The 115,343-nt window shown below is 33.9% G+C and carries 109 protein-coding genes, 3 pseudogenes and 2 riboswitches (2 of these 114 only partly in view); of the genes and pseudogenes, 24 read left to right on the top strand and 88 right to left on the bottom strand.

Annotated features, from left to right (window positions below; genetic code table 11):
* From Q5Y73_RS07830 to Q5Y73_RS07735, 21 genes are all read right to left on the bottom strand, one after another.
* Nucleotides 1–7, bottom strand: the beginning of a protein-coding gene (locus Q5Y73_RS07830; protein WP_305991301.1) for an ImmA/IrrE family metallo-endopeptidase. Its footprint begins 1,133 nt before the window's first position; the window shows 7 of its 1,140 coding nt (coding positions 1–7); it begins with the start codon at nt 5–7; its stop codon lies off the left edge, out of view.
* A 64-nt stretch (nt 8–71) separates the two neighbouring features.
* On the bottom strand, nt 72–614 hold the full coding sequence (locus Q5Y73_RS07825; RefSeq protein ID WP_305991300.1) for a putative periplasmic lipoprotein: 543 nt from the start codon (nt 612–614) through the stop codon (nt 72–74).
* Nucleotides 615–692: 78 nt separating this feature from the next.
* Nucleotides 693–2,036, bottom strand: coding sequence for a S1 family peptidase (locus Q5Y73_RS07820; RefSeq protein ID WP_305991299.1), 1,344 nt, complete (start codon nt 2,034–2,036; stop codon nt 693–695).
* 347 nt (nt 2,037–2,383) lie between these two features.
* A complete protein-coding gene (locus Q5Y73_RS07815) occupies nt 2,384–2,845 on the bottom strand; it encodes a hypothetical protein (RefSeq protein WP_305991298.1) in 462 nt (153 codons plus the stop codon).
* A gap of 206 nt (nt 2,846–3,051) precedes the next feature.
* Nucleotides 3,052–4,128 carry a hypothetical protein gene (locus tag Q5Y73_RS07810; RefSeq protein ID WP_305991297.1) on the bottom strand — a complete coding sequence of 359 codons (1,077 nt, stop codon included), beginning with the start codon at nt 4,126–4,128 and terminating at the stop codon, nt 3,052–3,054.
* A 122-nt stretch (nt 4,129–4,250) separates the two neighbouring features.
* Nucleotides 4,251–5,234 (bottom strand): hypothetical protein, encoded by a 984-nt coding sequence (locus Q5Y73_RS07805; RefSeq protein WP_305991296.1) that lies wholly within the window; start codon nt 5,232–5,234, stop codon nt 4,251–4,253.
* A gap of 156 nt (nt 5,235–5,390) precedes the next feature.
* On the bottom strand, nt 5,391–5,870 hold the full coding sequence (locus Q5Y73_RS07800; protein WP_305991295.1) for a sigma factor-like helix-turn-helix DNA-binding protein: 480 nt from the start codon (nt 5,868–5,870) through the stop codon (nt 5,391–5,393).
* Nucleotides 5,871–6,263: 393 nt separating this feature from the next.
* Complete coding sequence (locus Q5Y73_RS07795; protein WP_305991294.1) at nt 6,264–6,455, bottom strand: hypothetical protein; 192 nt, start codon at nt 6,453–6,455, stop codon at nt 6,264–6,266.
* 26 nt (nt 6,456–6,481) lie between these two features.
* Nucleotides 6,482–7,132, bottom strand: a complete 651-nt coding sequence (locus Q5Y73_RS07790) for a 2-methylcitrate dehydratase (protein ID WP_305991293.1) — start codon at nt 7,130–7,132, stop codon at nt 6,482–6,484.
* Nucleotides 7,133–7,546: a RusA family crossover junction endodeoxyribonuclease gene (locus tag Q5Y73_RS07785; protein WP_305991292.1), complete on the bottom strand. Its 414-nt coding sequence runs from the start codon at nt 7,544–7,546 to the stop codon at nt 7,133–7,135.
* The gene (locus Q5Y73_RS07780) at nt 7,543–7,812 is read right to left on the bottom strand and encodes a hypothetical protein (RefSeq protein ID WP_305991291.1); all 270 of its coding nucleotides are present in this window, start codon (nt 7,810–7,812) and stop codon (nt 7,543–7,545) included. Before Q5Y73_RS07780 ends, Q5Y73_RS07785 begins: the two co-directional genes overlap by 4 nt.
* On the bottom strand, nt 7,812–8,036 hold the full coding sequence (locus Q5Y73_RS07775) for a hypothetical protein (RefSeq protein ID WP_305991290.1): 225 nt from the start codon (nt 8,034–8,036) through the stop codon (nt 7,812–7,814). The genes Q5Y73_RS07780 and Q5Y73_RS07775 overlap by 1 nt, the downstream gene beginning before the upstream one ends.
* Before the next feature lie 52 nt (nt 8,037–8,088).
* Nucleotides 8,089–8,592 (bottom strand): RecT family recombinase, encoded by a 504-nt coding sequence (locus tag Q5Y73_RS07770; protein WP_305991289.1) that lies wholly within the window; start codon nt 8,590–8,592, stop codon nt 8,089–8,091.
* Between the two features lie 68 nt (nt 8,593–8,660).
* Nucleotides 8,661–9,044, bottom strand: a complete 384-nt coding sequence (locus Q5Y73_RS07765) for a hypothetical protein (RefSeq protein ID WP_305991288.1) — start codon at nt 9,042–9,044, stop codon at nt 8,661–8,663.
* Nucleotides 9,035–9,226, bottom strand: coding sequence for a hypothetical protein (locus Q5Y73_RS07760; RefSeq protein ID WP_305991287.1), 192 nt, complete (start codon nt 9,224–9,226; stop codon nt 9,035–9,037). Before Q5Y73_RS07760 ends, Q5Y73_RS07765 begins: the two co-directional genes overlap by 10 nt.
* Before the next feature lie 18 nt (nt 9,227–9,244).
* On the bottom strand, nt 9,245–9,400 hold the full coding sequence (locus Q5Y73_RS07755) for a hypothetical protein (protein ID WP_305991286.1): 156 nt from the start codon (nt 9,398–9,400) through the stop codon (nt 9,245–9,247).
* Nucleotides 9,401–9,413: 13 nt separating this feature from the next.
* Nucleotides 9,414–9,578 (bottom strand): hypothetical protein, encoded by a 165-nt coding sequence (locus Q5Y73_RS07750; RefSeq protein WP_305991285.1) that lies wholly within the window; start codon nt 9,576–9,578, stop codon nt 9,414–9,416.
* Nucleotides 9,575–10,279, bottom strand: coding sequence for a Rha family transcriptional regulator (locus Q5Y73_RS07745; RefSeq protein WP_305991284.1), 705 nt, complete (start codon nt 10,277–10,279; stop codon nt 9,575–9,577). Before Q5Y73_RS07745 ends, Q5Y73_RS07750 begins: the two co-directional genes overlap by 4 nt.
* Nucleotides 10,280–10,306: 27 nt before the next feature.
* Complete coding sequence (locus Q5Y73_RS24800) at nt 10,307–10,495, bottom strand: helix-turn-helix domain-containing protein (protein WP_371320172.1); 189 nt, start codon at nt 10,493–10,495, stop codon at nt 10,307–10,309.
* 19 nt (nt 10,496–10,514) lie between these two features.
* Nucleotides 10,515–10,778, bottom strand: a complete 264-nt coding sequence (locus Q5Y73_RS07740) for a group-specific protein (RefSeq protein ID WP_305991283.1) — start codon at nt 10,776–10,778, stop codon at nt 10,515–10,517.
* Nucleotides 10,756–11,034, bottom strand: coding sequence for a helix-turn-helix domain-containing protein (locus Q5Y73_RS07735; protein ID WP_305991282.1), 279 nt, complete (start codon nt 11,032–11,034; stop codon nt 10,756–10,758). The genes Q5Y73_RS07740 and Q5Y73_RS07735 overlap by 23 nt, the downstream gene beginning before the upstream one ends.
* Before the next feature lie 233 nt (nt 11,035–11,267).
* Between Q5Y73_RS07735 and Q5Y73_RS07730 the strand changes: the two genes are divergently transcribed.
* Together Q5Y73_RS07730 and Q5Y73_RS07725 are read left to right on the top strand one after the other, a co-directional pair.
* Nucleotides 11,268–11,882 carry a helix-turn-helix domain-containing protein gene (locus Q5Y73_RS07730; RefSeq protein ID WP_305991281.1) on the top strand — a complete coding sequence of 205 codons (615 nt, stop codon included), beginning with the start codon at nt 11,268–11,270 and terminating at the stop codon, nt 11,880–11,882.
* Nucleotides 11,883–11,912: 30 nt separating this feature from the next.
* Nucleotides 11,913–13,045, top strand: a pseudogene (locus Q5Y73_RS07725) (site-specific integrase).
* Between the two features lie 113 nt (nt 13,046–13,158).
* Here Q5Y73_RS07725 and glnA read toward each other — a convergent pair.
* The 11 genes from glnA to Q5Y73_RS07670 form a co-directional block, all read right to left on the bottom strand.
* Nucleotides 13,159–14,487 (bottom strand): type I glutamate--ammonia ligase, encoded by a 1,329-nt coding sequence (glnA, locus tag Q5Y73_RS07720; RefSeq protein WP_305991279.1) that lies wholly within the window; start codon nt 14,485–14,487, stop codon nt 13,159–13,161.
* 32 nt (nt 14,488–14,519) lie between these two features.
* Nucleotides 14,520–14,927, bottom strand: coding sequence for a MerR family transcriptional regulator (locus Q5Y73_RS07715; protein WP_160647744.1), 408 nt, complete (start codon nt 14,925–14,927; stop codon nt 14,520–14,522).
* 177 nt (nt 14,928–15,104) lie between these two features.
* Nucleotides 15,105–16,355 (bottom strand): methionine gamma-lyase family protein, encoded by a 1,251-nt coding sequence (locus Q5Y73_RS07710; protein ID WP_305991278.1) that lies wholly within the window; start codon nt 16,353–16,355, stop codon nt 15,105–15,107.
* A 5-nt stretch (nt 16,356–16,360) separates the two neighbouring features.
* On the bottom strand, nt 16,361–17,641 hold the full coding sequence (hflX, locus tag Q5Y73_RS07705; RefSeq protein ID WP_305991277.1) for a GTPase HflX: 1,281 nt from the start codon (nt 17,639–17,641) through the stop codon (nt 16,361–16,363).
* 20 nt (nt 17,642–17,661) lie between these two features.
* A complete protein-coding gene (locus Q5Y73_RS07700) occupies nt 17,662–18,651 on the bottom strand; it encodes an AAA family ATPase (RefSeq protein WP_305991276.1) in 990 nt (329 codons plus the stop codon).
* Between the two features lie 215 nt (nt 18,652–18,866).
* Nucleotides 18,867–21,026, bottom strand: coding sequence for a PAS domain S-box protein (locus Q5Y73_RS07695; protein ID WP_305991275.1), 2,160 nt, complete (start codon nt 21,024–21,026; stop codon nt 18,867–18,869).
* 131 nt (nt 21,027–21,157) lie between these two features.
* Nucleotides 21,158–21,784 (bottom strand): trimeric intracellular cation channel family protein, encoded by a 627-nt coding sequence (locus Q5Y73_RS07690; protein WP_305991274.1) that lies wholly within the window; start codon nt 21,782–21,784, stop codon nt 21,158–21,160.
* A 43-nt stretch (nt 21,785–21,827) separates the two neighbouring features.
* Nucleotides 21,828–22,532 (bottom strand): 2-phosphosulfolactate phosphatase, encoded by a 705-nt coding sequence (locus Q5Y73_RS07685; protein ID WP_305991273.1) that lies wholly within the window; start codon nt 22,530–22,532, stop codon nt 21,828–21,830.
* Between the two features lie 74 nt (nt 22,533–22,606).
* Nucleotides 22,607–23,263: a YdcF family protein gene (locus tag Q5Y73_RS07680; protein ID WP_305991272.1), complete on the bottom strand. Its 657-nt coding sequence runs from the start codon at nt 23,261–23,263 to the stop codon at nt 22,607–22,609.
* A complete protein-coding gene (locus tag Q5Y73_RS07675; protein ID WP_305991271.1) occupies nt 23,260–23,931 on the bottom strand; it encodes an alpha/beta hydrolase in 672 nt (223 codons plus the stop codon). The genes Q5Y73_RS07680 and Q5Y73_RS07675 overlap by 4 nt, the downstream gene beginning before the upstream one ends.
* Before the next feature lie 114 nt (nt 23,932–24,045).
* A complete protein-coding gene (locus Q5Y73_RS07670) occupies nt 24,046–24,684 on the bottom strand; it encodes a peptidylprolyl isomerase (protein WP_305991270.1) in 639 nt (212 codons plus the stop codon).
* Nucleotides 24,685–24,882: 198 nt separating this feature from the next.
* Here Q5Y73_RS07670 and Q5Y73_RS07665 point away from each other — a divergent pair, with 198 nt between their 5' ends.
* Nucleotides 24,883–27,207 carry a beta-glucosidase family protein gene (locus Q5Y73_RS07665; protein ID WP_305991269.1) on the top strand — a complete coding sequence of 775 codons (2,325 nt, stop codon included), beginning with the start codon at nt 24,883–24,885 and terminating at the stop codon, nt 27,205–27,207.
* 184 nt (nt 27,208–27,391) lie between these two features.
* On the opposite strand, the gene Q5Y73_RS07660 is transcribed toward Q5Y73_RS07665, so the two are convergent.
* The 14 genes from Q5Y73_RS07660 to Q5Y73_RS07595 all read right to left on the bottom strand — a co-directional run bounded on the left by Q5Y73_RS07660 (nt 27,392) and on the right by Q5Y73_RS07595 (nt 45,787).
* Nucleotides 27,392–27,829, bottom strand: a complete 438-nt coding sequence (locus Q5Y73_RS07660) for a hypothetical protein (RefSeq protein ID WP_371320171.1) — start codon at nt 27,827–27,829, stop codon at nt 27,392–27,394.
* Nucleotides 27,830–28,009: 180 nt separating this feature from the next.
* Entirely contained in the window at nt 28,010–28,342 is a 333-nt protein-coding gene (locus tag Q5Y73_RS07655; protein ID WP_305991268.1) for an ASCH domain-containing protein, read from the bottom strand.
* Between the two features lie 150 nt (nt 28,343–28,492).
* A complete protein-coding gene (locus Q5Y73_RS07650; RefSeq protein ID WP_305991267.1) occupies nt 28,493–30,811 on the bottom strand; it encodes a transglycosylase domain-containing protein in 2,319 nt (772 codons plus the stop codon).
* A gap of 226 nt (nt 30,812–31,037) precedes the next feature.
* Nucleotides 31,038–32,468: an NAD(P)/FAD-dependent oxidoreductase gene (locus Q5Y73_RS07645; RefSeq protein WP_305991266.1), complete on the bottom strand. Its 1,431-nt coding sequence runs from the start codon at nt 32,466–32,468 to the stop codon at nt 31,038–31,040.
* 66 nt (nt 32,469–32,534) lie between these two features.
* Nucleotides 32,535–32,634, bottom strand: a riboswitch (purine riboswitch).
* Between the two features lie 184 nt (nt 32,635–32,818).
* Complete coding sequence (gene hfq, locus Q5Y73_RS07640; protein ID WP_305991265.1) at nt 32,819–33,058, bottom strand: RNA chaperone Hfq; 240 nt, start codon at nt 33,056–33,058, stop codon at nt 32,819–32,821.
* A 79-nt stretch (nt 33,059–33,137) separates the two neighbouring features.
* Nucleotides 33,138–34,082 carry a tRNA (adenosine(37)-N6)-dimethylallyltransferase MiaA gene (gene miaA, locus Q5Y73_RS07635; protein ID WP_305991264.1) on the bottom strand — a complete coding sequence of 315 codons (945 nt, stop codon included), beginning with the start codon at nt 34,080–34,082 and terminating at the stop codon, nt 33,138–33,140.
* A complete protein-coding gene (locus Q5Y73_RS07630; protein ID WP_305991263.1) occupies nt 34,079–34,858 on the bottom strand; it encodes a class I SAM-dependent methyltransferase in 780 nt (259 codons plus the stop codon). Before Q5Y73_RS07630 ends, miaA begins: the two co-directional genes overlap by 4 nt.
* A gap of 8 nt (nt 34,859–34,866) precedes the next feature.
* The gene (mutL, locus tag Q5Y73_RS07625) at nt 34,867–36,816 is read right to left on the bottom strand and encodes a DNA mismatch repair endonuclease MutL (RefSeq protein WP_305991262.1); all 1,950 of its coding nucleotides are present in this window, start codon (nt 36,814–36,816) and stop codon (nt 34,867–34,869) included.
* Between the two features lie 13 nt (nt 36,817–36,829).
* Complete coding sequence (locus tag Q5Y73_RS07620; protein WP_305991261.1) at nt 36,830–38,263, bottom strand: S41 family peptidase; 1,434 nt, start codon at nt 38,261–38,263, stop codon at nt 36,830–36,832.
* A gap of 34 nt (nt 38,264–38,297) precedes the next feature.
* The gene (gene mutS, locus Q5Y73_RS07615) at nt 38,298–40,976 is read right to left on the bottom strand and encodes a DNA mismatch repair protein MutS (protein ID WP_305991260.1); all 2,679 of its coding nucleotides are present in this window, start codon (nt 40,974–40,976) and stop codon (nt 38,298–38,300) included.
* A 74-nt stretch (nt 40,977–41,050) separates the two neighbouring features.
* Nucleotides 41,051–42,442, bottom strand: coding sequence for a putative amidoligase domain-containing protein (locus tag Q5Y73_RS07610; RefSeq protein ID WP_305991259.1), 1,392 nt, complete (start codon nt 42,440–42,442; stop codon nt 41,051–41,053).
* A 154-nt stretch (nt 42,443–42,596) separates the two neighbouring features.
* Complete coding sequence (gene cotE / locus Q5Y73_RS07605; protein WP_305991258.1) at nt 42,597–43,163, bottom strand: outer spore coat protein CotE; 567 nt, start codon at nt 43,161–43,163, stop codon at nt 42,597–42,599.
* Nucleotides 43,164–43,217: 54 nt separating this feature from the next.
* Nucleotides 43,218–44,180 (bottom strand): aromatic acid exporter family protein, encoded by a 963-nt coding sequence (locus Q5Y73_RS07600; protein WP_371320170.1) that lies wholly within the window; start codon nt 44,178–44,180, stop codon nt 43,218–43,220.
* 95 nt (nt 44,181–44,275) lie between these two features.
* Complete coding sequence (locus tag Q5Y73_RS07595) at nt 44,276–45,787, bottom strand: carboxypeptidase M32 (RefSeq protein WP_305991257.1); 1,512 nt, start codon at nt 45,785–45,787, stop codon at nt 44,276–44,278.
* Nucleotides 45,788–45,923: 136 nt separating this feature from the next.
* Between Q5Y73_RS07595 and Q5Y73_RS07590 the strand changes: the two genes are divergently transcribed.
* From Q5Y73_RS07590 to Q5Y73_RS07580, 3 genes are all read left to right on the top strand, one after another.
* Nucleotides 45,924–46,247, top strand: a complete 324-nt coding sequence (locus tag Q5Y73_RS07590; RefSeq protein WP_305991256.1) for an iron-sulfur cluster biosynthesis family protein — start codon at nt 45,924–45,926, stop codon at nt 46,245–46,247.
* 56 nt (nt 46,248–46,303) lie between these two features.
* The gene (locus Q5Y73_RS07585; protein WP_305991255.1) at nt 46,304–46,867 is read left to right on the top strand and encodes a beta-class carbonic anhydrase; all 564 of its coding nucleotides are present in this window, start codon (nt 46,304–46,306) and stop codon (nt 46,865–46,867) included.
* 86 nt (nt 46,868–46,953) lie between these two features.
* Entirely contained in the window at nt 46,954–48,225 is a 1,272-nt protein-coding gene (locus Q5Y73_RS07580; protein ID WP_305991254.1) for a serpin family protein, read from the top strand.
* Between the two features lie 53 nt (nt 48,226–48,278).
* Here the strand turns inward: Q5Y73_RS07580 and Q5Y73_RS07575 are convergent, their stop codons facing one another.
* From Q5Y73_RS07575 to Q5Y73_RS07565, 3 genes are all read right to left on the bottom strand, one after another.
* Nucleotides 48,279–49,199, bottom strand: a complete 921-nt coding sequence (locus Q5Y73_RS07575) for a glycerophosphodiester phosphodiesterase family protein (RefSeq protein WP_305991253.1) — start codon at nt 49,197–49,199, stop codon at nt 48,279–48,281.
* Between the two features lie 251 nt (nt 49,200–49,450).
* A complete protein-coding gene (locus tag Q5Y73_RS07570; protein ID WP_305991252.1) occupies nt 49,451–52,960 on the bottom strand; it encodes a PKD domain-containing protein in 3,510 nt (1,169 codons plus the stop codon).
* Nucleotides 52,961–53,142: 182 nt separating this feature from the next.
* Nucleotides 53,143–56,622, bottom strand: a complete 3,480-nt coding sequence (locus Q5Y73_RS07565) for a collagenase (protein ID WP_305991251.1) — start codon at nt 56,620–56,622, stop codon at nt 53,143–53,145.
* Nucleotides 56,623–57,297: 675 nt separating this feature from the next.
* Here Q5Y73_RS07565 and Q5Y73_RS07560 point away from each other — a divergent pair.
* Nucleotides 57,298–58,074, top strand: a complete 777-nt coding sequence (locus Q5Y73_RS07560; protein WP_305991250.1) for a sporulation protein — start codon at nt 57,298–57,300, stop codon at nt 58,072–58,074.
* Between the two features lie 108 nt (nt 58,075–58,182).
* On the opposite strand, the gene Q5Y73_RS07555 is transcribed toward Q5Y73_RS07560, so the two are convergent.
* The 13 genes and pseudogenes from Q5Y73_RS07555 to cls form a co-directional block, all read right to left on the bottom strand.
* A complete protein-coding gene (locus tag Q5Y73_RS07555; protein WP_305991249.1) occupies nt 58,183–58,716 on the bottom strand; it encodes a DUF309 domain-containing protein in 534 nt (177 codons plus the stop codon).
* 411 nt (nt 58,717–59,127) lie between these two features.
* A complete protein-coding gene (locus Q5Y73_RS07550; protein WP_305991248.1) occupies nt 59,128–59,505 on the bottom strand; it encodes a hypothetical protein in 378 nt (125 codons plus the stop codon).
* A 253-nt stretch (nt 59,506–59,758) separates the two neighbouring features.
* The gene (locus Q5Y73_RS07545) at nt 59,759–60,526 is read right to left on the bottom strand and encodes a carbon-nitrogen hydrolase family protein (protein ID WP_305991247.1); all 768 of its coding nucleotides are present in this window, start codon (nt 60,524–60,526) and stop codon (nt 59,759–59,761) included.
* A gap of 125 nt (nt 60,527–60,651) precedes the next feature.
* Nucleotides 60,652–60,858 (bottom strand): annotated as a pseudogene (locus Q5Y73_RS07540) (tRNA(His) guanylyltransferase Thg1 family protein); the annotation flags it as partial.
* Between the two features lie 112 nt (nt 60,859–60,970).
* Nucleotides 60,971–61,816 (bottom strand): urease accessory protein UreD, encoded by an 846-nt coding sequence (locus Q5Y73_RS07535; RefSeq protein ID WP_305991246.1) that lies wholly within the window; start codon nt 61,814–61,816, stop codon nt 60,971–60,973.
* Nucleotides 61,806–62,489 (bottom strand): urease accessory protein UreG, encoded by a 684-nt coding sequence (gene ureG / locus Q5Y73_RS07530; RefSeq protein ID WP_305991245.1) that lies wholly within the window; start codon nt 62,487–62,489, stop codon nt 61,806–61,808. The genes Q5Y73_RS07535 and ureG overlap by 11 nt, the downstream gene beginning before the upstream one ends.
* A gap of 21 nt (nt 62,490–62,510) precedes the next feature.
* Nucleotides 62,511–63,200 carry an urease accessory protein UreF gene (locus Q5Y73_RS07525; protein ID WP_305991244.1) on the bottom strand — a complete coding sequence of 230 codons (690 nt, stop codon included), beginning with the start codon at nt 63,198–63,200 and terminating at the stop codon, nt 62,511–62,513.
* Nucleotides 63,201–63,213: 13 nt separating this feature from the next.
* Nucleotides 63,214–64,941: an urease subunit alpha gene (ureC, locus tag Q5Y73_RS07520; RefSeq protein ID WP_305991243.1), complete on the bottom strand. Its 1,728-nt coding sequence runs from the start codon at nt 64,939–64,941 to the stop codon at nt 63,214–63,216.
* Nucleotides 64,934–65,308: an urease subunit beta gene (locus tag Q5Y73_RS07515; protein ID WP_305991242.1), complete on the bottom strand. Its 375-nt coding sequence runs from the start codon at nt 65,306–65,308 to the stop codon at nt 64,934–64,936. The genes ureC and Q5Y73_RS07515 overlap by 8 nt, the downstream gene beginning before the upstream one ends.
* Before the next feature lie 16 nt (nt 65,309–65,324).
* Complete coding sequence (locus tag Q5Y73_RS07510; RefSeq protein ID WP_305991241.1) at nt 65,325–65,627, bottom strand: urease subunit gamma; 303 nt, start codon at nt 65,625–65,627, stop codon at nt 65,325–65,327.
* Nucleotides 65,628–65,967: 340 nt separating this feature from the next.
* The gene (locus Q5Y73_RS07505) at nt 65,968–66,594 is read right to left on the bottom strand and encodes a hypothetical protein (RefSeq protein WP_305991240.1); all 627 of its coding nucleotides are present in this window, start codon (nt 66,592–66,594) and stop codon (nt 65,968–65,970) included.
* A 41-nt stretch (nt 66,595–66,635) separates the two neighbouring features.
* Nucleotides 66,636–67,325 carry a GTP pyrophosphokinase gene (locus tag Q5Y73_RS07500; protein WP_305991631.1) on the bottom strand — a complete coding sequence of 230 codons (690 nt, stop codon included), beginning with the start codon at nt 67,323–67,325 and terminating at the stop codon, nt 66,636–66,638.
* 207 nt (nt 67,326–67,532) lie between these two features.
* Entirely contained in the window at nt 67,533–68,990 is a 1,458-nt protein-coding gene (gene cls, locus Q5Y73_RS07495) for a cardiolipin synthase (RefSeq protein WP_305991239.1), read from the bottom strand.
* A gap of 235 nt (nt 68,991–69,225) precedes the next feature.
* Here cls and Q5Y73_RS07490 point away from each other — a divergent pair, with 235 nt between their 5' ends.
* Nucleotides 69,226–70,512 carry an MFS transporter gene (locus Q5Y73_RS07490; protein ID WP_305991238.1) on the top strand — a complete coding sequence of 429 codons (1,287 nt, stop codon included), beginning with the start codon at nt 69,226–69,228 and terminating at the stop codon, nt 70,510–70,512.
* Between the two features lie 635 nt (nt 70,513–71,147).
* Here Q5Y73_RS07490 and Q5Y73_RS07485 read toward each other — a convergent pair.
* Nucleotides 71,148–71,750 (bottom strand): hypothetical protein, encoded by a 603-nt coding sequence (locus Q5Y73_RS07485; RefSeq protein ID WP_305991237.1) that lies wholly within the window; start codon nt 71,748–71,750, stop codon nt 71,148–71,150.
* 162 nt (nt 71,751–71,912) lie between these two features.
* Between Q5Y73_RS07485 and Q5Y73_RS07480 the strand changes: the two genes are divergently transcribed.
* Nucleotides 71,913–72,101: a heavy metal-binding domain-containing protein gene (locus Q5Y73_RS07480; RefSeq protein WP_305991236.1), complete on the top strand. Its 189-nt coding sequence runs from the start codon at nt 71,913–71,915 to the stop codon at nt 72,099–72,101.
* Here Q5Y73_RS07480 and Q5Y73_RS07475 read toward each other — a convergent pair.
* Nucleotides 72,088–72,426 carry a hypothetical protein gene (locus tag Q5Y73_RS07475; protein WP_305991235.1) on the bottom strand — a complete coding sequence of 113 codons (339 nt, stop codon included), beginning with the start codon at nt 72,424–72,426 and terminating at the stop codon, nt 72,088–72,090. The two genes, Q5Y73_RS07480 and Q5Y73_RS07475, sit on opposite strands and share 14 nt — an antisense overlap.
* 191 nt (nt 72,427–72,617) lie before the next feature.
* Between Q5Y73_RS07475 and msrA the strand changes: the two genes are divergently transcribed.
* The gene (gene msrA, locus Q5Y73_RS07470; protein ID WP_305991234.1) at nt 72,618–73,088 is read left to right on the top strand and encodes a peptide-methionine (S)-S-oxide reductase MsrA; all 471 of its coding nucleotides are present in this window, start codon (nt 72,618–72,620) and stop codon (nt 73,086–73,088) included.
* Between the two features lie 72 nt (nt 73,089–73,160).
* On the opposite strand, the gene Q5Y73_RS07465 is transcribed toward msrA, so the two are convergent.
* From Q5Y73_RS07465 to Q5Y73_RS07450, 4 genes are all read right to left on the bottom strand, one after another.
* A complete protein-coding gene (locus tag Q5Y73_RS07465; protein WP_305991233.1) occupies nt 73,161–74,567 on the bottom strand; it encodes a HAMP domain-containing sensor histidine kinase in 1,407 nt (468 codons plus the stop codon).
* A complete protein-coding gene (locus Q5Y73_RS07460) occupies nt 74,554–75,237 on the bottom strand; it encodes a response regulator transcription factor (protein WP_305991232.1) in 684 nt (227 codons plus the stop codon). The genes Q5Y73_RS07465 and Q5Y73_RS07460 overlap by 14 nt, the downstream gene beginning before the upstream one ends.
* A 222-nt stretch (nt 75,238–75,459) precedes the next feature.
* Complete coding sequence (locus Q5Y73_RS07455) at nt 75,460–76,155, bottom strand: hypothetical protein (RefSeq protein WP_305991231.1); 696 nt, start codon at nt 76,153–76,155, stop codon at nt 75,460–75,462.
* A gap of 155 nt (nt 76,156–76,310) precedes the next feature.
* Nucleotides 76,311–77,261 carry a hypothetical protein gene (locus tag Q5Y73_RS07450; protein ID WP_305991230.1) on the bottom strand — a complete coding sequence of 317 codons (951 nt, stop codon included), beginning with the start codon at nt 77,259–77,261 and terminating at the stop codon, nt 76,311–76,313.
* Between the two features lie 178 nt (nt 77,262–77,439).
* Here Q5Y73_RS07450 and Q5Y73_RS07445 point away from each other — a divergent pair, with 178 nt between their 5' ends.
* The 3 genes from Q5Y73_RS07445 to Q5Y73_RS07435 all read left to right on the top strand — a co-directional run bounded on the left by Q5Y73_RS07445 (nt 77,440) and on the right by Q5Y73_RS07435 (nt 79,273).
* Nucleotides 77,440–77,832 (top strand): MerR family transcriptional regulator, encoded by a 393-nt coding sequence (locus tag Q5Y73_RS07445; RefSeq protein WP_305991229.1) that lies wholly within the window; start codon nt 77,440–77,442, stop codon nt 77,830–77,832.
* Complete coding sequence (gene trxA, locus Q5Y73_RS07440) at nt 77,810–78,127, top strand: thioredoxin (protein ID WP_305991228.1); 318 nt, start codon at nt 77,810–77,812, stop codon at nt 78,125–78,127. Before Q5Y73_RS07445 ends, trxA begins: the two co-directional genes overlap by 23 nt.
* Nucleotides 78,128–78,316: 189 nt before the next feature.
* Nucleotides 78,317–79,273, top strand: coding sequence for a PhzF family phenazine biosynthesis protein (locus Q5Y73_RS07435; protein WP_305991227.1), 957 nt, complete (start codon nt 78,317–78,319; stop codon nt 79,271–79,273).
* 100 nt (nt 79,274–79,373) lie between these two features.
* Here the strand turns inward: Q5Y73_RS07435 and Q5Y73_RS07430 are convergent, their stop codons facing one another.
* From Q5Y73_RS07430 to Q5Y73_RS07405, 6 genes are all read right to left on the bottom strand, one after another.
* Nucleotides 79,374–80,237 (bottom strand): LysR family transcriptional regulator, encoded by an 864-nt coding sequence (locus tag Q5Y73_RS07430; protein WP_305991226.1) that lies wholly within the window; start codon nt 80,235–80,237, stop codon nt 79,374–79,376.
* A gap of 33 nt (nt 80,238–80,270) precedes the next feature.
* On the bottom strand, nt 80,271–81,146 hold the full coding sequence (locus Q5Y73_RS07425) for a PhzF family phenazine biosynthesis protein (RefSeq protein ID WP_305991225.1): 876 nt from the start codon (nt 81,144–81,146) through the stop codon (nt 80,271–80,273).
* A gap of 118 nt (nt 81,147–81,264) precedes the next feature.
* Nucleotides 81,265–81,819, bottom strand: coding sequence for an Ntn hydrolase family protein (locus Q5Y73_RS07420; protein ID WP_305991224.1), 555 nt, complete (start codon nt 81,817–81,819; stop codon nt 81,265–81,267).
* Between the two features lie 32 nt (nt 81,820–81,851).
* Entirely contained in the window at nt 81,852–82,736 is an 885-nt protein-coding gene (locus Q5Y73_RS07415) for a GNAT family N-acetyltransferase (RefSeq protein ID WP_305991223.1), read from the bottom strand.
* A 19-nt stretch (nt 82,737–82,755) separates the two neighbouring features.
* Complete coding sequence (locus tag Q5Y73_RS07410) at nt 82,756–83,526, bottom strand: DUF4931 domain-containing protein (protein WP_305991222.1); 771 nt, start codon at nt 83,524–83,526, stop codon at nt 82,756–82,758.
* Nucleotides 83,527–83,860: 334 nt separating this feature from the next.
* Complete coding sequence (locus tag Q5Y73_RS07405; RefSeq protein ID WP_305991221.1) at nt 83,861–84,760, bottom strand: arginase family protein; 900 nt, start codon at nt 84,758–84,760, stop codon at nt 83,861–83,863.
* 111 nt (nt 84,761–84,871) lie between these two features.
* On the opposite strand from Q5Y73_RS07405, the gene Q5Y73_RS07400 reads away from it, so the two are divergent.
* Together Q5Y73_RS07400 and Q5Y73_RS07395 are read left to right on the top strand one after the other, a co-directional pair.
* A complete protein-coding gene (locus Q5Y73_RS07400) occupies nt 84,872–85,420 on the top strand; it encodes a CGNR zinc finger domain-containing protein (protein WP_305991220.1) in 549 nt (182 codons plus the stop codon).
* A 459-nt stretch (nt 85,421–85,879) separates the two neighbouring features.
* The gene (locus Q5Y73_RS07395; protein WP_305991219.1) at nt 85,880–86,188 is read left to right on the top strand and encodes an RNHCP domain-containing protein; all 309 of its coding nucleotides are present in this window, start codon (nt 85,880–85,882) and stop codon (nt 86,186–86,188) included.
* A gap of 112 nt (nt 86,189–86,300) precedes the next feature.
* Here the strand turns inward: Q5Y73_RS07395 and Q5Y73_RS07390 are convergent, their stop codons facing one another.
* Nucleotides 86,301–87,179: a GNAT family N-acetyltransferase gene (locus Q5Y73_RS07390; RefSeq protein WP_305991218.1), complete on the bottom strand. Its 879-nt coding sequence runs from the start codon at nt 87,177–87,179 to the stop codon at nt 86,301–86,303.
* A 148-nt stretch (nt 87,180–87,327) separates the two neighbouring features.
* Between Q5Y73_RS07390 and Q5Y73_RS07385 the strand changes: the two genes are divergently transcribed.
* Complete coding sequence (locus Q5Y73_RS07385) at nt 87,328–89,064, top strand: ABC transporter substrate-binding protein (protein WP_305991217.1); 1,737 nt, start codon at nt 87,328–87,330, stop codon at nt 89,062–89,064.
* A gap of 149 nt (nt 89,065–89,213) precedes the next feature.
* Here Q5Y73_RS07385 and map read toward each other — a convergent pair whose 3' ends face one another.
* From map to Q5Y73_RS07370, 3 genes and pseudogenes are all read right to left on the bottom strand, one after another.
* Nucleotides 89,214–89,966 carry a type I methionyl aminopeptidase gene (gene map / locus Q5Y73_RS07380; protein ID WP_305991216.1) on the bottom strand — a complete coding sequence of 251 codons (753 nt, stop codon included), beginning with the start codon at nt 89,964–89,966 and terminating at the stop codon, nt 89,214–89,216.
* An 8-nt stretch (nt 89,967–89,974) separates the two neighbouring features.
* A pseudogene (locus tag Q5Y73_RS07375) lies at nt 89,975–90,187 on the bottom strand (bifunctional 5,10-methylene-tetrahydrofolate dehydrogenase/5,10-methylene-tetrahydrofolate cyclohydrolase); the annotation flags it as partial.
* A gap of 209 nt (nt 90,188–90,396) precedes the next feature.
* Nucleotides 90,397–90,487, bottom strand: a riboswitch (ZMP/ZTP riboswitch).
* Nucleotides 90,488–90,580: 93 nt separating this feature from the next.
* Nucleotides 90,581–91,120: a flavodoxin family protein gene (locus tag Q5Y73_RS07370; RefSeq protein ID WP_305991215.1), complete on the bottom strand. Its 540-nt coding sequence runs from the start codon at nt 91,118–91,120 to the stop codon at nt 90,581–90,583.
* A 143-nt stretch (nt 91,121–91,263) separates the two neighbouring features.
* Between Q5Y73_RS07370 and Q5Y73_RS07365 the strand changes: the two genes are divergently transcribed.
* A complete protein-coding gene (locus tag Q5Y73_RS07365; RefSeq protein WP_305991214.1) occupies nt 91,264–92,157 on the top strand; it encodes an ABC transporter substrate-binding protein in 894 nt (297 codons plus the stop codon).
* A gap of 84 nt (nt 92,158–92,241) precedes the next feature.
* Here the strand turns inward: Q5Y73_RS07365 and glgA are convergent, their stop codons facing one another.
* From glgA to glgB, 4 genes are read right to left on the bottom strand one after another with little or no spacing between them, the layout of a single operon-like run.
* Complete coding sequence (gene glgA / locus Q5Y73_RS07360; RefSeq protein WP_305991213.1) at nt 92,242–93,678, bottom strand: glycogen synthase GlgA; 1,437 nt, start codon at nt 93,676–93,678, stop codon at nt 92,242–92,244.
* Nucleotides 93,679–93,691: 13 nt separating this feature from the next.
* Complete coding sequence (gene glgD / locus Q5Y73_RS07355) at nt 93,692–94,801, bottom strand: glucose-1-phosphate adenylyltransferase subunit GlgD (protein WP_305991212.1); 1,110 nt, start codon at nt 94,799–94,801, stop codon at nt 93,692–93,694.
* A gap of 31 nt (nt 94,802–94,832) precedes the next feature.
* On the bottom strand, nt 94,833–95,960 hold the full coding sequence (locus tag Q5Y73_RS07350) for a glucose-1-phosphate adenylyltransferase (RefSeq protein ID WP_305991211.1): 1,128 nt from the start codon (nt 95,958–95,960) through the stop codon (nt 94,833–94,835).
* Nucleotides 95,957–97,873 carry a 1,4-alpha-glucan branching protein GlgB gene (gene glgB / locus Q5Y73_RS07345; RefSeq protein ID WP_305991210.1) on the bottom strand — a complete coding sequence of 639 codons (1,917 nt, stop codon included), beginning with the start codon at nt 97,871–97,873 and terminating at the stop codon, nt 95,957–95,959. The genes Q5Y73_RS07350 and glgB overlap by 4 nt, the downstream gene beginning before the upstream one ends.
* A gap of 305 nt (nt 97,874–98,178) precedes the next feature.
* Here glgB and Q5Y73_RS07340 point away from each other — a divergent pair, with 305 nt between their 5' ends.
* The 3 genes from Q5Y73_RS07340 (at nt 98,179) to Q5Y73_RS07330 (ending at nt 101,128) form a co-directional block, all read left to right on the top strand.
* On the top strand, nt 98,179–98,805 hold the full coding sequence (locus Q5Y73_RS07340) for a hypothetical protein (RefSeq protein ID WP_305991209.1): 627 nt from the start codon (nt 98,179–98,181) through the stop codon (nt 98,803–98,805).
* A 197-nt stretch (nt 98,806–99,002) separates the two neighbouring features.
* A complete protein-coding gene (locus tag Q5Y73_RS07335; protein ID WP_305991208.1) occupies nt 99,003–99,695 on the top strand; it encodes an RluA family pseudouridine synthase in 693 nt (230 codons plus the stop codon).
* 164 nt (nt 99,696–99,859) lie between these two features.
* A complete protein-coding gene (locus Q5Y73_RS07330; RefSeq protein WP_305991207.1) occupies nt 99,860–101,128 on the top strand; it encodes a CapA family protein in 1,269 nt (422 codons plus the stop codon).
* A gap of 40 nt (nt 101,129–101,168) precedes the next feature.
* Here the strand turns inward: Q5Y73_RS07330 and Q5Y73_RS07325 are convergent, their stop codons facing one another.
* Complete coding sequence (locus Q5Y73_RS07325; protein WP_305991206.1) at nt 101,169–102,356, bottom strand: serine hydrolase domain-containing protein; 1,188 nt, start codon at nt 102,354–102,356, stop codon at nt 101,169–101,171.
* Between the two features lie 140 nt (nt 102,357–102,496).
* Nucleotides 102,497–103,696: a serine hydrolase domain-containing protein gene (locus Q5Y73_RS07320; protein ID WP_305991205.1), complete on the bottom strand. Its 1,200-nt coding sequence runs from the start codon at nt 103,694–103,696 to the stop codon at nt 102,497–102,499.
* 188 nt (nt 103,697–103,884) lie between these two features.
* Between Q5Y73_RS07320 and Q5Y73_RS07315 the strand changes: the two genes are divergently transcribed.
* The gene (locus Q5Y73_RS07315; RefSeq protein WP_305991204.1) at nt 103,885–104,310 is read left to right on the top strand and encodes a GNAT family N-acetyltransferase; all 426 of its coding nucleotides are present in this window, start codon (nt 103,885–103,887) and stop codon (nt 104,308–104,310) included.
* Between the two features lie 327 nt (nt 104,311–104,637).
* On the opposite strand, the gene Q5Y73_RS07310 is transcribed toward Q5Y73_RS07315, so the two are convergent.
* Nucleotides 104,638–105,090 carry an NUDIX hydrolase gene (locus Q5Y73_RS07310; protein WP_305991203.1) on the bottom strand — a complete coding sequence of 151 codons (453 nt, stop codon included), beginning with the start codon at nt 105,088–105,090 and terminating at the stop codon, nt 104,638–104,640.
* Nucleotides 105,091–105,286: 196 nt separating this feature from the next.
* On the opposite strand from Q5Y73_RS07310, the gene Q5Y73_RS07305 reads away from it, so the two are divergent.
* Entirely contained in the window at nt 105,287–106,354 is a 1,068-nt protein-coding gene (locus Q5Y73_RS07305; RefSeq protein ID WP_305991202.1) for a DmpA family aminopeptidase, read from the top strand.
* Between the two features lie 217 nt (nt 106,355–106,571).
* Here Q5Y73_RS07305 and Q5Y73_RS07300 read toward each other — a convergent pair whose 3' ends face one another.
* A complete protein-coding gene (locus tag Q5Y73_RS07300; RefSeq protein WP_305991201.1) occupies nt 106,572–109,580 on the bottom strand; it encodes a hypothetical protein in 3,009 nt (1,002 codons plus the stop codon).
* 1,247 nt (nt 109,581–110,827) lie between these two features.
* Here Q5Y73_RS07300 and Q5Y73_RS07295 point away from each other — a divergent pair.
* On the top strand, nt 110,828–111,460 hold the full coding sequence (locus Q5Y73_RS07295; protein ID WP_305991200.1) for a LysE family translocator: 633 nt from the start codon (nt 110,828–110,830) through the stop codon (nt 111,458–111,460).
* A gap of 56 nt (nt 111,461–111,516) precedes the next feature.
* Nucleotides 111,517–112,056: a hypothetical protein gene (locus tag Q5Y73_RS07290; protein ID WP_305991199.1), complete on the top strand. Its 540-nt coding sequence runs from the start codon at nt 111,517–111,519 to the stop codon at nt 112,054–112,056.
* 328 nt (nt 112,057–112,384) lie between these two features.
* Here the strand turns inward: Q5Y73_RS07290 and gyrA are convergent, their stop codons facing one another.
* Complete coding sequence (gene gyrA, locus Q5Y73_RS07285) at nt 112,385–114,829, bottom strand: DNA gyrase subunit A (RefSeq protein WP_305991198.1); 2,445 nt, start codon at nt 114,827–114,829, stop codon at nt 112,385–112,387.
* A gap of 10 nt (nt 114,830–114,839) precedes the next feature.
* Nucleotides 114,840–115,343, bottom strand: the 3' end of a protein-coding gene (gene parE, locus Q5Y73_RS07280) for a DNA topoisomerase IV subunit B (protein ID WP_305991630.1). It continues 1,470 nt past the right edge of the window; 504 of the gene's 1,974 nt are visible here — the last part of the coding sequence; the start codon falls outside the window, past its right edge; the stop codon is at nt 114,840–114,842.

Here is a 115,343-nt window from a genome sequence, read left to right as displayed (position 1 = left end):
TTTTCATGTTATCAACTCCGTTTTAGACAAAATAAAAAGCACTACTATGAGTGCTTGAAATATATGAGATTTTATTTCACTGTTAAAACTAAGTCATCAATTATTATTTTACTTTTTTGTGCTTCCACATACCAATCTGGTACATTTGGTTTATTTTTCTTTAATTCTTTTATATATTTCTCATATCCAATTCCATCAATGAGTTGACCATTTATTTCCAACTCAGTAGTTTGTATAACTATTTCATACTCACCAGGATCTTTAATTCTAATCTCTTCTTTAATATCTATGCTTTCACCAGGTTTTAATTTTCTATTTACTCCTAAGTCACTATATTCTAACCCTCTAACATCCATTCCTTTTTCATCATAGATGTACACTCGAATAATCGGGTCTCCACTAAATAATTCGATTTCTTCACTACCATTGTATAGTAATGATGTCTTTATTATAAAAGAATTTTTCTTTTTTACGACAGTAGGAGTATTAATTTTCAAATCTAGGTTAGATGAAGATATGCTCTTATTCTTAATTTGGGGATCAATATTATCTTCAGAACACCCAGAAAGTATTAAAGCCACTAGAATAAATAAAGTAAACAAATAAGATCTCACAAATTCCTCACCACCTCAATTTAAAGTGCCCCTATATCTTATCTTGTGGAGGGGCACTTAATCATTATTATTTTACTGTTATTTAGGACCACCAAAAATTAAATTTAAGTTAAATTCCGCTAAAACATTTCTAGCTTTTGTAAAATATTCAGCGGATTGTCCTCCAGAGTGAATTCCTAAAAGATCTTTATCCCAATCAAAAATTGTACCTCCGCTATCTCCATATACAGCCGTATAATTAGTTTGTGCCATATCACTTATTGTATAAGAAACTCCAGAAGTAACAAAATCTACTGTTTTATTAGCATTTATAATTGTACCACAAGATATATCATTAGAATTCCCAGCGCTTATACATGCTACTCCACCTACTATATATTCACTCTCTATACCTAATAAGTTTATATATTCTGTATCACCGTTTCCATATACCCAGTAAGTCAAATTATTCTCTGTTAAAGTAATTAGACCGGCATCTGCCTTACCATCAATATTGTGATCAGAATAAGTACCAATTTTATATGTACTTGTGGTTCCTCCTTGATACCAACTACCTGTTGTGCCAGACTCTAAAAAACAATGACCAGCGGTAACCAACTTCATTTTACTGTCAGTTCTATCAAAAGCTGAAAAACCTACTGTGCATCCTTGAGCTCCTGAAGTTTGAATAAATGCTCCTCCTGGTATTGGTCTCAATTTAGACTTGGAAGTAACTTCACCTAATTTTTCCTCATTATCTTCAATAACTTTTAAATATTTCTTATCAAATATCTCAAATATTTTTAAGGTTTTATTATCCTCTAAATTTTTTATCCCAATAATAATTTTCCCACTTTTTAAATCATTTGAGATTGAAACTATATCAATCCCTTCATTTTCAAAATATGATTTATATGAAATAATTTCCTCAATTAATGAAAGACTTCTTTCTTCAGTCAATTCAGTTTTATAAAATTTGATTTTATTAGAATCTCCGTATAGCTCTTTTATTTCCTTTTTTTTATCTGAAGTTATATCCTTGGTAAAACCTATATTTATTATTCCTTTATCCTTTTGATCGATATACAAGCCACCATATACATCTTTTAAGTTCTCTTCAATATACTCCTGAATTTTAGGAATATCGTCAGATTGCATTGCAAATCTATCATTTATAGAATTGTATTCGTCATCTGAAAATATATAACTAAATTTTTCTTTATGCTCTAACTTGTTTTTTACTAAAGATTCGACATATTCATAGTTACTATTCAAACCAATCTTTTCTCTAAATTTAATATTTTTCTCAATCTCTTTTTCAACATTATCTTGAGCTGCAAAAACATCTTGATTTCCATAAGAATATGGAAATACGATACTTATTGTTATTGCCATTACTAATAAAATATAGAATACTAATTTAAAATTATGACTTTTAATCATATAAACTCCTACCAACCTTTCAATTTTTATTTTTCTAGTTGATCAACTAAAACTATTATAAGATAAAAGCTAGCATATGTTGTCGACTCATGTCGTATTATATATTTTTTTGAAAATATATTATATTTAGCATTTAAAAAAATAAATTGCTCGTTGTTTCTCCTACACTCAAAAAAACAATTTTCCCTTGTGGCATATTCCACACAAGTGCTGTTTATTTACTTGTTTTTCATCCTGCTTCCCTCCCCTAGCATAAGTGGATGATATTTTCCCAACAAAAAAAGACGTATTTCTACGTCCTTTCTGTTATCCATTTAATCATATAATTATATTTTTAAACTTTAGTTCTATAATGGTATTACTGTGGCTTTTAGACTTCGGGAAGCAGCTAATATAGAAGAAGGATCTCCCGCTAAATTAGTACATATAAGTTTATACGTATTGTTTCCTGCTCTTGGATTCTTATCTACTACAGAAAAGTTAGGAAAGTTTGTATGTCTCCCAATATCAATAGCAGATTGGTAACTCATTTCATCATTGATTCTTGCAATTACAGTGTCATTAGCTACGATTTCATAAAGCACTTCAAAATCCACAATAAACGAACCAGCTCGTACTGCAATTTGTGTCATCGAATCAATAGAAACTTGTGTTTTATCTGGTTGGTTGATGCAAACATCAATGCAAAGCACTTCTGTTGGATCATTTGGATCAAGAATTATCAAATTTGGCTCTGGATTAAATATATTATAAGGATCTTCGATTGAAAAACTTTGAACCACAACAAAAGGTTCTTCTTTTAATCCCATAACCTTACCTCCCAACTCATTAATTTATCCCTATATCTTATGAACAATCTAATGAAATTGCTTGGACTCTTATCTATGGGCTGGAATATAAAAAAGAGCGTTGTTTATCAGCGCCCTTTTGTTTTTATCCTCTCACTATATAGTGGCAAACGTATGACAAAAAGAGCCCCTTTTGGGACTCTTTTAAGTGAATATATTATATTAATCTATCTTGAGAGAAATAGACTATCATCTCTCCACTCCAAACCTTCTCGAGAATTTTCTCCTAATATTCTAATTGCATCAATATCTATATTGTATCCTGTTTCATATTTTAACCATGAACGGTATTCATAATAGCTTAATGTAAAGTTATAAAATGGTAATGGTTTAGGGTTTTGATTCCCACCACCATTATCATTCGTATAACCCACAGTAGAACCTTCAATATTTTCCATATCTACATAATAACATGGAACAGATTCATAATAATTAATTGTTTCTCCAACTTTACAACTACTATCTGATATCATTCCTCCAGTTCTTGATACTGTAGGATCAAGGGATATATTAATTTGATTTTCATTATATAAATCATCAAATAAGTTTTCGCACCTAGGTAGATTGATTGCCCATGTTGTATTTTTACAACCATACCAGTCTTTCCAAGCATATTCTCTATTGTAATCAAATGTACCATCAACTTTATACCAATTTGCCGCTAATCTATCAACTGCAATTGTAGCAGAGGTTTCAGTGTTAATTCTTTCATGTGTAGCACTTTCACCAGCCCAACTGAAATCGTCAATTTGCCATAGACCAATTCCTGGATTCCAATGAGCTCTTACATATGGGTTACTTGTTGAATAATCATTAAATGACCATAATGCTGCATTATTACCATCGCCCCTACTAACTGCCATAGGTGATGGAGCATCATCACTGTTTTCATTTCCAGCTTCATAATACGTAACAACTATAGCTAATGTTGCTAATTCATATTTGTTTAATTCACTGCTAGGAATATTGTATTTATCAAGTGCTATTTCCGCTGCATATAATACATCTACAAAAGGTTCTAATCCAAAACTAGCAACTGGTTCATATCCTATTGCATCTTTATTATACAAATATGCTAGATTCTCTACATCAGAATTAACTTGATTAATATTTGTAACTAATTCTATTATTTCTACTTTATCATCCTGTGAAATTTTTAATGATTCTTCAAAGGCATCTCGATATGATAAGTTTGGAAACTTTATTGCATAATCCCTACCAATTTTTCCATTTACAAAATCCATTTTAGTAGCATCGTTAAATGAGGAGTTAAATGCTTCTTGTGATTCAAGCGTATCATTTATCAACTGCTCAGTAAACAGGAATACTCATTATTTGCAATGTTTGTAAATCAAAACATCAAATCTTATTTTTCTCCAACTACCCACAAATTGTATTGATATTCGCTTAATAATGGTGCAATATCAGGATTAGTTACAACAATATCTTCAAAATGCGCAGCAAATCCACTATCTAATCCATCTTTGTGAAATTTTAAATCAAAGTAAGAATTCTCTAACCATACTATTTTACCGTTCTCATCATTCCATGCTACTGTTAACTCTACAATTTTAATTTTTTCTCCTGATTCATTTGTAAAAGATGTCCCTAACCCATAACTTAAACCTCCATCATTGCGTTCAGTTCCTTTATACTCTAATGGTCCATACGGTATCTCATATGTAGTTGAAACCTCGAAGTCTCTATATAATTTTTTATTTTTTTTTGTTTCTTTTACATCCCAGATAATAGAACTAACATCGTTAACACCTACTTCTGATTCAAGAACAAATGGTGTTGGTTCACCAGGACGTATCGAATCAACTAATGCTTTTTCTGAAATAGTAGTCAATACTTCTCCACTTTCAGCAATTAACTGTGCTTCTACTTCAATGCTTTCAACCAATTCAGTTGTTTCATTTCTAACTAATCCCATTACAGACCAATTACCCTTAGTCGATACATTAACAGTATCTTCAAGAAGAACAATAGAATCACCTTCGATTAATCCAGTGTAATAGTTCCCATTAAAACCTAATAAATTTTTGTAAGATTCTGTTTCAGCTTGAAGTTCTTCAAACTGTCTAAGTGCTTCTTCTGGATCAGATCCTGGGAAAGAATCTTCTATAGAAAAGATTTCAGGCCATTTTTCCCACTTATATTTATTATTTGGTAATTTAACTTTTACCTTATCCTTTTTGTCTTTCTTTTCTTTTTCTTCACTTTGATCATTTTCAATGATCTGCTCTTGGTTTGGTTCTTCGTTTTCATTTGCGAATATGAAAGAAGAACTCAAAACCAATGAAAAAATTACAGCAATTAGAATGAATTTAAAATACTTATTTTTCATTTTTTCTTTCTCTCCTCCTACGTTGATTGTTTGTTTTAGTATATAACCCCACCATTTACCTGTATATAGAAAAAATTGTCGTATATTGTCGAATAAATAAATTAAAATATTCAGAATTTTATGATAGTTAGCTATAACAATAATTAATAAAACAGCCTACCCCACAAGGAATAGACTGTTAGACTTAGAATCATTTATTTTTTTATCAGCACGATCTAAATATTCTTGCACTGAAGCTTTAGTCACTGCTAATTCATTTGCTATCTGACTCATGCTGAAGCACAATCCATAGTGTAGTGTAAAGCATTGTCTTTCTCTATCTGAAAGAGTTGATAAAGCATCCTCTATCTGAAACCGTTCAAAATCAGTTATCTTTGTAAACCCTCCATGTGATTCAGGAGAAACAAATGATTGCATCCACAACGGATCCCAAACCTTTGTATTTTGATATACTGACCTTCTTTCTATCCCTCGGACTGTCCCGGGTTCTCCACCCTTCTCTATCCACCTTATGACATATTCACAATCTGATATCATGCTGCCTATGATTTCACGTTCATGTTTTTTAGTCGTTTTATCTTTTAGCTGAGTTAATGACCTTCTAGTATCTTTATACTGTTTTAGTAGTTGTTCCATTCCCTCACCTTCTTATTCTTTTGTTAATCTCCCATTATTTAACGCTTGTCCCATTGTTAAACCTTCACTTATCATTAAACAAATAATGATATTAAGGGGAAACTTATGGACATAGCGGATGTTATTTACTACTTAAAATTTAGCGTCATATATGGAGCTGCTCATTTTTTTTTCAATAAACCATTCAATCCCAAAAAAGCCTTACTTCTTGCGCTATGTCTTTTTATTTTTCAACTCACATTGGAGATTATAGGTAATATTATTGGATTCGCTCCGACTTTTACCTTGCTTGCAATATGTCTTGTTATTTATCTCTTTTATGAGAAGTTCAAAAAGAAATAATTTCGTTTAACTTCCATTGTTCTTACCCTCCTATTATTTAAAACTCACAAATTAACTCGCTCTCCAAGGAATTAAATGTTTAATTTGATTGAAGTGTTTTCTCTCTTCATATTTCATTTCTTGTGTAGGACGATAATAATCATTGGTTTCTTTATCTATCATTTCATAATGTTGTTGACATAAATGTACTAACGTACATCTTTTAGATGATTTTTCATTGCATTTAGGGTAATTACATCCCATGATCACTACCTCCTATAAGGAGCAGCTTACGCCGCCCCATCTTCTTTATCATCTTTAGTATCCGTTTCCTCTGCCTGTTCTTCTGTCTCTTCTTTTTCCTCTGCTGTTGGTTCATCTGTTTCACCTTTGGACTGTCTCCATTCGTCCCATTTTGTTGCATGTGGAGCTACAGACTTTCTATATTCATCTATAATCTCGACTATCTTTCCAGAGGATAATTCCAATTCATTTGCTAGTTTCATATAGGTTTCGCCTTCGTGAAGTCTTTTGATTAAAGATTCAAAATCATATTCATCATGTTTAGGTGCTAATCCACTCATAATAAATTCATCTATAACATCTTTATCTGCTTCCTTCTTCTCTTCCTTGGTTTTATTCTTCTCTGGTGGTATACCTAAATCAAGCTGTGTTTGTTCACCTTTTTCTACTTCTTTAATTTCTCCATTTTCATCGACTGTGTACTCCGTCACTGGTTTATTTGTACTTGCATCAATCGTTACCTTGTAAGTGATAATTTGCGAGTTTAAAGATACCTCCACCTTTTGGTCTACCATTCCACAAAGAGATTCTAATTGCCCTTTCAGTCCATCATCTGTTACCTCTAATACAATTTCTTGAACTCCACCCGGTTTAACATTTACTTTTTTTACTACTGGTTTGAAATGAATGTAACTCATTTAAATTGCCTCCTTAATTTCAATTTCAACTCTTGGTTTTTCGCTGTACCACTTACTAACTTCAAGCTCAATCACTTGGCTATCATCATTCCATATCACTTTATTTAGTGCGTCTTTTATTCCCTTAACATAGTTATCTACATCAGGTTTAGTTAATGGTCTTAATTCACCGTTTTCAGCCTGTAATTTCTTCTTTTTACTAAAGCTTTTGAGACTAGGTTTATATACTTTAACTTTCATATGAAGTGCGCCCTCTAGTAACTTTTCGGGTGCATGTTCCGAAGCAGCTAACTTTACATAGTCTTTGAAATCCCTTGATTTTTTAGGGTCATACATTCTAACAAATCCACCTTTTGCTGAAGCTCTTGGTCTACCTTGTGCGACTGGTTCCCCTAATACAGTAAATTTAATCATTCCGAATCACCCCTTTCCACATCGACTAAATCAGTATCTATAATCACATTCCGAAGTTTGTCTATATGGTTAATCACTTTGTTTGCTGTCTGATGGAGTTCCCTTACTTTTTCATATTTTTCATGAATGTTGATTTCATCACCGATATTCAACGATTTGCTATAATCATTATGCTTCTCGGTCAGCAACCTTAGTTCTTTATCCGTCGCAAAGACTATAAATGTCCTTTGACCATCCACCACTTCACCTAGTCCTTCAATTTTCATCAACTTACCCCTCTCATACTATTTCCTTGCAACCCACCTTTACGTGGCTGAATCTTCTGTTTCTTCCTGCGATCAAGAACCAGTAATACAACATCATTTGGATGTCTTTTAAATGCTTTTGCAATATCTGTAATACATAATCCTTGTTTCCACATATGTTCAAACTCTGTGACTTCTTTTTTATCCCAATAGAAATTCATTTCTTCACAAGCGATATATGGCATTTAAGACACTCCCCTTCCACATGCTTGTTTTGAATAGTTTTTACGTGTATCTTCAATCTTCAATTTCCGCCGTTGTCATAACTTCATAAATCATTCCGTTATCTTCAAATAGAGCAACAGCTAAAGCGCCTTTGATCTCTCCATCATTAAGCGTCAAAGGTTTAAAGTTAATAACTTGTTTTCCGTCCTTAATTTCTTCTTCGAGTTCGTCACCATCTTGAATTAGCTTCGCATATATATCTATAACTGGACGTACACTGTACTTTTTAGCAAGTTTCTTCTCACCTTTGTAATCAGTCTGAAACTGGACTTTACCCGCATAAGTGATTGCATAACATTCTTTATTGAAAAAATCTAAACCAAGAAAAGCACCTTTCAACATTGTTCGTGCAACGCTTTGAGCGTCACACTTTTCAATGTCTTTCGTGTCCTGCAAAACAACCATACAGTTCTGCAAAAACCTTGTTTTATTAAAGTTTGTTGGCATTGCTTCCTGTTTTGGCTCAAGTAATGAATCTAATTTAGAATGAATGATTTCCAATTGATTATTTGACATTTTTAACCTCCTGATATTTACAATTTGAAAACTATCTGTTACTATGGGTTCAACATTTTATTTTTAAGTTAGGCGATGCTGTTGGCGCAGCTCGCTATTTCTTTTTCGTCTTCCATACATTGATAGACAAACACTTTAACTCTACCCTCAGTTATCTTTCTTACTTCCTCTGTGATCTCAGCAACAAACTTCTTTTCTGCTTCAACTCCATGTAATAATTCGATAAAATTACATAATTGCAAGAAACTAAATTCAACATGTTCATATTCAAAACTCATGCTTTTCCATCCATTGTTTAACATCCATAATTCTTTGTTATCGTCTATTTCCATCAATAATATTTTTGGTTCTGATGGATAACTCTGAATGTATTCATCTATTTGAGCAACTAACTGTTTACTGATTTGTTTTAAAGTGTCTGCCACCATATTATTCATACAGATTACGCACATAAGTATTGCACCTCCACCATTTCACCGCACTCAGTTGCTTCTCTAAAACATTCAGAGCAATGAGGTTGTTTATCTTCATAAACTAACCATTCAGCTTGTTTACCACACCCACAATTATTTATGTCATCTACTGTTTCAATAACTGGCGTTTCATAACTTTGTGAAAATCTATCTAAATTCATATTGCTCACCCCTTTCAACTAAAATTTGAATGTGGATAATATCACAATAGCTGCTTTTAATTCTTGCGCTGTCCATTTTTTCTGTTTTGCATACTCAGTAATCTCATGTGCCCTCCGAATGCTTCCTTGAATTGGTTTGATTACTTCTTCATTAATTTCATATTTATTATTCATGCTATCTCTCCTCTCATTTAATCTCACTTTCTTCCATTTCCCCTTCACCAAGACCATTCATGTGTGTATCAGTTCCACAGACTGGACAATATACATTACACTGATCTTCAAATGCTTGCTCTACTCCAAAGACTACAATGCAAGCATGGCATTCATATATGTGGTATGAACGTTTCATGCTATCTCTCCTTTCTCTTCATCTCTCCTTTTAGGAACCCAACCCTCAATGAATTTCATAACTATTTTTAAATCTTTTCTTAATACATCCCTGTATGATGGCACTCCCCAACGATCATAGATTTCTCTGTATAGTTCGGGGAACAAATATTTTCGTTCATCTTTATCATTAGAAAAGTCAGTTACCCTACTCGCTACCTTTCTTCTTAGTTTCATTTGTTCATATTGTGTAAGTGTAATTTGAGCTTCAATCTTCTGATCAATAGTTTCTATTTTTTGATCAAACTTTTGTTCCATCTTTGGTAGCTTGTCCATCATATCAGCAGTGTTTCTTAATACTGCTGCCATTGCCTGACTTTCTGTTAATGTTGGTTTGTTGTTTTGAAGATAATTTTCCATTTCTTCAAACTTCTCAACATATGCTGCTGTAAAATGAACTCCCTTTTCCCCTGTAAGTTTGTTTGCAATCATTTCGCAACCTCTTTTTGTAATTAAGAAGCAACGTCTTTCCTGCCCTTTTTCATCTTCATAAGTACTTGGTAGGAAGTAATCTAACGAACGGAATTTTCCGTTGGTTAAATGTTTAATGTAAGTATCGATCTTTCCAAGTAAATCTGAATGACGTGTATTTATTAACTTTGCTACTTTTCGACTATCCGCTAATAATTTTCCGTCTCGATGGATAATGTTTAATTTATTCATTGTTTCACCTTCCTCTAATAAAGTTTTCTAATCAACTTCATCACTCTCTTTATAGTTCAATCTCTCTTGTTCCCACATCCACTTATCTAGAGTACTTTTTCTAAATATTATTCTTGGTTTTTGTGAATCTTTATCACCAAGTCTTATATGTGGTATTTCTCCTTTTTTACACATCCGATAAAGCAATTTATTTGATACACCTGTGTATGTTTTCATAGTTTAGAGAGTAAAAAAATTACGGTTGTTCCTCTAACCATGTTTCAAGAAATTTTCTTGTTGCTCTTGCGGGGAAATACCACTTTTGACCCACCTTCCTTTTGATGAATCTTGGATCAAAGAAAAACGTATCTTGTATACTGCTCCAACTCATACAGGTACGTCGTTTTAATTCAGCAGTATCCCAAAAAACGTATTCTGCATCGACTTCTTTAATGAGTTCAACAATTTTTTGCTTACATAGTTTTCTCACTTCCTTTTCATCTACTTGAACAGATAACATTATCTATCACCACCTTACTTTCTTCTTCTGCCAAATATTTTTTATCTTGTATTTCCGTCATCTTTAACATGTTTAAATCAACATCCAATGCAGTTGCCAACTTCAACAATGCATCTACGCTAGGAGCATATCTACCATTTTCAATATCTGATATATAATTTCTTGATAACCCTGTAGTAGTGGATAATTCATGTTGTTTAAGCTGCTGTTCTTTACGATATTTTTGAATCATTGCTCCAATCTTTTTTTTGTTCATATATTATCACCTCCCTTATTTAGAATGTACAGTATTCACGACATTATGTAAAATAGGAATTAGAGGTAAAATTGAGAATTTTGTAGATATTAGCACCTTAATACTTGTATTTTCGTCTTTTTCCTAATAATTACTTGTATTTCCGTCATTTAGCGACTTGTAAAACCGACATCTCATCTGTATAATAGAAACAAATGTCGGATATGCCGACAAGAGAAGAAGGTGTAAATAAAGTGTCGATAGGAAGTAATATTAAGAAAATTCGTAAAGAGCGTGGATACACTCAAGTAGAATTATCAGGTCGTGCTAACCTTTCAAGGTCATATTTAGCTGATGTTGAGCGTGATAGGTATAATCCAAGTGTCGAAACATTAACTTCAATTGCAAAAGCGCTTGGAGTTAGTTCTAGTTTTATATTAGGTGCTACAGATGATGACATGGAATGCAAGCGACTTTACGAAGAACTTAAGGTTATTTTGAGGATGATGTCACATAATGGACAATTTAACAGTGACACAAAAAATGCAATTCAACAAGAAGCAACACATCTATACAAGAAAATTAGTTTAGATTTTGAACACACTCCTTCTAATATCTTAGAAATATGTGAAGAACATTATGACAAAGAGTTTATTCAGGAATTTATTAATGTTCTGGAGAAGGCAAAAGAAAGTTTAGAGGGCAACAAATCTTCACTATCTAAGGATACTCATCATGATTTCAAAGAAATCCTTGAAGATGATGAAACAGAAATCAAGTTTAATGGAGTTCCTCTTGATAAGGAAGAGAAAATAAAAATTTTAAGGGTGATGGAAGCTATGTTTTGGAACGACAAAAAAAATAATTGAATGTTAAGTGAAAGGTAGGATGAATTTTAAATGGCTACATTTCGGAAAAGAGGAGAGAAATGGGAATACCGTATATCATATAAAGATCCATTCACTCAAAAACATAAACTAAAATCTAAATCAGGCTTTAAAACAAAAAAAGAAGCTCAAATAGCAGCCATAAATGAAGAACGTAATATATCAGAAGGATTTGAACAAACAGACATTACTTTAGAACTTTATTTAAATACTTGGTTAACTGAATATAAGTATGGAACTGTAAGAAAAAACACATTTCAAATTCATGAAAGAAATGTTACTCAACATATAATTCCTTACTTTAAAAGTATATTACTTGATGATGTAAAACCTATTGCTTATCAAAAATTTTTAAATCATTTAACTGAAAAGGGGTATAGCAAAAGAACTGTAGAAATAATTCATGGCACAATGTCTAGTGCTTATGATAAGGCAGTTACCCTTGGTAAGATTAAAAATAACCCTTGTGTTGGAGTCACAATTAAAGGTGAGAAAAAAGATAAAGAAATTAAATATATGGAGTCCAAAGATATACCTATATTTTTAAAAGAAATCTACAAATATGATTATATATACTGGATATTTTTCAAAGTCATGATAGAAACTGGTATGAGGAAAGGTGAAGCAGCGGCATTACAATGGACAGATGTAAACTTAAAAGAAAGAACAATCGATATTAGTAAAACGTTAGATTTTCAAGCTAAAAATTCAAGTGAATTGTTCGGAGATACAAAAACCTCAAATTCTAAAAGAACAATTTCAATAAGTCAAACTCTAACTAATGATTTACATTTCCATAAAAAGTATCAAAATCAAAATAAATTAGCTTTAAACGATATGTATTTTCATGATTTAAATCTTGTACTAAGTCGTAATGATGGGAATTTCATTCCAAAGTCCAGTTTATTTAACGCTTTCTCTCGTACCCTTAAGAAAGCTGAGTTACCTCAATTACCTATACACTCTCTCAGACACACTCACGCAGTATTATTACTTGAATCTGGTGCTACTATGAAATACATACAAGAGCGGCTTGGACATGGTAGTATTCAAATCACTTCAGATGTGTATGCGCATATCAGTAAAAAATCGAACGAGATACATTAAAACAATTCGAAAACTATACTAGGGGGATTTTGGAGTAAAGTTAATAATTTTTTTGGTCATTATTTGGTCAAAATAAATAACTAAATAAATATAATCTGATTGACCAAAAAAACAAAACCCCCGACACCAAAGGTATCAAGGGTTCCACCTATTAATAAGAAGTCATGTATTGATCTCTTTCCCACGCATGTACTTGAGTTCTGTACATATCCCACTCTATTTCTTTTAATTCAATAAAGTGTTCTAAGGCATGATCTCCTAAAGCCTCACAAATGATTTCATTATTTAAAAGGCTATCCAATGCTTCTGACAAGGAGTATGGCAAAACTGGAATACCACTTTCAATTCGTTCTTCCTCAGACATCACATAGATGTTGCGATCTGTTGGATCAGGAAGCTCAAGATTATTTTCAATTCCATCTAAACCTGCTCTTAACATTACCGCCAAAGCTAAGTAAGGATTTGCAGATGGATCTGGGCTGCGCACTTCAATTCGAGTACTTAATCCTCTTGAAGCAGGGACACGAATCATTGGACTACGATTACTTGCAGACCAAGCTACATAAACTGGTGCTTCGTAACCTGGAACTAAACGTTTGTATGAATTTACAGTTGGGTTTGTTAAAACTGTGAAAGCACGGGCATGTTTTAATATTCCTGCCATATATTGACGAGCGGTTACGCTTAAACCTAACGTGTCGCTCTCATTATAAAAAGAGTTTTCTTTCCCTTTAAACAAAGATTGATGACAATGCATACCTGATCCGTTTACCCCAAATAATGGCTTAGGCATAAAAGTCGCATGTAAATTATGCTTTCTAGCTATCGTTTTAACAACTAATTTGAAAGTTTGAATTTGGTCAGCAGCTTTTATAGCATTTGCATATTTAAAATCGATCTCATGTTGTCCTGGTGCAACCTCATGATGAGAAGCTTCAATTTCAAAGCCCATTTCCTCTAATGTCAATACAATCTCACGACGACAATTTTCACCTAGATCTGTAGGCGCCAAGTCAAAGTACCCACCTTGGTCGTTTACTTCCAAAGTTGGACTACCCTTCTCATCTGTTTTAAATAAGAAGAATTCCGGTTCTGGTCCAACCTTCATTGAAGAAAAACCTAATTCCTCTGCCTTTTTCAAATTTTGCTTTAAGATCGCTCTTGGATCGCCAGCAAAAGGAGTACCATCTGGCATGTAGATATCACAAATTAATCTTGCAATTTTATCTTCATCATACCAAGGATAAATTAACCATGTTTCAAGATCAGGATATAAATACATGTCAGATTCCTCGATGCGAACATATCCTTCGATGGAAGAACCATCAAACATCATTTTATTATCCAACGCTTTCTCCAATTGACTAACGGGAATTTCAACATTTTTAATGGTTCCTAACAAATCTGTGAATTGAAGTCTAATGAATCTAACATTTTCCTCTTTCGCACTTCGAATAATATCTTCTCTTGTAAATGACATATGATCTCTCCTTTTTAACAACTAGTGTAAGATTATTTATTATAAAAACGAGACAGTTCACCTTGGATCAAGGAAACTTGACCTGGACGTTTTGTTCTTAACTGCCTCTTTAAGTACTTGTGCAAGTCTGAATCTGTTAATTCTTTTCTAGCCACTTCAGTTTGTTCATTAATGACTGTTGCATCATCAGAATTTTTTTCTATAGGTAGAAGCACTTGTTTGATTCCAGCTATGTTTACCCCTTTTTCAATTAATGACTTAATTTCAAGAAGTCGCTCTACATCATTAAGTGAGAACAATCGTTGATTCCCTGCTGTTCTTGCTGGAACAATCAGTTCATGTTGCTCATAATAGCGAATCTGCCTTGCCGTTAAATCAGTTAATTTCATTACAATTCCGATAGGAAACAAAGCCATATTTCTTCGAATCTCATCACTCATTATATCAGCGCCTTCCATTTAAAAAAGTATCTACCTAAATTGTAACGCTGATCTCCAAAGACGTCAAGTTAATGTTATGTTTTATCACAATAAAGTTGACATAAAATTCAGAAATATAATATTTTTCAAGAAAAAGAAGCTTATTTATGACATCAAATACTGATTTAAAGCATTAAATCACGTCTTAACTGAATATAACATATCCCTTACAGCATTTATCACAGCATATTTACAATGAGAATAGGTTAGCCCACCTTGCATGTAAGCAATATACGGTTGTCGAATAGGTCCATCTGCTGACAGTTCTAAACTTCCTCCTTGTATGAAAGTCCCTGCCCCCATAATCACTGGGTGATCATAACCCGGCATATCCCAAGGCTCAGGCACAACATGTGCATCTACAGGTGATGCTTTCTGAATGCTTTGAACAAAGGAGATCAATTGATCACTATGATCAAATTGAATAGCTTGAATTAAATCAGACCTGCGATCCTTCCAATTGGGATGAGTTGTAAAGCCAATTTTTTCAAACATGGATGCTGCAAAGATACTCCCCTTTAAAGCCTGTCCAACAAAATGAGGGGCTAGAAACAACCCCTGGTATATACTTCGTGTAGTTCCTAACATAGCACCTACCTCTCCACCAATTCCTGGTGCTGTTAAACGGTAGGATGCCAATTCAACGTATTCTTTTCTCCCTGCAATGTACCCCCCTGTAGAAACTATCCCCCCTCCAGGGTTCTTTATTAATGAACCTGCGATGAGATCCGCTCCTGCTTGTGTCGGTTCAGTCTTTTCCGTAAATTCCCCATAACAATTATCTACAAAAACGATCAGTTCCGGTTTTATACTTTTAACTTTCTCTGACATTGTTTTAATTTCTTTTACTGTAAAAGCAGATCGCCATTCATATCCTCTTGATCTTTGGATGCCTATTACTTTTGTATTCTTATTTATTTTTTCATTCACTTGCTCCCAATCCACTGTACCGTCAGATTGAAGTTCAACGGCATCATAATGAATGCCATAATCTTGCAATGACCCTAATCCATCACCAGCTTTACCTATTACATTATGTAATGTGTCGTAGGGTTTCCCAGTAATAAATAATAAATGATCACCAGGTCTAAGGACACCAAACAATGCAGTGTTGAGGGTATGTGTACCAGAAACAAAATGAGGTCTTACAATTGCCGCTTCAGCACCAAAAACTTCTGCATATACCTGATCTAGAACCTCTCTCCCTCTATCATTATATCCATATCCTGTAGAATCATTAAAATGATAATCACTTACTTTATGTTTCCGAAAAACTTCTAGTACTTTCCATTGATTAAAATCTATATTCTTATCCACTTCTTTTAATTTAAATTCAATTTGCTTTTCTGCTTCATCTATTAGTTGTTGTAAATCTTCTGACATAAACATTACACTTATTCTCCTAATTTTCTCATTTCTTTGTTTATAAGTTCAACATCATGTGCATTTATACGAACTGTCAAACTCATGTTATCTTCATGTAGCTTTTCTTCAACAGTTTCACTTACTTTTTTAATAAAAGAAATTAATTTTCCTTCTTTAACTGGGATAGTAAATGTTCTTTGTTCATCTAACAACTTATTTTGAATGGCAAGTTTTATTTGTTGTAAATCATGATCTTCAAATGCCGAAACAAATAAATGATCTTCATTGTTAGGAAAAATCATTTTTGATTGAGGACGATCACATATATCTTTTTTATTATAAACCATTATCGTTTCTTTCCCTTGTACTCCTAAATTGTGTAGGACTTCATCAACAACATTTATTTGCTCTTCAATCAGTTCAGAGGTACTATCCACAACATGTAAAATAAGGTCAGCTTCACGTACTTCTTCAAGTGTAGCACTGAAAGCAGCAACTAGATCATGCGGCAAATCTTGAATGAAACCAACTGTATCCGTTAGTCCCACTTCCTTACCGCTAGGTAATTTTAATGTTCTCAGTGTTGGATCCAATGTAGCAAACAACTGGTTCTCTACATAAATATTTGCTCCGCCAGTTAATTGTTTCAACAAAGTTGATTTTCCTGCATTCGTGTATCCTACCAAGGCAACATGATAAAGGTTCGTTTTTTTCCTTCTCATTCTATGTAAGTTTCTATGTCGAGTTACCTCTTGTAGCTTCTTTTTCAAATCAGTAATTCGATCTCTAATATGTCTTCGGTTCATCTCTAATTTTGTTTCACCGGGACCTCTTGTGCCAATTCCCCCACCCAAACGGGAAAGGTTTTTTCCATGTCCAGATAACCTCGGCAACAAATAACTTAGCTGTGCTAATTCTACTTGCAAATAACCTTCCCTCGTATTTGCACGCCCAGCAAAAATATCTAGGATCAGTTGGGTTCGATCAATAATTTTAGCATCTAAGAATAACTCTAAATTTCGAACCTGAGCTCCTGAGAGTTCTTGGTTAAAAATAACTGTATCCACTTCAAGCTCAGCCACTTTTTCTTTAATTTCTTCTGCTTTACCTTTACCAATAAACCATTTAGAATCAATATTTTTTCGATGCTGTTTTATGGAATCAAGGACTTGTAGTCCAGCTGTTTCAGCAAGCAATACTAATTCATTCAGTGAATACTCTTCTAGTTTTAATTGTTTAGCATCTTGGAGAATAAGACTGACTAACAGTACTTTTTCTTGGTCTTTATCCTTAACTTGATGGGTAGACATTAAATAGCTGTTCCTCCTATTTATTTTTTATCTAGATTAGATTGTGAATCAAACTTAAAGTCATCTGGTTGTATATTCATTAGCTCTTGTTTAGTAGGAGATTTGACCTCGTTTAAAAGTCGAACCGCCTGATGTCTAATTGCTTTTTCTATTTGATTTCTCACATGTCTTGCATTGCTAAACTGGTGTGAATTATACCTTTTTTCATTTGATAAGTGATTTCTTAATTTCATTAAAGTTTGTGGTAAAAAATTATATTCTCGCTCCTTAATCATAAGTTCTGATATTTTGACTAACTGATCTATCGAATAGTCGGGAAATTCCACTTGAATTGGAAATCTAGAGCTTAATCCAGGGTTTATTTTCAAAAAATCCTCCATTTCAGTTGAATAACCTGCTAAGATAAGAATAAAATCATGTTTTAGATCCTCCATTGCTTTTACTAATGTATCAATTGCTTCCTTGCCAAAATCTTTTTCTCCACCACGTGCAAGACTATATGCTTCATCTACAAATAAAATACCACCCACAGATTTTTTTATCAAATTTCTGGTTTTATTCGCTGTATGTCCGATATACTCTCCAACTAAATCTGCTCTTTCCACCTCTACTAAATGCCCTTTGCTACAAACATCCATAGCATGAAACATTTTTGCAATAATTCTGGCTACAGTTGTTTTCCCCGTTCCAGGATTACCTTTAAAAATCATGTGATATACATGTTTATTACTTTGTAACCCAGCTTCTTCCCGCAATTTGGTCACTTGCAACAATGCGTAAATTTCATAGATGAGATCTTTTATTTTCTCGAGTCCAATCATTTGTTCAAGTTCTGTAATAATATCAGCTAATTTTTCATTTTTATCTAATGGAATCTCATTCCCATTTAATTGAAGGTTTGATTGATCAGATTTCACTATACTTTTACGCTCTACATGTTTAAAAACAACATTAATTTGACGCGTGTTCTTAGTTATTGTTCGTTCACTACTCATTGCATTGCCATCCATCAAATCACCTCAAAGGTTAGGGTGATTACAGTATACGCGAATGCCTAGATAAAAGTGTTAAAAATTTCTTAAGCAAGAACAAAAAAGTTCAGAGGATATTCTTGTATTTCAAGCATATCAATAGATTTCAGTAACTTCTTGAAATTAAAATCGTTAAAGAAAAAAAGAAAATCACCTACTGGCGATTTCCAAGATTATCATATAACTTGAGCTCTTTAATTCAAATAAATTCCTTCCATATCAGGAAGATATACTTCCACTGTTGTTCCTTTGTTAACTCTACTGCTTATATGAATTTTTCCATGATGTGCCTCTAAGATTTTATAACACATCATTAAACCTAAACCAGTTCCCTTTTCCTTCGTTGTATAAAATGGTTCCCCTAATTTTGCCAAACGTTCACTTGTAATACCGATTCCTTGATCAATAACACAAACAATTAGTTTATTACATATGGATTTGATCTTTACAACAATCTCTCCACCATCAGGCATTGCTTCGATTGAATTTCGAATAATATGCCTGAATGTCTTTTTTAATAACTCTTCATCTCCCCTAATATATGTTAAATTTGTTGCAACTTTTAATTTTATATCAATATTATGATCTTTAAAAAGTTGTGACATATTAGAAATAACATCATGGATAATCTCATGTAAATCTTGTTTTTCTAAATTCACAACCATTGGTTTTGCTAGAGACAAAAATTTATCTGTTATGACTTGAATACGCTCTAACTCACCGTTCATAATCTTTATATATCTTTTGGATTCATCAGCGCTCTGTGAGTTTAACTCCAGCATCCTGACAAATCCTTTTAACGTAGTTAAAGGGTTCCTAATCTCATGAGCAAAACCCGCCGCTAATTGAGTCACAATAGATTGCTTGGTCATCTTTTGCAGTTTTTTCTCAGTGACATCATTTATTATCCCAATGATCAATGGTTCTTCTTGAAATTCAATAATGGAATATTGAACTTTTAAATTTATAATTGAATTATTTTTATGTACACCCTTGCTGTTCATTTCCAATTTATTAATAAAACCAATTTTCAATTTTTGAAGATTAGTACTTATCTTGTCCCTTTCTTCTTGTACAAATAAATCAAGTATATTTTGGTTTATCATTTCTTTTTGTGAGTATCCATACATTTCACACAATCTAGAATTGACAAAATTGAATTTTTCATCCTGATATAAAAATATACCTACAATGGAGTTATTTAATATCGTTTGATATCTAAGCTGAGAATGATTAAGATTTGTAAGTTCAGTAAACGTACCAACAACTTCAATTACTTCATTATTTTCTAATACAGGTTTTAGGGTCACCAAATAATAAGTATTTTCCAAGTAAATCCCTTCAAAGGAGACGACTTTTCCACTTTCCCAAGCTTGTCTATAATAGTTTTCTACTCTTTTCAATTCCTTGCCTTTTAGAAAATCGTTTAAAGTTCTCCCTATTATTTTTTTTGGGTTTATATTCATTCTAGTTGTAAGTGAACCCGCACACGCGCTGAATACAAACTTCTCCTCTATTTTTTTATATTTAAACAGCAAACCATTGTGATGATGAATCAAGTGTAATGCATTTCTATACTCTTTCGCTTCCCAAAAAATGACATGAATTCCTTCTAATTTGTTATCTACAAAAATAGGGATAAATTTCATTTCAATTTTTAGAATCTCTTCGTTTTTACATATAATGTCCAGTTCTCTTACATAGGTATATGGCTTACCATCCAATTTGATATTTTTGTTTTCTAAATCATTCATAATATCTTGCTGTACAATCATTTTTTTAAGAGATTGGTGGAGCAACTCCTCTTTTCTATAACCTAATTTTATTCCAGATGCTGTGTTTGCAAAAACAATATTCCCTTCCAAGTCACAAGACATAATCGGTAGATTATTATACACCTGAAATGAATTGTAAAATTGCAGCTCCTGATTCAATCTTAGTTCATAATCTTTCCGAGATGTTATATCCTCTATTGTAAGTAATATAAAACGAACATTTTCGAAAGGTAATATTGAAGCATGTATAGATATCCATAATAAAGAATGCAGCTCTTTTTCAATTTTGTAAGAATCAATCTCACCAAGGAATAAGGGGAGCAGCTCTTTTTGATCTAAGCGCAAATCTTCTATTTGAATGCTGGACTCATAATCATCTTGAACCTTAACATGTTCTGAACAACCTAATATATCACAAAACTTTTGATTCATTTTAATCAAGGTCCCTGAAGGAGAGACAATTGCCAACCCTTGCTGCGAAAATTCAAAAAGTTGTTTATAAATGTCTTGGTCTGATCTAGTTAAGAATTCTTTAACAACATCTTCATGTACTGACAAAAATGCTTCTTTATCTATCATAGTAAATTCTCCTAGTTTTCAGAATATTTGGACAAGATAAATATTATTATATTGCATTTAGAATAAAAAGAAAGTAAATAATTTCTAGTTTTGGCTTTATATTAATTTTGTTCATATTATTTATTTTTCTTCTATTTTGGATTTTTTCTATAAATTGGTTTTTTAGGAAGTCGTAGTCCATAATAAACTGACAACATTCTCAGCACTACAACAAGTAGAAACACAATGTAAAACGCTATTGGAGTACTCACAATTCCCAATCCAATAACTAACCCAGCTAACATTGCCCACAAACCATAAATTTCATCTCTAAAAATGAGGGGTTTCCTACCTGCAAGTACATCTCTAATGATACCACCACCACTTCCTGTCAACAAAGCAGCCACAACCACAGCTATGATTGGAAGGTTCATATCAACTGCAAATAAAGCACCTTGAATCGAAAATGCTGCCAACCCAACCGCATCAAAAAACATCCACTGCTTTATATAGTGAAACCATAAATTTGGAAGGAAAAACACGAACAATGAAGATAGGATGGCAATGATAAAAAGGTTGCTTTGCTCCCATAGGTTGGATATTGGAATGCCCAACAGTAAATTCCTTGCACCTCCCCCTCCAAAAGCAGTCACAAGTCCTAAAATAATAATCCCCAAAACATCATATCTTTCTTCCATAGCAGCAATGGAACCACTAACAGCAAAAGCCACTACACCTATAACTGTAAGTATTTCCCATGTTAATGTGATCTCAGACAATTATACATCTCCTTTATCATGTGAATTTATTTAAAATAGTTCATCAATAAAAATCTACATCTATTCTTCTTAACTGTTTAAATTGATCCGTATAAGATTCAACTTTTAATACAAACTGAAATCGATTTACATCTAAACAATAATCAAAGTCCGATTTAGGTGCAGACCTCTCTTCATTTAAATCCATAAAACTTCCAGTCTGACTTTCCCATTTTAAAAACTGTTTTATTTGTTTAAAATCGTTGTTTCTTCCTTCTAATTCATTTTTTATGTATTGCGCGCAGAGTGAATCTTCATCAGCTTCTTCTTTACCTCCCCAGCCCATACACACTAAGGAAACTTCTTTTGGCTTTCTTTTTTTTATATATGTACTGATTGCTCCTGCATTTACAAAACTTCCTGTTATGATCTCTTCTGCATTTGTCGCATGAATAATTCCTTGGGTACCTGCACTTGTTGTTAGAACTATCGTCCGATCTTCAAATCTTTCATTTTGGATATGTGAGGGGGAATTACCATAATCAAAACCAGGTTGGATTATCCCACCTCTTTCTCCAAACAATATGTAATCTGAATTGTTTTTTTTCAATTGGTACGCCGCATCCAAACTCGCAACAGGGATAATCGTTTTAGCTCCATTCTCAAACAAATAACAGCTGGTTGAGAAGGCACGGAACACATCTATAATTACGGTTAAACCTTTGGCTTGCTGTGCTCCTTCAATTAATTGCAAAATATTTATTTTCATTTAGCTCATCCTTCTTGTCATATAAATGCTATAGTTCCATAAAAAGCAAATGCTATTCCATTATTTTTAAACAACTACTTGACGCCTACATTCAACAATAGCTCGTCCATCTTCCATTTCGTATAAGCTAACGTTTCTCTTCCCTTATGATACGGCATAAATAATACCTCAGATTTAGTAGTAGAAACGATAGGGTTTGTTAAGTCGAAAAATTTAGCAACTTCAAGTGTTCTAGCTCCATGATAAGCATGAGTGATAATGATTGTAGTTTCTAAATCATTCTCCTCCATGATTCTCTTACTGTACAGTATATTTTCATAAGAGCTTGTAGCTTCTCTCTCCTCAAAAATATTCTCTTCTGGTATTCCGTTAGCCATTAAATATATCTTCATACCTTCTGCTTCTGTAATTGTGGCACCATTTGCATCTAACCCCCCAGACACAATGATATGATTGAAATGTCCTTGTTCATATAAAGCAATCGCATGATTTAATCTTTCCTTTAACCCTGGACTAGCTTCATTTTCCCATAAAGACATTCCCATCACAATGCCGACATCTGAAGATGTAGGCAGTTCCATTTTTTCCACTGAATGGATTTTCCATTGTACATAACCTGTCCAAATCAGAAACAAAAGAAGTAAAACGAGCCCTATTTTAAACCATTTAATAAATAGAGATTTTATTTTCGAAGTTCTTTTTTCAACTAATTGTATGCTAGTGCTTCTCATTGTAATAAAAACCCCCCCACTGTTTTGAATACATCATCTGCTTCTTCCCCAATACAAATGCCATGATTGGATAAAGGGAAATATTCTACTGTTTTTTTGGCTGGAATCATTCGGCTTAAATATCGTGCACTATAAGGATGTACAATATGATCTTGTTCCCCTTGAATAATAAGGGTTGGTGTTTGTATCTTTTTAAACTCCACTCTTAAACGGTGAGCTAATTGAACAAATTGCCATGTTGCTGATATAGGAACTCCATTCATTTTTTTAAAACGACTCCAATCCTTGTTCCTTAATTGATTGTAGGTCAGCTTTATAAATCTTCCAGGACTAACATAAAACACTGCAGCATTTAATAAGACTAACTTTTTTACTGGAAAGCGATTACTTATATAAGCTGCAAGCATACCACCCATAGAAAAACCTATTAAATCAAACTGCTGATACCTCTCAGTCATTATCTCTGCTTCTTTTTTTACAGTTTCAATCCACTGGTGATGATGGGTATATTTTAAATGTTTAAGGTTGTTATCATGACCTGGCAACGTGGGCACATGGCAAATCCATCCTTTTGTTCTTAAATATTCGGCTAACGGCTCCACTTCAAATGTGCCACCTGAAAAGCCATGAATGAGTAAACACGCTCTACGATGATTATCATTTGCCATGTATCAGATTACCTCACTTATAAAGATTGATTGTCCATAAGGTTACCATCTCTCTCTTTGTTAACTAGCTTTTGACATCACTCTTAGTATGTTTTTTTATCCTTCATCTTTCTATTAAGATTCGATGATTTCAATTGATTCAATCTTCACTTCTTCTGTTGGCATGCTAGGAGTTGGATCTCCTCCATTTGGATTCATAGTCACTGGCGTTTTTGCAATGTTTGTTACGGTTTCCATCCCCTCTGTTACCTTGCCAAAAATCGTATAATTCGGATACATGTTTAGATTTCGACTATCCTCCCCAGTACAAATAAAAAATTGGCTTCCATTTGTGTTTTCTCCACTATTAGCCATCGCAAGTATACCAGGCTCATACTGATGAGGTGTATCTAATTCATCTTCGAATTGATAACCTGGTCCCCCTCTTCCAGTCCCTAATGGATCACCCGTTTGAATCATAAAGGTTTCAATAATACGATGAAAAATAATACCATCATAGAAATTCTCATTTGCTAAAAACACAAAGTTATTTACTGTGATTGGAGCTATATCGGCAAATAATTCAACCGTAAACTCCCCTTTAGTCGTTTGTATGATAGCGGAATAACTTTTATTTGGGTCAATCTGCATTTCTGGAGGCTTATCCCAGCTTTTAAATTGTTTCTCCTCTTCTACCACCTGTTCTTCTGCACACCCCGATAAAATTAAAGTAAATATACATACAAAAATTAACACTTTAAAAAACTGCTTCATTTTTATTTCCATCCTATCCATTTTTTAAAAAAATTGTATCATTAGCCTAAGTTATATTCAAGAAAAAGGATATGAATGGGTATACTTGTTAACAAAACAAACCTTAACTTGAAAAGTAAGCCATAATACATCATACTATACTAGTATTGAAATCCATTTCATTCATTTAATTTCCAATAGAGAGAGAGGCAAAAAAGAGTGAAAACGAAAAATCAAAAAACAATCATTATAACTGTTTTATCTATTGTAATCCTAATTATTGCAGCCGTAATCATCAGCAATATGAATAAGGATACAGGGAAGAACAATGGAGAAATTGTAGAGGGTGGAGAGCTTTTATATACAGATCCTAATCAACCTATCGATGTTCGAGTTGAAGATTTACTTTCACGTATGACATTGGAAGAAAAAGCAGGACAAATGACACAGGTCAATGTTACAAAATTACAAGGAAGCTCAGAATGGGATGCAGGTCCATTAAATGATGAGTGGTTAGTAAAAACCTTTAAAGATTATCATGTGGGCTCAGTATTGAGTGGAGGGGGCACAACCCCTGTTTCGAATGAACCAAAATTATGGGCGGAAATGACAAATGAAATTCAAAAAAGTGCAATCGAAAATTCGAGACTGGGTATCCCCATTATTTATGGTGTAGATGCAGTTCATGGGCACAACAATGTCATTGGAGCAACTATTTTTCCGCATAATTTAGGTCTTGCCGCTTCAAGAAACACTGATTTAATTGAAGAGTTAGGTGCTAGTACAGCAAAAAGTGTTAGAGCGACTGGGATCCATTGGAACTTTGCTCCCGTAGCAGATGTTGGACGAGATTTACGTTGGGGACGTTTTTATGAAACATTTGGTGAAGATCCTTATCTTGTAACAAAAATGGCAACTGCATCTATTATTGGGCAGCAAGGTGAAGATATCAGTTCAAATGAAAATGTGGCAGCGACAGCCAAACATTTTTTAGGTTATTCACAACCTTTAAATGGTCAGGATCGTTCATCTGGCGAAATACCACTACGAACTTTAAGAGAAGTATTCTACCCTCCTTTTGAAGACGCCATTGAAAATGGAGCAAAAACGGTAATGGTCAACAGTGGATCAATCAATGGTGTTCCTGTCCATGCATCACAGTATTTATTAACAGATGTTTTAAGAGGGGAAATGGGTTTTGAAGGCGTAATTGTAACAGATTGGGAGGATATCATTCGATTACATAGCCAATACCATATCACAGACAATTATAAAGACTCCATTGCTCGCAGCATTAATGCAGGAGTTGATATGTCTATGGTACCAGTTGGAATTGAAGATTACACCAAAAATTTAATTGATGCTGTAAACGAAGAACTCATTCCTATGGAGCGATTTGATGATGCTGTTTCCAGAATCCTCACTTTAAAATTCGAATTGGGATTGTTTGAAAATCCATATATTGATGCAGAACAGACAGAAGCACTTACTTTAAATCAAGATAGAGAACTCGCAAGACAAGCTGCAGTAGAGAGTTTAACCTTATTGGAAAACGATGGCATACTGCCACTAACAACAGACATAAAAACCATTCTTGTTACTGGTCCGAGCGCTGACAACATTGCAAATCAAATGGGAGGCTGGACAATTGGATGGCAAGGGTTGGTTGGTACTGGAGTCCCTCCAGCAGTTACGTTCCTAGAAGGAATTCAAAATGCTGTATCTTCAAATACAAACGTTCTGTTTGAAACAGATACGGCTAAAGCAGTTGAAGCTGCCAATAATGCAGATGTCACTATTGTTGTATTCGGTGAAGGACCTTACGCTGAATTTGATGGAGATACAACAACTGCTGCAGTACCTCCTGATCAAACAGAATTAATAAAGTCATTAGCTGAAACAGAAACACCCGTTGTAGGTGTATTAGTAGCAGGTAGACCTCTTATTGTAACGGATCTTATTCGAGATATGGATGCTTTTATAATGGCTTATCTCCCTGGTACAGAAGGTGGAAATGCCTTAGCTGACGTATTGTTCGGAAAAGAAAATCCAAGTGGTAAACTTGCTTTTAGCTGGCCAAGTGATATTGGGCAATTACCAATGTTCTATAACTATTATCCAAAAAGTACAGCCAATGACAAAGCCTATTTGCCACTATATGAATTTGGTTATGGTTTTGGTTATTCTAAATTTAATTATAGTAACTTAACTGCTAACGACGAAGTACCTATTGATGGAATCATCAAAGTATCTGTGGATGTCACAAACAGTGGTGATTTTGCAGGTTCTGAAAGTATTGAACTGTATGTCAATCAACAATTAAGTTCTGTCTTAACTCCTGTTAAAAAATTAGCTGGATTTTCTAAAGTTTATCTAAAACCTAAAGAAACCAAAACAGTTGAATTAGAATTACCTGTATCACAATTAGCTATCGTTCCTGGAGATGTGTTAGGTGATGCCGAAAAAACTGTTGAAGAAGGTATATACACTTTAAATATTGATAAACTTGCGAAACCAGTTTCAGTAATAGGAAGTGAAGAGTGAGTGAACAGATAAAATAATACTTAAACATCTGCACCACTTACAAACAACTAAAACACTCTTTTCTAAATGAAAGGAGTGTTTTTTCTTGATCCCCGTCATACTAGTTCCGAAAAATCTGGTTGGAGGCGGAGCATTAATATAGAGGATATATGCGCATTATGTCATTTTAATGATAAGACAAACTTCACCACAATACTGGTTTTTGAACCATAAACCACATCGCAATTAATAAAATAGTAACGTAATATATAACTGAACGTTTAAGTTTACTGATTAAGACATCACGTCCCTCTTCTCCACTCTCCAATTTTCTAATTGCTGGTGAAAAAGCTCTCGCCATAAAAAAGATGGAACACATTAATACTAATACCGTCATAACAATCCATGAGTCTAACCAATTCCATCCACCTAACCAAATCAATAATATCCCCGTTGTAACCAGTACATGACCTGCATGTTTAGATAGTCTCACTATAAATCGGACTAGATCAATAATAGATTTCTCAAATTCGATTTGCTTCTTCAATTTATTTAATAACGGAAATAAAACAAATATAGGTCCGACTGCTAGAATCACACTGAATATATGTAAATATAAAATGATAGTATAAAGTATAAACATATGAAGACTCCCCCATAATATTATAAAAAAAGAACCAACTAATCATCGTTGAGACCAACCATCCTCATAGGTTGATGATATCAATGAACAACTAAAAACAGCAAGAGCAGTATTTCCGTATAGAGAACACTGCTCTGCTATCTTAGCTTAAAAGATCCAATGATGAACCTTATACGAAAATTAATCTACTTTACGAAATTCGTGAACCCATACTTGCATATGTGGCAACCAAGGCATTCCAGGATGTAAAGACATAATTTTATCCTTATAAGACTTCATATCAGGATATCCTTCAGACTTAGCATGTTCATCTCTCATATCGCCAAGTGATTGTTGATAAATGTTGTACACTTCATATTGATTTCCTTCAAGCTCCATGATTTCTCCGATATCTGCATATCTTCCGTTTCTTCTTGTAGCTGTTTTTTCACCATTTAAAACTCTTTTCACATCGTCCTTATCTGTAACCATTCTTTCGATTGTACATGTTTTTGGTGGAAGATTTGTTGTCATAATTTATATGCCTCCTAATTTTTCAGTAATCACTTCTTCTTTTCCTTCATCATTATATCCAAATTTATGAATCAAACACAATGAATCCAAATCTTTTTTTGCTGTTATATCATAAAATCATTCTGAACGTTCACTAAAATTTCAAATGAATTATCTAAAGAACGGAAATAAATCTTCAAAACGCACATCATTCTTCTTCTCTTTTGGAATCTCGATATTCACTGTATTTGATTTGCGACTATACAATTCATATTTATTGTTGTATGTTATCACATAATATTGATATTTCTTTTTCTCCTTAATCGCAATATCAATAACATAAGGTTCAAACGTGGTGAAAACAAGTTCGTAATTTTTATCCTTATCTTCCTTTTTATATACAAGATAGAAGTTATCATTCCCTTCAACAGGAGACCATGTTAATTCAACTGCTCTATTCCTCTCATCATATAGAATAGTTAAATCATCTACTGATGTTGGAGGTTGAACGAGTTCTTCTACTCCTTCAGGTTTAACAAAAGAGCTTGATGGTACGTCTGCAAGTGATTGAGTCATGACCTGTGAAAAAAGCTGCGCAGGATAACTGCTTGTTACTGTCAAATAGTGCTGAGTGTCTGTTTTATCAAATCCCATCCAGACCGCTGCTGTCCATTCAGGTGTGTAGCCTACAAACCAAAGGTCTCGTGTCGCTTTTGGGTCTGTCACTTCAGGCAGCCCTACTTGAGTAGAACCTGTTTTACCTGCCACTGAACGATTCATCTGTGCTTTATATCCTGTTCCTTCCAGAACAACTTCTTCCATCATTTTTGTCATATAATATGCATTTTGTTCTGACATGACTTCTTTTGTTAGAGGTTCAGCCAAATATATGGTTTCACCTAAATCATTGATCACTTTTCGAATGGAGGTTGCCTCAGTCCATGTTCCGTTATTGGCAAAGCTACTATAAGCTTCGGTCATATCTAATGGTGTGACCCCTGTTGTAAGACCTCCTAATGCAATTGATAAATTGCGATCATTTTCATCTAGTTCTATCCCTATATTATTAATAAAATCTAAACTCGTTTGAATTCCAATCTCATTTAACAACCATACCGCTGGGATATTAATCGAATCCTCAATAGCTTTCACCATAGACACTTGACCAAGATACTGATGTTCATAATAGTTTTTCGGTTCATAATCTCCAAACTTTATAGGCTCGTCCTTTAAATTAGAATATGGCTGCCATGAGCCTGTTTCAAGTGCAGGCGCATACACTGCAATAGGTTTAAATGAAGAACCTGGTTGGCGAGGAATTAACGCTCGGTTTAAACCTTTTTGTACTGTATCTCTTCCACCAATCATCCCTTTAAGCTCACCGGTATTATGATCCATAATAACCATACTTGCTTGAACTTGTTGCTCAGGTCCACTTTCAGGAAACCATTGGTCTTCCGAAAAAGTCTTCTCTAATACTTGTTGAACATTCGTATCAAGTGTAGTATATATTCTATATCCACCTTCTCGAAGCTCATCTTCAGTCAATCCAGTTTTATCAGCTGCTTCTAAAATGACATAATCTATGAATGACACATAACTTTGTTTTTCAACAGAGATAGGTTTATAATCTACTTTGCTTGCTTCTGACATTTCAGATTTAGCAATGAGATTCTGTTCATACATAAGCTGAAGTACGATAGCTCTTCGCTCCTTAGATTTTTCTGAGTCATCGATTGGATTATAATATGAAGGTGCCTTTGGAATAGCAGCTAAGGTTGCAATCTCCCACAATTCTAAATCGTTTAAATCTTCCTTACCAAAATAAATTTCAGACGCTGCTTTCACCCCATAAACATTTCCTTGGCCAAAATATATCTGATTTAAATACATCGCAATAATTTCATCTTTTGAGTATTGATTTTCGAGTGCAATGGCTATAGAGGCTTCTTGTACTTTTCTAAAAACTGTTTTTTCAGAAGAAAGAAACATATTTTTGGCAAGCTGCTGTGTAATTGTACTGCCGCCTTCGACAATTTCTCCAGACACTAAATCTTTATATAATGCTCTTCCAATTGCCCATAGATCCACCCCACCATGTTCGTTAAACCTTTTATCTTCAGTAGCTATAAAGGCATCCACCATTAATTCTGGAATCTCATCCATATTCACAATTTCCCTATTTTCTTTATAAAGTTTTCGAACCTCGTTTCCATTATGATCATAAATAATGGAGGCTTCCAGCATGTCCATTTTTTCTAAATTTTCTTTTAACAATTTCTCTCCATTTAAGATGACCATCATATAACCCGCAAAAATAAGTACGACAAATAGAATAAAAAATCCGAGAGTCCATTTCAAGAACTTTTTCAAAGGTTTTTTATTCGATGTTTGTTTATTGTTTATTTCACTATGAATCAATGTTTCCTGTTCATTATGATTTGTTTCCTTTTGATTGGTTGTTTCATCTGATGATGGCTTTTTATTCATGTTGATCTTCTCCCTGTTGTTTAAAGCGAATTTTTCCGTAATAACCAATTAAATTTAAAAATGGATAAAGGCATCTAATACTTTTATTTTAACACATTAAGGATATATCCCCAAAGCTGCTCAGTGATTATTATAGATAGCTTCCGGATTATTGATTCTCAATAACACAAAAAATCGCCCAAAATTTCTTGGACGATTTCTAATTGAGAACATCTATTCAAACAGCTTACATTTTCCTAATGACATCTCTTGCGATCCAAACACCTGCAGCTCCAGCTTGCGCAAGTCCTCTTGTAATTCCTGCTCCGTCTCCACCACAGTATAATCCCTTTATCTCTGTTTCAAAGTTTTCGGACAACCTAGGTCTTGCTGAATAAAATTTGGCTTCAACTCCATAAAACAATGTGTGTTCAGAGGCAATCCCTGGTGTGACTTTATCCAAAGCTTCTACCATTTCAATTAGACTAACCATTGTATTGTATGGGAGTACCAAACCGAGATCACCTGGAACAGCTTCGTTTAAAGTAGGTTCTAGAAACCCTTCCTTTATTCTCTGTTCTGTTGAACGGCGCCCTCTTTTAATATCACCAAATTTCTGAACAATGACTCCTCCGTTAGACAAATCGTTCGCTCGCTGACAGATTTCTCTTGCATATTCATTAGGCTTGTCAAATGGTTCTGTGAATTTGTGAGAAACTAACAATGCAAAGTTCGTATTTTGCGAACCTAGTTTAGGATCTTTATAAGAATGTCCATTCGCTGCCATGACTCCACTATGATTTTCTACTACAACATGACCAGATGGATTGCTGCAAAACGTTCTAACTCGTGTTCCAACACTTGTGTTGTATACAAACTTTCCTTCGTACAAATGTTCATTAATCTCTCTCATCACCACATCAGATGTCTCCACTCTTACACCCACATCTACTTGGTTGTTTACCATTTTCAATCTTCTATTTTTGAAAATTTCATTCAACCATTTTGATCCATCTCTACCTGGCGCAATCATTACAGTATCACTTTGAAACTGTTCCCCACCTTTTAATGTAATTCCTTTTACAACATGTTCACCATCTATTTTTTCAGTTATAATGTCCTCTACCTCAGCTTTAAACAACATATCTATTTTTGTTTTTAAATGCTCATAAATAGATTTTAATATTTCTAAATTTTGCTCTGTTCCCAAATGTCTTACTTGTGCTCTTAATAGTTTTAATCCTGCTGCATAACCTCGTTGTTCAATGTCTCTAACAGCTTCTGTTGTTGGATCTGTAATATGCTCAGTAGCACCATGCTCTAAGTTGATTTTATCAACATACTGTATCAATTCAAAGACTTTAGACGGGGATATATAATCCGTCATCCATCCACCAAACTCGGTTGTTATATTAAACTTGCCATCACTATATGCCCCTGCTCCCCCGAAACCTGCTGTAATAGAACATGCGGGAAGACATCCAGCGTACTCTTTTTTTCCTGCCGGTGGAGGACAAAGTTCAATTTTATTTTCTAAGATCGGGCATCTGCGATGATAAATATCATGACCTTTATCAACTAATAAAACTTTCGCTTTAGGATTTTTAATCGTCATTTCATAACTAGCAAATATTCCTGCTGGGCCTGCTCCAATTACGATAAAATCATATTCTTTCATTTTTTAATCCATCTCCCCATGATGATATGTTAACAAAAAAATCCTGACTACTTAAATGGATACATTTATATTAAGGTATCCATTCGTAGTCAGGAATTCACGGTTCCTTGTAGAGACCCTTGCGCCATATTCGCAAGGATATACGAACAATCATATTAGAATTCGATACTAATTCGTTTACATATAGTATAATACATGAATGTTTTTTGTCTTGTCAACAAAAATGTTCGTGTTTTATGAAAAAAATTGGGGGCACGAGACTTTAAAAACAAAAAAAACAACCCAAATTATTCATTGGGTTGCTTCAGAGCATGGTTATGTAAAACGTTTTCCAAATTGATTTTTCAAAATTAACCTTCACTTTGATGATCTGACATCAAAGAAACGTTTTTTTGCGGAGTAAAAGTGGAAATCGCATGTTTATAAACCATTTGCTGACGCCCTTCACTTTCAAGAACAATCGTAAAGTTGTCAAAGGCTTTGATAAGACCTCTTAACTGAAAGCCATTTGTTAAATACACAGTCACAGAAATACTTTCTTTACGAAGCTGGTTCAAAAAAGTGTCTTGAATATTAATGGATTTATTCATTAATGGAACCCTCCCTATTAAAATCATTTCTTCATACATAATTAAATAAATTGCGGTATTTAATAAGTATATTCAGAATTCACTGTAATCTTTCCTCTATTATATCATGAATTTGTTTTAAATGAGCACCATAATTTTTAGAATTGGTAACATCAACCCACTTTATCGCTTCCATACGCCTAAACCAAGATAATTGTCTCTTTGCAAACCTTCTCGTATTTCTTTTTAAGAGATATATTGCTCGCTCTAGACTAATTTCTCCCTCTAAATAAGTAATGATTTCCTTATACCCTAAACCTTGCATTGATACCATATCTTTAGTATAACCAAGATCAATACATTTTTTTACTTCTTCAATCAAACCCTGCTCTATCATTTGATCGATGCGTTGTTCAATTCGGTGATATAGCATAGCTCTATCCATTGTTAGTCCTATTATACATAACTGATATGGTGATTCCTTAGATTTATTTGCATGTTCAGAAAATGGTTTTCCTGTAAGGTGATAAACCTCTAGCGCTCTAATAACTCTCCTTACATTTTTGAAATGGATATTTTCCGCACCTTTGGGGTCAATTTTGATTAACTTTTCGTATAATGCCTGTTCACCATGTTCTAAAGCATATTTTTGCTGCGCCGCTCTAAATTCCTCATCAGATCCAGCTGTGCTGAATGAAAAATTATAACATAGCGACTCGATGTATAACCCAGTTCCACCAACTATAAAAGGGAGGTTTCCTCGCGTTGTAATTTCATGTATGGCGCTTTTTGCATTTTCTTGAAAGTCTGACACAGAAAAAGGTTCATCAGGATCATGGATGTCAATAAGATGGTGAGGTACTGTTCTTCTTTCTTCATCCGATGCCTTAGCAGTCCCGATATCCATACCACGATATACTTGCATGGAATCCCCAGAAATAATTTCACAATGAAACTTTTTGCTAACATCCAGACTCATTTTTGTTTTTCCAACAGCTGTTGGACCAATTAACACTAAAAGTTTAGTTTTTTTTGTTTCATTCAAATCTCTATCACTCCGTAAGCTATTTGTGAATATGTTGTGTTTACTTTTTCAAAACCAAGCCTTTCAAACTCTGGACTGTGTTTCTTTTCCTTCAACACGATCCGTTTCCTTGCAACTCTTCTTGCTTCCTCCAAAGATTTAACAGTAAGTTGTGCAGTATTAACAATGCCTCTCATTGGTTTGAATGAACTTGTTTCTTGAACTGGATTTCTAAACATGGGGTCAAAATAAACAATGTCAACACTATTATCATCCATGAGGGTCAATTCACTTTCATGATCAGCGTGTTTTACGTTAATACGACGCATTGCTTCATTTACTAATACAAGTTCTGATTGATAATTTTGCAATCCTTCTCTAATCAGAGTATACATCATTTTTTCGCTTTCCAATGAAATCACGCTGCCTGTCGGACCAGTTATATATGAGAAAACGATAGAGTCCGAAGCTAATCCAGCTGTACAATCTAATACAGTGTCACCTGGTTTAGCCTTAGAATATTTTATCAATGGATCATGTTCGCCTTTTATTAATCTTTTTATGCGAAAGTATGAACTGCTTGGGTGAAAAAACAAAGGAGAATCTATGTTTTTCTCTCCATAATATTTTAATTCTTTCTGAGAAACAATCAGTACTGGTTGGCCATCAACCATTTGCTTTATTTTAGTTATTGTTTTTTTCTTCCGCGGCATCCAAGTTGCATTCAACTCTTTGGCAAATGCTTGGGATCTCTCAATGACTTCAATGGAGGCTTCATTTGAAGTGGATACTATCATTTCAACATTCACATCACTCTTTTAAACATTTTTTCTAATTCATACGTAGAGAAACTAATGACAATCGGTCTCCCATGAGGACAAGTGTAAGGGTTTCGACACCCAGTTAATTTATCTAATAAGGCCTCAATTTCACTGATACTTAAATATTGATTTGCTTTTATAGAGGCTTTACATGAGCATAATATAGAGGATTTTTCTCTTAATTTTGCAATATCAATTGCTTTCTTCTCTGTTAAAACCCACTCTGCCATTTCCGTAATGATTTCTTTTTCTTCCCCTTTAGGGAACCAGTATGGATATGAACCAACTCTAAATGCATTGCCTCCAAAAAACTCTAACTGAACACCAACTTGTTCAAAATAAATCAAACGATCCTTCAATAATTCCGCTTCTGTAGGGGTGAATTCTAAAGTAATTGGAATCAGTAATTCCTGACTAATAGGTTCTGGATTACCAAATTTATAATAGTAATATTCATAATTAATTCGTTCATGAGCAGCATGTTGATCTATAAGATATAGACCTGATTCATTCTGAGCTAATACATAAGTTCCATGCATTTGACCTATTGGATGTAATTTTGGAAATTCAGGTAATGAGTGATTGATTACTTCATTTGTTTGATTTTGAGAAGAAACAAATTGATTCACTGCTTCTCTTGAAGATTTGTTATTAGTATTTGCAAATCTTTGATCATCATATGGTTTGTATTGCTGACGATGATTTTGAATACTGTCATTATCATCTCTTAATATTGATTGATCCTTTGCAATGTTATCAGTTATGCCTTCAGATTTTGAATTCACTATCACGGATTCATTCTTTGTTAAGCTATCATTTCTGAATCCTTCTGAAGTGACATCTTTATTTTCTGTACTATGTTGAGGTTGAGCAGAATATAAATTTAACTTTTCCTGAATGACTACAGTTTTTTCAGATTTTGGCTCCTTGGCAGCTGGAATTAAAACTTGCTTTTGAAGTGATTTCCTCAGCTCTTGCTCTAAAAACACCATCAGCTCTTTTTCCTTGCTAAATCGTACCTCAAGTTTTGCCGGATGTACGTTCACATCCAGCAAAGTTGGATCCATTTGGATATGCAAAACACAGATCGGGTACCTATGAATCGGTAAAAGTGTATGATACGCATTCAAAATCGCTTTGTTCAAAAACGGATTACGAATATATCTTCCATTAACAATGAATGAAATAGATGAACGATTTGAACGCGTCATTTCTGGTTTTGCAATATATCCGGATAAAGAATAGTCCATATTGCTGCCAGTCACTTGAATCATTGCTTTTGCAACCGTTCTTCCGTATATTGCTGCAATCACCTGCAGTAAATCACCGTTACCTAATGTTTGTAGTAAGGTTTTCCCATTATGAGTCAATGTAAAACGAATGTCGGGATAAGCTAATGCCAACCGATAAATATAGTCAGAAATGTGACCTAATTCAGTTTGAATCGTTTTAACATATTTCAATCGTGCAGGTGTATTATAAAATAATTCTTTTACTGTAATATCTGTACCTTTGGAAGCTCGTGTTTCCTCTACCGCTTTTAGGACTCCACCCTCATTCACTACTTTATAACCTAAACCTGTATTCTCAGTAGAGGTGATGCACGACATTTTCGAAACTGCGGAAATACTTGGGAGTGCCTCTCCTCTAAAACCTAGACTTCGGATCTGAAACAAATCTTTACTGGAAGAAATTTTACTAGTAGCATGCGGCAAAAAAGCTAATTCACAATCCTCTTTTTCAATACCAGAACCGTTATCCGTCACTCTAATACTTTGGAGGCCACCTTCTTCAATCACTATGTCTATTTTCGTACTTCCTGCATCAATAGAATTTTCAACTAATTCTTTTACTACAGATGAAGGTCGTTCAACCACTTCACCTGCTGCAATTTGATTCGCTATTTGCTCCTCCAGAATGTGGATTTTCCCCATAAAAATGCTCCTCTTAATTTATATCAAGTGTAATAATACCCTCTTGTATCTCCCAATCAAATAACGGGAATTGCTCTTCAAATTTGGTTAATTCAATATAAGTTGTACCTTCAATACTCAGCAACCCATCGCTATTTACTGGGAAAATGGCACTCGTTGTCTCAGTCATCATTTCAACCGCTCTTTCCTCCGCATTCCAAGCGATTTCTGCTTGAATAATTGCAGACAGAATTCTAGAAGGAACATAAATTTCTTCGTCTTGTTCTACAACATCAATAGATGTATTCAAACTCACACCATTTACTTCCGTGTTCTGGTCTTCTATTGTAATTTCCAAGTCCTTTATTCCTACTTCATAAAGAGCTGTAATAAGCTGAGCTGTACTGTTTTGCTCCACTTCAATGTCCGGTGTGATTCCAATCTCATTCACTTTGTGTTTATCCGGTGTTAAATATTCATATGTTGTTACTTTCAATACCCCACCTTCTGACAATGGAAGAAGGTTTTGCACACTTCCTTTACCAAACGTCTGTTCACCAATAATTGTAGCAATTTCATAATCCTGCAGTGCTCCTGATAAGACTTCTGAAGCACTTGCACTTCTTCCATTCACCAATACTACAACTGGAATAGAAAGAGAGTCTCCATCTTCAATTTCAATCGCTTCAGTATCTCCATCTTTGTCACGAGTATACATTAGTGCTCCATCCTCTATAAATTGTTCAGCAATTTCTAATGCAGCATGTAAATATCCACCTGGATTATTTCTAAGATCAATAATCAATCCATTCAGTTCTTGTTCCTGCAGCATTTCAAGTTCTTCTTCAAATAGCTCCCCTGCTTTATCTGTGAAACTTGTTAGCTGAATATATCCAATCCCTCCATCATATAGGTCGGATTCAATCACAGGGATCTGAACCTGCTGACGTATCAATTCAAAATCAATCAAGTCTTGGTCTCTTAGAATGGTGATATTTACAGGCGTATTCTCAGGTCCTTTAACTTTAGTAACCAGCTCATTAATTTCAACGCCTTCCATAGACTCTCCCTCAACCTCAGCAAAATAGTCGCCTGCTTGCAATCCTGCAGCTTCTGCTGGAGAATTCTCAATGACTTTTTCAATAAATATACCTTTCTCATCCTCATTTAGATGAACACCGATACCAACGAAATTCTGTTCAAGACTGCTTTTATAAGCCTCCCATTCTTCGTCTGTAAAATATTCAGTGTATGGATCTTCTAGTACTTTCAACATAGCTTCAGCTGCTGCTTCTGATAATTCACTTTCACTCGCTCCGCTTACATGATAGTCACTAAGTTTCTCAAATATTTCAGCCATTTGTTCAAATGTAAATTCATTTTCTTCTGCAATAACTGCACTTGGGACTAATAACGCTGTGATAAGAGCTAATGCCGTGATTATTCGTAACTTGTTTAATAATTTCATCGTTTATCACCTTTTTTAGTTTTTTTTCTGTAAATTACAGCTTTGATTTTAAATCTGATAGTATATTTATGGCTTGCAATGGTGTGACATTTAATAAATCTAAGGTTCTAAGCTCTTTTTCAATCAAATTTTCATTATTTTTTTGCTTTTGTTTGTCTTCTACATTCAATTTTTTTGATTCTAATCCTTCAAAAAAACTTAATTGAATGGTATCCGCTTCATCTTCCTTTATAACATGCTGCTCTTCCTGATCTAATACACTCTTTGTTGCAGCCGATTCACGTATTACTGATATATCCTTCTGTTCACCATCTCCTTCTTCTATGCGTGATTCGAACGAACTCAGTAAATGATACGATCTTTCGATAATTGAATTTGGTATTCCTGCGATTTGTGCACAATAAATTCCGTAACTAGTACTAGCTGCACCCTTGATCAATTTGCGTAAAAACGTTACCTCGTCTCCACTTTCTTTCACTGCCATGCTGTAATTTTTTAAACATGACAAGTTTTTTTCTAAATGTGCTAATTCATGAAAATGTGTAGATACCAACGTTTTACAGCCTATTTCATTATGAAGAAATTCTATAACAGCTTGAGCAATAGACATCCCTTCACTTGTTGAAGTACCTCGACCTAATTCATCAATGATTACTAGACTCTTGGGACTTGCTTTCTCCGTCATCACTTGGATATCTTTCATTTCTACCATAAATGTACTTTGGCCACTAACTAAATCATCAGCAGCTCCTATTCTTGTGAAAATACGATCAATGACAGGAATTTCAGCCTCTGTTGCAGGAACAAAGCAACCAATCTGAGCCATAATACAAACCAGTGAAACCTGTCTCATATAAGTACTTTTCCCAGCCATATTAGGACCAGTTATAAGCAGCATATTCTGATTCCCAGATTCAAACAATGTATCATTGGATATAAAAGTTTGATCTTTAGAAATGGCTTCTACTACTGGATGCCTTCCTTCTCTAACGATCAAATTATATTGATTAGTCATTGCCGGTTTGCAATACTGGTGATCTGCACTCACTTTTGCTAATGATTGATAAACATCAAGTGTTGAGATAATACTTGCAAGATGCTGCAACCTTGGAATTTGAATCTTAAGCTCATTTCTCAGCTCATGAAACAGTTCATATTCTATCTCAACCATTTTATCTTCAGCCTCTAATATCAGAGCTTCCTTTTCCTTTAATTCAGGAGTAATGAAACGCTCTGCATTAGCCAACGTTTGTTTTCTTTCATATCTTCCCTCAGGAAGGTGATTAATATTTGCTTTTGTAATTTCTATAAAATATCCAAAAACTTTGTTATAACCAATCTTCAGCTTTTTGATTCCTGTTATTTCTCTTTCCCTTTGTTCTAATTCAGCAAGCCACTGTTTTCCATTCACACTCGCCTCACGTAATTGATCAAGATACTCATGATATCCTTCCTTAATCATCGATCCGTCTTTTACAGATATTGGTGGATCTTCTATGATTGCTTTTCCAATTCGTTCCTTTATATCCGTGCATTGATCTAATGAATGAACCAATGCCATCAATTGATCAGATCCAGAATTCTCACAAATGTTTACAAGAGCTGGAACTTGCTCCAAAGATTTTTTTAAAGCAACAAGATCTCTAGCATTTGCATTCCCGTAAGATATGCGTCCAACTAAACGCTCTAGATCATACACGTTTTTTAATTTTTCCCTCAAATCTTCTCTCAAGATAAATTGCTGATATAGAGTATCAACAATGTTTAAACGATAATTAATTGCAGTAATGCTCATCAATGGTTTGTCTACCCATCTTTTTAATAAACGAGATCCCATGGAAGTGACCGTTTGATCAAGTAACCATAACAATGAACCTTTTTTAGACTGATCTCTTATCGTTTCGACTAATTCCAAATTCCTTCTCGTAAAGGGATCTAGTGTCATATATTGATTATTTTCATAACTTTTTATGTTCGTAATATGAGATAATGTTCTCTTCTGTGTTTCGTTCAAGTATGACATCAATACTGAAATACAATGTTTTGAAGAATCACTTAGGGGCTCCCATAATTCTGGTTTAAACTGCTTAGCAGCGATAAAATTGTCCTTTTGTTTCCATGCATTTAGTAAAATTGTTCGAGAAATCTGTATCATCTTTTCTTGTAATAAAGGGTAAAGGGAGGTTTCTGTTACAATTTCTACAGGAGCATAAGTTCCAATTTCATCAATTACAAAGTCTAGAGAAGCTTGTCCTGTTGTTTCGTATAATTCACCTGAAGTTAAATCACATGCTGCCAAACTGTAAGTATCATTTAATTGAGAAACACATACAATGAAATTATTGCTGCGATCGCCAAGCATTTTCCCTTCCATGACAGTTCCTGGGGTGATTACTCTTACAATTTCTCTTTTTACAACCCCTTTCGCTTCAGCTGGGTTTTGCACCTGCTCACAGATTGCTACCTTATAACCTTTTTGAATAAGTTTAGCAATATATTGTTCAGCTGAATGATAGGGAACACCACACATTGGTATTTTTTCTTTTGCCCCACCTTCACGACCTGTTAATGTAATTTCTAATTCCTGTGCTGCAAGCTTTGCATCTTCAAAAAACAGTTCATAAAAATCACCAAGGCGAAAAAATAAAAAAGCATCTTTCGCTTTTTCTTTAATTTCAAGATACTGTTCCATCATTGGAGTATATTTAACCATACCGGACCTCAATCTATTTTTTTGTATATTATAGCATGATTTATTACTTCTTATAAAATGAAAAAAGAAAGAACCTACTTTTTAGACAGGTTCTCGAATGGAGGTATTTTCCATACTTTTCTAATATCTTTTTGCTCATTCCAGGGTTTCATTCTAAATATACGTTTTTTTAAAGGTATTAAATGCTCTCTATAAAAAGAATAAGATTCAAGCTTTTCAAGTTCATTCCATAGTTTTTTAACATATGGATATAGCGATTCCTTATTCCCCTGATAAAAATGAAACTGATTCATTTCATCGGCTAAAGGTTTCTCATTTAAAATCCAATAGTGATCCACAATCAACCTTGCCAAAGTTAATACCCCATTTGCGATAGCAGGGGATACAATCCAGCTTGGTGGAGTCCGATACTCAAATCCATAAACCTGTATACGAAAATCACCAAGAAAGCCATATTTAGGCCTTCTCAACAATGAAGTCTGATCTTCAATCATCATCAACGGCAATGTTAAATAATTATCAAAAGCTCTTAATAAAAATGAATTTAACCATATTCCACTTATATGTATATGTCCGCCTAATGGGAGTCCTTTGACCGGCATTCCACCTGCCACCCATTCAATTTTGGCATCATTAATTTGTTTCTCAGCATATTGCATAAGTTTATAAATATTATTTATGATTTGGATTGGTTCTTTACTAGGGCTGGGTCTAAGCTCTGCGATAGGAAAAATCCATTTATTTCCATTCACAACGGAATCACACCCAACCTGCCCTTTCCGACCGAAAAACTTAGATGCAAATGTAACTTTCCCTTTTGCATTTCGCAATAAAAACTCTAAATCTGTTCCAATCACAGGAACTTTCGTTCTCTTCCTCTCTTCAATCAGTTCTTTATGATAAGTATGAATAGCACCAGCAAATAATTTCGCGTTTACTCGATCCATCTCAGGATTCGGGTTCACATCTAATATCGTACATCTCCTTGCTGAAATCACTCCAACTTTCACAACACCAAAATCTAAACCTAATGCATAAATCGCTCTCATAGCATAACGGCTAATTAATCTATGCTGTCTATTTCTTACATCTAGATTCACTAATTTATGGGGGTAATGTACTTTTTCAGTATGAAGAGAACATTGATAAAGAGCTAATATGTTCAAATGAAAAACAGGAACCAAATACACTTGTAGATAAGCAGGTTGACTGAAAGGTGTTTGTACATGCACCCCTTGATGTTTTAATGTTTTCATCGTCCACTCTTTATCCAAAGCTCTCTTCGTTAAGCCAGATGGATTTAAAACTTTACTACCTTTAGGTACATGGACATCGCTACCCCATTGAATAATCACTGTATCTTCTGAAGCATTATGAGGCAACTCAGTACCATGAGGAAGTAATGAGTTATACCATAAAACCTTTAAAGCGGGGTCGTTACCATGCAACAAAAACAAATCATTCAATATCCATCACCTATTTAATGTTCCTAATTAAGGTTGTTCAAGAAAGTTTCCCTTTGAATTCGAACTATTTTTTTATTTTTTAAAGAGAAAAAAAGGGCTCACGCCCTCTCCAAAATCCCTTTAATTTCATATGATAAGATTAAGTATTCAGTTTTTAAATATCATCGTCTAAGAGATCTGGATCTAAATCTTCAAAGTCTCCGCCTTCGTAATCAAAATCGAAATCTTTTTCGCCATCAAGCTCATCAATACCATTTTCGTTCACTAATACACATACTTTCGTTTCCGCAACCATTTCCACCTTATATTCACGCTCAACTTTAATCCGAACAGCATTGCCAGAAGTGACGATATTCGCTTCAACACAACTAGGCTCTTGTGTTGTTTCAGCAAATACTTCTGCAGTAGCTTTTCTATGATTTGGATCCAGATAAGATAGAGGGACCGCTTCAACATAAGATAATGTTTCCTTGGCTACTTCAGTCTGTGAATTGTTGTCATAAGAATACCAAAAGTTAATATCATAAGTACCAACGACTTCAATGCCATCATCAGATTTCACAGCTTCATACTGATGGTTAATAAGCCATACCCCCAAAACACTAGTAGGTTTATGAGGTGGAGTGATGGTATGTGTTACTTGTGAAAATTTCCGACCTTTACCACAAACAGCTTTCGTAATTATTTCTCTATACGATAAGTCTTTATCTGTGATTGACATCCTATTAACCTCCTCCATACAATCATTCTTTAAAATTGTATGCAGGACATTGGTCTATAGTGACAAAAACTTTTTCTTTTCTTTTTTTGCTATGTTCAAATAATCTTTAAGCTCTAAACATAGCTGTAAAATTGCCGATCTAACCTCAAATTCTTTACGCGTTTTTGGCAGTTCCATTTCTTTAAAAAGCGTTTCAACTCTTTTCAAGTCATCTAGGACTCTACCTGTGTAAAACTCTTCCTTTACTTCTTTCACTAACTCATCAAAAACCGCTGCTGTCATTTTGCCTTGAGGTATGGATTCGTATACCTGAGCAACTAAATTGACCATCTTATGTATGGATTCCATTTGCCTGCTTCTCATGTGAAAATAATTCAGCCATTCATTTTCTTGACGAAATAAATTATTTTCACTAAATCTCTTCGCCAATTCCAAACCTTCATTTATCTTTTTTTCAACTTCAATGATTTCTTTCCCTTGCCAAATAGTGGAGCTATCCTTTAAGTGATATGACATTTGATTAAATATTTCAGACAGCAAATCTTCAACCTGATTACGAATCGTTTTCATGTTTAATTCTACTTTAGGCATATATAAGAAATTGATGAGTGTTGCGGAACCTAATCCAATCAATAATAGCCAGATTTCATTTAAAATAACATCAAAATGAATAGTTTGTACACTAAAAACATGAAAAACAATAACAGAACTAGTCACAATTCCATCCTTTAATTTCATTTTAGATAAAATCGGATAGGCCAAGAGAATGTAAACTCCAATCACCCAAATGTAAAACCCAACAATATAAAACAAGAATGAAGCTAACAATAATCCTAATACAGAAGCTAAAATGCGATGCAATACGTTCAGTAAACTTCTTCTTCTAGTCACATCAACCCCTAGAATAGCTAATAAACCTGCAGATAAAGGAAAGCTTAATTGAAAGTAGGTAGCGATATATATTGCGATAACCGTTGCAATTGCTGTTTTTATGATTCGAATTCCTATGATGTTCACCTCTTTAGGAGTGCAGAGTAACCTTGTAAATGTTGACTACCTTTTTTTTATGTAGAAAAGATCAGTGAGGTACAGGCCCCCACTGAAACTTTATCTTAGTTAATTCCATATATTCCTTTAAATTTCGTTTCGAGATATTGAATCAGATAATTAGGATTAATATCTTCCTCAGTCACTTGTTTAAGGATTTCAGCAGGTGTTAATAATTTCCCATACTGATAAATATTTTCCGTCAACCACTGTTTAATAGGCTGTAAATTTCCATTTTCAACGTATGTATCAAAATCTGGAAGTTGTTTTTGAATGGTGTTCATGAATTGTGCGGCATAAATGTTTCCTAATGAATAGGATGGAAAATATCCAAAATCTCCACCAGACCAATGAACATCCTGTAATACTCCTTCCCCATCATGGGATGGTGTTACACCTAAATACTCAGTATATTTTTCATTCCAGGCTTGCGGTAAATCAGCCACTTTTAAATCTTCGTTAAACAGTGCTTTTTCCAGCTCATATCGAATCATAACATGTAAATTATAAGTTAATTCATCTGCTTCAATTCGAATTAATGATGGCTTAGCTTCATTCGTACCTCTGTAGAAGTCCTCTACGGATACATCACTAAAAGCCTGTGGGAAAACCTCATTCAAATGATTATAATATCTTTTCCAAAATGGTAAGCTTCGTCCGATCATATTTTCCCAGAACCTAGATTGAGATTCATGAATTCCCATTGAAGCTCCAGTACATAGTCCAGTGCCTATTAAATCTGGAGAAATGTTTTGTTCATATAAAGCATGTCCGCCTTCATGCAGACTGGAAAATAGGGAAAACGTAATATCATTAGGGTAATAATTAGTTGTAATTCGAATATCCCTTAAGTTTAAATCAATCATGAAAGGATGAACCGCTTTGTCCAATCTTCCAGCACCTAAGTCATACCCTATTTCCTCTAATATAAATAAACTAAATTCACGTTGTTTCTCCTCACTAAAAGACTGATGCAAAAATGAAGTATTTGGTTTATTCGAGGACTCACCAATTTGAGCTACTAAAGGAACTAATTTCTCTCTTAACGAACCAAATACTTGATCTAATTGTTTTGCTGTAATGTCAGGTTCATAAATATCAAGCAACGTGTCATAAGGAGTTCCCTTAACTCCCCAATACTCAATAAATTGTTTCTTAAATTGAACAACCTTTTCTAAATAGGGTTGAAAAAGAGAAAAATCTGACTTCTCTTTTGCTTCTTCCCAAACAGACTCTGATTGAGAGGTCAATATTACATTTTCTTTAAATAAATCCACAGGTATTTTTTTGTTTCTGTCATAATCTTTTTTATACTCTGTCACCATTCTTTGTTCAACATTGCTCAATCCTTCAAATACTGACGTTTCTGATAATTGATCTAAACACTCTCCTAATTGATCTGAGGTCGAAAGATTAAACTGTTCAGTTGATAACATACCTATCACTTCAGAACGTCCCTCTACACCTTTTTTAGGGGCACCTGTTCTTAGGTCCCAAAATAAAACAGATAGTGCTTCATGATAATGATTTATTTTTTGTACAATTTCTTTAAAAGCAGCTAGTTTTTGTTGACTCATAAACTCACTCTCCTTTTCAAATTTAGTATACTGCTATCCTGCTGTAATTTCAAAAACTTCAAACCCGAACTTACCTTCAGGAATGAAAATATGCTAAAATAAGAAAATCATCTATATGTGAAAGAAGTGAATTTTTATGCACATCAATGTAACAGACAATGCAAAAGATGAAATTGTTAAAAAAATAAATACTGAACATCAATACATTAAAATCGCACATGACGCTGAGGGTTGTGGGTGCATTATGAGCGGTGTTGCTCAATTATGGATTGTAGATGAAAAACAAGAATTCGACATGGAAACTATGGCTGATTCCATCCCCTTCTTGTATGATTCTAGACATGAGGTCTTCTTTGAAGATGAGTTAAAGCTAGATTATAATGCTAGTAAAAAATCCTTTTCTTTAAGCAGCAAGCAACAAATATACAACTCCACTTTAAAGCTTCATTCTAAAAATTGAAAATCATTATAGATGAATAAAAATCAAACTACATATTTATACGAGGGGAGAAACCTATGAGTACCTTAACAGACATACTAAAATTTAATGAACAATTTGTAGAAAACAAGCAGTATGAGCAATTTCGAACTTCTAAGTTCCCAGATAAAAAAATGGTGATCTTGACTTGCATGGATACGCGTTTAGTAGAATTGCTTCCTAAAGCGACTAATATTAAAAATGGAGATGCAAAAATACTCAAAACAGCAGGAGCCATAGTAAGGGAGCCTTTTGGCAATGTAATGCGTAGCATCCTTGTTGCCATTTATAAATTAAACGCTGAGGAAGTTTATGTGATTGGCCATCATGGATGTGGAATGACTGGCTTAAATGCCGAAAGCATGATACAGGATATAAAAAATGAAGGCATTTCTGATGATACAATAAAAACAATTGAAAACTCAGGTGTTCAACTCTCTAGTTGGTTAAAAGGTTTTGATAGTGTAGAAGAAGGTGTTAAAAATAGTGTAACGGTTGTAAAAAAACACCCACTCCTGCCTGTAGGAATTCCTGTTCATGGATTAATTATTCACCCAGAAACAGGACAACTTGAAGTTGTTGTGGATGGATACAATGAGTAATAGAGTGAAAACTCCTATCTGAGCATATAAAATGCAACTTTTCCCTTCTTTAACTCGTCTAAGAGCATAAAGGAGGGATTTTACATTTGAAACGAATATTATTTATGATTTTATCTTTATGTGTAGTCTTGATATCAACTAGTTGTAATATATTCCAATCCCCAGAAGAGAGTAGAATGAATCCCATCTCAGCTTCTACGCTAAGCAATGAAGTAAACGTAGATAAACAAATTATTGATTCATATAATCAATTTGGCATGGAACTTTTTAATCAGATCAGTCAGGAAAAAAAGGAGGAGAATATATTCCTCTCTCCTTACAGCATTAGTGCTGCATTATCTATCGTTTATAATGGGGCAAACAGTACAACTAAAGATGCTATGGCAGAAATGTTACATATTAAAGGGATTGACCTAAAAGCTTTAAACGAAGCAAATCATTCATTGAAGAAAAAACTGGAAAACTCAGATTCAAAAGTTACATTAAATATCGCAAACTCTTTGTGGTACAGGGAAAATAGTAATATAAATATGAAAGAAGAGTTCATTAAGCATAATCAAGATTTTTACGATGGAAAAGTCGAAGGATTGGATTTTTCAAAATCAGAATCCATGGATATCATTAACGAATGGGTATACAACCAAACAAATGGGAAAATACAAAAGGTTGGAGATTCCATTTCTCCAAACGTGCTGTTATTCATCATAAATGCAATATATTTCCAAGGAGATTGGACTAAACCATTTTTAGAGCATAATACAAAAGAAGATCACTTTTATTTATCAGACGGGACAATCAAAAAGGTGAAGTTGATGAATCAACAGGGTTCATTTCAATATGCGGAACAAGAAAACTACCAGGCCATTCAACTTCCTTATGGTGATGAGAAGTTTAATATGATGATTATTTTACCCAAAGAGAACATCGGACTCGAAAAAGTTCAACAACAGTTCCTAACCAATACGAATGAATGGGATATCCCTTTTAAGGAATTAGAAGGCAATATTTATCTCCCTAGTTTTCAAATGAAATTTGACATAAGCTTGAATGATGTTTTAAAAGACCTTGGCATGGAAGTTGCATTTGACCAAAATTCTGCTGATTTTTCAAACATGTCCGAAACATCTTCAAACCAAAACTTATATATTAGCAAGGTACAACATCAATCATTTATTGACGTTAATGAAAATGGGACTGAGGCCGCTGCGGTGACTTCTGTTACAGTAGTATTCACCTCCGCGATTGAATCTTCTCATCTGTTTGAAATGAAAGTAAACCGACCTTTTTTCTTCGTCATCCAAGAACAAGAAACTGATAAAAAACTATTTTTAGGATCAGTTGTGGACCCTACAATGTAAACTAAGATATACTTATATAAAATTTTACTTGAAAAAATTAAAAAACCGTTCCATTAGGAACGGTTTAATACTTCAAGCAATAGATCAGGTTTATTGGTTATAATCCCATCAACACCTAAATCAATAAGTTTCTCCATATCTGTAACTTCATTAATCGTCCAATATTGAACGACAATATTACGATCTTGCAGTGATTGAATAATTCGTTTTGTAGTTAGATTAATTCCGGAATCCTCCATCGGCAATTGAAATGCACTCACATTGAGCGGGATCAAACGGTCTAGATACAGTTTATTTGAGATTACGTACTTTTTAACTGTATCAGGTCCTGCTCCTATAGGAATCTCATCTCCTGCCAATTCATAAAACCATGTCAACACAGTTTCATAGAAAGAATTAATGATGACCTGACTTTCAAGATTATATTCTTTTATCATTTCGTAAACTTTTTCAGTCAACTCTTTATTTTCGGGTTTTATTTCTATTACCATAGGTAGATCTGAGAACCCATCAAATACTTCCTTCAGAGTAGGGATTGTAACCCCTTTCCCTCGAAAAGCAAAGTTTCCTTGTTCATCTTTAAAGTGATAACCCGCATCGAGCTTTTTCAATTCATCAAGCGTATAATTAGCTATAAAACCTGTTCCATCCGTTGTTCGATCTAAGGTTTCATCATGCATAACTACGATTTTACCATCTTTTGATAAATGAACATCAAATTCTAATGCATCTACACCCATTTGCCTGGAATGTTCAAATGCTGTTAATGTATTTTCGGGCATGATGTCAGCTCCACCGCGATGTGCTATAACGAGGGGACTGCCATCACTGATAAACACATTTTTTTCTTGTTTTTTAACAGGAATAAATTGAAAAATAATAAATAAACATCCGATGACGCTTAATATCGAAAACAGCCACTTCATCTTTTTTATACGTTTTTTACTTTTCTTCGATTCAATCTGAGATTCCACCTGCATCACCTATTATATTTATTTTATTTTCAAAACAACCATTATTTTATCACGTATTTAGATATGAAGATATATTTTTTTGCAAACAAAATATAAGCGCTTACAGTAAATTATTCTGTGTCATTCTCCTAAATCCTTTATTTTTTTATTATCACACAAAAACAAAAGCGATGTCCAAGAAAGTTTGAATTAACCAAACTTTTTGAACACCGCTTACATTCTATATCACTTTATACACTAAATTCATCCAATTATTCAGTTACAACAACACCATAATTAATGGTGAGGTTCTCCCAAGTATAAACAGAAAGCTCATACTCGGTTCCTGGCACAAGATCCATCGTATATTCATGAACATTACCATTTTGCGTAGCCCAACCTACTCGTGTACCCATTGCTGTTTCATATAACTGCCAAGTGATGGCATCATCAGCGCTTCCAGCGGTTAATGTAATAGTGGTCGTACCATTCCCAACAGCTGTAAAGTAATAGTCAACGCCTGTATTGGTACTGTTTAATATTCCGCTTTCCTCAAGGATAACACCATCACTTGGAGGAGTTGCAGATCCGACAGTGATGGTAATCGTGTCTGTATTCGTAGCTCCCTGGTCATCTGTCACTGTTAAAGAAACATTATAATTTCCTGCAGCAGTGAAGGTGTGTCTTGTATTTTGACTTGTGCTTGTATCCCCGTCATCGAAATTCCATGCATAAGAAGTAATCGTTCCATCACTATCAGAAGAACCATCTCCAAAGAAGGTTACCTGTTCACCGATTTCTGCAGTTGCTGTGGAGCTTTCAGCTAAAGCTACAGGTGCATTATTCGTAGAACCACCGCCTCCTCCTGAAACAGAGATCGTATAATCAACAGGAGGATAACCAGCCCATGTATAGATTTCAGCATAGTAGGTACCCGCAGCTAAATTCGCTATACTATCACGAAGTGGATAAGCTACAACATTTCTATTTTCATCTTCTACTACAATGCTGAAATTGGCATCATTACCCGTGACACTAATCGTCACACTACCACTAGAAGTTACTTCAAATGTAAACCAATCTGACCAGTCTCCTGCTGCATCATCCAAAGTACCACTGATGCTGCCAGTGATAACATCTGCATCAGACCTTCTATTGTTAGGTTCAGTTTCGGTATCAGAAGGAGGAGTTCCACCATCACCCAGTACAGTAATTGTAATTGTATCCGTATCCGTAGATCCATCATTATCCGTCACCGTTAAAGTAATATTATAGTTACCTGCTGATGAGAATGAATGTGTTGGATTCTCTCTTGTACTTATAGATCCATCATCAAAGTTCCACTCATAAGATGCAATGGTTCCATCACTATCAGAGGAACGATCTCCATAGAAGGATACAGTTTCACCGACATCTGCAGTTGAAGTTGAACTTTCAGCAAATGCTGTAGGTCTATCATTTGAATTACCTGTTCCATCTCCAGTAAGCATTCCGTGGAATACAACATCATACACGTAATTTCCACTTGAGTTCACACTATGATTTACAAAATAAGCAGTAACTGTTCTATAACCACTCCACTGAGTATCTAAGCTTGCTAACACCTGATTTACAATAACATTCATATCTTCTCTATCGTCTTCTTCTCCAAATGATCTGCTTCCTACGTACGTGCCTTCTACAGTATAGGTATTCACTAAATCAGAAGTATAGGTTCTTTCAAAGACATTACTCAAGTTTATTTCTCTTGTAATATCATCACTTATCGTAGCTAGTGATCTTTCCGAATGATTCAACAAATAATCATCCTCTACTAATACATCCCTTCCTCCGTCATTAATCAACCTTTGTATATGATCGTAATACTCTGCTTCTAAGTTTCTATCATTTGATAATTCATCCATATACCGATCAAAACCTGCAGCATCTTCGTTGAATAAATACTCATTTATATTATCGAAAATATCCATACGGTATTTATACATATAGTCATAGAATGCAAAACTATAATCATAAAGTTCCCAAGCCCCATACGTTCCATGCAGTACTTGATCCAACGTATACCACTCAGCTGGATTGGAAGGGAAATTATCTGCCATCGATGCTCGAACATCAATTCCTGTTCTAGTTGCTCCTGCTAAAAACTCTCCGCCTCCTTCATCAACCCATACCATTCGGCTATTATCATACATGTCAGTTCTTCCCCAAAAACCAGGAACCACAAATCTACTATGAAGAAAATGAAAATATTCGTGTCGGAAAAGTTCTTCCAGCTCATAACTACTGTCTCTAGGTACTTCTCTATCCCAGGTGTAAAATGTTCCTATGCTTTCAATATAAATACCACCGTTATCTGTACTAACACCATTCAAATAATAGTTCATTCTGTATTCATCTTGATCATTGTAAATAATCGCAGTTAATACGTCGTCTGGATTTCCCAACTCAGCAGGTTCATCGATACCATACAATCGATGAAATTGTGCTTTTTCTTCCTTAGAAGCCCAGTAAAGTCTTTTTATTTTTTCTTGAGGTACTCGATCTCCTGCCTTTATTATGAATGTTCCATCATCAAAACTATAATGATTACCATATAAGTAATCTTCGTAATCAGCAACTATGACGTCATAATTAATACTTCCACCCAATTCATTAATTCCTTCAGCTATAGATAAATAAAGCAAACCGTAATATGGATATGAACTTAATGCATCATTAAGCGTGTCTATTGTAAAATTACTGTTACTATGATATATGCCTCTTTCTTTTATGACATAAAGAGCATTATCTATTACCCATTCGTGTTCTGTATTGGCAAACTGGTCAAAATTCAACATGTAGGCTATTTCATTGAAAAATGAATCGATTCGTCCATACCATGGGGCTTCATCAATGGAGTTATATGGTGTATATCGAAAAGTGTAATAAAGATTGTATTGTAGTCCACGCATGACAGTAACCACAGCATCTGCTTTAGAATTGTCTTCAATATAAGTATTCACCTGATCATTAAACTCCCTAATGAGGGGTAAAAAAGCATCAAACATGGCAATGTCTGTTTCTGCATGACCGAGCATATAACCTAGTTCTATTATCACTGTCTCTTGCGTAGTCGTTCCTAGCTCAAAATTAGGGTTATCCATGATCGAGAGAATGGCTGGAGTCATTTCTCCTCTAAATGATACATCCTCTAAATAGGCAAGATCAGGATCTTCATAATCAAACCCATAATAGAAACCTTCATTTAATACTCTAATCAGCGTTTCCAAACCCATATCATCATTTGCTGTATACCGTGAACCTCTATATTCAATTTCATTAATGAGGTATCTAAGGCGTTGTTCATCACGATAAAAATCTACTATATCTTGGCTATAGTTAAAAAAGTCGGTGATTTCATCTATGGTTATCGTTTCTAAAACATTAACTAAATCTACGTAGGATAAACCGGCAAGATCTCTAAATGAATATTCGTGATTATTGGAAATACTTACAGGTTGAAGTTTATTTACTTCCTTTTCTTTAACAGACCCTTGATGAGATTGAGGTCTTGCTGGCTCATACCATTTAAATCCTGAGTTATCTTTAACATGAATACTTCTTTCATTTTGTAAAGACTTACTCATCCTTTGTATATGTGCGACCGTATCTCCCCTTTCTTGGCCTTGCTTGATATCATTAGATTGTTGGGCCAAAGAAATGTAACTTGAAGGAAACATCAGACACATTATAAGTAATGAAATTACTATCTTACCAAATAAATTATTCATAAAAAAATTCAATAGAATCTACCTCCAATTTTTTATAGCACACTGAGGGATCGTATACTATCTGTATAATATCTCAAACAATCGAATTGAATTATTTCCCACGTATATTTGCAAATCAGCATTCATTTTCAAGCAGTAGAAGGAGGAATCCTCTCTTCTACTGCTTAATTAACTTTCTACTAAAAATTCATGATCTATTCCGTTACAACAACATCATAATTAATAGTAAAGTTCTCCCAAGTATAAACAGAAAGCTCATACTCCGTTCCTGGTACAAGATCCATCGTGTATTCATGAACATTACCATTTTGCCTAGCCCAACCTACTCGTGTTCCCGTTGCTGTTTCATATAACTGCCAAGTGATTGCATCATCAGCGCTTCCAGCGGTTAATGTAATGGTTGTCGTACCATTTCCAACAGCTGTAAAGTAATAGTTAACGCCTGTATTGGTACTGTTTAATGTTCCGCTTTCCTCAAGGATAACACCATTACTTGGAGGAGTTGCAGATCCGACAGTAATGGTAATTGTATCGGCATTTGTAGCACCCTGATCATCTGTCACTGTTAATGAGACATTATAAATCCCTGCTGCAGTGAAAGTGTGCCTTGTATTTTGACTTGTACTTGTATCCCCATCATCGAAATTCCATGCATAAGAAATAATGGTTCCATCACTATCAGAAGAACCATCTCCAAAGAAGGTTACCTGTTCACCGACTTCTGCAGTTGCTGTGGAGCTTTCAGCTAAAGCTACAGGTGCATCATTCGTAGAACCACCACCTCCGCCTACTAAAGAAATCGTATAATCAAGAGGAGGATAACCGCTCCATGTATACGCTATAATGTAATAAGTACCTGCCGATAGATTTGCTGTAGCGTTACTTAACGGACGAGCAACTACAACCCCATTTGCATCCTCCACTTCTATATTAAAATCTGGACTTGTATAAGTTAAATCAAAAGTTACATCACCGCTAGAAGCAACGTCAAATGTAAACCAATCTGTGTGATCGCCTGCATCTGCATCAAGATGAGCACTTACACTCTCTGTAAAAACACTTGCATCCGACTTTCTGTTATTTGGTTCCGTTTCGGTACCAGAAGAAGGTGGTGTAGTGTTACCTACAGTAATTGTAATTGTATCCGTATCCGTAGCTCCCTCATTATCCGTCACAGTTAAAGTTACACTATAATTACCAGATGAAGAGAATGAATGTGTTGGATTTTGCCTTGTGCTTGTAGATCCATCATCAAAGTTCCATTCATAGGATGCTATTGTTCCATCACTGTCAGTAGAACGATCTCCATAGAAGGATACAGTTTCACCGACATCTGCAGTTGATGTTGAACTTTCAGCGAATGCTGTAGGTCTATCATTTGAATTACCTGTTCCATCTCCAGTAAGCAAGCCATGGAATACAACTTCGTACTCATAATTCCCTCTTGCATTGACGCTGTGGTTTACAAAATAGGCTGTAACTGTTCTATAACCACTCCACTGAATATCTAAGCTCCCTAATACCTGATTTACAATATTGTTCATTTGCTCTCTATCATTTGTTTCTCCTGTTGATCTTCCTCCTTCATATCTACCCTCTACTGTATAAGTATCAAATAAATCTGAAGTATACGTTCTTTCTGTTACATTACTCAAACTAATTTCACTTGTAATATCACCGCTAATTGTGTCAAGAGATCTAGTTGAATGATTATCCAAATAATCGTCTTCTACTAAAACAACTCTACCACCGTCATCAACCAACGCTTGCACATGATCTTGGAATTCGGCCTCTAAACTAGAATCTCTCGATAAATCATCCATATAACGGTCAAATCCTGCAGCATCTTCATTGCTAACATATTCCTTTACTTCATCAAAGATCTCCATGTGATTGTTGTAAATGAAATCATAAAATGCATAAGAATAGTCATAAATGTCCCATGAACCATAAGTTCCATGTAATACTTCATCCAATGTATAACGATCCGACGGATTCGAATGGATATTACCTATTTTTGTTGATCTAGTATCAATCCCGGTTCTAGTTGCACCTGCGAAGAACTCTCCGCCACCTTCTTCAACCCATACCAAGCGATCGTAATCATATAACGCTGTGTCTCCCCACATACCAGGAACTAAGAATCTGCTTTGCAGGTAATGGAAATATTCGTGTCTGAACAGTTCTTCTAATTCATAAATACTGTCAGTTGGCACAACACGATCCCATGTAAAAAACGTTCCCCAACTCTCAATATAAATTCCACCATTATCTGTTCCCACACCATTTAAATGCCAATTCATACGATACTCATCTCTATCATTATAAATAATAGCAGTTAATACATCATCTGGATTACCAGCTTCAACAGGATCATCCGTTCCATATAGTCTATGAAATTGAGCTTTCTCTTCTTTTGCAGCCCAAAAAATTCTTTCAATATCTTGTCTCGACACTCTATCTCCTGCTTTGATAATAAACTCCCCATCATCAAAGGAATAATGATTTCCATAATAATAGTCTTCATAATCCGCTACGACAGCATCATAGTTGATATTTCCGCCTAAATTATCAACTGCGTTAGCAAGTGCTAGATAAATCCCCCCATAATATGGATATGAATTTAATGCATCCTCAAATGTATTTAAAGCAAAGTTAGCGTTGCTATGAAATCGTCCTTCTTCCGTGATTACAAAAACAGCATTATCAATTAACCATTCATGATCAGTATCTGCAAATTGATCAAACGTCAAGATATAAGCCACTTCATTAAAAAATGTATCGATTTGTCCATACCAAGGAGCTTGATTAGGAGAATTATAATTCCCATTACGATAGTTGTAATATAAATTGTATTCTGTACCACTTAATAAAGCGTAGATAGCATCCGTTTTTGAAAGATCTGTAATATAAGTATCTACTCGATCGTTAAAATCACTGATGATTGAATATGCTTCGTCAAACATTGTAAGATCCGTGGTTGCATGATTAATTAAATACCCTACCTGTGTAACTACTTCCTCTTGTGTATCCGTACCAAGGGTAAAATCTCGATTATTCATCACAGAAAGAACAGCTGGGGTAACCTCACCTCGAAAAGATAAATCATTTAAATATTCCATGTCAGGATCAGGATAATCCCATTGATATAAAAAACCTTTATTTAACACTTCAATTAAGGTCGCCAAACCTTGATCATCATTAGATGTAAATCGAGAGCCCCTGTATTCGATTTCATCAATTAGATACAAGAGCCGTTGTCTATCCCGATAAAAATCAACTACATCCTGACTATATGTCCAGAAATCTGTAATTTCATCTGTACTAATGGTGACTAATGCATCTACTAAATCTGCGTAAGATAAACGAACTAAATCATCAAAAGTGTATTCATGATTTGTAGATATACTTACAGTTTGTTTATCAGCTGTTTGTCCAGAAATAGTAGGTCTTGCAGGGCGATAACGTTCAAACTCACTTGCATCTTTCACATGAATGCTTTCCTGATTTTGAATGTTGGTTTGCTTTATTACTGCAGGTGCACGTCGTTCTTGAGTAGAACTTGAATATTTAGAGTTTTGAGCAGAAAAAGCAAAACCTGAGGGAAAAACAAGGCAGAAAGCAAGGATTGAAACTAAAATTTTACCAAATATTTTTTTTGAAATGAGCTTCACAAGAAAATACCTCCACTTTTTTATTTTAAGTAATCAACACACAGTAAATAAACAAAAAGGTACCACCTCCCTAACATGTAAACGCTTACACTTGATGTTATGTTTTAATTTTCTTTTGCAGATACGATTAACTGCAGTAAAAGTAAAGTCTTTTCAAATTTATATCCATCGTTACTTCGATTTTTCTATACTTGCAACTGTAATTGGTGGAATTAAATTTACTAAGGTGAAAGAAAAAATAATAGTATTGGTACAGGTAAAATGATTAATAAAGAAGGATTATAACTATTACAGGGGTTAATTAACCAAAGAAGAAGAATGAATGTTTCTAAATTATGGAGTGTAAAAAATAGTAATGATATCTGAATTAGCTTTTACTTTTCAGTTAGTCGCTTCCACTGATAATACCACCACCTTTCAAAAGGTTATAACATCATAATATATAATGGTATGACCATATTATATGTTAGATATTGGAATCCTTCAACAATTTTCTTCTTTTTTTTCAATAAAATATTTGAATAAAAATGATGTATTATGAAAAAAATATTTAATTATCTTGTCTTTAGGTTATTAACACACAATGAAAATAAGATTCTCTATATATTTTTGATATTTTTTCAAATAAATGAGATAATATACTAGGTAAATTTTTTTAGGAGGTCATGATACATAATGTCATTTATGAAAAAAATGTTATCCAGTATAGGAATTGGATCAGCCAAAGTCGATACTGTATTAAACAATGATGAATTTGTGCCAGGTGACATCATAGAAGGGGTAGTACATATAGAGGGTGGAAAGGTAGAGCAAAAAATTGAAGATGTATATCTATCCATTGTAACGACATACACTGAAGAGCGAGAAATTAACGATAATGAAGTAGATTTGACAAAACAAGCTGTACTAAACAAAATAAAAATCAGCGAGCCATTTACAATTGGCAAAGGTGAGAAAAAAGAGTTTCCTGTTCAAATCCAACTTCCATATGATACTCCATTAACAATAGGTAAAACTAAAGCATGGATTCAAACTGGACTTGACATTGATAACGCAGTTGACCCAAGTGACAGAGACTCTATTAAAATAACTCCTAATCATTTAATAGACGGCTTATTTAAATCACTTGAAGATTTAGGATTTCGTTTGTATGAGGTAGAATGTGAAGCTTCTAAATCTTTAAGTAATAGACTTCCCTTTATTCAAGAATTTGAATTCAAACCAACTTCTGGTCCTTTTAAAGGGAAATTAGATGAGTTGGAAGTAGTATTGTTTGCTGAAGAAAGTCAAATTACTGTAGTTCTAGAAGTAGATAGAAAAGCTAGAGGGTTTAAGGGGTTATTATCTGAAATGTTAGAGAAGGATGAAAGTGTTATACGTTTCACTTATACAGTAGAAGATATTCCAAACTTACAGAACGGTTTATACGAAATTATTGAAAAACATAGTTAAAATTAAAAACTATAATTCATAAACTCTATTATAATAACTAAGCATCTCAAACCTTTATCCATTGGATTGAGATGCTTTTTATATACAAGAAAATCTATTGGATTGAAGTTATTTTTTGTTCTTTTCTGTTTTAGCCAATTCTCTAGATTTGATCACTTCAGAGCGATCCCTTAATGTATGTTTATGAATTAATGCTTCATCATTTATATTACTATGACTTTGCCAGGATAGATTATTGTCCTTACAGAGCTGTTTACATTTTTTAATTAAATGTACATCTTTTAATGGAATATTCATATCCTCATACACCAATGCCTCATTTGAGATTAAATTTGTCAATCTACTCCTTAACTGTTCCAAAAAGACTTTTGCATTTATTCCAAGCATTTGTAGATCTATCTCAGTTAAATTAGAAATTGCACTTCGCATCATTTTAATAGCACCCTTTACATTATTCCTACGTTGATGATACAAAGAAACCGCTACCTGAATCAAACCAACCCATGCAGCATCTAATTCTGGTTTTTCTTTTTCCTTCCAATACTCTTCTAATATTTCATGACATTCAAAGTAGTCTCGTTCACCATGAAAATAAACTAGGTATTTAATATATTCCTCGGGGTATTGTGTTGTATGATTCATTTATATAAACCATCCCTTTATGATTTTATCTCTTATAAAAGTTATAAGTTTGAATCTTATTATCATCTTAACATTTCATCTAAGGTTTTTAAATTATTATTATCACGTGTCAACATCAGAGATGTCTTTGAATCCTTCTTTAGAGGTTTCGAAGGTTTTTTTAACGATATTTACCAGAAGGGCTTTGTGGCAAAACTATTGAGTTCTAATTAGATTTTATGAAAAGGAGCATATGGATAATATATGGAAAATATTAGCTCAGAAGCTAATATTTCAAATGAAATAGTTACTTTGCTTGAGAAGGAGCTTTTGATAAAAAAACACGAATGATTTATGTAATTAGCCACTGGCAAACAAATATAAATAAGGAAAGAAGAATGGAAGGATGTTTAGGTTTACCATTATTACGAGCTAATGCCAAACCAAATCTGAACCTGCCATTTTATAACCTTTATATGCTATGCTTCCATCACTCCACTTTTTAAAATCAAAGCTTAAATTAGCATAGTCCCAATTCTCACTGAAATGACTAGTTGCAAGTTCTAAAAATTCACTTACTACATTCTCTGCCTCTTCTTTTGTTACGTTATCTTCAACCATGACTCTAAAGCTAACAGAACGATCTCCATCAAATGCCAACGCCGTTACCTTACCTGTTTCATTGATCGTTCTTTCTGCATATTTGGATGCTTCTCCAATATTTATAGAGATTTTTTCCTGACTATTCCCAACTACTAATATAATTCCGATTGAAAAAACAGATAAAACTAAAAAAATAAATCGCCTCATTTACCCCACTTCCTTTTTTAGGAGTTACTATATTGAGACGAAAATACCAGTATAAAGTTTCGTGAAAAACTGGATTTATTTTACTAAAATCCTTTGCTAGAGAATAATTTACAATTAATGATAGTTATTGTATACTAACTATACAACTTAAAAGTTGAATTTTATCTTTTGGGTTAAGAGTCGCTGAGGTCTTCCCACCACCTTTTCCTCACGACTCTTTTTTGATTCCATTATATCTTTGGTGCCACAATAATCAAAACGAGTCTTTCAGTAACTCTGGTTTAAAACGTTTCGCTAATAGTCTAGTCGCTTGATCTGGATCAATATCATATACTAATAATTCTTCGTTGTTTTTTCTACCTTCTATTAAACGCTCTCCTGTTGGAGAAATTAAAGCCGATGTACTTTCCTGATTTTCCAAGGCATAATTTACACTAGCAAAATAAATATTATTTTCCATACTTCTGCATATCATTGCATTATCATAAAATTCAGGGTTGTCTACGTTTATCGTAACCTGAGGGTGGAACACAATACTTGCTCCTCTCACAGCAGCCCAACGAACAGTTTCTGGATATCTCCACCCTTCATGGCAAATGACAATACCAAATTTCACATTATTGATTTCAAATAAATGACGTCTATCCCCTGGTACAAAACCAAAATCATCTTCAGTAGGATCGATTTGATTCTTAATTTGATAGTCTAGAACTTCTCCATTTTTATTTATAACAAAAGCGACCAAATGATATCCAAGTTCATCTTTCCATTCCATAGGTAAAATAACTGCCATTGTAGATTGTTTTGCAAAATCACAAACCTCTTCTAATGCAGCTTTAACAACTTTATGATCGTACTCCTCAACTTCAAACCCTACACCACGCATTCCAGGAATGATAGATTCAGGAAAACAAATCATATCACACTCATGTAGTTGTGCTTTTTTTATCATATCCTTTACAATTTCCACGCCATTAGATGAAGATTGAGGAAATCTTGTTTGAGCTAGACCTATTCTCACTATTTGCGCCTCCTCTTACTCCTATTTTTAATTTAATCATTTCTCTTTGTATATTCTATAAATAGAATCATGCATTCCAAAGAATAACTATTTTCATATTTTATTCACCTTAAATTCATTTTGATATATTTTCCTCTCATCACTTCATTAAATTTTGCTTTCGCTATCGATACAGACACAGAACTAATTTTTTGACTATTGTTGTTATACCACGATTCTGTCGTTAGCTTATCATAATTCGTTAAAAGCAAACTAATTTCATCGGATTGATGATATACCAACTTGCAGCCCATGATGTTGTGAGCCAAATATTTGCAGTTATATTTCCATATATTATCATTGAAGTGTGTTAGGTTTCCACTTATTTTTATATGTAATCCAAATATAAATGTCGTACAAAATTAAAAAACTCACACCATAAAAATACAGTGTAAGAATTTTATATCATTTTCTTATCAGGGGAGCAGCCCCCATATAAGCATGCTCCCTCCAAATGTTCCATAAGTTTTCTGTACATTGCTGCAATTCCCAAGCCTTATGTCCGAGTATACGTACACATATACCCTGTTCGGAAGTAAAACTTGCTCCTGCAAAAATATTCGGCAACTCTTCAATACCATCACGAATCCGCTTCAACAACTCATCATCTACATATTTAGAAAATATCCAAAACGATCCCATATGGGTATATTCTCCGAAAGAGCCTTCAGTTCGAAAATGATGGTTTGAAGGGTTCAAATGAAATCTATCCCATGCAATTAATTTATCGTCTCGATATACTTTCAGTGTGTTATTGAATGATTGATAATCAAAGGATTCACCTAAATGAATGCGTCCTGGTGTCAATATATCCGCAGTGACTAATGATGCGTCCTTCTCTAACTGAAATGTTGTTTCCCCTTGAAAACAACTTTTTGCAAATGGAACCATAGGCTCAGGAAAGTACTCCAACAATGCTCCTATTTTCACATCATATCTTTGATTTATCTTTACTCCTAAATTTTGTGATGGATGAATTTTGGTATAAGCTTGATTAGTCAAATATACTTCTGTCTGTTCTCCAAAATTCATATGAATATCATATTCGTCCCCATCTAACATCCCTGGCGAGCAATCCATTACACACACATATAATTGGCTTGAATTTTCAAATGGATGTGTTTTAGATATTTTTAAAGGGGATTGATGAAATCGGTCCACTAATGTGGTTTTACCATTTCTTAAACAGAATTCACCATTTAGAATACTCTTCCTAACTTGATATTTATAGGGAAGATGGTTAAGAGCCATTTGAAACCACTTTGTTATTATGATCTAATTGATGCTCAATCCAATTCACAATTTCATCAACTCCTTCTTCACTCAACAAGTTTGAGAAGATAAAAGGGCGACTTTCTCGCATCTTTTTTGTATCTTGATCCATTACTTCCAAACTCGCACCCACATGAGGAGCTAGATCTGTTTTATTGATAAGCAATAAATCGGACCTTATAATTCCTGGCCCTCCTTTTCTAGGAATTTTCTCTCCTTGTGCTACATCTATAATGTAAATAAAACGATCTACTAGTTCCGGACTGAATGCTGCGGCTAAATTATCCCCCCCACTCTCAATAAATAGAATTTCCAAATCGTCAAATCTTTCCTCAAGCTCTTCAATAGCTTCGAAGTTCATTGAAGCATCTTCTCGAATCGCTGTGTGAGGACATCCTCCCGTCTCAACTCCAACAATTCTCTCAGCAGGTAAAGCCCCTTTTCTAATCAAGATGTCTGCATCCTCTTTTGTATAAATATCATTTGTAATCACACCCAAGCTGTAACGTTCTCTCAAACGCTTAGAGAGTTTATCCACTAATTCTGTTTTACCTGACCCTACTGGGCCTCCTATTCCAAATCGAATTGGGCGATTTGTTTCTACTGCAGGTGTTTCCCAATGATGATGCGTATGATTTGATCCTTCACACATTATGATCACTCCTCTTATTTTTCACGACATAAATAATCTTGAATACAACGTTTCGTGGTTCATAGCATAGATTTCTTGTTCAGGTGCAAATGAATGTAATGTTTCAGGATTCAACTTCTTTACATTTCCCCACTCTTCTTCGATCACAGGAATTGCACGACTGATTATCACTTGTCCATCTGTTTGACCAATAGACATTAACCGCAAGGCACTGTTAACCGTTGTGACAACATTTGTATAACAATAACCTTTAACTGTTTCATCTAAACCAATCCCTAAATGGAAAGCTATATAGGTATGAACCGTAGGTAATGTAATACTTTTATTTTTTATAAAATACTCTTTAAGTGGTTTAAGGTTCATCCAAGGATATATAGTATGGGCTAACTTTAGTAACCTTTTACCCATTTTAAGCAACGCTTCTCTCGATTCTCTCGCAGTACGTTGAACATTTATAATTTGATCAAAAAAGAAGACCATTTCGTAATCTTGTTGTTGTATGGATTCATAAATTCCTTTGATTGCTAGGCTATCAAAACGAACTAGAGAATGATGGATCTGAGAATGAATAAAACTCTCAAGCTCTTGTAAATTGTTGATTTTCCCATCCTGTATATAAGTTTCTAGTCCAAAAGAATGAGAGAAGCCGCCAATTGGGAGCGCAGAATCTAAAATTTGTACGTAAAACAATAGTTTTGAATCGCTCTTCATGTCTGACCCCTCCCTAATACATAAAATAACGTTGTGCCATTGGAACACTTTTTGCAGGCTCACAGCTAATTTTCTCCCCATCCACTTTCACTTCATAAGTTTCAGGGTTTACCTTTATTTCAGGCGTGTTGTGATTATGAATCATATCTTTTTTTCCAATATCTCGACAGTTTTTCACTGGTGCGATTTGTTTTTTTAGCTTTAATTTTTCATGAATCCCTTGTTCATAAGCCATTTGAGATACAAATGTAAAGGAAGATTGGTGCAGGGCTTGACCAAATGAACCAAACATTTTTCTTCCATAGTAAGGCTGCGGTGTAGGAATAGAGGCATTTGCATCACCCATTTGAGCATAAGCAATCATCCCACCCTTTAAAATCAGCTCAGGTTTAACACCAAAAAATGCAGGTTTCCATACTACAAGATCCGCCCATTTGCCCACTTCAATCGATCCGACAAGGTGAGAAATACCGTGTGCGATTGCTGGGTTGATCGTGTACTTCGAAATGTATCGCTGAATACGATAGTTATCATTTTCTATATTATTTTGCTGAGAATGATCATTAAGCTGCCCAAACTGTTTTTTCATTTTATCCGCTGTCTGCCAAGTTCTAAGGATCACTTCTCCAACTCTACCCATCGCTTGAGAATCTGAACTAATAATGCTAAATACACCTCGATCATGAAGGATGTCTTCTGCTGCAATAGTTTCAGGTCGAATACGAGAGTCAGCAAAAGCAACATCTTCAGGTATAGTGCTGTCTAAATGATGGCACACCATTAACATATCTAAATGTTCATCAATTGTATTTATTGTAAAAGGTCTTGTTGGATTTGTAGATGAGGGAATGATGTGAGACTCTCCGGCTGCTCTTATGATATCCGGTGCATGTCCACCACCTGCACCTTCTGTGTGATAAGTATGTATTGTTCTCCCTTTTATTGCCGAAAGAGTATCTTCTACAAAACCAGATTCATTTAAAGTATCTGTATGAATGGCTACTTGAATATCGTAATCATCTGCAACAGATAAACAATTATCAATCGTTGAAGGTGTAGTTCCCCAATCTTCATGCAGCTTTAATCCGATCGCACCCGCCTTTATTTGTTCAATCAAAGGTTCAGTTTGTGAACTATTCCCTTTTCCTAGAAAACCAAGGTTCATCGGAAAAGCTTCTGCTGCTTCAAGCATTCGATGGATATTCCAAGGCCCTGGTGTACAAGTCGTTGCATTGGTTCCAGTAGCAGGTCCAGTTCCACCACCAATCATAGTGGTGATGCCTGATGCCAAAGCCGTTTCTATTTGTTGAGGGCATATAAAATGGATATGACTATCCACTCCTCCTGCTGTAACGATGCTGCCTTCCCCTGCAATGACTTCTGTTCCAGCTCCTATTACCATGTCTTTATGAACACCGTCCATGGTATGTGGATTCCCTGCTTTGCCTATTCCTGCAATTCTCCCATCTCTAATGCCAATATCTGCTTTTACAATTCCCCAATGATCAATAATCACTGCATTTGTAATTACTGTATCCAGTACTCCTTCTCCATGTGAAGCTGTGGAAGATTGCCCCATCCCATCACGGATCACCTTCCCACCCCCAAATTTGCATTCATCTCCATAAACCGTATGGTCTTTCTCAATGGTTGCCCACAATTCAGTATCTGCTAACCGAATTGAATCACCTATTGTTGGTCCATATAAAGAGGCATATTGTGATCTAGACAAATTATTCAAGTGTTTTTGCCTCCTTCCACTTTTCAATCCTTTGTTTTAATTCTGCAGGGTTAGGAGAAGATTCTAATTTTCCATTTACTAAATTATTTAAACCGTAAACAATCTTCTGCCCTCCAAGTTCAACAATGGTAACAGGTTTTTCTTCCCCTGGCTCAAAGCGAATAGCCATTCCTGCAGGTATATCTAGTCTCATGCCATAGCTTAAACTACGATCAAAATCAAGGGCACTGTTCACTTCATAAAAATGAAAGTGTGAACCTACTTGAATAGGACGATCTCCTTTATTTATGACTAATAATTCAATTATTTTTCGATTTTTGTTCAGTGTAATGGATTCTTTTGCATAACGATATTCACCTGGTATCATATGTATATCCTCCTATTCAACGGATAGGTTCATGTACTGTAACCAATTTCGTACCATCCGGGAACGTAGCTTCAACTTGAACTTCAGGTATCATTTCAGGCACTCCATCCATGACGTCTTCTCGTTTAATAAACGTCCCCCCTAATCTCATCAATTCAGATACAGTTTTTCCATCTCTTGCACCTTCCAAAATTTCTGACGTAATCATAGCTACAGCTTCTGGATAATTTAGTTTTACTCCTCGCTCTTTTCTTTTTCTTGCTACTTCAGCAGCTACACTAATCAGCAGCATATCCCTTTCACGTGGAGTTAAATGCATATTAAACCTCCTTTAATATCTACTAAAAAAACGATTAGGTCATGTTATATATAATAACATTAATTTTAATAAGCAACATATATAATTGTAAAAAAATGATTGTAAATGGTAAATTATATTATTTTATTAAATGTATTTTAAGTTATATGTCACTAAATATAACACAAATCTCCTCACACTAAAATTTAATGTATGCACATTATTTTGTTTTGATCTTATCTAATTATTTCCATTTCGCATTATAAAAAGACATGTATTAGATAAAAAGCTCGCCAAATGGCGAGCCTTAGAGCTAACTATTATTAAATACTGGTGTATAAGAAAAGTACAATTACACTTATTATTCCAAATGTTTTTCTTTATTTAATTCATATTCTTCTTTATCGATCTCTTTAATTTCATATTCGTTTTCAAAATGCTCCCTAAGGTTTTGAATCATTAATTGAGTAATTAATATTGGATTCTCTCGATACGAATCCGGAATTTTTCCAATGACAGATTCTCTTCTTCTATAGTAAACTTGCTCATCTTTGTGAATTTTAAAATATCTAGGTTCAAAAAATTCTGCACCCTCATATTTTTTCAACTTATAATTAAGCCTATCAATACTCACATCTTTTGTTTCCAAACCATATTTTTTACTATCATAAAAAGCTTCATCAAAAGTAATGACTTCTACGTTATTTCCACTAGGTGTCATTTCTTTATTAATTTCAATCTTACTTTTAAATGTTGATTCAATTTTTTCAATCTCATCTTCATACCCATAAAACTTATCAAAATTTATTTCTAGAAGATCATTATTAACGATGCTCCATTTAAACGTTTCAGTACAACATGAGCCCCAATTGCAACTTTGAAACCAGCCAATTCCATTATTTAAAAATACAATCCAGTCATCACTTTGTGCACCTGGACTATACATTTGATCTACTGACCAACTCCCTATTAATTTATCTTTTAACACTTATTCTTGTCCCCTTGTCTAAAAATGTTATGCTCTTTCAATCACTCCATAATTTCATAAGGTAAGGGAAGCCTCTCATTATTCCCCATCAAATCTCGCAGCTCATCTTCTGTATCCGTTTCTTTTATTTTGTTCACTTCTTGATTGATCTTCTCCATTTTTGCATCTAATTGTGCAGCTGTAATTGCAGCTTCTTTCAATTCGTCTCTCATCGTTTTAGGAATCTCTTTGTTGTATTTATAATAGATTTTATGTTCTAAACTTGCCCAAAAATCCATCGCAATGGTTCGAATTTGAATTTCTACACAGACATGTTCTTCTCTATCTGACATGAAAACAGGAATTTGTACAATAAGATGAAGACTTTGATAACCGTTTGGTTTAGGGTTTTGGATATAGTCCTTAGATTCAATGACATGAATATCCTTTTGTTTCTCCAGCATTTCACTGATCACATAAATATCAGAAACAAAGGAGCAGATGATTCGTACACCAGCGATATCTCTAATATTTTCTTTGATTGATTTCAAAGAAAAATCACTGCCTTTTCTTTTGGCCTTATTTATAATGCTTTCAAGTGTTTTCATCCTAGAATTTACATGCTCGAAAGGGTTATATTCATGAATATATTGAAATTCCTGTTTTAATATATCAATTTTCGTACTTATTTCGCTTAATGCAAATTTATAGGACATCATGAATCGAATTAATTCAGCTTTTATAGCCTTCATTTGTTGAAAATCTTTTATTTCTTTAATTTCACTCGGTAATTTTATTTCAGTCACAATAAGAGTTCTCCGTTTCCAGCAATAATTAGATCTTCTTTTTAATTAACAATATTTCTATAACTAGTATGACTCACCACGATTTCATTATACAACATTAACCAATTATGTACCTAAAAGCTTTGGACAATCACCGTGTATTCTTATACAAAACTATAAAATAGGAGATAACAATCTGGAAATCGCTTCTTTAAATCTGATATACAATGATCTTTCCTTATACTTTTCAATCGTCAACTCTGAGCTGTGCATTGTATCTTCAATAAACATATCATTTAATTGCTTTGAGACTTTCTCATCATAAATAATGGCGTTGACTTCAAAGTTTAATTTAAAGCTTCGCATGTCAATATTGGTAGTACCTACAGAAGCAACTTCGTTATCTACTACGATCGTTTTTGCATGGATGAAGCCCTTTTCATATAGTAAAATCTTAGCACCATAGTTCAATAATTCCCCTGCATACAGCAAGGTAGCCCAATATACAAAAGGGTGATCCGGTTTATTCGGAATCATGATTCTTAGATCAACACCTGTTAACAACGCCATTTTACAAGCATCCATAAAACTTGCATCAGGAATAAAATAAGGCGTTTGAATATATACACTTTTTTTAGCTGACATAATTAGTTTAATATACATATATTTAAGATGTTCTGTTTCAGAGTGAGGTCCACTATCCACGATTTGAACAGGACTGCTTCCACTATGTTTTTCGGCTTGAAAAACAAATTGCTCAAGTTTATGATTATCCTCTCTCTTTGCCTGATACCAATCCAGCACAAATCTACCTTGTATATGATTAACAGACTCACCTTTTACCTTTAAATGTGTATCTCTCCAGTACCCAAACTTCTTATTCTGTCCAAGATACTCATTCCCTACATTGAATCCTCCTATGTAAGCTACTTTACCATCAATTATGCAAAGCTTCCGGTGATTTCTATTGTTAATGCGAAAATTTATTAATTTTAAAAAGGAAGGAAAAAACACCTCAACCTCTCCACCACTTGAAACAAGTTCTTTAAAAAACGTCGACTTAATCCTTTTTGAACCAATTTCATCATAAAGAACCCTAACTTTAACACCTTCTTTTGCTTTTATTATAAGTTCGTCACGTAATTTTTTCCCAAGGGAATCAGGTTGAATGATATAGTATTGAATATTTATTTCGTGCTTAGCTGCTCTGATATCTTCAAAAAGTGCACTAAATTTATCTTCTCCATCATTAAAAATATCAATCTCGTTGTCTGTTGAGATTAAAGCAGTTGCCGATTTCAAATTCATCAAAAGTAATTTAGAATGATCTTTTAGTATTTTTGTTTGATTAAATTCATCACTATTTTGCAGTTTCCTTTCTTGTTCATCTACAGCAGATTTAAGAAATCGTTCCTCTTCAGCAGATAAGTGATAAAAATTCTTCTTTTTCACCTGTCGTCCAAAAAATAGATAGGCTAAAAAACCAATAATCGGGATAAACAAAAAGATCATTAACCATGCCCAAGTGGAAGCAATATTCCTTCTTTCAATAAAAACTACAAGACCAGCGAGTAAAATATTTATGACAGTAACTAATGAAACCACAATTGTAATGATATTATTAAGTTCCATGTAAACACTTCCTTTGCAAACAAAAGATAACAACCAATGCAAGTCAAATACTAATTAATGTTATTTAATTTATTATGTATGATAACAAGGAGTTATGTAAAGCTAGTTAAATAATGGAATGTAAATCCTTTCAGAGATATCTTATCATTAGCCATATCACTTAACAATTTTGTTACAATTTTCCTATATATACGCTATAATATGATAGTTACTTACTGACTTAAAGGAGAGGAATATGACAAAAACATTCTCAGTTTTTAAAAACGGAAATTATACCAAATTATTTCTTGCAAACCTAACTTCACACATGGGTACAGTGATTGGTTTGACCGCTTTTATGTTTTACTTATTGGATCGTTTTACTAATCAACCTATATATGCAACGATTAATGAAATGATGTACTCGCTACCAACTTTGTTTGTGTTTTTGCTTATTGGTGTATTTGCTGATCGAATGGACCGCCAAAAAATCGCAGTATACAGCGATTGGATCCGTGCCATTTTATCGATTTGTTTTCTTGCTGCCATTTGGATAGGCTGGATTCCGTTAATATTTTTCATCATATTTTTAAGAAGTGCAGTTCAGAAATTTTTCTTTCCTGCCGAACAAGCTATGGTTCAAGGCATTTTAAAAGAACATGAATATACAACTGCAGCTGGATTAAATCAAATGGTAAACAGCTTGTTCATGTTATTTGGAAGCGCCTTAGGAGCTGTTGCATATTGGACAGTAGGTATTGAAGGAGCAATTATCGTTGATACGATTTCATTTGTGATTAGCGCTCTTCTTCTACATGCATGTAATATACCTGAATCTGTTCGTTTACCTAACGGTAAAAAATCATTAAGAGATCTTCAAATCTCAATGGTTTTAAAAGACTTTAGAGAAGGCATGATCTATATTTTAGGGAATCGTTTATTGCTTTCCTTGATCGTTGGTTTTATCGTCTTTGGGATCGTGAATGGCGGTTTTTCAGTTATTCTTATTTTTATGCTTAAATATGAATTAGCAAAAGAAACTTATGAGCAAATGTCAGTTATTCTAGGTATTATTTTTGGTATTGGTGTACTGATAGGAAGTATTTTCGCCTCCATCATAGCTCAAAAAGTAAAACTATATAAGCTAGCGATTTTAGGTTTGCTTATGTGCGGCTTGATTACTGCTTTATCTGTAAATTCTCCTTCTATTATTATTTTCTTCTCATTGTTATTTGTTGTTGGCTTATTTTTGCCATTTATTAATGTAGCACTTGGGGGATGGATTCCAAAAATTGTGGATCCAAAAATGATGGGACGTGTTCAAGGATGGCTTGATCCTTTAACTATGTTGGCTCAAACCATAACACTTGGTGTTATTGCCGTTACTTATCCAACAATTGTAAAGATTGAAGGATTATATTGGCTAGTAGGAGGATGTTTAATGATCGTTGCTATCTTTTATGCCATTGTATTGCCGAAATATGAAAAGCAGCATACGACTAATCTTTCAAAACAAAAAGTACAAGAAGAGCCTAGTGTTTGATAAAGAGAATGATTTGGTTTCAGAATGATCACATGAAAGTGATTGTACATGACTAACCCATAGGATTTGACAATTAATGACTGTGCACAGGATGCGACCTGCATTTAGTTGTAAATCATTTTCTTGATGAAATCATACTGTAAGACTCTCTCTCTTGAAGAAGGAGCGAGTCTTACAACAATAGTAAATAGTATAAAAGAGTTCCATAATCCCTTTCTCTATCCTTTTCTGCAACTCTGCATAAGCTTGAATGACTAACTTATGAAATTCATCTAGTGGATTTCTTTTTGCTATACTTTCCAGATGTATTAATATAAAAACTTCAACTAGTAAAGTATCTAATGCTGTCCCATTTTTCACATGCTCCTATAAGAAGATTGAACGTTCCTTGATTTGTTGTTGATCCCAATCTTCAAAATGAAAGGATCGGATAAAAACTTTTACTAATTTTATTAAAAAAATTTATGTTTTTTCTCATACCAAAAAACCTCCATTGAATTGAAACTAAAACTCAGAAAATATTAAGTGAAGTTCAAAAGAAGGTTTTCAGGTTCTTTATGTAATTAAAATCTAATAATAATCCTTTTATTTTTATTACTTAACATATGTTCATTTTAACATTTCATCTTATTTAATCAATTAATCTGTGATTTAGTAATAGAACCATCATCCCATACTCTAAATTCACAAATTTCTCCTTCATCACCGCATACATAGTACATCACGTAATGATTTGTAAATTCATCATAACTCCATTCTACAAATAATTGTGCTCCTATTGTTCCATTCATAAAACCTTCAAAATCAATAGCATCTGATTGAGATTCTGCATCATAAATATAATCAGATGATGTAAGCAAGTCATATTTCCACATTATGATATCATCCAGTGGTGAAACAAACTCTGAATATTGCTCTCCCAACATTTCAGTAATATCCTCTTTGCTTAATCCAATCTGTAAACTAGATTGAATCGTATCAATATCATTCTCAAAAGTTGTATTAGAAGTTTCTTCAGGTGGCTCTTCTTCATTTTGCTCGATCTCTATAGAAACCTCAGGTGATTCTAGTTCTTCAGCTTGAATCGACTCTACTTCTAAAGTTTCTTCAACAGCTGTTAAAGTATCTTGTTCTTCTACAACACTTATTTCTTGGACTGCTTCTTCTGAGCTACATCCATATAAAATCAAACTGCCTAAAGCTACTGCACATAATGTTTTTAACAATGGTTGTTTCATGTATCTCCCCTACCCCCGTAAAATTCTGACTGTTTTGTTTCATATACAAAATCTATTTCTATATAATAATAGACTCATAAAACTAAAAAATGTTGCTCATCATACCATATAATTTTCAAATTTTCATAAATAAAATATATTTTGAGACAAGGTTGAATCTTATTGGGGATTGTTGTAGAGAAAACCCTAATGGGCGCAAATATTGTACGTGACTTTTTAGCAGGTATTTCAGATATTGTCGGTGGTCGAAAGAATAATCAAAATGATAAAAGACCCAAAAAGGAAAATAATCTATTCCCTTTTGGGGTCTTTCGGATATTAAGTCATCCTTATTTCTTCAATCAAAACTAGTAAACCCTATAGTGTGAACTAGCCAACTTCCTATAAAACCTATGATCGCAGCGATAGAGCACTCAATTATACCTTGCTCAAATTGACTGAATAAATAATAAAACCCAGCTGCCCACGCTAAACTAAACGCTATTTTTAAAATAAAAAGATTTTCTTTATGATAAACGTACAATAAACCCACAAGTAAAACTCCAAATAACATCCAGGATCCTAACAATCCACCAACTAATACAGAAATAAATAAAATTTGTGACAATATAAAGTTGAAACCGTTTTCAACAATAATTGATTTTGCTTTTAGTTTTTGCAGAGCTTTTATCTCCATTCAATCACCCTTTCCATTGTTTATACAAAGAACTACGTAATCGTTTTGAAAAAGTTTCATTTTTTTGTATATTATATTCATTTTTTTCTTGAATTTGTTTATCTTTTCCATAATAGTTGACATTACTTTGTTCATACATTATTTTTTAATAATAATATAAAGATTTATTATTCAATAATGAGGTGATTTAGATGGAAAAAGCAACATTTGGTGCAGGTTGTTTCTGGGGAGTTGAAGCCACTTTTCAAAAAATAAATGGAGTTACAAAAACAGAAGTAGGATATTTAGGTGGAACAAAGGATAATCCGACTTATAAAGAAGTGTGCACTGGAAATACCGGGCATGCTGAAGTTGTTCAACTAGAATTTGATCCAAAAATCGTGTCATATGAAAGTCTACTAAATGTTTTTTGGGAAAATCATAATCCAACCACACTAAACAGACAAGGACCAGACATTGGTACACAATATCGTTCAGCTATTTTTTATCATTCAGAGGCTCAAAAGGAATCAGCAGTTCAATCAAAACAAGAAATGCAAAATAGTGAAAAGTTCAAAAAGGGTATTGTAACAGAGATTACCCCTGCTTCCTCTTTTTATAAAGCTGAGGAATATCATCAAAAATATTTGGAGAAAAAGGGTCTAGACAGCTGTCATTTTTAATTACCGTATAAAAATCCTCAATCTAATTGAGGATTTTTATACGTGCAATATTTAGATCTTATGATCTTATGATCAATCATCAAGAGCAGGGAGCAATAAAGTGAATGTTGTACCTTGTGGTGAAGATTCTTTTAAAATCAAATCTCCTTTTTGTGCAGTTGCTAATATTTTACTCAAAGATAGTCCGAGACCTAAACCTCTCACGGTATCTTTTTTGTCTGAACCTCTGAAAAATCTTTCAAATACATTCGGTTGTTCTTGTTTTGGAATACCTGACCCTGAATCTTGAATATCAATTGCAACAAATTGTCCATCATATGGATACACTTTAATGATTATCTCTTTCATTTCTGTCATTGCAGCCTGACTATTTTTTAAAAGGTTAAAAAGAATTTGTTTCATTCTAAGAGAATCCCCAAATGAAAATATTTCTTCTTCAGGTAAAGACAATGTAATTGAAACGTCACCATCCATTACCTTCCATTGCTTTGCAACCTCATGAACTACTGTGTTTAAATTCACTTTTTTCGTGTCTAAATGAATGACGCCTGCTGCATAAGAATTAAAATCAAGCAAATCCTCTACCATTTTTTGAAGTCGGTTTGATTCCTGCAGAGCCAGATGAAGAAATTCTTCCTCTTCTTCTTTAGTAACGACTTTATCTTTTACAGCTTGAACTAAACCTGAAATAGAAGTTACGGGTGTTTTAATTTCATGGGTTATTCCAGCTAGTAATTCAGTTCTCAAAGTTTCAAGTGTTTTTAATCTTGCTGCCATATTTTCAAAGGAATAGTTCAGTTCATATAGTTCCTTTTCTTTAAAATCTTTATTTAACTTGATGTCATAATTTCCTTCACTGACTTGAACCGCTGCTTCAGCCGCTAATCGAATGGGATTAGTTAGCTTTTTCAACAACCAATAAATAATTAACCAGCCTGTAATGCTTAAACATATAAAAATAATGATTAATATATGGTATTGAGCATTTTGCTCATCTCCTAAAAGCACTTGTTCTGGAATCGTAATGCTTAGATAACCTAAAATTTGTTCATTGCTAATTATAGGAGTTACAATGAGATAAAAATCTCCTGAAAATTGATTTAATTTTATTTTTTCAGTCACCTGTTCTTCAATGATGCCACCATTGTTTCGTAGTGGTATTCTAGGAAAATTATTTTTGAATTTTCCTGATGAGATTATTTCACCTGAAATGTCATAAATTTGATAATTACCTCTGAACAAACGGTCTAATTGTAGCATCACATTCTTATTCACATCCATATCATCATTAATGAGATTAAGAGCGATGGTTGATGCTGTATTCTCACTGATTTTCAACTCTCTTTGAATGGTTGAGTATTTTATCCAAAAGCCAAAAAACATTGTAATTAATATTAAAATGCATAACAAAATAAGAAAGTATCTTAGGGTCCAATATTTTAATAAAGGAACTTGTTTATTCTTACTATTCGTTAACACTGAATTGATACCCCAATCCTCTTAATGTTTTAATTTCTCCATCAGATGATGCCCACTCTTTTAAAGATTTTCGAATACGTTTTACTGCAAGATCTACAGCTCTATCACTGCCATCATAGTCCATTCCCCAAACTAGATCAAGTAATTGTTCCCTAGAAAAAGTTTGGTTTGGATGTTTCACAAAAAAAAGGAATAAAGATAAATCTCTTGGATTCAACTCTATATTTTCATTGTTTAACGTAACTGAATGTGCTTCTAAATCTACAACTAAACTGCCAAAACGGACTTTTTCACCTGTTTCTAATAGTTTATTTGGTCTTCTAAGGACTGCTTTAATCCTAGCAATTACTTCATCAGGATCAAATGGTTTTACTATATAATCATCTGCACCTTGTTCTAATCCAGATAATCTATCATTAATTTGTCCTAATGCTGTCAACATAATCACCGGACATGCACTTTTATTTCTAATCTGTTTTAATATTTCCCATCCACTGCCATTAGGAAGCATGACATCCAATAGTACTAGAGCAGGACTTACTTTATCAAATTGTTCTATTGCTTCAATCGCGTCATATGCAAGTTCTACCTGATACTCTGCTTTTCGAAGATAAACCGTTAATACACGAGATATTGCGATTTCATCTTCTACAACTAAAATGGTTTTCATGAAATCCCTCATTTTTTCATTCTCATTTCATCGTATCAATAAAACGTTCAAAATAAAAGTATTAGCTTATTTTTACCACTGCTTATAGAAGATAAAAAGCAAGGAATACTCCTTGCTTTTCATAAATTAGTTTATCATTTTTACATACTGATAAGTTTTAACCTTCAGCAGAATATATAAAAATCCCTGTTGAAAGCTAGCATCTCTTTATCTCTATCTATATTACATATCTCCATTTTTTCCTTCATGTATCTTTCTAATTTCATCTTTTATTGCTTCAATACTGTCATGATCATCTAGATCATAGCCACTTGTATCAATACCTAATTCTTCTGCTTTATCAAGTACTTTTTGTGTGCAAATTTCCTCTACCTCTTCTTTTATTTCATCTAACGTTTTACCTTCAGTATCTATGTTTAATTTATTGGCAATTTCGTATATTTTTGCTTCATGATCTTCTTGCATAACTTCTTTAATCTCTGCTCTTAATTCTTCTATTGATTTACCTTCAGTTTCTATTCCTAGTTCCTCTGCCTTTTCAATTGCTTTTGACTCGTGTAAATTTTGTACAACTTCTGCAAGTTCTACCTTAATATCTTCTATGCTTTTATCCGCCCAGTCCACTCCGAAAATCTCTGCTTTATCAATAAGTCTAGCTTGTCGAACTTCTTGTAGTAGCGTTATAATATCATTTAATTGTAAATCATCAACATCAAGTTCTAATTCTTCTGCTTTCTCTAATAACTTTTGTTCTTTTTCTTCATCTGTTAATTGCGACCATGTTTGTTCAAATTGCTCTCGGTCAAGGAATCGAGGTTTTTCATGTTTCCCATCCTCTGAAGCAAGAACACCTCCTGTTCCAACTGCACCAAATAATAATGATCCTGCAAGGGCTGCTGATAATACTTTTTTATTCATAATCATCCTCCTAGAAATTTATGTATCTTACAATCATAGTTTAAAAGTCTAATGTGTCAGTAAAATGTCAAAACAAGACATTATATATTAATCTTTTGTATATGGCAGAAGAGCAAGGAATTCCCTGCTCTTCATCTTATAATATATCGAGATGCTTAAAGAGTAACCTCATGTTTGCTGCCTTTTTTAGGTGACAATTCTTTCATTTCTTCAATAATCTCATCGATTGTTTTTCCCTCTGTATCAATTCCTAGTTCTTGTGCTCTATCAATTACTCTATCCTCACGAAGTTCTTCGAGTTCAGTTTGAACATTCTCTAATGACTTGCCTTCAGTCTCAATTCCTAATTCCTCTGCATGTTCAAATAATTTAGCCTCTTTTTCTTCATCGGATAATTGGTCCCAAGCTTCAACAAATTTATCTTGATTTAATCTTTTTCCTTTTTGATCTCTTTTACCCTGTTCTGGAGCGTTGGCTTTTAATTCTTCCTTTATTTCTTCAATTGTTTTCCCTTCCGTTTCAATACCTTGCTCTTCTGCTTTTTCAATTAACTTTGCTTCATGAAACGCTTGAAGTTCAGCTGATACTTCTTCAAATGTTTTGCCCTCTGTTTCAATACCCTGTTCAGCTGCTCTTTCAAAGAATTTATTTTGTTGTTCTTCCGTTAGATCATCCCAATTTTCAGCTAACTTCTCTAGATTCAATCCTTTACCTTTTTGCCCAGATCCTCTTTTACCATGCTTGGGAGCATTAGCTTTTAATTCTTCCTTTATTTCTTCAATCGATTTTCCATCCGTTTCAATGCCTTGCTTTTCTGCCCTCTCAATCAATCTAACTTCTCTAAGTTCTTGAAGTTCCGTTTGAACATCTTCAAAGGTTTTACCTTTCGTATCAATTCCTAATTTCTCTGCATGTTCAAATAATTTAGCCTCTTTTTCTTCATCGGATAATTGACTCCATGTTTCAATGAATTTCTCTTGATTCATCTTAAGCGCTTTTCCTTTATTGTTTCCTTCTCCGTTTTCATTAGCAAATGCACTTCCTACTCCAACTGCACTAACTACTAATGTTGCTGCTACTGCTAAGGATAAAAACTTTTTATTCATTGTGTTTCCCTCCAGTTTTTTATTATGTACACTAGGTACACTTATAATATAAATTTTGAATGTGTCGGGAAAACGTCAGAACATGAAGATAAGATTAATTTTATTTCACTATTGACCCTAACATTAATGTTATCGTTTATAATAATTTTACAACAGTAAAGGAGCTGGTATTTTAACGATGAAGATTGGTGAATTATCTAAATTAACTGGGGTAAGTGTCCGATCATTACGGTATTATGAGCAACAAGGTTTGATAACCCCTACTAGACTAGAAAATGGTTATCGGGAATATCACAAATTTACCGTTGAGGAAGTAAATACAATTAAATTTTATTTAAGTCTCGGTCTATCCACAGATCAAATTTCAAGTTTCTTACATTGTGTTTTAAAAAATAATGAAACATTTTGTACGGAAGTACTTCCAATTTACAAAGAAAAACTTGAAGAAATAGATAAACAAATTCAAATGCTTACAAATATTAAGTCGAATTTAGAAGAACGAATCCGTTCTTTTAATGTTGAAATTTATAATAAAAAGGAGTTAGAACATGACCATGAAAAGTATAGCTGAAACAGATTTCAAATCAAATATTAAAACAGAAGGGATCACACTAGTTGATTTTAGTACGCCATGGTGTCCACCATGTAAAGTTCTAAATCCCATTCTTGAAGAACTTAGTGAGGAGATGAATGACACAGTAAATACATTAGAGATAAATATCGATGAATCTCCATCCGTTTCTGCCGAATATGGAGTAATGTCTATGCCAACTGTTATCATCTTTAAGGATGGTGAACCAGTAGAAAAACTAGTTGGTTTAAGACCAAAAAGTGTCTACACTAATATTATAAATAAATATTCTTAACCAAAATTGATCTATTTGATCTAGCAAAGTAAGACTCCCTATTTGAAGGGTCTTACTTTTTGAACATTATATTAGTTTTTCTCATTTAATATATTAAAAACATTCGTTTTACTTATGATATATTCAAATTTAGAATGAACTTATAAAGAAAATATTGGTTTCAAATGAAAATATGAGGAGAGATACAAAATGAGAAAAGTTCGAGTATATCATGTTGACGCATTTACAAAGGAACAATTTGGAGGAAATCCTGCAGGGGTTGTCCTTGGGGCAGATTCTCTGTCTATGAATGAAATGCAAAAGGTGGCAAATGAATTAAATTTATCTGAAACAGCTTTTCTCTATAAAACTGAAAATGCAGAAGCTGATTTTAGAGTTAGGTACTTTACACCAACAAACGAAATCAATTTTTGTGGTCATGCAACGATTGGATTATCTTGGTTGCTTGCTTCTAACTTAGGATGGACTAAAAAGAAGGACCGAATCGTTTTAGACACGAATATTGGACTTGTACCTGTTAAATGGCATAAAGATGGAGAACTTGTCACAGCCGTTGAAATGACACAAGTTGCACCTAAAGTAAATGACTTCAATATTGAAAGAAGTAAAATAGCTGAAATTTTAGGTGTACATGAAAACGATATTGATAAACGTTATCCAATTAAAATAGCTAACACGGGAAATTGGCATTTACTAATTCCGATCATTGACCAAAAAGCCATCGATGCTGCAAAACCAAATTTCGAAAAATTAGCGCGTCTGAATCAAATTCATAATGTGGATACCACTCATTTATTTACGTTTACTCCAGAGGAACAAGAATATGATCTTTATACTCGTGATTTTTTACCTGCTTTAGGAGTAAACGAAGATCCTGTAACTGGGGCAGCTAACGGGGCATTGTCAGGATATCTTGTATTGGAAAACATTTTAGACCCAACTATTAAACATACGCTAAAAATTGCTCAAGGTCACACAATGGGTAGACCAGGCATGTTATATGTTACAGTGGAGCCAGGAAAAACACACCCTATCATTAAAGTAGCAGGGAGTGCTGTTGTTACAATCGAGGGTACGCTTAATCTACAGCCCTCCTCTAGTAAAGAGAATCTTGCTTTAAGTGAGAGTTTTCATATCTCCCGCTGAAAGTTAGATGACCTTATCAGGTGAAATTATGCTGTTCTCCCCCTTGAAGAAGAGGGAGTAGTCTTACAACGTGAGAAAGTGGTAAACCTTTGGTAACCTCTTAATAGGTTACCTTCTTCACTGTTTCAATAAAGCTTTTTACGGCAGGTGGAGCGGAACTGAATGAACGTACAGCAATTCCTATTTCCCGAAAAATGAGTGGCTCTGGTTTTATCAATTCAACATTAGTTAAGTTTATTGGGATGGTAAGTTTTGGTACAATGGATATACCAAGCCCTTCTTCAACCATAGCAAGAATCGTATGATTATTGCTAATTTCATAAGCAATATTTGGTTTTAAATGATCTCTTTTAAAGGATTCTTTAACTAATATTTCACATCCCGCTTTAGGCATAATAAACGGTTCATCTTCAATTTCATCGAGACTCAAAAATGGATGTACAGATAAAGGATGCTCCTTAGATAGAACGATATATAGCTCATCTTTTAACACAAAATCTGTATCAAAATCACTGTTAGGTAAAGTAATGAATCCTACATCAACAATTCCTGAGGTAATCCAGCTTTTTATTTCATCATAACCTCCCTCATATAAGTCTACATCAATACCTGGGTATACTTTTTTAAAATCTTTTAATATTTTTGGAAGCAGCTGTGAAGAAACGCTCGAAAATGCTCCAACTTTAACTCTACCTACTTCTAATCCCTTAACTAATCCAGTTTCTTGAATTAACTTCTCATTGTGTTCTAAAATATTACGTACATGTTTTAGAATCCTTTCACCTGAATCTGTAGCAGTAATCCCATTCCGGTTCCTATATAACAAAGTGATATCTAATTCCGACTCTAGTGAGGAAATGGTATGACTAACACCTGACTGTGAAAGACCTAATTTTTCTCCTGCTTTCGTAAAGCTGCCAGAATCCACAACCTCTGCTAAGACTTGAAGCTGAAATATTGTCATTTAATCATCTCCATGTTTCAAAAATCATTGATTTTATAATTTTACAATTTCCTTATTAAAACTTGAAGCCAATCCACCTACTTTTACTGTAGCGATCTGACCCTGATTAACCGTAATACGTACAATAACTTCTGAAGGTTTTTGCATTATATAACCTTGCTCAAAAGAAAATACATGGTTTTCTTTTACATTAATAGAACTATCATACTTGTATAAATAACAAGCTAAAGCAGCATTGGATGTACCTGTTGCACTTTCTTCTGGGATATCATAAAGTGGGGCAAAATTCCTACAGTGTGCTGCAGATGAATCTTCCATAGTCTCTAAAGTAAATACATGATAACCTGTAACTCCATACTCCTTGCATATAGCAGCGATAATTTCCATATTAGGATTCATTTCCTGTAATATTTTTAAATTGTTAACGGGAACTAATATATCCTTTAAACCAGTGGAAACGATTTGAATAGGAAAATCTGAAATTAGATTTTCTTTTTTTATTCCTAGTGAACTTGATATTTCTTCTTGTGGTAATACTCCTAAAAAAGCAGGGAGATTTTGCTCTAAAAACACTTTCCCATCTGGATAAGACTCTACCTTTAATTTCCCTGCTTTTGTATCAATATTTAAAGCTCCATCTTTAATGAAGTTCAACTGTTTCAATAAAGAAAAAGTCGCAATCGTTGCATGACCACAAATATCTACTTCTGATGTCGGTGTAAAATATCTTATTAAAAAATCGCTAGTTTCTGATGGGAATACAAAAGCAGTTTCGGAGAACCCTAGATCATTAGCAATTTTGACCATATGATGATCTTTAAGTTGCTTTGTTTGTAATACTACTCCTGCTTCATTACCACCACTATGTTTATTTGTAAATGCATTTAAAGTATAAACCTCTGTTTTCATTCATTAATTCACCTTTCAATTTTACCAAGTATCTCTGATTCATTCCTTCTTTTCAAATATTCATTTTTAAATTAAATCTACCTACCTTCAAAATTTAGATACTTTCTGCTTTTGTAATTTACAATATTTCAACTTTCATGGGAAGATTAGAATGCAAATCAAACTTAGTTGTTATCTCAATTGCTTTTCTTACAATTTCTTCAGCCGATAGATCTGATTCATAAAGTGCATCGGATGCAGCCAACGCAAAAGGGGTTCCTGAACCAACCGCCCAGAATTTTCTCATAACATTCACACTTTTATCATTTTCTACATGAAATATTCCTCTAGGTGTGGCCAAAAGCATATATACTCCCAATTCTTCAAAAGAGCCTTCGCTTGCAGCATTCAGATAATACTCTTCTTTCATAATTTTAAATAATCTCAACACCGTTTCATATACAGAAAAACGGTCTTGCAAATCAAATATCTCTTCATACTTATTAATGATGCTGTCAATGACATTATGAAACTGTCCTTCACCAACTAATCCCACTATCGAATCTTGAACTCTGTGCAGTTTAAATTTATTTTCCTTATGTTCAGGAGCTTGTAACAAGCTCCCATCCGAATGCTTGGAATCACAACCGATGCAAATCTCACCATTTTTTTCTACAGCAATAACAATAGACATATTTATCCCTCTTTTTTTTATCATATTTTCTTTTATTTCTTCAATGTTTTCTCCATATAAACTTGCTCTATTTTCTTTTCAAAACCCATTTCATATAATAACTTAATTACAACTTGATTTTTATGAGATAAATTCAAAACCATTCGTTTACTTTCTTGATCAAAAGGAGAGAAGCAATGTGATAATAAAAAAACAGCTATATCAAGTTCATCATTTCGACCTTCTAATATTTCACATTGATAAAGCATAGTTGAAACATGAGCACCCTCATCATTTTCATTTTGTTTATACAATGCATATCCTATGCAAATCCCTGTTTTATCTAAAACGAGTACTCCCTCACCGCTTTTTACACTTTGCCACTGCGTTTGCCAAGGTAACCCTTTTTTATAAAATGGAATATGTTGTATTTTGCTAGGCTTTACTTTTAAAATTTCGTAATTTGAAAAATCATTTTTAAATGGATTTGAATAAAATGATTGATTATTTGCATAAATCAATAATTGATCTTCTATTATGTATCCCATTTTTTTATACAGCTCTATTGCTTTCTCATTTTCCTTTATCGCCTCTAATGTTGCAATATCAACACCTTGCTTTTGGTAGATCCCTAAAGTTTGTTCCATCATTCTTTTTCCTAAACCCTTATGTCTATATTCAGGAGCTACACCTGTTCCTCCATTCCATGCAATTTTTTTCCCATCTAACTCACGAATACCGTTTAAAACTAAACCTATAGGTTTATGATCATCAAATGCTATAATGGATAATTCTGTGGATAATCCTTCCGTTACAAGTCTATTTAAAAAAACTTCCAATGTCATTTGAACATCCGTTAAATATCCTGTAAATCCTAAATTCCATGCAGTTACAGCTTCTTGAAAACTACAATCTGATAAACGTTTAATTTTGATCACTTCAATCACAACTCCTCTTCTATTTAAAATATATATCTTTCATTTTAGTTACAATTTCATTTATGTTATTAGATACTTGTGGGATGGAATACCCTAAAAAAAGTGGTGAAGTTACAAATCTGGGCATGATTTTCACAAAAATGAGTTGATTTAGTCTATAAAAAAATAAATTATAACTGTTACATTTAAGATGATTTAATAAAAAATGAGTGCCGTTTTGAATATAAACAGCCATTTGATCGACATCTTTTAAGTTGAAATTCTCATTCACTTTTACATTGAATTCTGTAAATCCAACCAAAGGATAATTGGAGACTGATAAACTAACATTCCCAGCACTATGAATGAATTCCCCATCAAAAGTATCAGTATTTACTTTCCGCCAATAATTCAACTTTTTTAAACCAACAATTTGCATATGAGGGTGTCTTATAGTTCCACCTGATAAAAGGCCATGATTCTTATATAAAATTACAGACTTATACTCACCACTGTTTTCCATTACAAGCCATTTTTCAAATGCAAATCGAAATAATTGCTTTAAATGGGAAGGATCATATTCTGATAATTCTGATTCACACTGATCCGTTTCTATTATTATTGTTTGATAGGTATCCTGAAGTGTTGGATATTTATTTTCCACCCAAATAATCGTACCCTCTCTATCTATTACATTTGTTAAACTCTCTGTCTCACAAAAAGGACAGCTTGTATCACGCTTAACAATACTTTCAGGCTTACTTTTTGCTAAATTTGAATCAAAACAAAGCATACTTTCTTCAAGAACCATACATAACCACCCACTAATTATTTAAAAACTACTTTAAGTATTTACAGGTTTTACTTAAGGGGAAATCATTCTAGAACCCCAAAAGAAAACTGTCATAAAGATCAACAATATGATTTTCATCCCCTAATTTTCCACCCACTTGTAATTCCATTTATTAATGTTAATACAATATCTGTTTTATTCATTATGCTCTGTTCATAAGTGGTTAAAAAGGGTATAAACCTAAAAAAAATAACCCCTTTTTGGAGGTTAAAATAGTAACTGAACCTAACATATTATAATCTAAAATGATTATGATTATCCTTTTTCTAACAGAAATTAATAGGGTATAATGTTAATTTAACACCTCTATCAACATATTTGAAAAAGTTTTTGTTACTTCATTTTTAACATCTAAATCAGGGTCTAATATCGTTACATTCATTCCAACTATCTTTGGTGATGCTAGAACTTTACTTAAGAGCTCCTTTAGTTCTGTCCACTGTAAGCCGTTTGGTTCTGGACAATCAACACAAGGCATAATAGAAGCATCTAGTATATCAGCATCCAAATGCAACCAATAACCCTCTATCTCATTATCCCTATGCATAAAATTCAATATTTCATCAGTTGATTTCTCTATCCCCTCTCGAGTTGATTTTTCCGCGCTCCAACACGTAATGCCATCAGCTATAACTTCATCTATAATCCAACTCTCTGGATCAGACTCACGATATCCAAATGTAAGAGCATTTTCTGTTTGAATGTAAGGCTTTTTATTTTCGAGATTTGTTAAAATATTTGTTCCTTTTCCAGTGACTAACGCTAAATCCATACCAGCTACAGCAGCTTCCTTTGAGATTCCTTTGTGGTTATAATCCGAATGTGCATCTAAATGAATGAGTCCATATTTTCCCTTTCTCGCCAAAGCTAACGCACTTCCTATTAATACACTACAATCCCCACCTAAAACAATAGGAAATGCGAAGCCGTTTAAAACTTTCTCAACATTGTCCGCTAATTCAACTGATAAAGTTGCAATTTGATAAACGTTTAACGCACCATCATGAAATATTTGACCTTCTGGATAAATAGGTTGAGTTAACCTACTAGCGACCTTGGCTCCAATGGATGTATGAAAGCCTAACTCTTCAAGTTTATCAGGAAGTTTGTTACAACCTCTTTCTCTGCCATCCAAATGCCGTCTTAACCCCAGATTGACAGGAGCATGTATGATTTGTTTTTCTTTTATCATGTAAAAGAACCTCCCTTTAAGGAAACCAATTTCATCACATTGATTTTATGTAATACTTAAAATATAATTTAAATATTACTACCAGTATAACATGTAAGGAGGTAAAATTATATGGGGTATTACAATGAAGAGTGGCTTTCTCTTACCTTTGAAATACTGAATTCTTATGATCCATACTATGAAAATCCTGAAAAATTGCCTGGGGTGGACGAATTAAATGAAGTGCTTCAAAAATATAATTTATTTGAAAAAAAACCTACCACTTTTGATGATTTAGCAGCCATACAAAAATATCGAAATCAATTACGAAAACTCATCTCCATTGGAAGCGACGAAGAATTAGTAGCATTTCTAACTATATTTGAATCTCAAAATCCTATTCGATCTAGACTCTCATCGGAAGGAAATGGTAACTATAAAATCATTTATGGTCAATCACTGAAAAGTAACAGACCTTTAGTTGATGCCATCTTAGCAGTTTGTTCATTTTCATTAGGGAGAGAGCTAGTGGAGTATGGAAGAACAAGACTCAAATCATGTGCTTCCACTCCTTGCGAGGAAATCTTTATAGATCGTTCTAAAAACGGACTTCAGCGCTTTTGTAGTAAAAAATGTTCAACTCGCTTTCATGTTAAAAAATACCGGAAGTCAAACAAATGATCTGATGACTTAACTTAAATACTCATATAAAGAAATCTTTCTTTTAGAACGTGGCAAAATAGATTAAACATATGCTAAAATACTTTGTTAGATAGTTTTGGGTATAATTTGGAGTGATTAACATGAAAAGAAGGATCGTATTTTATACTCATACCTAATCGGGGACGAATGCCGATGTCAGTGAAATTGATCATACACTTACCGGTGGAAGGTGGACCCAAATACTGAAGCTATTCCGCCTTACAGTGGCCAATACAAAGAACACAAAATTGGTCTAGGTTCGGATTTTAAGATGAAATATGCTTAGATGAAGTAGGAAACGGAAGTAATCGCTGACCCTAAAGGAACTGGCGGTGAATTTGTAAATGGTTCAATTAAGCCTGAAATAATAGATGAGAACAAGAACGGAACCCGAGCTTCTTGATTTATAACAATAAATCAAGAAAAGGGAGTTTGGGTATGAGTAGAAAAAAAGAGAACACTAGCTTCTCTTGTGGTCATTGTTTAAGTTTTGTTCACCCCCTATCAAATGGGAGTTTTAGAAATCATTGTCCGGTTTGTCTATATTCAAAACACGTGGATGAAAAACCTGGAGATAGAAATAGCAAATGTAAAGGTTTAATGAAACCAATAGGGATTAGACACAATTCTCGAAAAGGATTGCAAATCATACATCAGTGTACAATATGCAATGTAGAAAAAGTAAACAAAATTGCTGAGTTTGATCATCAATCAGACAATATAAATGCAATAATCAAATTAATGTAATAACAATACCCCAATAACTATCTATCTTAATTTATACAATAAAACCCCAATTCACCATATTAAATTGGGGTTTTATGATTAACTTCAACTTATTTAGCTAGTTTTCACATTCTTACATCATTTTTCCCATGTACACTTGTTCCAATCTCATTTTAAAACCTGCCTGCTTAAGCAATGATAAAACGACTCTGTTGTTTACTGATAAATTCATCGTCATTCTTTTCATCTTATGATCAAATGGTGAGTATATCTGTGTTAATAAACATGTAGTAATCTCCTTATAATCCTCTCTCTCAGGTGAAACCTCGCATTGATAGAGGACAGTTGAAGTACAAACGCCTTGCTCATTAAAGTTGCGTTTATATATTACATATCCAATTGGTTCCTTCTCTTGATCCAGCGCAATTAATACCTCTCCCTCCCTCACACTGTCCCATTGTGTTTGCCAAGGCAGCATACTTTTATAAAATGATAATTTTCTCACTTCGCTTGGAACCGCTTTCTTCATTTCGTATTTAATACACTTATCTCCAAAAGGGCTAGAGTCCAAAGCATCTTTATGTACATAGAACTGTAAACGATCCACACTTACATATCCATGTCTTTTATATAATTGAATTGCTTTTTCATTATCTATTAAAACCTCTAAGGTTGAAATTTTAACATCCTCACTTTGGTAAATGGACAGTGTCTCTCTCAAAAGTTGATCTCCAATTCCTTGACCGCGAAATGTGGGTGCAACAGCAATTCCACCTATCCATGCTACCTTCTTACCGTCAATGTTTCTTGTCCCGTTCAGAACAATCCCAATAGGCTGATTATCGTGATAGGCAATTAGAGATAGTTTTGGTGAGGTTTGCTCTGTTACTAAACGTTTCAAAAAAGATTCCATAGTCAACTGTACATCTAACATATAGCCAGTAAAACCATTGTTCCAGGCCTGCAAAGCATCCTCTAAAGAACATTCAGAAAGTCGTTTTATATTATACATTTTTTCCCCCAGATTATATATAAAAATCATATTCGTTATGAAAATCTTTGAAACATGTATTTTATATATTATTATCCTCTATTCAAAAATAGCTAAAAAGGGTATAATCGAACTGAAAAACAACCCCTTTTTAGATAGGAGACATGACATGAAAGAGTTATCTTATTTTCAAATGAGGGCTTATTTATATCCAAACGAAGTAGAGGAAAGTGTTGAATTCAAATTGAATGAATTGGAAACACTCTGGCACTGCAACAAAAAAAATGTTAAACAAAAAATTAAGAAATACGAGGAAGAAGGCAGATTCATCTACATACCCGGAAGAGGAAGAGGCAATTCCTCTCGTATACACTTTAAAAATTCACTTCATCAGGATGTACATAATACTGTTATTACATATATTAATAATGGACAATTAGAACATGTTTTTCAATTGCTAGAACTGAATATCCCTAAAACATCTTTTGAAATCGTTTTCAAAGAAATTCAAAAACGGTTTGGATTAGATTCAAGTCAAATATCAGATGATGTTCTACGTACAATTGTGATCAGATCGATAAAAACGTTAGATCCTATCAATGCCACATTTGATTTTGAGTCATACTTAATTAAACAACTTGGAAGTACATTGGTTACATACGACCAAAAAACAGATTCAGTTCAACCCCACATAGCACACCATTGGAAAGTGGATATCGAATATAAGACTTGGACATTCCATCTAAGGAAAGGAGTATTGTTTCATCACCAAAAAGCGTTAACAAGTGATGATGTTCTTTATACTTTTGAACGTTTTCAAAAAACTTCTTCTTATTCTTCCTGGCTTATTAAAGATATTGAAGAAATAGAGTGTTTATCACCTTATATTGTGCAAATTAAATTAAATCAACCTAATCCTTATTTTATACGTTATCTATCCACAACCTATCTTTCCATCTTGTCTCGGGATGAAGGTTTTCAAGAAAACAAATGGATTGGTACAGGACCTTTTCAGTTAAAAGAACGTACAAATTCAAAAATTGTATTAAAAGCATTTGATCACTATTTTCTAGAAAGACCCATACTGGATGAAATAGAATTCTATCTAGTACCCAGAAAAACAAAACATGTAATGGACATTAAACTAAAAAATAAAGAAACAGCAGATTCAGTGCTGCAAAAAAAGCTTACAGTTGGTTATGATTTTCTTGCATTCAATTTTCAAAAACCTTCTATTGTACATCATCCATCTTTTCGAGCTGCATTGTTCCATCTCTTCGACATCAAAAAAATGTGGAATGACTTAGGCCGTAACCAAATGGTAGAAGCCTCCAGTTACTTTCCCTGGAACTCAAATCCACAACAAAGAAATAGAAGTCTAGTAATCGGACTAATAAAAGATTCAGGTTATCAAGGAGAACCGTTAACATTATTCTATAAAAATGCCGTAGATGAAAAAGAAAGAGCAGATTGGTTAAGGCGTGAAGCAGCATCAGTAGGTATTAAAATTCGAAATCAAGGTAGGTTTATCGAAGAGATTTTATATAGTTCAGAATTAGACCAAAAGCCAGATTTAATTTTATGTGGAGAAGTTGCTTCGCTTGATTATCATATATCATTTATAGATTCCTTTTATAATAAAGCAAATATTATTCATAGATTTTTGGGAAAAGAAAATATTAAATTTATTGGAAAATATTTAGATAAAATGAGAGTTGAGCAAAACTATAAAAAACGCGAATATTGGATAAACAAAATAGAGACTTATATTCGGAAAAATCATCTTCTACTGTTTCAAATACATCCCATAAGAAAAATCATTATGCACCCTAAGATACAAAATATACGTTATGGTGGTTTTGGGTTTGATGAGTTTCAGAAATCTTGGATTGATGAGCAAACATAATTACACACTCCAATAGCAGTATGCAACATATGTTGGAGGACCCTACCTAAGGAATAAGGGAAAAAATCTTTTCCCTTATTTCACCATTTTTCTTACTAAAGACATACAACATCCATATTCACATTTCTATAATGTAGTGTAACACTCACCTATAATTGGGTAACAATAACAGGTTTATCATCTGATACGATGACTGTGTGTTCATATTGTGCTACTAAACTGCCATCAGGTGTGACTAAAGTCCATCCATCTTCTTCTTCCAAAACGTAATCACTTCCTGTAGATATGAAGGTTTCAATCGCTAATACAAGACCATTTGTCAATAACTCATTTTCGGCATTATTTTTGTAATTGGATATACTCTCAGGAGCTTCATGCAATTTTTTACCTATTCCATGTCCTGCTAAGTTTTTCACGACTTGAAACCCACTTTTTCTTGCAACCTTATTTATTTCTTTTCCAATCTGATTCACCTTGCTGCCTTGTTTTGCTTTTGATATCCCTTTATACATAGCTTCTTCTGCACATTGGCATAATTTATATTTACTTTCATCACTAGAACCAATTACGATGCTTGCACCTGTGTCCGCATAGTATCCATCCAATTCAGCGGAAACATCTATATTAACTAAATCGCCTTTTTTCAGTACTTTTTCACTAGGTATTCCATGTGCTACCTCTTCATTCACACTGATACAGGTTATTCCGGGAAAATCATAATCTTTATTAGGTGCAGATTTAGCCCCATATTGATTCAAAATATTTAATCCAATTAAATCTAGTTCCTTTGTAGTCATTCCTTCTTTAGCGCTTCTGAGCATCTCTTCCCTTGCAAGAGCAACAACTCTGCCAACTTTCTTAATTCCTTCTAAGTCTTCTATACTATCAATTGACAACAACATCACCTCTTTTAATTTTTACATGCAATCTCTGCTGCTTGAACTGTGTGTTTTAGAAGCATTGCAATTGTTACAGGACCCACTCCGCCAGGAACAGGTTTAATAGCACTTGCCCTCCTATAGCAGCTTTCATATTCCACATCTCCAACATTACCCTTATTATACCCTGCGTCTAAAACAATCGCATCTTGTTTAATCCATTCTCCTTGAATAAAATTCGGTTTAAGCCCTTTCATCAATATGAGATGGTACTGGATGCTGAAGAAGGCTAAGCAAGGGATAATTCCTTTTGTTTTCAGTTGTGAAACCTTAACCTTTAATTGTTTTTTGATTTCTTCAGCTACGATTGCTCCATCTAAAATCATTTTCTTTTCCATTATTCTTCCTCCTCATAAATTAAAATAAAAAAGAGGCAAGAAACATAAATGTCCCTTACCTCTCCCCAGGCGATCGGCTAATGGTTTTTATTTTAAAGCAGCTCCCTTATGGTTTTTTCCATATTTTCGCCATTCACTGCTATTTTCATCTTATTTATAATTACACTATAAAGTGAACCTTTCTTTTAGTAGGGGTTTCATACCACCACTGAAAGTTAGTTGAACTTATCAGGTGAGATTCTATGAACTAAAAGTTTGATTCCACAATAAAGCCTTAGACATTGCAGCTTTATCCACTCTAACATCTCCAGGTAGATTCCCTTGGCCAAGAATATAATCAACAAACTCCATATTTACAAATTTAAAAATATACTCAAATTGTTGGATTAGAGGCAAAGCTTCTATTTTGGGATTTGCACCAGCAGTCACAATCACATAAGCTTTCTTTTTAGACATTTCTGCTTTAAAATCAAATCTTTCATCACGAAGATACTGGGACCATCTGTCAAAAAAGTTTTTCATCGGTCCAGTCATACCATACCAGTATAAAGGCGTTGTGAATATGTAAATATCATGATTGAACAAATCTGTTAAGAGCTCTTCATAATCATCAAGGACAATGCTATATCCTTCTTTCGAATGTCTCTTATCTACAACTGGTTTTATATTTTTTTCAGCTAAACACACTTTTTTATACTGCAGGTCAGATAAGGCTTGTTCTGATAAAATTTCGGAGTTCCCCTCTTTTCTAGAGCTGCCTAGAATATTTAAGATTTTCATTTCCTTCACTCCTGTTTCAACTTTTTATTTAGAGATTCAATAAACACCTTGTATAATAATAACATTATTGATGCATTTTAAAGACCACTTTAAGGAAATTTGTGATACGATTGAACAAATAATTTATTTAGGAGCGTACATCAATGAAAGCAATATCCTGTTTACCAGCTGCAACCCAAATGATTCATGAATTAGGGCTAGAACATTTTTTAAGCGGGGTTACATTCGAATGTCCTTCTGATAAACCTAAAGTAGTAAGGTCCGTATTAGAAGGTGAAAAATTAACTTCATCAGAGATTAATGAAATTGTATCTCAATATGTAAAAGAAGATAAATCACTTTATTATATAGAACAAGAATTATTAGAAATGATAGAGCCAGATATTATGTTTACACAACATGTTTGTGATGTATGTCAGGTAGGAACTTCTTATGTTGAAAAAGCAGTCTATCAATTAAAAAAACAGCCAGAAATTATCCCGCTCATCCCTAAAAAATTGAATGACATATTTGATAATGTTATCACTGTGGCTAAGGCATTGAAATCCGAGCAAAAAGGAATAGAATTAGTTCAAAGCTACCATCAACGTATAAATAACATTCAAAATACACTAAAACAATATAAAAAACAAAAAACATCTGTTTTTTTTATGGAATGGATTAATCCCATTTATAATTCTGGACATTGGATTCCAGAGCTTGTACAACTTGCTGGTGGAGAAGATGAATTAGCATCACCAGAAGGACACTCTAATCCAATCCAGTTTGACCAAATAAAAAAAGTAGATCCTGAAATCCTCATCATTTCACCATGTGGATATGATGAAAAAAAAGCAAAACAAGAAGTAAAACAACTTGAACAATTATACGGCTGGAAGGAGCTTAAAGCGGTGAAAAACAACAAAGTTTATCTACTAGATGCTAATTTATTTACACAACCTAGTATCGGTGTAGTAGATGGGATTGAACTTCTAGCATCCTTGTTTCATCCTGAACTATTTCCAGAACAAAATAGGAGAGGGATATTCTCATTCTAAAACTCGCTGATTGGCAACACAAATTATAAAATGACCCTTAAATGCATTATAAACATCATTTAAGGGCTCTTAAATATACTCATTTTAATTTAACACAAACACTAACTGTTTATATAGATTTATATATTCTCTGGCTGGTTTTTCCCAGCTTACATTTACTTTTTTGATTTGATTAATGATACTATTCCAAATATCTTTATTGTGATAACACTCAACTGCTTTTTGAATTGCGTACAACATATCATGGGCATTGTAATTTATAAAAGTAAATCCCGTACCTTCACCTGTATATTTATTATAAGGTTTCACAGTATCCTTCAATCCCCCAGTTTCCCTCACGATTGGAACTGCTCGATATTGATAGGATAATAATTGCCCTATCCCACAAGGTTCATATAATGATGGCATGAGGAATAAATCTGAAGAACTATAAATTTTTCTCGCTAGAGCATCGTCAAATTTAATGATTGTAGACAATTTAGTTGGATTTCGTTTCGCAGCGTCTTCAAAAAAAAGTTCATATTTTCTTTCTCCAGTCCCCAAAATGACAAATTGAACATCCATCTCCAAGATTTCATCCAATACGTGAGCTACAAGATCATATCCTTTTTGTTCCACTAACCGAGAGACCATACCGATCATAGGAATATCTTTATTCACAGGTAAACCGATCTGCTTTTGAAACCTTTCTTTATTCAGTCTTTTATTAAATAAAGAGTTTTGATACTTCACTCTCACATTCGGATCCGTTACAGGGTTGTAACTTTTAATGTCTATTCCATTTAGAATACCATGTAAATCTTTATTTCTTGATGTAATAACCCCTTCCAACTGCTCACCATATTCAGGAGTTTGGATTTCTTCAGCATATGTATGACTCACAGTAGTAATTACATCTGCATATTGAAGAGCCCCCTTCATACAATTGCCTTGGTCATAAAATTCCAACGAATCTTGAGTAAAATATTTATCATCTAAATCTGTTAAACTCTTCAATAAAGGCTTTGAAAAAATGCCTTGGTATTTTAAATTATGAATCGTAAAAATGGTTTTTATATTCCTATATACTGGTTTATCTGAATACTGTGCTTTTAAGCATACTGGAATCAAACCTGATTGCCAATCATGACAATGAATAATATCTGGTTCAAAATCCAAATGAGGAATCGCCTCTAAAACTGCTTTATTAAAATAGACAAACCTTTCACCATCATCACCATAACCATATAATCCGGGTCTCTTAAAATAAAATTCATTATCAATAAAATAATAGTGAATTCCGTTCACTTGCAGTTCTTGAACACCACAATACTGATTTCGCCAATCAAGCTGAATGTTGAAAACAGCTTTTGTTGTCATCTGGTTCTTATACTCATCTGCTATATCTCCATACTTAGGCAGTATAACTCTAATATCCGCACCCTTTTTCTTAATTTGCTTTGGCAATGAGCCAATCACTTCTCCTAGTCCTCCTGATTTTACAAAGGGGTCTGATTCAGATGCTACAAATAGTATATTCATGATATACCTCCTCTCAAATTACTTTTTGTTTTTCTGCAACAAATGGCATTTTTGGATCCCCAATAATCTCCTGGTCCATGTTTACAATCACATGTTTGTCTAAAATGGCATTTTCCAAGTTTACATTTTGCTGAATAACGGAGTTTGGCATAATAATGCAGTTTTTAAGGCGTGCCCCTTCTCCAACCTCAATCCCTCTAAATAAGATACTGTTTTCAACGGTACCTTTAATAATACAGCCATTCGTAACTAATGAATTTAATACGCTGGCAGAAGATTTATATGCTGCAGGTGCTTCATCTTTTGTTTTTGTATAGATTGAATGAGACTGATGGAATAATTGATTGAATAAAGATGCATTTAATAAGTCCATGCTGTTTTTGTAATAGCTTTGCACAGTATTAATGATGCCTAAATAACCAGAGTATTTATAACCATAAACACTTAACAAATCTAAATTTTTGATGACAGCATCTGTAATAAAATCCTTCCAACCTTTCGCAATAGAAGTCTCAACTAAATCAAGAAATAACTCTTTTCTCATCAGCAGCATTTCCATGCTAAATGGATCACTCTGTTGTTTTGTATGATAACCCTGCATAGATGATACCTTTTGATCAGCATTTACTTTTATCTGACGCGTTAATGAATAAAGCTCTTCTTTGTCTTCTTTATATAACACTGTAATTTGAGCTTCTTTTTCTTTGTGAAACTGTAATATCGGTTTAAAATCTATATTGCAAACCATGTGAGATTTTGAAAGAATCACATACTCTTCATTACAACGAAAAAAGTAATCTCTGTGACAATAAAAATAATATAAATCCCCCTTCTTGGATTCATCTGGATCATCAAATAATGGAGGTAAGACCGTTAATCCATTTTGCTTTCGATCTAAATCCCATTCCCTACCGGATCCTAAATGGTCCATCAAAGAACGATATTTTTCCTGTGTAAACATACACACTTTTTGAACTCCAGAGTTTACTAAGCTTGATAATATAAAGTCAATTAAACGATATCTACCGCCAAATGGAGTGGAAGCGATACATCTGTTGTAGGTTAACTCTTCTAGTTGATCTGTTTCATTGACCAAGTTTATGATCCCCATCACATTTTTCATAGAAGTTTCTTCCTTTCATATGAATTAGAATTCATGTAACAATCTCGCGATGTCCGATTAAAGTAATATCTTCCAGATTCCCTACAACATTGTGATCATGGATTATCGTTCCTTCACCTATTATCGCCCGATTAATCTTTACATTTTTCCCTATCTTTACATTTGGCATGATCACTGAATCCTTAACGTTACTTCCTTCTTCAATGTGAACCCCATACGAAAGTACTGAATTTTCAACTTCTCCAAAAACAGTACACCCCTCATTTACTAAACTATTTCTCACTATCGCTTTTGAAGAAATATACTGTGAAGGTTGATTTAAATTTCTTGAGTAAACTTTCCAACCCCTCTCATTTAGGTCGAATGCTGAATTTTTTTTTAATAAATCCATATGTGTTTCCCATAAGCTTTCAACCGTCCCTACATCTCTCCAATATCCCTCAAAGGAATATGCATATAGATCATTACCATTTTCCAGCATCTTTGGAATGATGTCTTTACCAAAATCATGAGATGATCTTTGATCTTTAGCGTCAGAAATTAATAATTTCTTCAAAATACCCCAATTAAAGATATAAATACCCATGGATGCTAGATTGCTGCGTGGATTTTTTGGTTTTTCAAAAAAGGAGATCATTTTATTCTCATCATTTGTATCGATAATTCCAAATCTTGATGCATCTTTCCAACCTACACTAATGGCCGCAACTGTTGCTTCAGCATTTTTTTGAATGTGAGCATTCAACATCAATTCATAGTTCATTTTATATATATGATCACCAGAAATAACTAGTACATATTTAGGATCATACTGTTCAATAAAATCAATATTTTGGTAAATGGAATCTGCAGTTCCTTTATACCAATCCCCACCATCTTGTTTAATATAAGGAGGTAGAATCGTGACTCCACCTTCTTCACGCTCTAGATCCCATGGTTTTCCTACTCCAATATATGAGTTTAATGCGAGTGGATGGTATTGGGTTAAAACTCCGACTGTATCAATCCCTGAATTCGTACAATTGCTAAGTGTAAAATCAATTAATCTATATTTTCCTCCAAAATAAACAGCTGGTTTTGCTAATTTAGAAGTTAATGCTCCTAATCGATTCCCCTTCCCACCTGCCAACAGCATGGCTACACATTCCTTTGATCTCATTTTATCTCTCCCTCTATTTCTTTAGGTACAGCAGGTACTCTTTTAAACATAATCGTTGCTAAAGGAGGTATGGTTAGCTGAATGCTAAAATCTTGAAAATTACAGGATTTCAATTGTGCTTTAACCCTCCCATTTTTTTGTCCTGAACCTCCATATTTCAACTCATCACTATTAAATATTTCTTCATAAACCCCAGGCATATTAACCCCTATCAAGTAATTTTGATGCACTAACGCAGTAAAGTTACATATGACGAGAATACTTTCTTCATCGTCCCCCTTTCGAATAAATGAAATAATGCAATCTTTATCATTATTCGCGTCCATCCACTGAAAACCTGAAGGATAAGAGTCTAACTCCCACAAAGCTGGTTCTAATTTATAGAAGAAATTTAATTCTTTTACGAATTGCTGATACTTGTCATGCATTTCAAAATTCAATAACATCCAGTCTATCTGTTCTAGATCCTTCCATTCTTCAAATTGCGCAAGCTCACTACCCATGAAATTCAGCTTTTTTCCAGGATGGGTCATTTGATAGCTATAAATCAATCTTAAGTTTGCGAATTTTTGCCAGTAATCACCCGGCATTTTATTTAACATGGATTTTTTACCATGTACAACTTCATCATGTGAAAAAGGTAAAACGTAGTTTTCTGAAAAAGCGTAAAGCAATGAAAAAGTAATTAATTTATGTTCATAGGGTCTAAAAATAGAGTCTGTTTCCATATAACGCAACATATCATTCATCCAGCCCATATTCCATTTAAAGTTAAAACCAAGTCCGCCATCATAAGTTGGTGCACTAACTAAAGGCCAATCTGAAGAATCCTCAGCCATCATTAAGGCGTCTGGAAAATACTGAAATACAGTTTCATTTAACTTTTTGATAAATTGAAGAGCTTCTAAATTTTCTGTGCTACCATTTTTATTTTTAATATGCTGATGTCTAGGTTTATCAAAATTCAAGTTGATCATACTTGCTACAGCATCTACTCGAAAGCCATCGATATGATATACATCCATCCAAAATAATGCATTGGAAATGAGAAAGGATACAACCTCTGGTTTGTTATAATCAAAGCTCAATGTCCCCCACAAAGGTTTCTCAGCCTTCATCATATCTTCATGTTCATATAATGGTGTTCCATCAAATTGTCTTAATCCATGTTCATCCTTGCAAAAATGGCCAGGTACCCAGTCCAAAATAACTCCTATCCCATTTTGATGACAACGATCCACAAAATACATAAACTGCTCAGGAGTGCCATAACGACTTGTGAGAGAATAATATCCTGTAATTTGATAACCCCATGATCGGTCATAAGGATGTTCCATTAAAGGCAACAGTTCAATGTGGGTGTACCCCATTCCAATAACATATTCTACTAGTTCGTCAGCAAGTTGTTCGTAAGATAAACCTTCATTATTTCTCTTTTTCCAACTACCAAGATGCACCTCATATATATTCATGGGTTTAGCATGAACGTTTGATTTGCGTTTTTCAGACTGCCAATTATCATCCTGCCAATGATAATGATTTAAAGATTTAACAATGGAAGCTGTTTGAGGTCGTTTTTCAGAAAAAAATGCATAGGGATCGGATTTCAACAAAACTTGATTTGACATTGTATGTATTTCATATTTGTATAAATCCCCTTCAACCAAATGTGGAATAAAGATATTCCACACACCATATTCTTCTACTTTATGCATTCGATGCTGTTCACCTATCCAACCATTAAAATCTCCAACCACATGAACTGATTTTGCATTGGGTACCCAAACGGTAAAACGCACTCCGATTACTCCATCTCTCTTCTCTATATGAGCACCAAATAATTTATAAGCTTGAAACAAATCCCCCTCTGTAAATAAATCTAATTGCTCCATTGTTGGAAGCAAATCTAGCATAAATTCATCTCCTTATTTCCAATCCTTTTCTCAAAATAGAACCATGCTCCCAAAACTTCTTTTTATATGTATGAAATGAATAAATGTAATAGAACAAAAATTCTTATCGGAGCTTCTCAAAGAGGTATCCTAATACTTCAATGCAAAACAATACTAGACAAAAGTACAATTTATTTAAACTAAACGAATGTCCATACCACCAAGAGGTGTCCAACATACAATAGATGGAGAACAAGAAAAAGTGAAAAGAAAGTCATTTGGACTCCAAGTACGGGGAATGATAAAAGAAAGGAGAGAAGTTTAAAATGGCTAAAAAAACAAGGAAAACACCTAAAAAAAGAAAAAAAATCCACCAACCAACCATTTCCAAAAGCGAAGTTAAAAAATTAATCGGAAAAGACATTTATGCTATAAAAAAAGATGGTACTTTCGTGGTGGGGAAATTAGTAAAAGTTAAGGGAGGAGCCATATATGTCAACCCTAAATCCGGAGATAAAGCTCATACTAACTTCATCTTGCCCCTTTTAATGAAAGGATTGTTAGGAATGGGCAAGCTTGGCGGTGGCGGTCTCGGCGGTATGCTTGGTGGCATGCTTGGCGGTGGAGGCTCTGGCGGTGGCGGTGGCGGTCTCGGCGGTATGCTTCCAGGTTTATTAGGTGGTATGCTCGGTGGAGGCGGCTCCGGTGGTTCTGGTGGAGGTGGCGGTCTCGGTGGCATGTTGGGCAGTATGCTTGGCGGTGGAGGCTCTGGTGGGGGTCTCGGTGGTATGCTTGGCGGTGGAGGCGGCTCTGGCGGGGGCGGCGGTCTCGGCGGCATGTTAGGTGGTATGCTCGGCGGCGGGGGCTCTGGCGGAGGCGGCGGGGGCGGCGGTCTCGGCGGCATATTAGGTGGAAATCAAGGGGGAAATGGAAATCCAGGTGGATTTTTGTAATTTATAAACATCTAATCATGCATCCAAAGAAACACATAATCACTAATCCCCCCTCCGTAAGATTACTTTTGGGTGCGGTGTAAAGGTGTTTACACGCATCCATTTCCAATTTTAAATTTAGTTGCATATGTACTTGCCTGATAAAGAAATTGTATGTAAAATTGGACAAGCTATTACTATTGTAAATGGAGGCAAATATGAAAACACAACATCCCATTCCTGTTATATATGAAGACAATCATATTCTTATTGTCGAAAAACCTGTCAATATTCCAACCCAACAAGATATTTCTGGAGACATGGATTTGTTAACGATGTTAAAGCAAGACATAAAGGAACGATATAACAAACCTGGAAATGTATTTTTAGGGTTAGTACATCGACTAGATCGGCCAGTAGGTGGTGTAATGGTTTTTGCAAAAACGTCAAAAGCGGCATCACGATTATCAAACAGTATTCGAACACATCAAATGGAAAAAGAATATATGGCCGTTATTCATGGAACTCCCAGCAAACAAAAAGGAAAGCTTATTCACTATTTAAAAAAGGATACGAATCTAAATAAAGTGTATAGTGTTGCAAAAAATGTAAAGGACAGCAAAGAAGCGATCCTTGAATACGAAATAAAAGGATCAAGGGATGGATTTAGCTTAGCACAAATAAGATTGCATACTGGTCGTTCACATCAAATACGAGTTCAATTTTCAGAAATCGGCTGCCCTCTTTATGGAGATCAAAAATATGGAGAAAAGGGAAATAAAAAGAATCAACAAATTGCATTATGGTCAAAAAGAATCAGCTTTTGTCATCCAACTTTAAAAAATGATATTGAGTTTCATTCTTCTCCACCACCCGTATTTCCTTGGAATCTATGGAAGGGAAATTCTTGATATTTTTTTCATGCTATTGCCAGAATTTTAATCTTTCTGTAAAATAGCAGGCATAACACATATATAAGAGAATGTAACAGAATCCATTGTCTCTGACCCTGACGCTCATCATAAGCAAAACAAAAGGATAACAAGGGTAATATTATAAAAAGAAGAAGGTACATATGAAAAAAATACTATTATTCTCAATCATACTTCTCTCTGGATGCGGCAGTAATACTTTCACAGCAAATGATTTGGAGCTTCAAGAACCTATTGAGTTAACTATAAGTGATGAAGCTAATCCATTGAAAGACATAAAAAAAGCTGCGTTTAAAAGAAAGTACATCTTATTAAATCAAGAACCAGAAGCATATTCTACAACTGCTGAGCTATATGCTGTTGGTGATATTATGATGCATTATCCACAAATTTTACATGGATATGACAAAGAAGTTGGGCAATATTCTTTTGATTCATACTTTACTGAAGTAAAAGATTTATTTGTTGATGGAGAATGGGTCATTGGCAATCTCGAAACCCCACTTGCAGGAGAAGCAGTAGGATATTCCGGTTATCCTCAATTCAATGCTCCAGAGCAATTAGCTGATGCACTTAAAAATGCTGGATTTAACATCCTTACAACCGCAAATAATCATTCATTAGATCGACGAGAAAATGGTGTTATTAATACACTAAAATTTTTAGATGAACGAAAAATTCACTCTACAGGCACTGCAGCATCTAGGGAGGAAGCTCAACAATTATTAACCGTCTCAAAAAATGAAATTAACATGGGATTTTTAGCTTATACATACGGTACGAATGGCATTCCTATTCCTGAAGGCAAAGAATATTTAGTGAACTTAATCGATAACGATCAAATGGCTAACGACATACAAAAATTAAAAACAGCAGGTGTTGATATTGTAACAGTATCCGTGCATTTTGGATCAGAATATCAAAGAAATCCAAATGAATTGCAAAAAAATATTGTTAAACATCTTATTAAGTCTGGAGCTGATATTATATTGGGCAGTCATCCCCACGTTGTTCAACCTTATGAATTCCTTGAACTTCAAGGGTATGACGGTGAAATGAAAAAAGGAATTGTTATCTATTCATTGGGGAATTTCATATCCAATCAAGGACCAGACCAAGGAACCGCTTTATACACTGATGTTGGTGTGATTTTCAAAGTAGCCATTGAAAAACATTTCCCAGAAAATAAAACGGTTATAACGCATATTGAAACGATCCCTACGTGGGTTCATAAATACTATGCAGATAATAAAAAGAACTACAGGATTTTACCTATTAAAAAAATGATTACATCAAAAGAAGATGAGTACCTCCCTTCAAATACTTATCCGTTACTTGAAACTTATTTTGAGGAAGTTTCTCAACACCTTCATTCTATCAATGCTATTCCCATTGGAGGATTTTCCAACTAATAGAAATATTTTTATATTTTTCCCTATTCTCAAACTAATCTTATTCTCTTCCATATACAACGTCTACAAGAATATCCTTAAGAGTATTATTAGTATTATGAATCCTTTGATGATTACCTAATATAATTATCAATACTCCAGTCTCGGGTTCAAAGTGTACTAAATTTGTGTATCCAAGCATTTCACCTACATTTACCACTACATTTCTTTCATCCAAAAAAGTACCTAGACCATAATTATATTGCGTTGCATTAGGCACACTATTCTCTATGTAAGTATGTGTTGATAACATTTTTTGAACTGCTTCTTTTAATAAAATTTCATTCGTATTCATCGCTTTATACCACTTTGATAAATCAATTACTGTAGAGTATATACCTGCTGATGCATCTACGCCACCTGTATTATATAATTCCATTTCATCTGCATATCCTTCACCTATCATAGAATGACCAATTGCTTTATCGTATTCATTAATCCAGTTATATCCTATACCTGAATTTGTCATCTCGAGTGGATTAAATATATTTTCCTGAATATACTCATGATATGGCATTCCTGTAACTTGTTCAATAATACGTCCTAACAAAATATAATTTGAAAAGCTATATCCAAATTCCTCTCCAGGTGCAAAAGTTAATTCCTCATTTTCAAAAATACCCATAATGACATCCAAGTCTTTTCCTTCATCAGTCGTCGTGTACACCCATTCTGGGATTTGGCTAAAATAAGGCTCTTGCATATAATTCACAATTCCTGATGACATCGACAATAAATGTTGAATCGTAATTTCTTCCCAATGGGTTTGTTCAGGGAAAAACTCTGTAATTGGGTCATCAAGATAAAGATATCCCTCCTCCTCTAACATTAAAATCGCTGCAGCTGTAAACTCTGTTGTACTTGTGCCTATTAAAAATTTTGTAGCGATTGTATTTTCTATTAGTTCTTCATAATCTGCAAATCCAACTCCTTTAGTGAAAATATCTGACTCACCTACACCAACATAAACTGCTCCTGAGAAATAGAATTCTTCTGAAAATCCATTCACTGCTTGTTCTATTTGTGCTGCAAGCTCTTCCTTGTTGTTGATTGCTAGTGGTTTGAACTCGATTTCATTTTCATCTTTCTTTGTTTGTTCTGTAACATCACTGTAGTCGGTTGTAGATACTGAACACGCGCTCAAAACAAGAAATAAACAAATAAGTACAAAAACATAACTTTTTTTCATTCAAAACTTCCTTTCTATCATCTTTGCTAGAATGCATGATACAATTTTATATTAAGAATTGATATATATGTTCTTTATTATGTTACAGCGTTTAAGTAATTTCAAGTTTTTACCTCTTTAAATTATTTTATGAATAGAACTTAATTTGAATTGATTAATTCATTACTACGCAATACATCTTTTAAAGCGCTCAAACCCATTTCTAAACTGTCTTTAAATAATTCATTATTACTGAATAGAATAATAACAGTTTCTGAATCAAGGTCTCGGTATATAATTGATGTGTATCCTGGCATCAATCCAGAATGTTTAAGTTGATTTTCATTTACCATCCAACCATATCCATATCCATACCGTTGAATATAGGGCATTTCAACGTATGCAACGTAACTCTTTTCAATCGTTTCTTTTTTGAGTAATAGATCTGTGTATAACGCTCTATCCCATATTGCCAAATCACTTGCACTTGTATATAAGCCACCCGCAGCAGATACTAAAAAGTACTGCTCATATTGACTTGGAATAATCTCATTTTCTTTAATAACTTCATATCCTAAGGCTTTATTTTGTTGTAAATTCCAATCTATACTATAACCAGAATTGTTCATACCCAAAGGTTGGAAAATATTCTTCTCTAAAAACTCTTCATAAGTCATCCCTGAAACTTTTTCTATAATTAATCCTAGTAAAATATAATTTGAATTACTATATTCATATCTCTCACCTGAATTAAAATGAAGTGGTATCTCATTAAAAGCTGAGATTATTTCTTCTGAAGCTGGAAAAGTAGTGGAAGAACCAAATTTCTCAAAAAGATATGGATCATCTGTATTCACAATTCCTGATTGCATCGACAACAATTGGTGAATTGTTATATCTTCAAATTGAGAAGCTTCAGGAAAATATGTTGTAATTGGATCATCAACGTTTAATAATCCGCTTTCTTCTAACATTAATATAGCCACTGCCGTAAATTGTTTAGTCAGTGAAGCCATTATAAACTTAGTATCTAAAGAATTGGGGATTTGATTTTCATAATCTGCCATTCCAAAGGCTTTAGAATATATTTCCTCCCCAGCTTTTCCAACATATACTGTTCCTGAAAAATGATAGTATTCTTCAATTCTATTCATAGCATTATCTAATTTTGTATGGATATCTTGTTCAATTGTTTCTATATTTTTTCCTTGGTTTTGTTTTTCCTGCGTTTCTTTCATAGTTGATTCTTCGGTGGTAACTGTTTGTGATTCTTCACTACCTCTTTCAGTTGAGCTTTCATTTGTACATCCGGAAATGATTACTGTTAAACATATGAATACAATAAATATACTTCTCCACATATAAACCAACCTTTCTTAACTTATTATTTCATACAACATGCATCTGAAATAATAGAAATCTTATAACCATAAGTACGTTTTAAAATTTAAGCGGTTTCATTTTTTAATAACTAGATGATTCTCCATACCTCTTATCACTCTCAAATTATTGTATAATAGATTTTAACAATTTTATTGGAGGTCACTTTATGGAAATCATCTTTAAGCATTATGTAATTAGTAATGATAAAGCAAAATTAGACATTAATACAATTTGTGATTTTTTGGCTAAAAGTTATTGGGCAAATACAAGATCTAAAGATAAAATTCAAAAGTCAATAGAAAACTCGCTTTGTTATGGGGTTTATGATGGAAACAAACAAATCGCATTCGCACGGATTGTAACTGATGGTGCTACCATGTATTGGTTGGGAGATGTGTTTGTTGATGAATCCTACAGAGGTGAAGGGATAGGCACAAAATTGATTGATATCATAGTAAATGCAGAAGAAAACGTGGATTTATTTGGTTTACTTGGCACTAAAGATGCACATGGATTGTATGGAAAATATGATTTTAAACGTGATGAGTATATGGTCCGCAATCCTAACTATATTAAAAATGAGAGATCATAATGTCTAATATTCACTATATTTTTATTTTGTTGTTCTTTCTGCTGATCATCACGATTTATTTATTGTTTTTCTTATCATCGATAAAAAGTCAAAAATAAACAAAAACATCAAATATCAAGCACTAGTTTTCTCATTTGCTATCTATATTTCTGTTACTTATGTGCTTCCACAATTGTCTTTTAGTCAAATCCAAGGATTAGATGAACAGATCAAATTGGAAGAGAGATTCACCACTATAGATTCCATTCATGATTATGAATGATAATAGCTAGTAATAACTTCAAACTTTAATCAATGGTAAATACATCATATTCTTGCTTATTAGGATTACTTACAAATTCTTTTTAGATATGCTTCTATATAGTTGCTGTTTGCCTCATTAATATCTTCGGGTAGTGCATTAATATTAAAATATTGAAAGCTAACAGACTCAGTATAATCTATTGCTAGTTTCCCTTTAGTTTCATGTGCTAAATACACAGCAGTTATTGAAAATAATTCGTCTCCATTATTCAACTTCAAATAATATTCAGGTCCAGAGAAAACATCTAGTAATTGCAAACCTCCAATTTCAAGACCAGTTTCTTCTTTCACCTCTCTCCTTGCAGTGTCTTCTAAACTTTCACCTACCTCCATCAAGCCACCAGGCAACCCCCACGTTCCATCTTTTCTATGTTGTAATAACAAGTTATTATTCTCATTAACAATTAATACTACTGAACCTGGTAGTAACAATGGTCTAGAGCCCACTAATTTTCTTAATTCCATAACATAACTCATTTTATTCCTCCTATCACATTCCAAAAAAAAACTTATGCTAGATTTTAGAACTAACCCTATCGACTCTCAAAGTTCTCCGTATCCTTCTATTGGAAACACTTACCTATTATATCTGTTATAATAATAGTATTCAACACCAGTAAATATTGATCTTATTCTGTTATTTTAAAAATAATAATAGGGATGGCGAATGAATATGTTAAATCAAAAAAGATTAAGAGATTACGGAGTAAAAATAGGTCGTCTAGAAACAGGGAGCTTAAACTCAATAACAGATGTAGAAGGAGTCACTGTTGGACAAGTAACACTTAGCAATAAAGAGATGCAGACAGGTGTTACAGCCATCTTACCTCATCAAGGAAATATATTTAGAGATAAATTAATTGCCTCAAGTCACGTTATAAACGGGTTTGGGAAAACGATGGGTACTATTCAAGTTGAGGAACTAGGAACATTAGAAACTCCAATTATATTAACAAACACGTTAAGTATCGGTACAGCTGCTGATGCCTTAATTGAATATATGCTGGATCACAATCCTGAAATAGGCCGTTCCACTGGATCAGTTAACCCTGTTATCTGTGAATGCAATGACATGCAACTAAACGATATTCGAAGTAAATTTGTAACGAATGAACATGTTTTCGAAGCATTGTCAAATACAGCACCTGAATTTAAGGAAGGTACAGCAGGAGCCGGTACTGGGATGTTATGTTATTCATTAAAAGGTGGTATTGGAACTTCCTCTCGATTAATGTCCATGGAACACGGAACTTATACGATGGGTGTTTTGGTTTTATCTAATTTTGGAACTTTGAGTGACTTGAAAATAAAAGGTAAAGCTGTTGGAGAAGGTTTGAAAGATACCAATATTGATATACAAGAGGAAAAGGACAAAGGGTCTATAATAATAATTGCTGCTACTGATCTCCCTGTTACAGAAAGACAGCTTAATCGTATTATCAAACGAGCAGTAACAGGATTATCTCGTACTGGTTCCATTGTTTCAAATGGAAGTGGAGAAATAGTAATTGGTTTTTCCACAGCAGCAAAAATTCCTCATGAAAAAACTTCCGATTGCCATGTAATCTCAATGATTCATGAAGAAGATATAGACTTGGCATTTAGAGCTATTGGAGAGGCTACGGAAGAGGCGGTTCTAAATTCTTTAGTAACTGCTACGCATGTTGTTGGAAGAGATGGAAATGAAAGACCTGCTTTAAAAGATTTAATAACAAAATACAATATTGAATTAACCGAGTAGTGTGATAAAGAGAATCTTGCTTTCAATGGGAGTTTTTATATCTCTCGCTGAAAGTTAGATGAACTTATCAGGTGAGAATATGCTGTAAGACTCCTCCTTGAAGAAGAGGGAGTCTTACAGCATGAGAACGTGATAAATCACGATCTGCTACTGTACTAAAAGAAAAAAACAGCATTCAATAATAATGGAATGCTGTTTTTTATTATGTTTCTTATGATTAGTTTTCTATAAGGCTAGCACCAAAAGCATAAACAGAATTTGTAGTTTCATTATAGCCCCCAGGCCAAACCACTACAGTGACCTTATCACTTCTCTCTGTAAATTCCTGCGATACTTCGAAATACTGCCATTCGGTAGTTACATCTACTTTAACTCCATTCGACTCGCTAAAATCAGCATTTTGAACTTTAATATTTGCTTTATGAGGCTCATCAGCTCTTAACCAAATTCCAAATGTATATGTTTTATCTTTAGGATTTAAAGATAAATTTTGATATATTGAAGAATTCATGTTAGTTGGCGTAAGCTCTTGAAATGGATAACTTCCTTCAGAAGTAGCAACAACACCATCGATATCTTGAATCTCTACCCCTCCATTATACCAGCTAGAAAAAGAGAAATCGTTTGGTGAATCTAACAATTGTAAATCATTAGGTACATTTAAGACTTCTACTCCTTTATTTTCATACTGATCATCATCATTATGGGTCTCATCTCCAGGCGTTTCATATACTTTTAATGAGGATGTGGAATTATCTCCAATATTGTTGTCTATTAAAAAGCGATCATGGCTTGTGAAAGTACTTTTTCTACCTTCATAGTTATTATGCTGATACAGTTCGACGGTGACATCTCCAATTAATACAATCGCTGATAATTTATCATTCGGAAATGGAAGGTCATCATCAATATTATTGTAATTTCCGATCCCTGCCTTAGCATTGGTTTTTCTCCAATTATCATTCGTAAATAAGTGAACACCTTTTCCTTTTAATACCTTCATAGAAGAGGCTGCGTTGTTACCTACTAAAAAATCTGACAAGTCTTTCGTTCCTGATTTAAAGGCGCTCACTGAATTTTGTTCTTGATACGTACAACCTGGATAACAAACATCATAGCCTTCAACAAAATCAGCATGATCATATAATATTGCTCCGTAATTCCCTACAATTTTAAGAGAGGACAATTCATTATTCGGGAAATTCACATCACTCATTTGATCGTATTCAGTATATGAGCTGCTAGTCTGCACACGATTATATCCCCCTTTATAATTTTTACCTCTAAATAAATATATCCCGTCTTCTTTTTCCCTTACTTTTAAAGAGGATACTTTATCATTTCCTATATCTTTATCTCCAAGATTTGGAACATCGCTAAAGAAAGTTTGATTCACGTTGTCATCCAAATCATTATTCAACCCGGTATCTCTATAAAGGTGCGTTAAGTAATCTCCAACCATCATTACAGATGACAGTACATTATTACTCATGCCCACATCTGTAATATTATCATAGTTACCCGAGTCAACTCTCACACAATTTCCTTTGTAATCCTTTTTAGAATAAAGATATACACCATCTTCAAATGAAATGTTTTCGTTTACAATGTTAGAAGGCTGTGATTCTAGAGATTCCCCATTATACAATACTTCTTTTACAACAAAAAACTTATTGTTCGAACCAAGTGACAGCTTATCCCTTAATTCAGGAGACAAATTAAAGCTCACTTGATCTCCTTCAAATTTGCCAATCATATAAGTTGATCCATTTGTAGGATTTTCATGCCACAATTGATAATATACTCTTTCACCAAACGCAGCTCCGTTATCCTCCCAAGTGAATGTAAAAGAGCACGAATTCATATCTGGTTCATTTAAATGTATTGAATTAATGGGTAATATAACACTTACCTCATCACTTAAATCTGAAACCAAGTCCATTTTGTTATGTTGTACTGTATTACTTCCATATGTTTGATCAATTTCAATGTAGGAAGCAACTTGATATTCACTTTCCTTATTCGGTTTAATGCCATAATCTTGCCAACTTGTTTCGTTTTTTCCAGAAATCCTTGTTAAAACTTCGCCATCTTTTAGAATGTAGTAACCAGAAACTCGGCCATCATCAACTTCATTCCAACCTATTTCTACAGATCCATCGTTAGTTAATGCAGTTACAGTTATTCCTGATGGTATTTCAATTGGTTCTGCATGATTTTCTCCAAATGCAACTGCTAGCTGCTCCTCAACGAATTGCTGAGGCACAACGGAAACTTCTTCATTTCTACCATATACTAGGTTGTCGAATGCAATATTTTCTACGTAGCTTTTTTTCTTTAACACAAGACCTAGCCAATTGATATCATTTAAAAATACATCATCTAATTCATGGAAGGTACCTGAGGTAGTATAGTTCATTTTCAAACGAGATTGTAATTGATACACACCCCAATCATATTCACCATAAAGGTGAGGGATGTTTCTTCCGAAAGTTGCACTTCTCGTTTGGGAATCACTGGTAGTTATATTTCTGCTCCAGCCAGTGGAGGTTGATTCCGATTGGGATATTTCAAATGTAAAAGAGGTAGATGCAGACAAACCATCCAATTCAAATCCAAGTGTAGTCGTATTTGACCCTTTAAAACCTGTAGTTAAACTCACATCTTGCTGCTGTCCCTTGGTTAAACCATAACTTACACTATAGGAAAAAGTATCTTGTGCTGCAGTTCGACTCCCAGCATTCTTCTCCAACCATTCTTCAACTTCAACTGTTACTCCTCTAGCAAAATAAGAATCTTTATTCATCATTAATGTAATATTCGAAACACCTGAAGCAAATTCATGGACAATGGTATCTGGTGTTGTTCGATAAATTCCAATAAATGTGTCTAGGTTAGGGTCCCATTCATCTAACTTGTCATTTAACTTAGTAAGGGGTTCACCCGCCAATTGACTTTCGTAATAATCCCTATTGTTGACCGTTAATAACACTGGCACAAAATCTTCTGGGTCTAATCCTTTATAAATCGTTCTGTTATTATACGTGTCATCTGGCAAATGAGAATTCGTATTTGATGGAAAGTGGAGTTCAGGGATGACTCCACTCCAGGTACTATCTGTTATAACTCTACTTTTTGTTTGAGTATTCCCCATTGAAGGAAGTACGATAGAAAAAAACATCACAAAAACTAGTAAACTATTAAACCATCTTTTTCTCATTTTCATAGTCTCACTCCTATTATAATCATATGAACTCACTTATCATTGTGTACATTCTGACTGAATTAGAAGCAATCTATCACTTACCTATATGACTAACATGACGAAACCTATAATTTAGTTGGTTCACCCACCTCTTTCTATTAACAAAAGCTCCTACCAAAGTTGCTCGAAGTAGAGTCGACTCCTTGAAACCTCCTTTACACTATTTCATGAAGAGATAAATTGATTTTTGTTAATATATTTTATAACTATATATGTAAAGAGATCCTCAATAAAAATCTGTCTAAATATTCAGGGATTATATTTAAACGATCATTTGATTTGAGTGAATCTCGGGTCTTAGAAGTTTTAGATATTTAAACTAGAATACGTTAGTTAATTATAACTAACGTATTCTTTATGTTATATTAAATTGGAATATATTTCAACCTATTTGTTTCATTTAAAATAAGTAGATATGAATGAACTTAATGAAATACTCAATGTAATTTCAGTCATAGTATTCGTACTATTTTTAAGATTATTAACATGTTTCAATTTGATTTATGTTGTTTTTATGAAATACAAAAAATTACGGTTATCAGTATCTAGTTTGCAGCACATACAAATATAGTAAGTCTAGCATATACTAATAAAATAGGAGGTGATTTTTATGTTTTTTTCTGGAATTTTAAGTGGATTTAGAAGCATTATTAGTAGAGATCCATTACCTTATAGAACAAATATAGTCATAATAGTAATGCTACTTCTTCTTGTTGTGGTTGTGTAAATAGAAATTTCGTGTAAATGGATACGCATGCGCTATCTGTTACAGGTCAGAATACATGAATATTGTTGAGAATGAGATCTTTTTTTAAAGTTAAACAGAAAGCGTCTTCAGATCATTTTTTTCTCTACATGATGGACGAGTCGAACAAGGAGAAATTCTAAAAAGAAGCCATTCTAAGAGAAATAGAATGAGAATCCGCATATATTATAGTTTTTTAATTAAAGTATACAAGCTCTTGTCTTTTTCATATGACAAGAGCTTGTTTACTTCATGTAAAGGGGCTGTACCCACAAAAAACATTATTTGATTTCGAATAAAATCAATAATGTTACCGTTTAACTCATTGAAAAACCTTCCCATCATAATTCTCTCTACTCGAGAAATACCTTTATTTAACTATTATTTTCATTGACTACTATTATATCCTAATATATGATTAAACAGATATTTCGAACTATTCATGTTTAGAAAGGGGACTTTTATGGTTAGTTTCGCAAATTTGTTAGCTTTTTCATTGATATCACTAGGTATTGTATGTTCTCCAGGACCTAACATGATTTATCTTATTTCTCGTTCTATTACTCAAGGACGTGCTGCAGGAATCATCTCTCTTTTAGGTGTTATGCTTGGCTTTGTGATTTACTTATTTGCAACATTAGTCGGACTTGCTTCATTATTTAATGCAGTTCCCTTTATTTATGAATTAGTCAAATGGGCAGGAGTTGCTTACTTACTCTGGCTTGCCTGGAATTCATTTCATTCAAAGACTTCAATCCTAACTCCGCAAACTCTCTCTGTTGAACCCCCGAAAAAATTGTTTCTAATGGGCTTTATGACTAATTTACTAAATCCGAAAATTGCAATTTTATATGTATCTTTACTTCCTCAATTTCAAGATCCAGCACAAGGTTCATTGCTTCTTCAAGGTGCTGCTCTAGGCCTTACACAACTTATAATTAGTTTTATAGTTAATCTATTCATTGTACTAACGGCTAGTACAATATCTACATGGTTTTCAACACGCCCGACATGGCAAAAGATTCAACGTTGGTTCATGGGTAGTGTGCTGACTGGTTTAGCTGGACACCTTGCTTTTGAACGCGTAGGCAAATAATAGTTGTTGTTCGAAATAAACATACCAATCATATGGTGTATTAAAGGAGGAGACAAATGAGAACATTGTCGTGGTTAAGCATTATTATCATAGTAGGAGTTGCGTTTGTTCCACTTTACATATTCACATTTATATTCAGTGGTTTTTCATATATGGTAATCTCCGATGTGCCGGCCGATCGATCATGGAAAATATCTTGGATCTACTATGGGATCTTATTTTCCATCATTCCCTATTACACAATAGGATCAATACTATCTTTTATCAAAAATAAAAATAAACATGTGCTTGCAATTGTATCATTGTTCACTATATTTATTGTTGAAAAAGTGGGATTTGTATTATTCGGACTTTTAGTTGCAAAAGGATTTCCAACAAGCTGGTATGGTGAGGACTTCCCAAATGCTGGATTTAGATTACTTAGTGAAGAATTTCCATTTTATAGCCAACCTATTGTTTATTATTACATTATTATAGGAACTATTGTTGGTTATATGTTTCTATATGCTGGGTTGCACTTTCAAAAATCAAAGTTGTATAAAAAATATGGAGAAAAAATTCTTAAAAAAGCTCAACACCGAATGAAAAAAATATAGAAGAAAAATGGTAGGTTTTCATCCATCTTTTAGAATTAAGGTCTTATTTCACCAATTTCTATTCAAATATAGGAATCCTTCTTAGATAAGGCTATTTTTTTCTCTATTTTTTGGTTTTTAAACTGAAACGAAAGAATAAGATACTTATTTTCCTATTTCTAATTTTTATAAAAAGCATGATGAAGCCAGATACCATTCAAGCCCCTCAGACATGTCGTCGATTCTTAGTTATAAAAAACAAAAACTGCCCTGAGTCATATTGGACTTCAGGACAGTTATATCATATAGCGACTTATTTATTAAAATCAACTCATTTTAATGAATATCTTTAAATCTTTGACAATTTTACAACTTCTAATACCTGTTCTTCCTTTGTCACAGACACGAGCTGTTTTCCTGTAGATTTTCGTTCTTGAATCGGTGCAGCTTGTGTTGAAAATTGTTGAACCTCTCCGCTGCTTAATATCGCAGTCAAATCCATGGGCTCTTTAATTAAACATCCATACATTAATTGATATCCATTTGATCTTACACGTTTTCCGGTTTTAAATTCGAAACTGATTACACCTTTTCCTCCACGTCCTTGAATCATGTAATCTGAAACCAAGGTGCTTTTTCCATATCCACGTTCAGACAGGACAAAAATCTCACCTGAATCATTGTCATTGATCCAAGCAGCTGCAATGACTTCATCCAGTTCTTTTAACTGAATTCCTTTAACACCTGCTGAAACCCGACCCATGGACTTCACTTCATTTTCTCTAAACCGAATGCTCATTCCAAGCTTAGTCACCAGCAGTAGATCGCCCGTCTTGTCACTTAATTGCACATCGACAATTTGATCTTCATGATTTAATTTACATGCCACGATTCCTATGGAACGTTTCGTTGCATAATCTTTTAACAAACTCCGCTTCACTTGTCCATTTTTTGTTACGAATACAATGGATTTGCCTTCTTCTTCAAAATCTTTGACAGGGATAACATTTACGATTTGATCCTCTTTGTCAATCGGAATCACATTTACAATCGCAGTCCCATTATCCTTCCATTTATACTCTGGGATTTGATGAACAGGCAGCATATAGTACTGTCCACTCTTTGTGAAGATAAGGAGGTTCTGAATGGTATTTACTTCTCTAATAAAGCGAACCATATCCCCTTCTTTTAGACCTGTAGTTTCTAACTCGCCACCAGAACGTGTAAAAGATAATAAGCTGCTGCGTTTTATATATCCTTCTTTGGATACTGTAACAAGTACGTCCTCTGGTGTTACCATAACCTCTAGGTTTACTTCTAATTTTTCAACTTCTTCTTGTATGTCTGATCTGCGTTCAATCGCATACTTCTTAGAGATTTCTGTTAATTCTTTTTTAATAACATTCATTAATTTCTTTGGACTTCCTAGAATCGCAGTCAGTTTAGCAATAATTTTGTTCACTTCTACTAAGTCTTTTTCCAAAGAAGTGATCTCTAAGTTTGTTAAACGATACAACTGCAATGTTAAAATGGCATCTGCTTGTCTTTCTGTGAATTCAAACTTAGCAACTAAATTCTGTTGAGCATCCTGACGGTTTTTAGACGCTTTAATCGTTTCTATAACATCATCTAGAATATTTAATGCTTTCACAAGACCTTCAAGAACATGCGCTTTATCCTGAGCTTTTTTCAAATCATATTGTGATCTGTTAGTCACAACCTCTTTTTGATGCTCTATATAAGCCTCAAGGATCGGTTTTAAACCTAATTGCTTTGGTGCTTTATTTACAATGGCAACCATATTAAAATTATAGTTAATTTGTAAGTCTGTTTTTTTGAGCAAATAAGCTAAAATTCCTTCTGCATTTGCCTCTTTTTTAAGTTCAACTACAATTCTGAGTCCATCTCGTCCACTTTCATCACGAACTTCAGCAATACCTTCTACTTTTTTCTCTAATCGGATATTTTCCATCGCAGTAACTAAACGAGATTTTACAACCTGATAAGGAATTTCGGTAATAACAATTTGCTGTTTACCACCCTTCAAGTCTTCAATGTTTGTCTTCGATCTAAGGAATATTTTTCCTTTTCCATTTGTGTAAGCGTCCTTAAGACCTTTCTCTCCCATGATGATTCCACCAGTTGGAAAGTCTGGACCTTTCATTTTTTTCATTAAATCTTCTAATGTTAAATTTGGTTGATCAATTAAGTCGATACAAGCTTCAATAACTTCACCTAAATTATGAGGAGGTATTTCAGTCGCAAAACCAGAAGAAATACCACTTACCCCGTTCACTAACAAGTTGGGAAAACGAGAAGGCAGTACTACGGGCTCTTTCATTGTATTGTCAAAATTGTCTTTGAATAATACTGTATCCTTTTCAATATCTCGCAACAGTTCAATTGCAATAGAAGATAAACGTGCTTCCGTATAACGCATAGCTGCTGGTGGATCATCATCCATGGAGCCCCAGTTTCCATGTCCATCAACTAAAACATGACCCATCTTCCACGATTGCGCCATACGCACCATTCCATCATAAATAGAAGAATCACCATGAGGATGATAATTCCCCATCACATCCCCTACGGTTTTAGCAGATTTGCGATATGGCTTGTCCGAATGATTACCTGCTTCATACATCGCATAAAGAATGCGTCGCTGCACCGGCTTTAAACCATCCCGAACGTCTGGAATGGCACGGTCTTGAATGATATATTTTGAATATCTACCGAACCTGTCTCCTACCACTTCCTCAAGAAAAGCAGGTAAAAACTGTTCAACTTGGCTCATGTTATCCCCTCTATTCATCAAACTTCGTAAAGTCTACATTTTCAATAATCCATCTTTTTCTTGGGTCTACCTTATCCCCCATCAAAGTGGATACTCTTTTTTCCGCCATAGCGGCATCTTCAATTTGTACCTGCAATAATGTTCTTAAGGCTGGATCCATCGTTGTTTCCCATAGTTGATCAGGATTCATCTCACCTAAACCTTTATATCTTTGCAGTTCTACATTTTTTCCGTATTCCTTTATTGTGTCTTGCAACTGTTCTTCAGTCCAAGCATATTTCATAAAGGTCTTTCTTCCCTTTTTAGTCACTTTAAATAAAGGAGGTTGTGCGATATAAACTTTCCCTGCATCAACAAGTGGTTTCATATATCTATAAAAGAATGTAAGCAGCAATACTTGAATATGTGCTCCATCCGTATCTGCATCCGTCATAATAATAATTTTGCTATAATTGCATTCTTCTAATTCAAAATCAGGTCCTACACCAGCACCTATCGCCGCTATAATGGCTCT

This window comes from Chengkuizengella axinellae (assembly GCF_030730905.1).
GTDB lineage: Bacteria > Bacillota > Bacilli > Paenibacillales > KCTC-33759 > Chengkuizengella > Chengkuizengella axinellae.
This window is presented reverse-complemented; position numbering and strand designations above follow the sequence as displayed.

Bases quoted from the DNA above. Each gene is read 5' to 3' on its own strand.
- trxA (WP_305991228.1), top strand. From the start codon at position 77,810: ATGACCATGAAAAGTATAGCTGAAACAGATTTCAAATCAAATATTAAA.
- Q5Y73_RS07810 (WP_305991297.1), bottom strand. From the start codon at position 4,128: ATGGATTTTGTAAATGGAAAAATTGGTAGGGATTATGCAATAAAGTTT.
- Q5Y73_RS07555 (WP_305991249.1), bottom strand. From the start codon at position 58,716: ATGAATCATACAACACAATACCCCGAGGAATATATTAAATACCTAGTT.
- glgB (WP_305991210.1), bottom strand. From the start codon at position 97,873: ATGCTAGATTTGCTTCCAACAATGGAGCAATTAGATTTATTTACAGAG.
- Q5Y73_RS07735 (WP_305991282.1), bottom strand. From the start codon at position 11,034: ATGAACAAAAAAAAGATTGGAGCAATGATTCAAAAATATCGTAAAGAA.
- Q5Y73_RS07455 (WP_305991231.1), bottom strand. From the start codon at position 76,155: ATGAATAAAAAAGTATTATCAGCAGCCCTTGCAGGATCATTATTATTT.
- map (WP_305991216.1), bottom strand. From the start codon at position 89,966: ATGTTGTTGTCAATTGATAGTATAGAAGACTTAGAAGGAATTAAGAAA.
- gyrA (WP_305991198.1), bottom strand. From the start codon at position 114,829: ATGAGCCAAGTTGAACAGTTTTTACCTGCTTTTCTTGAGGAAGTGGTA.
- Q5Y73_RS07475 (WP_305991235.1), bottom strand. From the start codon at position 72,426: ATGGAGATAAAAGCTCTGCAAAAACTAAAAGCAAAATCAATTATTGTT.
- Q5Y73_RS07410 (WP_305991222.1), bottom strand. From the start codon at position 83,526: ATGGTTCTTGAAGAAAGTATGCTTTGTTTTGATTCAAATTTAGCAAAA.
- Q5Y73_RS07595 (WP_305991257.1), bottom strand. From the start codon at position 45,787: ATGAGTCAACAAAAACTAGCTGCTTTTAAAGAAATTGTACAAAAAATA.
- Q5Y73_RS24800 (WP_371320172.1), bottom strand. From the start codon at position 10,495: ATGAAAACATACACAGGTGTATCAAATAAATTGCTTTATCGGATGTGT.
- Q5Y73_RS07760 (WP_305991287.1), bottom strand. From the start codon at position 9,226: ATGAATTTAGATAGATTTTCACAAAGTTATGAAACGCCAGTTATTGAA.
- Q5Y73_RS07745 (WP_305991284.1), bottom strand. From the start codon at position 10,279: ATGAATAAATTAAACATTATCCATCGAGACGGAAAATTATTAGCGGAT.
- cotE (WP_305991258.1), bottom strand. From the start codon at position 43,163: ATGTCAATCACAGATAAAGACTTATCGTATAGAGAAATAATTACGAAA.
- Q5Y73_RS07805 (WP_305991296.1), bottom strand. From the start codon at position 5,234: ATGAAAAATAAGTATTTTAAATTCATTCTAATTGCTGTAATTTTTTCA.
- Q5Y73_RS07330 (WP_305991207.1), top strand. From the start codon at position 99,860: ATGAAAAAAATACTATTATTCTCAATCATACTTCTCTCTGGATGCGGC.
- Q5Y73_RS07525 (WP_305991244.1), bottom strand. From the start codon at position 63,200: ATGAAGAGCGATTCAAAACTATTGTTTTACGTACAAATTTTAGATTCT.
- Q5Y73_RS07750 (WP_305991285.1), bottom strand. From the start codon at position 9,578: ATGAAACGTTCATACCACATATATGAATGCCATGCTTGCATTGTAGTC.
- Q5Y73_RS07310 (WP_305991203.1), bottom strand. From the start codon at position 105,090: ATGAGTTATGTTATGGAATTAAGAAAATTAGTGGGCTCTAGACCATTG.
- Q5Y73_RS07290 (WP_305991199.1), top strand. From the start codon at position 111,517: ATGAGAACATTGTCGTGGTTAAGCATTATTATCATAGTAGGAGTTGCG.
- Q5Y73_RS07390 (WP_305991218.1), bottom strand. From the start codon at position 87,179: ATGTATAATATAAAACGACTTTCTGAATGTTCTTTAGAGGATGCTTTG.
- Q5Y73_RS07800 (WP_305991295.1), bottom strand. From the start codon at position 5,870: ATGGAACAACTACTAAAACAGTATAAAGATACTAGAAGGTCATTAACT.
- Q5Y73_RS07385 (WP_305991217.1), top strand. From the start codon at position 87,328: ATGAAAGAGTTATCTTATTTTCAAATGAGGGCTTATTTATATCCAAAC.
- Q5Y73_RS07485 (WP_305991237.1), bottom strand. From the start codon at position 71,750: ATGAAACAACCATTGTTAAAAACATTATGTGCAGTAGCTTTAGGCAGT.
- Q5Y73_RS07795 (WP_305991294.1), bottom strand. From the start codon at position 6,455: ATGGGATGTAATTACCCTAAATGCAATGAAAAATCATCTAAAAGATGT.
- Q5Y73_RS07650 (WP_305991267.1), bottom strand. From the start codon at position 30,811: ATGAATAAAAAGCCATCATCAGATGAAACAACCAATCAAAAGGAAACA.
- Q5Y73_RS07395 (WP_305991219.1), top strand. From the start codon at position 85,880: ATGAGTAGAAAAAAAGAGAACACTAGCTTCTCTTGTGGTCATTGTTTA.
- Q5Y73_RS07620 (WP_305991261.1), bottom strand. From the start codon at position 38,263: ATGAAATTATTAAACAAGTTACGAATAATCACGGCATTAGCTCTTATC.
- msrA (WP_305991234.1), top strand. From the start codon at position 72,618: ATGGAAAAAGCAACATTTGGTGCAGGTTGTTTCTGGGGAGTTGAAGCC.
- mutL (WP_305991262.1), bottom strand. From the start codon at position 36,816: ATGGGGAAAATCCACATTCTGGAGGAGCAAATAGCGAATCAAATTGCA.
- Q5Y73_RS07460 (WP_305991232.1), bottom strand. From the start codon at position 75,237: ATGAAAACCATTTTAGTTGTAGAAGATGAAATCGCAATATCTCGTGTA.
- hflX (WP_305991277.1), bottom strand. From the start codon at position 17,641: ATGTCTACCCATCAAGTTAAGGATAAAGACCAAGAAAAAGTACTGTTA.
- Q5Y73_RS07420 (WP_305991224.1), bottom strand. From the start codon at position 81,819: ATGTCTATTGTTATTGCTGTAGAAAAAAATGGTGAGATTTGCATCGGT.
- Q5Y73_RS07425 (WP_305991225.1), bottom strand. From the start codon at position 81,146: ATGAAAACAGAGGTTTATACTTTAAATGCATTTACAAATAAACATAGT.
- Q5Y73_RS07500 (WP_305991631.1), bottom strand. From the start codon at position 67,325: ATGAAGGCTATAAAAGCTGAATTAATTCGATTCATGATGTCCTATAAA.
- cls (WP_305991239.1), bottom strand. From the start codon at position 68,990: ATGGAACTTAATAATATCATTACAATTGTGGTTTCATTAGTTACTGTC.
- Q5Y73_RS07645 (WP_305991266.1), bottom strand. From the start codon at position 32,468: ATGAAAGAATATGATTTTATCGTAATTGGAGCAGGCCCAGCAGGAATA.
- Q5Y73_RS07445 (WP_305991229.1), top strand. From the start codon at position 77,440: ATGAAGATTGGTGAATTATCTAAATTAACTGGGGTAAGTGTCCGATCA.
- ureG (WP_305991245.1), bottom strand. From the start codon at position 62,489: ATGTGTGAAGGATCAAATCATACGCATCATCATTGGGAAACACCTGCA.
- Q5Y73_RS07685 (WP_305991273.1), bottom strand. From the start codon at position 22,532: ATGAAAATAAATATTTTGCAATTAATTGAAGGAGCACAGCAAGCCAAA.
- hfq (WP_305991265.1), bottom strand. From the start codon at position 33,058: ATGAATAAATCCATTAATATTCAAGACACTTTTTTGAACCAGCTTCGT.
- Q5Y73_RS07325 (WP_305991206.1), bottom strand. From the start codon at position 102,356: ATGAAAAAAAGTTATGTTTTTGTACTTATTTGTTTATTTCTTGTTTTG.
- Q5Y73_RS07585 (WP_305991255.1), top strand. From the start codon at position 46,304: ATGAGTACCTTAACAGACATACTAAAATTTAATGAACAATTTGTAGAA.
- Q5Y73_RS07755 (WP_305991286.1), bottom strand. From the start codon at position 9,400: ATGAATAATAAATATGAAATTAATGAAGAAGTAATCAAACCAATTCAA.
- Q5Y73_RS07785 (WP_305991292.1), bottom strand. From the start codon at position 7,546: ATGATTAAATTTACTGTATTAGGGGAACCAGTCGCACAAGGTAGACCA.
- glnA (WP_305991279.1), bottom strand. From the start codon at position 14,487: ATGTCATTTACAAGAGAAGATATTATTCGAAGTGCGAAAGAGGAAAAT.
- Q5Y73_RS07370 (WP_305991215.1), bottom strand. From the start codon at position 91,120: ATGAAAATCTTAAATATTCTAGGCAGCTCTAGAAAAGAGGGGAACTCC.
- Q5Y73_RS07670 (WP_305991270.1), bottom strand. From the start codon at position 24,684: ATGAAGCAGTTTTTTAAAGTGTTAATTTTTGTATGTATATTTACTTTA.
- Q5Y73_RS07560 (WP_305991250.1), top strand. From the start codon at position 57,298: ATGTCATTTATGAAAAAAATGTTATCCAGTATAGGAATTGGATCAGCC.
- Q5Y73_RS07630 (WP_305991263.1), bottom strand. From the start codon at position 34,858: ATGATAGTATCCACTTCAAATGAAGCCTCCATTGAAGTCATTGAGAGA.
- Q5Y73_RS07550 (WP_305991248.1), bottom strand. From the start codon at position 59,505: ATGAGGCGATTTATTTTTTTAGTTTTATCTGTTTTTTCAATCGGAATT.
- Q5Y73_RS07305 (WP_305991202.1), top strand. From the start codon at position 105,287: ATGTTAAATCAAAAAAGATTAAGAGATTACGGAGTAAAAATAGGTCGT.
- Q5Y73_RS07430 (WP_305991226.1), bottom strand. From the start codon at position 80,237: ATGACAATATTTCAGCTTCAAGTCTTAGCAGAGGTTGTGGATTCTGGC.
- Q5Y73_RS07315 (WP_305991204.1), top strand. From the start codon at position 103,885: ATGGAAATCATCTTTAAGCATTATGTAATTAGTAATGATAAAGCAAAA.
- mutS (WP_305991260.1), bottom strand. From the start codon at position 40,976: ATGGTTAAATATACTCCAATGATGGAACAGTATCTTGAAATTAAAGAA.
- Q5Y73_RS07675 (WP_305991271.1), bottom strand. From the start codon at position 23,931: ATGGCAAATGATAATCATCGTAGAGCGTGTTTACTCATTCATGGCTTT.
- Q5Y73_RS07350 (WP_305991211.1), bottom strand. From the start codon at position 95,960: ATGAGATCAAAGGAATGTGTAGCCATGCTGTTGGCAGGTGGGAAGGGG.
- Q5Y73_RS07765 (WP_305991288.1), bottom strand. From the start codon at position 9,044: ATGTGCGTAATCTGTATGAATAATATGGTGGCAGACACTTTAAAACAA.
- Q5Y73_RS07710 (WP_305991278.1), bottom strand. From the start codon at position 16,355: ATGTTTATGTCAGAAGATTTACAACAACTAATAGATGAAGCAGAAAAG.
- Q5Y73_RS07770 (WP_305991289.1), bottom strand. From the start codon at position 8,592: ATGTCAAATAATCAATTGGAAATCATTCATTCTAAATTAGATTCATTA.
- Q5Y73_RS07335 (WP_305991208.1), top strand. From the start codon at position 99,003: ATGAAAACACAACATCCCATTCCTGTTATATATGAAGACAATCATATT.
- Q5Y73_RS07700 (WP_305991276.1), bottom strand. From the start codon at position 18,651: ATGGATGGCAATGCAATGAGTAGTGAACGAACAATAACTAAGAACACG.
- Q5Y73_RS07775 (WP_305991290.1), bottom strand. From the start codon at position 8,036: ATGCCATATATCGCTTGTGAAGAAATGAATTTCTATTGGGATAAAAAA.
- Q5Y73_RS07790 (WP_305991293.1), bottom strand. From the start codon at position 7,132: ATGAGTTACATTCATTTCAAACCAGTAGTAAAAAAAGTAAATGTTAAA.
- Q5Y73_RS07295 (WP_305991200.1), top strand. From the start codon at position 110,828: ATGGTTAGTTTCGCAAATTTGTTAGCTTTTTCATTGATATCACTAGGT.
- Q5Y73_RS07535 (WP_305991246.1), bottom strand. From the start codon at position 61,816: ATGGCTCTTAACCATCTTCCCTATAAATATCAAGTTAGGAAGAGTATT.
- Q5Y73_RS07400 (WP_305991220.1), top strand. From the start codon at position 84,872: ATGGGGTATTACAATGAAGAGTGGCTTTCTCTTACCTTTGAAATACTG.
- Q5Y73_RS07715 (WP_160647744.1), bottom strand. From the start codon at position 14,927: ATGAGTGATGAGATTCGAAGAAATATGGCTTTGTTTCCTATCGGAATT.
- Q5Y73_RS07660 (WP_371320171.1), bottom strand. From the start codon at position 27,829: ATGTTTATACTTTATACTATCATTTTATATTTACATATATTCAGTGTG.
- Q5Y73_RS07365 (WP_305991214.1), top strand. From the start codon at position 91,264: ATGAAAGCAATATCCTGTTTACCAGCTGCAACCCAAATGATTCATGAA.
- Q5Y73_RS07300 (WP_305991201.1), bottom strand. From the start codon at position 109,580: ATGAAAATGAGAAAAAGATGGTTTAATAGTTTACTAGTTTTTGTGATG.
- Q5Y73_RS07435 (WP_305991227.1), top strand. From the start codon at position 78,317: ATGAGAAAAGTTCGAGTATATCATGTTGACGCATTTACAAAGGAACAA.
- Q5Y73_RS07320 (WP_305991205.1), bottom strand. From the start codon at position 103,696: ATGTGGAGAAGTATATTTATTGTATTCATATGTTTAACAGTAATCATT.
- Q5Y73_RS07655 (WP_305991268.1), bottom strand. From the start codon at position 28,342: ATGACAACAAATCTTCCACCAAAAACATGTACAATCGAAAGAATGGTT.
- glgD (WP_305991212.1), bottom strand. From the start codon at position 94,801: ATGAAAAATGTGATGGGGATCATAAACTTGGTCAATGAAACAGATCAA.
- Q5Y73_RS07510 (WP_305991241.1), bottom strand. From the start codon at position 65,627: ATGCATTTAACTCCACGTGAAAGGGATATGCTGCTGATTAGTGTAGCT.
- Q5Y73_RS07590 (WP_305991256.1), top strand. From the start codon at position 45,924: ATGCACATCAATGTAACAGACAATGCAAAAGATGAAATTGTTAAAAAA.
- Q5Y73_RS07695 (WP_305991275.1), bottom strand. From the start codon at position 21,026: ATGATAGATAAAGAAGCATTTTTGTCAGTACATGAAGATGTTGTTAAA.
- Q5Y73_RS07815 (WP_305991298.1), bottom strand. From the start codon at position 2,845: ATGGGATTAAAAGAAGAACCTTTTGTTGTGGTTCAAAGTTTTTCAATC.
- Q5Y73_RS07490 (WP_305991238.1), top strand. From the start codon at position 69,226: ATGACAAAAACATTCTCAGTTTTTAAAAACGGAAATTATACCAAATTA.
- Q5Y73_RS07780 (WP_305991291.1), bottom strand. From the start codon at position 7,812: ATGAAAATTGAAGGACTAGGTGAAGTGGTGGATGGTCAAAGGACATTT.
- Q5Y73_RS07740 (WP_305991283.1), bottom strand. From the start codon at position 10,778: ATGTTATCTGTTCAAGTAGATGAAAAGGAAGTGAGAAAACTATGTAAG.
- Q5Y73_RS07680 (WP_305991272.1), bottom strand. From the start codon at position 23,263: ATGAGAAGCACTAGCATACAATTAGTTGAAAAAAGAACTTCGAAAATA.
- Q5Y73_RS07515 (WP_305991242.1), bottom strand. From the start codon at position 65,308: ATGATACCAGGTGAATATCGTTATGCAAAAGAATCCATTACACTGAAC.
- Q5Y73_RS07820 (WP_305991299.1), bottom strand. From the start codon at position 2,036: ATGATTAAAAGTCATAATTTTAAATTAGTATTCTATATTTTATTAGTA.
- glgA (WP_305991213.1), bottom strand. From the start codon at position 93,678: ATGAATATACTATTTGTAGCATCTGAATCAGACCCCTTTGTAAAATCA.
- Q5Y73_RS07340 (WP_305991209.1), top strand. From the start codon at position 98,179: ATGGCTAAAAAAACAAGGAAAACACCTAAAAAAAGAAAAAAAATCCAC.
- Q5Y73_RS07405 (WP_305991221.1), bottom strand. From the start codon at position 84,760: ATGATAAAAGAAAAACAAATCATACATGCTCCTGTCAATCTGGGGTTA.
- Q5Y73_RS07450 (WP_305991230.1), bottom strand. From the start codon at position 77,261: ATGAATAAAAAGTTTTTATCCTTAGCAGTAGCAGCAACATTAGTAGTT.